Source organism: Psychrobacter sp. CX5, from assembly GCF_057621535.2.
In genome coordinates this window covers 1845488-1960830 of the sequence record NZ_CM177735.1, presented here as the reverse complement: position 1 = coordinate 1960830, position 115343 = coordinate 1845488, and the positions used below count along the sequence as shown (strand labels likewise).

Below are 115343 nucleotides of genomic sequence, written 5' to 3'. Positions count from 1 at the left end.
GATGGCAGCAGAGAAGCTACAAGATAGCCTGTCAAATGGTCTACCACGTGGCATCAGTGTTGGTGATATTGGCGTAATCGTACAGGCCGCTTGTCTGGCTCATGATATTGGCAACCCACCGTTTGGTCATGCCGGTGAATACGCCATTCGTGACTGGTTTAATCAGCCTAGTCAGCAAGGCTTTCTGAGTCACATGACACCAGCGCAGCGTTTAGACTTGCAGGGCTATGAAGGAAATGCTCAAGGCTTTAGACTATTAACCCGTAATGAGCATCACCCTGATCGAGGCGGGATGCGTCTTACCTGCGCCACATTGGGTGCCTTTATGAAATATCCTTGGCTTGCCAAGCACAGTAATGTGGTCAAAGAGGATCTCACGCTAAGTTCAAACCAATCCCAGTCAGCGCAACTATCTGCACAACCAAACTTTGATCAGCACTACAATGACACTCCGCCTTCTAAGCATCCTACTGATTCTAAAAAAACCAATTCAACCACTCCTTGTACTCAAGCGAATACACCTATCAATGGACTAAGTATACATAAATACGGCTGCTTCTTTAATGATGGAAATCTATTAGATAAGCTTGCAAGTCAATTACGACTGCCTTATGCAGCGGAGCATGATGGCTATGCCCGTCATCCATTGGCCTATCTGTTGGAAGCTGCCGATGACATTTGCTATGCGCTTATTGATCTTGAAGATGGCATCCTTCTTAATATGATTGACTACCGAGAAGTTGAGCCCTTGATGCTCGGATTGATGGGCTCTCGCGGGGCACCACCTGAAGTAACCAATAATGCCCCTATTGTGCAAAAGCTTGCTGCGCTAAGGGGTCGCGCGATGATGCGACTGGTCGATAAGGTGACGCAGGCATTTGTCATCCATGCCGATGAGATGCTTGCCGGCGAAATGCAAGGCAGTCTATTTGACCACTGTGAGCGTAGTGTCAGTGAGGGTATTGCCAAAGCAAAAAGCCTAGCCTCTTCTCAAATTTTCGCCCATCCAAGTAAGGTACGTATGGAGCTGATGGCCAATCGCTGCTTACAAACACTGCTTGATGCGTTTATGCCCTTGGCGTTATTACCGCTTACTCAGCACCCACCACATTTTGAACAAAAGCACCTTATCCAATTACTAAATCTACATTTGCATACTCTTAATCGTCAACTGGGCCTCGATGTCTATGATAATGCCTTAAATATCTTGGATTATATAACGGGTATGAACGACCATGAGGCCTATCGCTTGGCGCAAGATTTAAATGGTATTGGTGATAAGGTATGGTAATCTAATACTTTTTCAACTAAAAAGTTTGCTTATACGTTCTTTTTTATTGAATCTAATGTGACTGGGTATTATGCATTGCACCTATAGAACTACTTTTCATTCAGCGCAATCGAATAATACCAGTTGCCACCCAACCCAACTTTGCGTTAGTCTAAAAAAATTAAGGCGTTTGCTGACGCCTGCCCCAACCTTCATTACCACTGAGATACGCTAACATGACCATGACAAACACCCCCAATTTAAACAGCCGCGAGCAGAAGAAATTACAAACGCGTCAAGCCTTTTTCAATGCGGTTCTTGATCTGTGTATGTTAGGACAGTCTTTTGGTTCCATCAGCTTGCGGCAAGTTACCCGCGAAGTTGGTGTCGTACCCACTGCCTTTTATCGACATTTTGATGATATGGAAAACTTGGGTCGCAGCTTGGTCGAAGAAGAGCTTGGACAAGCGCTATCTACGCTACGAAGTGGTCTACAAATGGGGCGCACCCGTAGCTATGATCGGCAGATTGCCAAAAGTATTCAGTTGTTTTTTGCATCCGTTGATGAGCATCCTCGCTATTGGCAGTTTTTAGTGAGTGAACGCTTTGGTGGTTCAGAGTCGGTACGTAACGCCATCGACGCCCAAATCAAACTCTTTGCGCAAATTATGGGTGAGGATTTAGGATTACAACCAGCCTTTAATCATATTAATGCCGAAGACAGACGATTACTGGCAGAGGCCGGTCTTAATTTATTTTTAACCTGGATTATTGATTGGTTGGACCTGACTTATAGCCAGACACATGATGAAGACGTGGATAATGACAATCTAAAAGCTAAAAAAGAGCACATGCTTAGACAGTGTACCCGTCAAGCTCAAATGTTGTTTTACGGGGCTGAGAACTGGCGTTCAAATGAACAAACGCTGTTAATGGATGACTAAAAAAACTGCCCTTTCATATTCACTGAAAGGGCAGTTTTTTTATTGATGCTAATTTTAAGATTTATGTGAATAAGATATAGCAGGCCTGAAAAGTAATAAAATGTGGGAAGAATCTTCATAATCTCTATAAAAGACTGCACCTTATAGCTTTAGCAAATATAGCTTTAGCGAATTTATCAATACGTTTTACTATAGTAGTCGATTATCTCAAAGGCAACATGTTACGAGCTTTGCGATTGCTGATGGGCTTCACTTTCTGAATCAATTTGATTAACCAATTCTACCATATCGTCGTCATCAACATTTTGACTCGGATACTGTTTAGGTAAATCCAACATCTGCTGAACCAATGCAATACGCAATGTATCTCGACGTCCCAAATAGCGTTGATAGAAGCTAGAATTTAGTAAGCTTGCTCCCCCTTGACCTATCGACCAGATAGTCGATAGATAATCACGGGTGCTTAGACCACTATTTTGACTTTGCAAATACTGACTGCTAATGTCAATCAACCGTTTCATACGTGCCCGTCTGATCTCATATAGCTCACCAAACATTCTATTAAGACCTTGAGCAGACGCAGCCAAACGCTCCTCAATTTGGTTAAATAATAATGCTTTTTGCGGATTCATCAATTGCTGGAGTATCATACGCGATACGCCAGCTGACACACAGTCATCAATTCTATTGATTTCGAACAACTGCTCTTCGTAACGAATAATGATACGCAGATATAATTCATCTTTACTTGAGAAATGCTTATATAAGGTGCCTTTAGCCAGATCGAGTTGATCGGCCAGACTGTCTAAAGTGATATCACCACTTCCTGCTTCAAGTAAGAGCTGCTCAGCTGTGGCTAAAATGTTCTCTTCGCGGTTCTTGAATTGCTGCTGCCTGCTCATGCAAACTCCTAACCTTGTCGTTGTTATATCAAAGAAAATGCTGTTTAGAGCACATTGAAAGTCACCCTACAACAATAAGCGTTATGACTGATTGGTCATAACCTGAATAGGATACCCATTTTATTAACAATGTGCCAGTAGTTCCTCGAAATTTTTTGCAGTGAGTTGACCCACTTCCTCTGAGCTTATCCCAAATAAATCACCCAAGCAGCAAGCCACGTAAGTCACATATGCCGGTTCGTTAGATTTACCTCGTTTGGGAACAGGGGCTAGATAAGGACTGTCCGTTTCGATAAGCAGTCTATCTTTAGGCACCTTTAAGGCAACATCACGCAGACTTTGTGCGTTTTTAAAGCTGACTATTCCCGAAAATGAAATATAAAACCCTAAATCAAGCGCTTTTTTAGCCGTATCCCAGTCTTCGGTAAAGCAGTGAATGATGCCATGGTCTGCCTTTTCAGCTTTTAAAATATCAATGGTGTCCTGTTTGGCTTCTCGAGTATGAATGATTAATGGCTTTTTTAACGTTTGGCTGGCATGGATATGACGCGCTAAACTCGCCTTTTGCTCCTGCTTATTCTCATCACTCCAATAATAGTCTAGACCTGTCTCACCAATCGCCCAGACATGGTCAGCAGAAGCCATATCAACTAAGCGCTCTGTGCTAGCAGACTTTAGAACCTGTAGATCTTCACAAGGGTGAATACCCACGCTCATACCAAGATTAAGATCATCATCGCCATATTTGCTAATAATCCCATATATCTCATCATACTCTGCAAAGTCGCACATAATCGCCATGGCGCGACTCACATTGGCTTCTTTCATGGCATGAATAACACCGTCAAGCTTGCCATCGTGGTTGCTTAAATCTAGACGGTTAAGGTGGCAGTGGCTATCTGTATACATAAATACTCTTCTAAATTTAAAATGGATGGTAATGACTGTCTGTTAACAATAGATTTATTTTTAATATCGGTATCAGTTACTTAAAATCAAGCCGCTGGATGTATGACACCCTAGTTTAATAGCTTTATAGTTTAAATTTTATGGATGGACACAATCTGCAAACCTCTTTCACCCTTAGTTTGTTGTAATGATTGAAAGCCCACATCATACTGTTTATAACGCATATAGTACACCCGGTTGCTATCGCTTTGACGATAAGCTGGACGCGGATCTTGAGAGATTAATTGACATATTATATCCCTATCTTCTTTAATTAGCGGGGCTTTAAACGATAGGGAAGCTGATTGGCTATCAAACTCCGTGTCGTTACTCTCGTCATATCTGTCACACTCGGTCCGATGAGTCTCGCTTTTAATATCCATCAAACTGTCAAACTGAACCTTTGCTGACTCACTAATCGACACCGGCATTAACACAGGCTTTTGTGACGCATACCCACTCACCGCTCCTGTAATGGCATCACTATAAGAAATGTACGGCTTAATATCGATAATCGGTGTGCCATCTACCATATCTGCTCCAGCAATGTGCAGCTGCACTCTACCCTCTACCACGTCTACCCGTATCAACCTCACCACTGATAAGCCTAGCTGCGAAGGACGGTAGGTACTGCGTGTAGCAAAGACACCTAGTTTAAAATTACCCCCCAGTCTAGGAGGTCTTACTTTGGGTTTAAAGGACTGAACCTCATTCTTCGACTTCAAATAATTGTGGTGTGCCTGCCACGTGATCCAAAGATGGCTAAACTGCTCAATGCCTTCAAAGGCTTCAGGTGTGTCATAAGGGTTTAACAGCTCTATATAACTACTATAAGCCACTAAATTCGGCTGGCGTGGTATACCGAACTTTTGCGATAGCGGTGAACGGTGATATCCAATGATAGGAATAGACAGGTTGTTTTCAGCGTTAGGCATAAATCGTTTGCTAGGCTTGTGTGATGAATTTAATATTGTAAGCTATTCAGCACGCTATTAGCAGTGAATAAGCGGCTTATATTGATTTTAACATCTGTTATTCCATTTTATTATGATGCTTTTTTCAATTTTTGCCGAGATTGACGTTATGATAGTGAAAAATTTGTTATTATATGCCGATTAGCATAGTGAGAACTTTTATCATTTAATTAGTTCATTTCATTAGTTCATTTGATAAAGTATTTGTCACTCTGTCAGGCGTAATGATTCATATTGAAATGGTAATTCGTATTTGGTCAATACCCTACTGACTGGTTTGCCCGATTCATATTTTAATCGTTAAGCATTCGTTTTACAGTAACAAATAATCGTTTAACATCAAATGACCGTTTAAGAGTATCAAAAAATCTGGTTCTCCTCTATTTAACACAGTTTTGTTTAAATAAATCACCATTTTAAATCGATAATCGACATTTCTGATATCCATTTTACTGAGGCTTGTATGTCAAAATTCCACACCGAAACAGTGACCTATGTACACCACTGGAATGATTCTTTATTTACCATCAAAACCACTCGTGATGCAGGTTTACGCTTCCGTAATGGTGAGTTCGCCATGATTGGCATTATGGTAGATGGCAAGCCATTGATGCGTGCGTATTCGATTGCCAGTCCAAACTATGAAGACCATTTAGAGTTTTTCTCAATCAAAGTGCAAAATGGGCCTTTGACCTCACACTTACAGCATATCAAAGTGGGTGATGAGCTGATTATTAGTAAAAAACCGACGGGCACTTTGGTCATTGATGACTTACTACCGGGCAAAAATTTATATATGTTAGCAACAGGTACTGGTCTAGCGCCTTTTTTATCCCTGTCTCGTGACCCTGAAGTTTATGAGAACTTCGATAAAATCATTCTATGTCATGGGGTTCGCCGTGTCGAAGATCTAGCTTACCGTGAGATGTTTGAAGAGACCTTGCCAAATGATGAGCTCTTTGGTGAATGGTATCGTGAAAAGTTTATCTACTACCCAACCGTGACCCGCGAAGACTTCCGTAATACAGGTCGTATCACAGATCTTATGAAGTCTGGTAAGCTCTATGAAGACATTGGATTACCGCCTATTAATAAAGAAGATGATCGGGTAATGATTTGTGGCAGCATGCCCTTCAACGCCGATATTTCTGAAATCCTTGACGGCTATGGTTTGACTGTTTCTCCACGAATGGGCGTGCCCGCGGATTACGTGGTTGAGCGTGCGTTTGTCGGTTAATAAATCTATTATGGGGCGTATGTGATTAATAAAACACTTGACCACATTTGATAAATTGATATAATACGCCTCCTATCAAGCACATATTAAATGTTGCTACCCTACATGCCGGTGTGGTGGAATTGGTAGACACGACGGATTCAAAATCCGTTGCCTTTAAAAGCGTGTCGGTTCAAGTCCGACCACCGGTACCATTTAAAATAATTAAGCCCCTATTAAGGGGCTTTTTTATTGTCTTCATATAGTTTATTTAAAGTTAACCAAACAAAATATATAAGGTACACTATAATTAATAATTTATTTTAAATCACTCTTAACTCAATTATATATCAATTATAGCTTATAAGGATTTATTATGAAATTTAGAACAGTAGGTAAAGATGTCAGATAAGATAAAACTCCTACAACAAGCTCAAGAATTACTCAAACCTTTAGCAGAAACTCACACTCCCGAGGGAACTACTATCAATGCTGTTATAGATCAGTGGTTGCTTGCCATTGCTACAGACAGTGAACTCTATTGTAATTTACAGATATCTAATCCTTCTGATTTAAAAAAAAATGTTTTAAGCACTTTAATTGAAAAAGACATCTATATTGATGAAAAAACACTATTTGAATCAATCTTCCAAGGATTATCATTAAAGCCAACTAAGAATAGCAGCTTTAAATTTATTGACTTATTCGCAGGTATTGGAGGTCTTAGACTTGGATTTCAAAATAAAGGTGGTATTTGTGTATTTTCCTCAGAATTTGACAGGCACGCTCAAGCAACATATAAAGAAAATCATGGCGAGCTTCCATTTGGCGATATTACATTAATAGATCCAAAGAACATACCTAAACACGACGTACTACTTGCTGGTTTTCCCTGTCAACCATTTTCCCATGCCGGTTTAAAACTTGGTATCGACGATACTAGAGGCACACTATTTCATAATATTGCAAGTATAATTGAAGCTAAAAAACCTAAATTTGCAGTACTAGAGAATGTGAAGGGTTTAATTAGTCATGATAAAGGACATACTTTAAAAGTTATTCTTAATACGCTAACTCAAATTGGTTATAGTTGTAACATACCTAGAGATATTATTGAAAATGGTACTACTAAGGAAATTCAAAAACATGCTAAGGAAATGGTTCTTAGAACAATTGATTTTGGAGTTCCTCAAAATAGACAACGGATTTATATAGTTCTTTGGCAAGATGGATTAATAGATAAATTTGAATACCCTACGAGTTTATCTATCAATACCAGAGTAGGTGATATTTTAGAAACAAACCCTGATCCAAAGTTGACTATATCGGATAGACTATGGGCCGGTCACCAACGGAGAAAGATTCAAAATAAAAAAAATGGAAAAGGTTTTGGTTATGGTTTAGTTTCGGCTGATTCTCCATATACCAATACTATTTCAGCCCGTTATTATAAGGATGGTAGTGAAATTCTTATCTATCAAGAAGGTAAAAACCCTAGAAAACTAAGCCCAAGGGAAGCTGCACGGTTACAAGGGTTTCCAGAAGAGTTTAAATTTAGTGGTTCGAATACACAGGCCTATAAGCAATTCGGGAATAGCGTGACTGTAAATGTTGTACAAGCTTTAGCAGAAAAAATAGAGGCGCTCCTTAAATGAAACTTATTAATCTAAATGAAAAATTCAATGAGATAAAACAAGCTATTGCAAGTATGCCATTTGATGATGTAAGACTTACTGACTCCTTTAAAACAGAATATGAAAAATATATTAGTGAAAATAATGCTAATGGATACGCTAACATTGAATGGTCAGATTTTTCTGCAAAAATAATTACAAGTTCTGGGAAAGCTATTTTCCTATCTAATTATTGGTTTTATATTGCAGTAGAGCTATCAACTTACTTAGATGGACTATCTAGCCATAAGAAAATTTTTAAAGACATTTTTGCTGGTGAAGATCTTAATAAGATGGCTATGTCTTTGAAAGAAAATCTAACACAAGAAAACGAGAAGCGAATTCAAGAATATTTCACTGCTAATCATCTTGATGATGCGGAGTATGATTATTTTTTGGAGTTTATTACAAATTATCCAAGTTGGGGAGGTGGCAAATCCATAGATCGGAATGATTATTATGTATCGCCTTTATTACAAGCTGGTAACCTGTTAGCAGAGACTCAAAGTGCAATTGCAGAAATCGCTAAGCAGTTCTCAGAAAACAAGCTGCTAAAAGATACATTTACTGCAATCTTTACTCCATCAATGAGCTTATCAGATGACAGGAAAAAACTAGTTTCAGGAAATATAATCAGTAAATTTGTTTTTGATACAATTAATTTCTTAATTCAAAATGGTATAGAACAGCCGCTTTTTGATTGTATTGTAAGAGGGTATAGTGATTTAAACGAGCCTAAAAATTGCAATTTAGAACATGCTGGTTATAGACTTACTTCTATGTTCAAAGTATCAAAATCTCTATTACCTTCTGAGGAACTTGAGAGCGGAGGTAAACCGAGATACATTGATGATCCTTTAAAAACTAATTTTGATTCTCTATTCTATTACTTATCGACTGAGTGGACTAGTGGTCGTAGATCTAGGCTAGATATGCTTAACTTCATTGAGATATTCCACTCTCTATATAATGATTATAGAATTTCAACTAAAGATGGTTGTTATAACCTTATCACTAATTATTCAAGTTATATAACCCCCACCCCATTATCCAAACCCTTTATACTGTTAGCAGGCATATCAGGCACCGGTAAAACTCGTTTTGTTCGAGAACAAGCTAAGGCTACTGGAGATCTTGGTGAAACTTACTGCTTAACTTCAGTCCGCCCAGATTGGCACGAACCTAGCGATCTACTAGGATATATATCGCGTTTGAGCGGTAAAGCACAATACATCACAACTGATGTATTACAGTTTATAGCTAAAGCGTGGCGTACAATTATTGATGTCAATCTTGAAATAAAAGTGGATAACAATAGTCGATTAAAAGTATCGGGTAAAAAATCCGACTTAGAAAAAATTCCCCCTTATTGGCTATGCCTTGATGAAATGAACCTAGCGCCAGTAGAGCAATATTTTGCTGATTATTTATCTATTTTAGAAACGCGCTCTTGGCAATGGCAGGATGCAGATCAGTTCTCCTATAGCTGTGATGCTATTTTAAAACCGTCTGTTTTTAATCAAGTCGCTGACAAATCACAGCTTCGTAAAGAGTTGAATTTAGATGGCAGCCAGTACGATCAAGCTTGGAACTATTTTTGTAATTTTGGTATGAGCATCCCATTCAATCTCATCGTGGCTGGTACTGTTAATATGGATGAGACAACACATGGCTTCTCACGCAAAGTAATTGATAGGGCATTAAGCTTCGACTTTGGTAATTTTTTTCCTAATGATTTTACTCATTTTTTTGCTCCAGTAGTCAATCATAACCCCCTGAGTTATCCACTTCATTCACAGGCTGAGCCAACATATCTACCAGCTATAGATAGTGATGGGCAAAAGAGCATTACTTTCTTAAACTCTATTAATGCTATTTTAGATAACACTCCTTTTGAACTAGCCTTTCGTGCCCTCAACGAGCTTCTATTATCTGTTATTTGCGCCAAGCCGAACGATGAAACTGAATTACAGGCCATTTGGGATGACTTCTTAATGTGTAAGGTATTACCTCGTATTGATGGGGATCACGATAAGTTGATATTTATTGAAACTAATAACCCAGATGAGGTCTTAGATATTAACCATACTACCCTCAATAAAACTATTCTTAATGAACTATCAAAAGCTCTGTCCCAAAACCTGTATTTGATTTGGGGCGAACAGCATAACCCTAAAGAGACTCGCCCAGACCTATACCGTAGCAATACAGATGGTAATACTATATTTATCAGTTGTCGTAGTAAAGTTAAGCTTGATTGGATGCAGTTGCGTCTGCAGCGCTCAGGCTTCACAAGCTTTTGGCCTTAGCCCTATTTGAATTCTACTCATAAGGGAATGCAACGTTATGTCTGAATTGCTATATATCCAAACACCGCACTTTGAGTTGTCTGTTTGGTGCAATGATATTACTAAACGTCAGTCTACCTATCAGGCTACTTTAGCTAAGCGTAAATCATTTCAGGGTTCTAATACACCCCCTACATCAATCCGCCTATCTCCCGCTTTAAATATTTATAAAGTAGTTTTTATGGGCAAGACATTAGATTTAGAAACTGAGATCACTCATAGTGAACTTGAAACCAAGATTAACCTTAGTCACCCTATTTTTTTCGAAAACTTACAATATCATTTTGAATGGATATTCATAGCTAACAATGATAAAACTGTTAATTTACCAGTTATTCATGATTACAGTCATGCCTCTTTAGCTCACCGCCGTCACTTAATAAACGAAAGCTTTAGATTTGCACCCTCTAAAGGAACTATACCTGCACGTTTAACGGGAATGATAAACACGTCAAACCATTTGGGTTGGATGCGTCTACCTTTACAGTATTCAATAGTTGAAAGGCAATATGAAAGTAAACTAGCTTTTGAAGTTCTACCTACCAAAATGAGCTTACATGTTGATTTACCTTTCATGTACCAAGACATTGATGATGTTTTTCCTTTATGGCGTTTTAGTCTGACTAGCCCTACTGAACAAAATGCCTCTAATGGACAACAGCGCAACTTCTTCCCTTTATTTTGGCTAGCTAACTTTTCTCAATTACGTCAGCAGTTTGAACATGGACTAAAAATCATTACACAAGCACCGCATAGTAGACTTCAATCACATACTATTTATAATAAAGCTGATCGACTTAAAGGGAAATTATCTCATTGCTTGGCTAGCAAAATTAATGAAGATTTTAAAAACGGCTTATCTAGTAGGCGCTATCCCACTACTAAAAAGAAACTCAGCGTAGATATACCGGAGAACCAGTTTATAAAAATGGCAGTAACTACCACATTAAAAAGACTGTCTAATTTTGAGAAAAAGCTTAGACTAAACAATGCAGCACCAGACCATCAACGACTATCAGATGCCTTCTTAAATGAGTTTCATAGTTGGCAAGAGCCTCTGAAAAAGACATTAAATCAAAGCTTTATGCAAGAAGTAAGTTCATTTGGTGGATTGAGTCATGAATCTTTAGTACTGCAACAAAAAGTGGGTTACAGCTTAGTATATCGAATATGGCAAGAGTTGAAGTTGTACCTCAACCTATTTGATAATCAATCTAGCATTTCCATGAAGTCGGTTGCGGAGATTTATGAGATATGGTGCTTTTTAACGCTCAGAAAAATTTTGATAGAAGACTTAGGTTTCGAGCAAGTATCCACAAATAAACCTGACCTTGAACTGAATAAATTTTTTGAATATCAGCTCAAGGATGGTTTTGTTGGTGCAATAGAGTTCAAACGTGCAGATGGCGTAAATGCGAGGTTGGCTCACGAGCCTATTTTCGGTAAAACGGGTACTGAAATACGCTCTTATCTAACTACTCAAAAGCCAGACATTGTATTAGAGGTCACCTTTCCAAACAATGAAGATAAAAAAGATAAGCGCTTCTTATGGGTTTTCGATGCTAAATACCGAATAAAGACTACTAGTAATAGCTACGATATTGAGCCTGATATTGAACGCACTGACTACGTTCCAGAAGATGCTATAAATCAAATGCATCGCTACCGAGATGCGTTAATTCGTATTTCCAAAGATAAAAACACGTCACTAACTAATGAGGATAGTTTTTTTAAAAGCCGTCCAGTTATTGGTGCTTTTGCGTTATATCCTGGATATTTTGACCAAGTTAATCATGACAACCCCTATCAAAAAGAGATTGAGGAAGTAGGTATTGGAGCCTTTGCTTTGCTACCCAATACTCCAAGATATGATATTAATGATGACAACTACCCTTTATTCAACTCTAATAACTTCCACTCAGGCAGTTACTGGCTATGCCAATTTTTAATAAATCAAATTGGTCCATTTGTTAGACAGACTGAGTATAGTCCCAATCAAATAGCTGAACGCCTCTACATACAGGAGCCCGCTCGTATTCCTTATAATGGTATGCAGCAAATACTTTATCCAGACCTAACTTTTACTATAGCTTTAGGTGATGAAACAGGGCGCAACAAGTCTTATTTTAATAAATTTAAAGATGGCACAGCGAATTGGTATCATATGCCAGAGCGTATATTTTTACGAAAATATCAACGACATGTAATAAATGAACTGCGTTATCTGGCGTTAGCTACAAACTTAGATCAAACAAAAGATGGTAAACAAATTGATAAATTATGGCCAATTTTAGAAGTTTCCGTGGTCCCCAGATATCAGATTACGGTTTTACAAGCTGGGAATAGTAGGCATAGTCAAGAGCGATACTATTTGTTTAAACTTGGTAAACCGTTAACCCTCAAAGTCCCAATCAAAGGCGTGTCTAAAACCTCCTTTATGGAGTCAATGAGTCTAACCACACTCGCTAATATAGAACAGGTAGATCAATTTAATCAACTTAAACAAGTCTACCAAAGTGCCTTAGCTTAACCTAAAATCTGAGCCTTAATAATAAAGCTCAGCTTATCTAGCAAACTTTCATATTATATGACAATAGTCATTCCTATTAATAACTAAAACCTCGGAACCAATACCTAAATAGATTTTACATTAAACATATTACACTATCACTTACTGTGCTCGAGGATTCTCAATATCCAAAGCGGATTTATCAAGCGGCGCTGTCAGATTAATCAACTGATTTCTACGTTGCAGCTTCGCACCACCATCACGAATGAGAGGTTGATACACCAGTGACGCAGTACCAGGCGACCACTGTCTAAATAGCGTATCAAACGGAATGGAGACGTAAATACCTTTATCGAGACTGCCTTCTCCGAACTCCTCAGAGCTGACATCTGTCTTAGTAATCCAGCCCCCCATCTTCACGCCGTTATCAAATTGACGAGACAGATCCAAAGTAGCCCCTTTATCACCCGCTAAATACTGACCCGCTGACAACTTCATATCGACATCATACCAAGGGGTGTCCCAGTATAAGCTGACATTCCCTGTGGTTACTTCATAATCTTGCAGACCAAAATGCTGATCAAAGTCACGCTGACGGACGCGGTTTAAGTCAATACCAACCGCCCAAGGTTGATCAGGACGACGGTATAAAACTTCTGCACCGACACCAGCAAACATCGATTCTAAGTAACCTGCGTAGGCCAAGCCATACCAGTTGTTACCAAATGACTTAAACTGATTCCACTGCAAGTTTGGCATCAGAATTCGGGACGTGGTCATATAATCACCGAAATTAGTACGGACACGGGGCAGTTTGCTGTGCGCCGTGTAGCTATAGTGATCATAATTATCCACCACACGTATTTGGGCATTCGCATCGACCCAAGAGCCTTGCCATAATTTATAATCCGCATTGGCATTGGCAAAAACACCAAATAGATACCCATCAGGACCACCAATGCTTTGTTGAATGCTTGGTGAGAACCTTATAGACCCCTTTGGTGTATTAGAGTGCGCCACAACTTGAGCGCTTGGAGTATTGTAGCTTGGCGCAGCCGACGTTATGGTTAACGGTTGTTCAATGCGTTTTGAGGGTGGTAACAATTGTTTATATTGCTGTTCCCATGTTTGTGGGTCGATGTTAAACACACCAACTGGCTCACCATATCTCGACACTTGAATTTGAACCATTTTTATATCAGACGTGAGAACTTGACTTAATATCTCCATGCCTTGTTGCAGTCGTTCTTTGATAAATACGCCGTTATAGTCTTCTACATTGATAAGAACATTACCTTTATCTATCGTTAAATCTGTAGCCTTCCAGCCTGTAGCTTGAGAGAATGCATTTAATAATGGCGCATTCTGCGACAATGACTCATCTTCAATCCCTAAGTTAACCCGATATTTAAGTCCAGAGTATTGAGTAAAGGGAACCTTATCAATATGTTGGACCTGTTGAGCTTTAGGTTTAATTTGCCCCAGTTTAGTCAAATCACCTGCTAAAGACAGTCCGAACATCATCGTGTCACCGCGCTCATATCCAGCGCTAAGCGCATAGCCTCTATCGATGTCTTGCCAAGTCAGACCTACATTAATAGGAAAGTCCTTGGATTCATAGTTTTCACCAAACAGTCGTTCAGATTTATAGTCATTACCATCATATTCAATCTTCACTGTGAGTGGATCATAAGGGGTATGCCATTGCACCCCACCAAAGAAGGAAGCCGGTCCAGTAAACCATGATTTTGGACTTAATTCACCGCCTAATCCTTTTTTATCAGCAACGCGCTCATCAAAGCGATCATCAATGACGCCCAGCGGATTGTCGATATTGCCCCGAGCGCCCAAATAGCCCCAGCCCATACCTAAGCTAAAGTCAAAGTCGCCATAGCGTTTATTAGCAACAACGTATTCACCACCAAATATACTGGTACCTGCTGGATCTCGCCAACCAACAGCTACCTCTGGAATCCAGCGATCTTCCTTTAATAGCTTAAGTTTAACGTCTAGAGACTTATCTTTAAGGTCTTGGGTTGGGCTAACAGGTCCATAAGAGACCCCATCAATATTGGTATAGCGGACGGTAGTCTCTAACCGATCAAACGGCTGTAATAAGATATTGTATTGCGTATATGGATCGACATGAGACACATGTGTCACTAGAGTACCTTTGTCATGCATACGAGCAGTAGGCGTCTGTAATAGACCTACTACGCCCCAATCGCTAGAGCTAACACGCAGATCCCTGCCCGTTTCAGGTTGCTTATTATTAAGATTATTATTAAGATTAAGATTGAGATTGAGATTAATAACCGCACGGTCTTGTCCATTAGGTAATGATAAGTCTAACCCTTGAGTGGCAATAAACTGAGCAACTTCCTCAGCCAGCTCATCTGACCAGCCATTTTTAGCACTTGGCACCCATAACCAAGACCCAGAGTTCGGTGCCATTTGATGTTGGGCGTTCCATTTCGCAAGCGTAATATACTGCACTGTGCCATCAGGTGATATTAGATAGGCATCATCAGCTTGTACATTTTTGTTCAAATGAGAGTGGCACTCATCAATATAGCTTTTTGCACTCACTCCAGATTCAAAGCTAACGTTGCAGGCTTGAGTATCATCAAATAAGACAGTGATAGTATTAGGACGGGTCTGTACACGTACTGAATCCCCTGCTTCAAAAACAGGTTCGACGCTTGGGTTGACTTGCAGATAACGAGGATCTTGCTTAGGAAGAACAACACGTCCTGTCGCAGATAACGACTCAATCCACTGCTTTAAAGACAGTAAATCTGCTTGACTACTGGGGTCGCTGTTGATTGCGAATTGTTCAATTTTCTGGCCTAATATGTTTTGCTGTTGTTGTTGCGGAGCAACTTCTGACTTTGACTCCCATATCAGAGCAGGTTCATAGTATTGTTGAGGATTTTGTTCAAGCTCTTGGATTAACCACTCCCCCATTCGCTGTCCTTCAGGAGGAGTTAACGCTTTGGAATGACTAGGGGTTTGTATATAAGAGTCTACAACCTTATCATTTCCAAATTGATGAGTTTCAAATTGGTGAATATCTTGAGGCTGTTCTGTATTGGCATAACTGGGCAAGCTGATACAGGTCGCTAACGCAAGCACTAACTTTTTATAACTTAATGTTGGGGGAGTAAGTTCTTTTAGCTTCATGATGCTTTCCATACTTGCCAAGATAGACAATAATTTTTGGAAATACAGTGTTGTCCATACACAGGCTCGTTCATATTATTTGATTCAAAGGCATACCAACTATCATAGGAAGGCTTATCATCCATGGCCGCTGATTTTGATACACTATATTCATGTACCCACTGTAGCGTAGATTTATCTCCGACATAACTGTCATGATCAGGAATGGCACTACTTCTCAACTCGCGTCGCTCTTGTACAGCAGTCATACCATCAACCGTATCAACTTCTCGGATAAACTGGATCGGTTTTGATGACGACCAGTTTAAAGGTGTAATCGTACGTTCACGCCAGCTATACTCTGGCGTAGTGACCGATATTAATCGACCATTTGACCATTTAAAAACAGAGCGGTCAGCACTGTAATAAACCTTTGTATGGACACTTGGCCATTGATCCGTTGCCCCTTGAGCCAGCCAAGCTACCTGCCCATTCATTGTGAGTCTAATGTAGTTAAAATCTGGACTTAAATTCGGTTGAGTCGCCTTATTTTTAAATAGACTATTCGATACGCCGAAGCATTGAGTACGTTCACCAGAGCAACCCGTTTTAACCCCACAGCCGAACAGGCTTAAAGCACTAGTTACGACCAATAGATTGATAAGAGACTTATATGATTTTTGCATTTTCTTTCACTATTTGATTATGAAAAAATATGCCTTAAATTTCTACAATTTAAGGCATATTACTATCAACCAATCACTATTAACTAATTTAGCTAAATAAAGATTATTTAGTCGTTCCAGAAGTTCCACTTGTTCCAGAGCTACTAGATGAGTCAGAATCATTACTTGCTGCAATAGCGATACCGATAATACCGGCAGCAGCTAGCGGTGCCCATGAAGGAAGCCCACCAACGGCAGCATTAACTGCTGGTGTCGGTGCTGGTGTCGGTGCTGGGGCAGGTGCTGGTTGCGGGACAGCAGGGGTAGGGGTTGGTGGAGCCGGCTGAGGAGCTGGTTGCGGTACTGGCTGTGGCGCAGGTTGTGGTGCTGGTTGCGGCGGTGGCGCTACTGGCATACCTTGTGGAAATGCACTACTGAACCAGTTATCACACTGTTGCATAGATACGCGTACGATATCGCCAGATGAATTGACATATTGATTAATCATCATATCAGGCGAATAAGGAATATATTTACCATGAAGCGCGCTAGCAACGCCATCACGTCCACCGCGACGACCCGTCCCGATATCACAGGTACCATTGGTATACTGCGGTGCTAAGTCACCCAGACGACCTTTCGATACCGCGACTTCATTACCACGTAGTAGTGGTTTATGAAAAGTACTCGATCTATAAAATTTAGCGTTGCCTGATTTAATAGCACTTTGGCATTCAGCTAAAGTATCATAACCCACATTACCATGAGAGTCATAATGCATTGCAGCTTGAGCAGAGACACTAATCATACCTAGTGTCATTAACGAAAGAGCGCCTAGTATCTGTTTCAATTTTAATTTCCTTTTTATTTATAGTTAAAAATATTATTAACAAAACTAAATTTAACTACTAGACTAGCATTTTATTTAGTAGATTTACACTATAATTTTACAAAAATTAAGGTTGTTTTCAATAAAAACTTTAAAAAGTTATTCTTTTAAATATTGGCTCTTCTTATTAAAAAATACCTAAAAGTCATATCTGCCATGAAGTCATCGTTTTTACAGTTATTTTTATTGTACATAGTTTTTTAACCACTTTTAAAAATACAAACAATCCTATTATATCTAAATTCTTGTTTAAAATTTAATCGGAAATTAAAACCTAAGTGTATGATGGTCTAAAATTCATCAGTGGCTACTCTATTATTCATAGTGTGATACACCAACTTGCCCTAAATGTTCTATCCGAAAATTTGAAAAAACTCTCACTTAATCGTCGGCATAAATATTCATACATTTTAAGCGTTATCCCTGTTCATTTAACCTGTTACACTATTTAAGAATCACACTATTTAAGAATCACACTATTTAAGAATCACACTATTTAAGAATCACACTATTTAAGAATCACACTATTTAAGAATCGCACTATGTAAGAATCGCACTATGTAAGAAGTACACTATCCATCGGACATCCGTTCTGGTTATAAAAATCATGGGTTTCATTACATACACTCTAACCTGAGCGAAATACGATATCTATGCATCTGACCTTAATACTAATATAAACCCCGACCCTATTATATAATGAGCCATTCTTTATCTGACGATCCAGCTATCGTGTCAACGATTCCTCAGCGTAAAATAATCCATCTGGATATGGATGCATTTTATGCCAGTGTTGAACAACGCGACTTCCCCGAACTTCGCGGTAAGCCTTTGGTAGTAGGTGGTGATCCAAATGGACGGGGTGTGGTTGCTGCAGCTAGTTATGAGATTCGCAAATTTGGCGTTCGCTCTGCAATGTCCTGCTATGAGGCTAAACGTCGCTGCCCTGACGCCATATTTGTACGTCCTCGATTTGACGTTTATCGTAGCGTCAGTCAACAAATCAGACAGATTATGCTAAGTTTAACCGACCTTGTTGAGCCATTGTCCTTAGACGAGGCGTACCTTGATGTAACGGGTATCAAAGCACATCATGGATCAGCAACGTTAATGGCAAACTGGCTACGCGCTGAAATCTATAACCAGACCCAACTACGAGCCTCTGCGGGGGTGTCCTTTAATAAGATGTTGGCTAAGATTGCCTCAGACATTAACAAGCCAAACGGCATTGCGGTAATTACACCCGAGCAAGCCGATGACTTTATCACGGCGCTTCCCATTGAGCGCTTTCATGGGATCGGCAAAGCAACAGCGCGTCGTTTACATGAGATGGGAATTTATACTGGGGCTGATTTAAGAGCCATGCCAGTCGATACATTGGTCAATGAGTTTGGCAAGCGCGGTCGCTTTTATTCTGAAATTGCGCATGGCAATGACACCCGCCCTGTCAAGGCAGAGCGTAAACACAAATCGGTAGGCAGTGAGACTACTTTTCGTGACAACATCAGTGATACAGAGCGATTATTGGATCAGATATTTGAGCAAAATGCCGATGCGTTTACCCAATTGAGCAAAAAAGGTCGGCTCGGCCATACCATAACGTTAAAAATCAAGTATTCCGACTTCCACCAAATTACCCGCTCACACACCTTGCACACCCCCTTTCCTACCGCTGAATCTGCCCATTATTGGCTGCGCAAACTGCTGGATGATGTCCCTCGACACCTACCCATCCGCTTGGTTGGCGTTACCTATTCTAATTTAACCACTCCCGACAGCCTTAACGCTCAACCTGACTTATTTGGGCTATAAAAATATTATAGGCAACTCAAAAAAGGCTTGTTTCTGTTAAACTAGCCACTATTGAATTTGGGGCAGACTAGAACAAATCTAAGTCATAGTTTTCCTAAGTCATAGTTTTCGCCTTTTTTATTTGAACGCCTTGACCACTTTTATTTTAAGACGATTAAAGACCGCCTATGAGCCAGCATAACAATCAATACCCTACTCCTGACGACACCTTAAACCATTTAACAGATACTGAGTCCGTATCTTCAACTGAGGGCTATCTAAGTGTCGACGATTATGACTATGAGTTACCTGATGAATATATTGCACGTTATCCTTTAGAGCAACGCAGTGCGTCACGTCTTATGTACTTGCCGGCGCATAACGACTGTCAATTTGAAGTACTGGATAAAAAATTTACCCAGTTGCCTGAGCTATTAAATCAAGGCGATTTAATCGTATTTAATGACACCAAAGTCATGAAAGCACGACTTTTTGGAAAAAAAGACAGTGGCGGAAAAGTTGAAGTGTTGGTAGAACGTCTGACCGATGATACGCAGTTTACCCAAGATCAAGCTAAGGGCGGCAAGATTTACGATAATGTCGCTCTATGTCATGTACGTGCCAGTAAGGCGCCCAAATACGGACAGAGACTATTGTTGGCGGATGGCAATATAGACTGTGTGATGATAGGTCGTCATGAGAACTTGTTTATCCTAAGCTTCAAAAACCCAATATTGCCTGACTTAGAGCGCTATGGTGAATTGCCAATTCCTCCTTATTTTGAGCGTCATGCTGATGAAACCGATAATCTCCGTTATCAAACCGTATTCCATGACCCTACTAAGCTTGCCAGCGTGGCAGCCCCAACTGCCAGTCTCCATTTTGATGATACGGTATTGGCTAAGCTAGCTGATAAAGGTATTAACACCGCATTTGTCACCTTACATGTGGGTGCTGGAACCTTTGCCCCGGTTAAGACCGACAATCTGCTCAATCACACCATGCACAGCGAATATGCGAATTTGCCACAAGATACGGCTGACTTGATTAACCAGACTCATAAAAATGGTCATAAAGTGATTGCCATTGGTACCACAGTGACCCGTGTGCTTGAAACGGCTTATCAAAAAACTGCCGATACCCAAGGTCAGATTTCAGCATGGGCGGGCGATACTGATATATTTATCTATCCCGGTTTTAAGTTTGGAGTGATAGATACTTTATTAACCAACTTTCATTTGCCCAAATCTACTTTACTAATGCTAGTATCAGCCTTTGCGGGTAAGCACAATATTGAGCGAGCTTATCAGCATGCTATTAAGCATAAATATCGCTTCTTTAGCTATGGTGATGCGATGCTGCTAGAGCGTAACAACTCTTAATCACGGCTCAAACCCAGTGGCTTATGATAAGTAAAATGATATATAAAAAGATAGATAAGAGAAGACTATGCAAGACTTGACCCCCATTGACCCTAACGCTGATAAAGTCGAAAAGTATGAGCTGCTATTAAAACAAGCAGAAGACATCATCAGTAGTGAAAGTGATTTGATTGCCAATATGGCTAATCTGACTGCGTTATTAAAAGACACCTTTGGCTGGTTTTGGATAGGCTTTTATCGAGTCGATACTGAGTCTAATCAGCTTATTCTTGCACCTTTCCAAGGCCCACTGGCTTGTACACGTATCAATCATGGCAAAGGGGTGTGCGGTGAAGTTTGGGCAACCGGCAAGACGCAAATTGTCGATGATGTTAATGCGCATCCGAATCATATCGCATGTTCAGCATTATCACAGTCAGAGATTGTGGTGCCGGTCAGAGATAGAAATAACGAGATTATTGCCGTATTAGATATTGATTCGGATAAACTGGCGACGTTTGATGAGGTTGATGGGGAGTATTTGGAGAAGTTGATTGAGCTGTTTAGATAATACCTTCTCTATGAAATACCTTCTCTATGAAATACTCTTTGAATCTTATATTTTAGCGTTTGCACTCACCTTCATCGATAGGTTAATTTCTAGATTTGTTATAGAATCTCGTAACAAAAAAATAGAGAGGGCTCTTAATTCTTGATATAGGGCGCTCTCTATTGTTAAGATTTGAAATCTTTTCAATTTAAAAGGGTTTATTATTTCTATTTAGACTAAATCATCTTGCCCACTACTTTAATCGCTATGCCACCACCAGGAATTAACTCACTAGCGATATCGGCACTAATATCAACCAGCATTTCACGAGTTAAAATTTCGCTAATTTTATTTTTGTACCATTCCCCGTTTTCGATGACTTCCCCTGTTAGTCCATTTACTTCAATAACTCCTGTTTTATCAACCGTACCCCAAACGAACTCAAAAGCAAAAACAGGCACTAAAAATAGATGAATTTTATCAAAGGTGATGGTGTCATTATGGATACTATGAGCATTTACAGCTTCACTATTTAATAAAGAACAGGCTTTTTGAATAACTGTTTGCTGAGGAATAAGGGGTTCAATGACATTCTGGTTTTCAGAAACGGCAGTTTGCTCCTCAAACTTATATTTTTCATTATAGTTTTTAAATATGTCTGGATTAATATCTCGGTTTAGCCCATCAATAAGTCGATTACAGTATATTTTTCGATGACATGATTCTAGTGCAGGTATATCAATTCTTGCTTTGTCTTTAGTACGAGCCACCTCATAGGTTTCATCTCCAACCTGAATTGACTGTACATAAGGGTTATGGATAGGCACTTGATAAGTGATTTGGCATTCATAGTCAACGGATTTGGTCGCTTCTATATGCCAGTATGGCTCTAAGCGACTTTCTTTGCGCGATAACTGAACGGTTTCTTCTTTTGGACGCTTTAGGGGATTAAGTTTTGCCATCATACCAAAGGCATTGAGCTTCTTTTTTTCTGCTTGTTCCTGTGCCGCTCTAAAGCTATACACTTCATCGAATACAAATAATTTACTTGCTTCTTCTTTAATTAATACTTGTTGTTGTGTCGTTGCCATATTTAGTCCCTAGCCTTTATATTTATGAGATAAACCATATTACTATTTTAGGGCATTGACTACTATAATTTATTTAAACTCAGTTTCTCTAGTGAGAGTCCATAGGCTCAATATTTTAATTTTGTGATAATAAATTGAAGCAAATATAGATATACTGCTTAGGTAAGAAGATAGTAGCGAAAGCGGGATAAGTTCCGTATATTAAATTCCCCTCTTTTGAACAAATTTGCAAAACATCAAGAAAAGCTAAGCCAAATGGCGTATAATAGCCCTCCTAAATCACAAAGCAATGGTTTAAGACTCGTTTTAAATTAACTTTGTGAACGTCAAACCCTATTCTACATTGTGAAATGTAGCCACTCACCGATTCAAGGAAGCTACCTATGCCTCGTATTAATCATAAAACACACCCTGACAAAACCTCTGAAACATCCGATCAAGATGTAGCCTCAAAAAACGCACCTATCCCAAACCATGTTGAGTTTCAGTTTGAGGAACCGACGACCAAAGCCAGTACAGCAGGTACTGAAAAGCTGCAAAAAGCATTGGCACGTATGGGTTTAGGCTCACGTCGTCAGATGGAAGAAGTCATTAAGTCTGGTCGTGTCTCAATCAATCAAACCCCTGCCACTATTGGCGACCGCGTTACCCAAGGTGACGAAATCCGTGTGGATGGCCGTCTGATTAAGTACAAATCTGAACGTGAAAAGCGTCGTCGTGTGTTGGCCTATTATAAGCCTGAAGGCGAGATTTGTTCTGCCAATGATCCTGAAGGTCGTACCACGGTGTTTGAGCGTTTGCCGAAACTGACGCATGACCGCTGGGTAATGGTGGGTCGTTTGGATATCAACTCAACGGGTCTGTTGTTATTTACCAATGATGGGGAGCTTGCGCATCGCTTGATGCATCCGTCTAATGAGATTGTGCGCGAATATGCGGTACGTATCTTGGGCGAGTTGACGCCTGAGATGATGCGTAATCTCACTGAAGGCGTTATGCTTGAAGACGGTTTAGCGAAGTTTGAGGAGATCAGACAAGGCGGCGGTGAGGGTGTGAATAAGTGGTATCACGTGAAGCTAAAAGAAGGTCGTAATCGTGAAGTGCGTCGTCTGATAGAGTCGCAAGGTCTTAAAGTCAGTCGTCTACTGCGTACCAGTTATGGTTCGGTTGATTTGCCAAAAGAGCTACGGACGGGCCGCTTTATTGAGCTTGATCGAAAGGATATTCACCGTTTAATCGAGTTGGTCGATATGCGTCCCCGAGAAGATATGGGCGTTCATGGTAAAGCGAAAATCAAGAAAGAACGCTTCCAGAAAAAACCATTGAAAGCCCGTCCGGTTCGGGATGCCCGTAAACAACGCTCTAATAAGCGTTAAAAGCTAAGCGCTAATCAGGACTCAGAGCTATTACATTCCAGAAAATAAAGCCCCTTTATACAGTGTAAAGGGGCTTTTTGAAGTTATGCCTTTTTAGTCTATCTTCAATGGTAATACTAATATATTCTTTATTTTTTAACCTTTATGCTCTATCGTCCAGATAGCGCCGCATGGCCTGCATCTCCTGTATACTCTCTTGTTGACAGCGGCTTAGGAGCGCATCAAGCTTTGTTTCAATCTGAATGAGTAACGCTATCAACAACTCCAATGCCTGAGCTTGATTATTTGCAAGGGTGGTGTTTTCGGCAGTGGGTATATTGGCATGTTGTAAACGGTTGTCATGACGGGCAATGGTCTGATAGCTTTCAATGACTTGGGGTAATCGGGTATTTAGTAGCTTTTGAATAACAAACTCATCTTCTGTCGCATTTAAAGTACGATGACCTAAAGTTTGTCCTGATTGTTCAATATCAGTCCGCCATGCTTGGTAGATATCAGCTTTGAAATCAATTCTTTGAATATACTCAAGGGCGCTGGCAGGCAAGTGTTGTAATTGCTCAGTGCTCAGATCTAGTTGAATCATTTCTGGTGGTGGCAACTGGGCTGGCTCTCTATATTTCAGTGTTCCAGGGGTTATTCCGACAGCACGGTGAAAAGCAAGCCAGCCTTTGCGACCTAAATAACCTGTCACTGCTAGTGCGGCTAGCCCTGCTCCTATTGATACTATCATTTATTGATATACCCCGTTAATGACTGTGGTATTGATGGCATTTGTGCTACTTGTCTTATTTTTCAAAGCGTTGCTGGAGATAACGGTTGGTAGCCAGTAGTTTTTGTCCATCTTGATGATAAGCGGCATCAAGCAAATCATCGAATTGCTTATTCACGGTATCGAGTACTTCTAATAGCGCTTCTCGACCGGTGACGTTTGAGTTCCTGATCTTGGTTGTATCGGCTCGACTTAAGGAATGACTACTGTCTGTAGCGCTATTCGACGGTCTAATATCTTCAATAATTGTCTTGTTAGAGGCGCTGGGTACTTGGTCTAAGTCATGCAAACGACGATAGTCAGCGACTGCTTCTGGAATATGCTTATCCAGCACATTTTTGATCATGATATAGGTTTCATCCACCGCATCTTTGTCATCGATGACCCCATCATTATTGGTATCACCATACAGCATTCGAAGCTTTTCTCCTTTGTCATTAATGGCATCTAGCTTTTGTTTGATATCGGGCGGTATGCTCTTTTCAGGTATAAAGCCAAGTTTTGGCATCGCCTTATATGCTAACATCTTGGGCTGGGTAATTTTTTTGACACCACGATATCCCAAATATAGTCCAGCAGCAGGCAGAACGCCATACAGTATAAACATCAATAGCATTGCGGTGGCTTGAGTCATAAATTATTCCTTTACAAATATCGGTGTGACGTCATCGTGTCAAATCAATTATATATTCGATGTAGCAGCTTAAGGTTAGTATCTATTTTATAAAAATTATTAAGGTTAACCAGATGGATTATGTATCAGGCTTTGCACTAGGGCTATCGCTCATTTTTGCTATTGGCTCGCAAAATGCCTTTGTCTTAAAGCAAGGTCTCAAAAAGCAACATGTGCTTGCCATCTGTTTATTTTGTGCCGCTTCAGATGCGTTACTGATTTCAGCTGGGGTGACAGGCTTTGGTGCTATTACTGCAAAATACCCGAACGTGGTTCAATTTGCAAAGTTAGCAGGAAGCTTATTTTTGTTAGCCTATGGTTTGCAAAGCTTATACGCCAGTGTTCGTAAATCACATGCCATTACCGCAGAGTCACAAGTTGTGACTAGCTTACGAAAGTCATTGTTACTTTGCTTTGGATTTACCTGGCTCAATCCTCATGTGTATTTGGATACGTTGGTACTGGTGGGCATGGTATCGACGGGTGCAACAAGTAAACTTTGGTTTGCGATAGGTGCGGTCAGCGCGTCGTTTGTGTTCTTTTTTAGCTTAGGCTATGGGGCAAGATTACTCTCCCCCCTATTTGCCAAACCCAAAGCGTGGAATGTGCTCGATGCATTGGTGGGAATACTGATGATTTATTTAGCGTGGCATTTGTACAGTGGTTAAACTTTTTCTATATAGTTTTAAAAGATATAGTTTTAAAATACGGTCTCAAATAGCGTGTTAAACATGACTCTTTCAGTTTAAAGTAAAACGCTAAATTAACTGCGGAAAAATAGTACGTAGACCACTGACTAAGATCTCAATTGCTACCGCAGCTAGCAACATACCCATTATACGACTGATAATATTAAGTCCAGTATCTCCCAACAGTTTACTCAATCGTCCCGCTGCCATTAACGCTAAATAACAGAAGATTGCTATCATTAATCCAGCAATAATGATGGCCAGTTTTTGTTGCCAAGAGTGCACTTGAGCAGAATAAATAATGACCGTAGAAATACCGCCAGGACCAACCATCATCGGTATTGCTAAAGGCACAACTGCTGCCGCTGAGCTGCCTATAGTTTCAATACTATCATCAAACTCAACATTTTCTTGGTCAGGTTTGACAGGGTTACCCTCACCATTCATCATATTGATGGCAATCAAAAGCACCAAGATACCACCCGCTACTTGGAATGAGCCGATAGATATCCCTAACGCTTTTAGCAGCAGTTCACCAGCGATAGTAAAAAAGCCGATAGTAATAAACACAGTGAGACTACTAATACGCGCAAAACGGCGCCTATCAACCATGTTATAGCCGCGAGTCGAATCTAAAAACAGCGTTAAAGCACTAAACGGGTTAATTAGAACCACAAACGCTAAAATTATTTTAACAATTTCGGTGTCCATAATGGGCGCCTTAGTTTGCAAAAAAGGGCGTTATTTTAACCCTTACTTACCTCGTTATAAAGACGTTCTGAGAACGTCATTTAAAATACCTTGATCCATACCTTAATCTTCACAAGCATACGACATGACAATATATACGCTTTGACATTTTAAACGCTATTATTAGGCGGAAAAATCCATGCCAATATCAAGCGCTGTGGTGCTGTGAGTAAGATAACCCATCGCAATAAAGTCTACTCCTGTTTTGGCAACATCAACCACACTATCAGGGGTAATACCCCCAGAGGCCTCTGTTTTGACTCGTCCACTGGGATGAGTTTTGCATATCGCCACCGCTTCTCGCAAGGTATCAGGGCTCATATTGTCAAGTAGTACCAATTCTGCACCGGCATCAATGGCCTGTTGCAATTGTGCCAGCGTATCCACTTCTATTTCAATAGGTATAAGATGGCCTGCTAACTGTTTCGCCTGCGCTATTGCATTAGGAATATTCCCAGCAATCGCAATGTGATTGTCTTTGATCAAGATGGCATCGTCCAAGCCCATTCTATGATTGCGGCCACCCCCACAGCGTATGGCATATTTTTGTACCGCTCTTAATCCTGGAATGGTCTTACGGGTACAGGTAATTTGCGCTGGATAATCGGCAATTAAATCAACAACTTGTCTAGTCGCAGTAGCAATACCACTTAAGTGGGTCATAAAGTTTAACGCCGTACGCTCTGCCGTTAGCAAGTTACGCGCATTGCCGCTAATAGTCGCTAAGGTTTGACCTTTCGTCACCCAAGCGCCGTCATGCGTTTGCGGTGTAAACTCAATATTGGCATCAACTTGTGCAAAGGCCAATCTTGCCAAATCAAGCCCACAAACCACCCCATCTTCTCGTACTGCCAGTGTGAGAGTAGCCTGCTTATCAGCCGGTATCGTAGCTTGAGAAGTAACATCTCCACGGCGACCCAAGTCCTCTAATAATGCGACTTCAATCAATGGCACTAGCAACACATCATTTAAGGGTGGCTCATGAGTATCAGTGGTAGCGCTAGTGGATACATCGCGACTTGAGGCCGTATTAGTTGACATAAAAGGTCCTTATTGGCTAAACATTATTTGATTATGACTTGTTATTAGATTTTATTAGTTTGGCGATATTATAATTAACGGTGCCTAGCTATGCAGCGTTTTTTAGTTTCTAACGCTTATTAACGCTAGTTAAATGCTATCTAATTTTAATAAAGCTTATAAATTTTAAGAAACTAAGTGCTTAAATAAGAAATTAAGTGCTTAGAAATGACTAATTTATATTAGTTTTAATGCTCAATATGAGCATAAATATAACGAAGATAAGTATCTTTAGCAAACATTAATCAATTATAAATATTATGTTTTAGACAAAACAGTGATAAAACAATTTTATAATTCATTATCAACGGTTACTTTTAGGCAGCTTACTATCCATCAACAAGCTTTGTAACTCAACATCAAATCGAAAACGATATAACTTAGCAGGTCGTCCTCTTCCTTCATAACTGCTATTGCCTGTAAGCTCAAGTAGGTTTTGACTTTCTAATAACCGCCTAAAATTTTGCTTATGCAATGGCACCCCAGAAAGAGCTTCCACGCTCTGTTGCAACTGCAATAGGGTGAACTCTTCTGACATTAAACCAAAAATCAATGGACGATATTCAATTTTAGCCCGTAGCCTTGATATGGCAGTGGCAATGACGCGGCGATGATCATAATACATGGGTTCGCCAGTAACCTGTTGCCAGTTATCCGGTAGCTTGATGGCATTATAAAACGGTGACTCAGGTATCAAGCCCGCTTCATAAAGCATTTCATAGCGCAGTAAGGCATGCTCAGCGACCCACTTGGTAAACATCTCATTGGCCGAATCACTCTGACTATCATCATTGGAGAGGATGCTTTTAAAGTCCGAATCCTCTTGGCAGTCGCCTCCCCAACATAAATAAATACGTTGCAAGCGCTTTTTTCTTTCTCCCTTTTCTTTCGCTGAGTTGGCCCACTTCTTTAACCTTTCTGCAATCTGAATGCTGTGTTGTATGCTCTCTTCTTCCGTATGATTTTCCCACGGGAAGTAGTCGTACCAATCCCGCCAAATCGAACCCAAATGAGTTGCTTTATTGACGTCATTGGTCTCATTAGACTCTTGTACGAGACCCATATAGCTAACATATACCAACGCATGGCCGTCCTTGTTACGCCTATTGGTATCCACAAAGGTATATAGCTGTTCAATATAGCCCAAAGGTTGCTGCGTCTGCTCTTCCACCCACTGTCGCACACCAGCTTGAAGCGAGCGATGCAACGGCATAAGCGGTCCATTTGGCAATAGCTTGCCCCCTTCTACCGTTAAGACGCGGGCTTTATTTTCTGTAATAGCAATTAATACTGCCACTACTTCTGTAGTGCCGCTACCTTGACTATGGGCGTGGGAAAACGACAAGCTCATACTTCTCTTCAATCAGATGATTAGCGATAGGGAAATTTTTTCAAACTATAAACTCTATTTACGTTATTGGCACTATCTGGTCTTGCAGCGATATGTTTAATTAAAGCCGTAGTATACCGCTTAATCGCCACAATTACACGGCATGTGTACCCTAACCAGTAGATTATTGAAAGGTTATTTAAGTCTAATGATAACGCGAAATTATCTATTAAAACTCAAATAAAAATCAAAATTATTACACTGAGTTAACAAATATTTTTGGAAAAAACTTGTAATTATGCTCAGAATGAGCATAATTAAAGCTCACTACTATTTTAGATGAATTTAATTATTTTAAATTGAAGCTCAAAGACTAAGAATTTAGCTACTGAACTGATTAGCAGCGACTCATTGCCTACTAGTATTTATTGACATTAAGAAATTATAAAATAAGACCTAATGAAATAAAGACTTAAAGAGACGAACACTTAAAAAAAACTACGACTAACGTAAAAATGAATATAAATGTTTACTGGGTTTAAGTGCTTAAGGACAATTACAAATGATTGATAAAACATATTTCTTCACCTTGCAGACACTACCAATAAACAACCTCTAGTCACTATCATTTCTTAATTTTGCATCAGTTCTATAAACGTTACAGGGAATTTACTATGACCACCTCACATGCCAGCTCAACCGCGCCAGCAGAAAAAGTAGAGCTTTTTGCCTACGATGCACCGACCCTTGCTCAAAGTAATCAGCAATCAGCCATCAAGACCATTGATATAGAGTATGCCAAAGCGAAGATACCCGCTGAGCTTTCTCGTAGTGAGCGTCAACAGGTAGAAGTCAATATCAAACGACTGTTAAAAGAACACAATGCGGTATTGGTTGCCCACTATTATGTCGATCCCTATATTCAAGATTTAGCGTTAGAGACAGGTGGCTGCGTCGGCGACTCGTTAGAGATGGCACGCTTTGGTAAAGAGCATGAAGCTGACACTTTAGTGGTGGCGGGTGTGCGCTTTATGGGAGAGTCGGCCAAAATTCTAAGTATGGAGAAGACGGTGCTAATGGCCGACTTAGAAGCAGAATGCTCTCTCGACTTAGGCTGTCCTATCGATGAGTTTAGCGCCTTTTGTGACCAGCACCCTGATCGTACCGTGGTGGTCTATGCCAATACTAGCGCTGAGGTAAAAGCCCGTGCGGACTGGGTAGTAACTTCCTCTATTGGTCTTGAAATCGTCACTTACCTGCATGAAAAAGGCGAGAAAATCATCTGGGGTCCTGACCGCCATTTGGGTAAATACATACAAAAACAAACCGGTGCCGATATGCTGCTTTGGCAAGGCTCTTGTATCGTCCATAATGAATTTAAGGCCCGTGAACTTGAGCAATTAAAATCAGAACATCCAGAAGCCGTGGTGTTAGTGCATCCTGAGTCACCCGATAGTGTTGTGGCACTCGCGGATGTCGTCGGATCTACCAGTAAGCTGTTAAATGCCACGCATGAGATGGATGCCAAAACATTCATCGTAGGAACTGATCTTGGTATTCTGCATGAAATGCGCAAACAGTCGCCTGACAAGCTCTTTTTAGCGGCGCCAACGGCTGGTGAAAGTGCCACCTGTAAAAGCTGTGCCTTTTGCCCTTGGATGGCAATGAACGGTCTAAAAGGCATTGAACAGTGTTTAGAGCACGGTACAGGCGAAATTAAACTAGATCCTGAGCTTGCCACCGCCGCTCTTAAGCCACTACAACGTATGCTTGACTTCGCTGCCGAACAAAAACGTCGGGTGGCCGCCAGTGGTGATATCGTTAAAGACCGTCCCTTATTTGAAAAAGTGGGTCCTGCTTAAGTCAGAGCCTACTTATCCGCCTGTTTACTAGCTAAAGATTATTTATTCACCTGTTCTGCACCGAGCATATCAGCTGAAACACATTGCCCCATTATTCATTTTATTGAGATCAATTATGTCACTGCCTAAAACCCACCTCGAGAATCGCATTTCAGATCTGCATCGCACTGGTATGCACTCTGATATGCACAGCTCAGCAGCTCAGTTGACTGATCATTGTGATGTGTTAATTATCGGTGCGGGTTTGGCAGGTTTGACCACTGCCCTGTCTTTACCTAACGACCTTCACGTTATCGTCTTAGCCAAAGAAGACTTGCAGGCGTGCTCTAGCCAGTATGCTCAAGGCGGTATTGCAGCAGTGATTGATCAAGAGGATAAAGTGGCAGATCATGTTAGTGATACGCTAATAGCTGGGGATGGCCTCTGCGATGTGCAAGCCACCACTCACATTCTCTCACAAGGTAAGCAGGCTATAAACTGGCTACTAGAGCGTGATGTGCCTTTTACAACTCAAGAGACCGATCATGAAACTGAGCATGAATCTGATAATGAAACTGAGCATGAAACGGGTGATACAAGGGGTTATAAAACAGATGCAGGCAAACTAAAGCTGTCAGATTTGCACTTAACTCAAGAAGGCGGACATGGTCGGCGCCGTGTTGCCCATGCCGAAGATGCGACAGGTCGCCATATTATGACCAGTTTGCATCAACAGCTGGCACTTGCACACAACATTACCGTTTTACCCTTCCATGAAGCGTTAAGCCTAATAACGGAAGGTGACAATAACCCTGTCTGCACAGGTGCACAAGTGTTAGATGCCCAAAATAATTGCCTAAAGCAAATCAAAAGTAAGGCTATAGTCCTTGCCAGCGGCGGTCTGGGTCAGCTATTTAGCCGAGCCACTGCACCCAATGTGTGTGTCGGTGATGGGATTATGATGGCATGGGAAGCGGGTTGCCGTTTGGCTAATCTTGAGTTTATTCAATTCCACCCGACTGGTCTGGTCTATGATGATGAGCGTGGCGATAGGAACTTTTTGATCTCTGAAGCGGTACGCGGTGAAGGTGGTTTGCTAATTAACCCGTTAACTGGCAAACGCTTTATGCCAGACTACGATGAGCGGGCGGAATTAGCGCCACGTGATATCGTAGCCCGTGCTATCGCTAACGAAATAGCGCTCAATGCTAATACCATTGCTGATACTATTTCTAATACTATTAATCACACCATTGCTCACGTGAACGACAACGACCATACCAATACCAATAACAAGATAGATGCCAATGACAAGTCTGGCTGTATCTCAGGTGAAGTCAATGAACCCAACAAGCTTGGCTATGTACATTTAGACATATCGCATAAACCGGCTGAATTTATACGTGAACATTTTCCAGATATTTACGCACATTGTTTAAGCTTGGGTATTGATATCACCACTGACCCTATACCGGTCGCCCCTACCGCTCATTATACGTGTGGCGGTGTGCTAGCGTCGGCAACTGGGCTGACCGATGTCAAAGGATTGTATGCGGCAGGTGAAGTCGCCAATACAGGTCTTCATGGAGCCAATCGTTTGGCCAGTAATTCATTGCTTGAGTGTGTGGTAGTGGGTCAACAAGTGGCTAACCATATCCCTAGCTATTTAGCAGACCTTTCTCATTGGGAGGCACCACCTCAGGTATCACATTCAGGCGCTCAATTTGCAGTCGCTATTAAGCCGCACGTTGAATCTACTCACCTTGAATCTACTAAGGCCAGTGATAAAGCAGCATCAAAGCTTCTGAGAAACATGACAAACACAACAAACTCCAATGAGCACCATTGGGATAGTGCTACTCATATTGCGGCGTTAAAGCAACTGATGACCACTAATATGGGTATAAGACGTCATGAATCTAGCTTGCAAAAGGCATTAGAGCAAATCTACTTATGGCAACAGCAATGCCATACCAAGCTAACACAAGCGGATAGTGCTCAGTCTGATGGCAACTCTAATCTAGATTATTATCGTTTTAATCGGTTGCTTACCTTGGCCTCATTACTGCTTCAGTCTGCGCTCACTCGTGAGGAAAGTCGCGGTGGTCATTATCGGAATGATTTCCCAACGCCGACAACTTCCCCCGCTAGCAGTATCATTTATCCGTTATCTGGTTATCCTTTATCAGATAATTTAAAAAATCCTGCTCCGGTGATTGGTGCTGACACTGGTACTGATATTGGTGCTGACATCAAGACTTTAGCAAATCTAGACAATCGTCAAAAGACGCTTGAAACTGTAATTTTAGAAGCGCAAGCCTCTTAGATTGTAGATGCGCAAGTCTCTTAGAGTCTTTGCAATATTCAAAAAGTCTTTGGAACATTTAAAAAGTAAGCATCTGTATTCATATACCAAAGTACGGTGCTTTCAGGCAAAAAGACACTCTGTTTTTATAAGCAGGTTGTCTTTTTTAATGTCGTCTGTCCCCTCAGCTAACCTGGCTATGGTAGAATCGCAGCGATTCCCGTTCATTTTAGCTATCAGCAGTGCTAATTCGCGAATGTTTTACACGCCCTAGCCATTGATAAATAACGTTATACATGTATACATGATACCAAATCTAGAAATTAACCTATTAAGAAATGCAAGTCCAAACACAACAAATCAAACGCTACAAGTAGCTGATTTAATCCGCCTGACCGAGTTTAACAAGGGATAGGTTAATTTATAGAAAAGCTATGAAACAAAAAGCAAAAGCAATCGAGCTTACCACCACACCCTTTCAAATATCGACGAACCCCTGATGCAATTACCTGAAAACCTCGATAGTTTTATCACACTCATATTGGTATTAACGCCTTTATTTATCGGCTTTGCCTTACCTTTAAATAGTACCGTCATGCGTTATTCAGAGCGCCTGCTTGGTTATTTGGTTTATATTATCCTCACCTTAATTGGTATTGAGCTGGCACAGGTGCAGGGGCTGGGTAGCCAAATAAAAGACATTGTGTTGTACGTTGGCGTATTATCGGTACTGACCATTGGCGCTGGTTTGGCAGGACTGATGCTATTTGATCGGTTAGTACCGTGGCAACCTGTCGTTAATAAGGGCAGTACTGAGCACAAAGTCAGTATCAGAGGCAGTTTGATTCAGGTATGTTGTGTGGTACTTGGATTTATTATTGGGAAGGTGTTGCCTTCAGGTTTTATGCCTCCAGAAAACACGATGACCGTCTTACTTATGATCCTGATCTTACTGGTGGGCATTGGTCTTAAAGCGTCAGGCATTACCTTAAAAGAGGTGGTACTCAGCAAACGTGGTATGCAAACTAGTGTGATATTTACCTTATCGGTACTGCTAGGCGGCGTGATGTTTGCGATGATATTTGATGAGGTGTCGTTGACTCAAAGCTTGGCACTAGCATCGGGCTTTGGCTGGTATTCTCTCTCTGCTATCGTCATGACCGATGCTTATGGGGCTGTTTGGGGCAGCGTCGCGTTATTTAATGATTTGGTTCGTGAATTTTTCGCATTACTGTTTATTCCGCTATTTATGCGGCGCCATCCCTCAGCTGCCGTCGGACTTGGCGGGGCTACCAGTCTTGATTTTACGTTACCTGTTATTCAGCAGTCAGGCGGATTGACGGTCGTGCCGTTGGCAATTAGCTTTGGGTTTATTATTAATATTGTAGCGCCAGTATTGATGGTGGTATTCGCCTCGTTTGGATAGGTTTGGGTAGGCGTCATCAAATAGGACGCCTATTAATACTCTATTTGGACTTACACAATTTGGATTCACACAAAAGTTGCAATGTCAGCCATCAATATGATTATTAGAACTCATAAACTATAAAACTATACCCCACTTGCTTGCTTGGTAAATAATCGCATTAACGGTTTGATTTTCCCGACGCGGTACATTCCCTCACTACGAATCTGTTGCACGGGTCGCAAAGCGGCAAAGTCACCTGCAAACAGCCAATTCATCAAAGAAAAACTGTGCATCATCATGCTGTTATGTGGGCGACGCACACGCTCATAACGGCGTAACGTGGCAAGCTCCCCCCAGCATCTACCGCCACTACGCTGATAGTCTTCCATCAAAGTATCCACCAAAGCTGCCACATCCAGCATGCCTAAGTTTAGACCCTGCCCTGCCAGCGGATGCACCCCATGTGCCGCATCACCGACCAATACTACGTTTTCTTTGACATAGTGCTGCGCTTGCTGAGCGGTCAATGGGAAGCTAGCGATAGACTCAAGCTGCTCAATATCACCGAGCGCATATTGACTAGCGGCGGCCAATTCTGTGCGTAATGTATCACCGTCTTCTTCATTTAATTGCAACAGCTCAAGGGCTCTATTACGTGGCAAACTCCATACTACAGACTGCCAATGTTGCGGATGAGCTTTGTCCTCAGTGGTGACATCTGCTAAGGGCAACAATGCCAATGTCCCTGTCGGTAGCATTAACTGACGGGCCGTCGCACGGTGCGGTTGTTGCGTCTTAATCGCGCAGCAAATTGCCGTTTGCTTGTAGTCGAGACTATCCATACCAATACCCGCCTCACGTCGCACCATGGAACCTCGGCCATCCGCGCCAATTAATAGCTTGGCTTGCAGTATCGTCTTAGTTACGCCCTTCCCAGACTCTAAAGTGACCTGATAGCCTTTTTGCTCGCCGTACCAGTCCAGAGCCACCATTTTATGACCGGCTAAAACCGTTAGATACTCACTGATATCGGTATCTGCCAGACGCTGATATAAGGCACGTTCAATGACAAATGGCTCAACCATACTGCCAAGCAGTTGTGGCACTGCCTCATCACCAAACTTAAGCTCACCTTTGCCATCTTGTTGCCATACCTGCATTTGGGTGTAGTCCGCTTTTCGCCCTGATGCCGTAATGAGACGCCACGCACCCACTTCTTTTAATAGCTCAATACTGGCGATACTTAAGGCAAATACCCGCGCATCACGCTGCTCAAGCTTTTGTTGCCACTGTGCGTCACTTAACTCGGGACGGACATCCACTAAGGTGACATGCTGCTGCTGTTGAGCCAGTTTTATCGCTAAGGTAGCACCAACGATGCCCCCTCCGATAATAAGGGTATTCGACGATTTTAAAGAGTTGACGGACATAATGTAGTTCCACGAATGAAGAAACGAGTAATGACACGAATGATGAAACGAATGAAGAAACGAATGAAGAAACGAATGAAGAAACGAGTACTGACAACAAGAATTAAACGAATGATAAAATAATACTAAATTTAGAACTTATTCTATCGATAAAGGTAAGTCCAAAATGCGACAAATCAAATGTTCAAATAACAGGGTCAATTAGTCTAACTCCGTCTAACCCAGTCTTATATATAAAGATAGGCTATTTGATAGAAACCATATTATGAGGACTCACATCATAGTCATAATTTGGTTCTTTTATTAGCTAAAACTTATTGGCTAACACTATTGACAGGTTGACTATAAAAAGCGGTTTAGCCTCGATTGCAGCGGATATACTGCTTGAGCGCGCAAATTGCGGAGGCTTAGGATGCAGTGGCTCGCGAAGCAGGAGACACGGCATCCTTTAGCATTCCGCTATGCGTGCTCAAGGAGATAGTAGCGCAAAGATACCATCTTATATGTCAACTCAAATTACTATCAAATAGTAACTTGAGGTTTGTATTTGCTTTGGTGCTTTATCACACCATAGCAAATCTGTAATAACTTTCTCATACCTGCAATCAAAGCCACTTTCTTGCATTTTCCTCTCTTCAGCAGTCGCTCGTATAGTTGCTTAACATCAGGATTGCAACTAATTGCAGATAACGCACACATGAACAACTTCGATCGTAGGTTGCCATCCCCTTTTTTACTAATACGGCTTCTTCCTTTAAAGATTCCTGACTGTATATGTATAGGGGTTAATCCAACAAATGAGGCGCATTGCGAAGCATCCTTAAAGTCTTTAGATAGGAGTAACGACAATACATTCGGTGCGACTGTCTTACCTATGCTTGGAATGCTAACTAGGTTGTCATAGCCTGACTTTAAGTCAGGATGATTACCTATGTGTTTATCTATCTTGGCTTGGATGATATCTATTTGTTCGTTATAAGTGTCTATCACTTGTTTTATAGATTGGGCGATATCGTTGTCATAGCTCTTTCTAGATTCAACTTTTTCTAGACGGTTGCTTTCTCGCTTCTTATCAGCCTTGAGCGTGTCTAAACGGTCTAGCAGATACTTGAGCTTTCTGACGTGCTCAGGTTCTGGCTCCCATGCTTTAGGGTGCCTTGTATAGGCGTATTGCGCGAGTACGTACGCGTCTTGTTTGTCGGTTTTGTGATGACTGCCGATGGCACCTGCAAATTGTTTGGCATATGCCGGATTAATAACGGCTACTGTGTAGCCTTTACTATGTAGATCATAGGCTAGGTTCTCATAGTATATGCCTGTGGCTTCCATGATGATAAGATACTCATCCGGTTTCTTGTTTGTGCTTTGCTTAGCTAGCCATTTGGTAAAGATTGCAAAGCCTTTTTCGTCATTAGTAAAGGTTTTACTGTGGGCTTTGTTTTTAACTTTTTTACCTTCTCTGTTTAGCCATGTTGCGTCAAATTTAGCTTTGGATATGTCAATTCCAACGTATACTTGATAGGTCATTTCTTTGCATTTCCCTTGTGAATACAGTGTCTCTTAGTTTTAATTTCTAAGGCACTTTGATACCATTCAATCTAAAGAAATACAGGTAGAGGGCTTTATCTTTGCGTCGAGCTCTTTGGCTATAGCGAGATCACTAGCTCACTCTACCTGCTACCATAGCTAAGGTTAACACTTATCTATGGCTTTTTTAACATACAAGCGAGATTAGCTTCATTATTCTAGTCTCAATAGTCTGCACGTAACTTATAGCTTAGAGCCAAGCAGTTTAAAGCCAAGCAGTTTAGAGCTCGTTTAAAAATTAGCCAAGCTATGACTTCAAACCCATCGCGTAGCTTGCGACCAAAGGCTTGACGTTCGGTATCTTATCAAAAGCAATCAAGGCCACATTACGCGCTAGTTTGACAGCAGGGTTGGTATTGGTGAAGCCATGCACTACGGCATCACAGAAGCGAATGACTCGCTTTTGGTCTTTTTGACGCGCCTGCTCATACGCTTTTAGCATACTTGCCTCGCCAATATCCTCGCCTCTTAATACTTGATTTGCAAGCATCTTAGCAAGTACATGCGCATCACGCATACATAAATTAAACCCTTGTCCTGCCACAGGATGTAAGGTGTGAGCCGCATTGCCCATAATGACTACTCGCCCTTCAACCTGACGATCAGCCAATACCCGAGTTAACGGATACGCCCCGCGTCTACCGGCTTTTAAAAATGTACCGGCACGTTGTCCAAAAGCCTTTTGCAATGTCGCTAAAAACAACTCATCATTGTCCAAATACTGCTGCTCTTCACCGCGTTTACAGACCCATACCACCGAACGTCGATAGCCCGCCTGTATAGCGTTGTTATCGTTGCCTGCACTATTAAAACTGCCATCGGTTAACGGTAATACCGCCAATGGCCCCGCTGGACTAAAGCGCTCTATCGCAATATGCTCATGCGGTTTGTCAGTCTGTACCACGCCAACGATAGCAGATTGCCCATAGTCGTAATCTTTGGTGGCGATACCCATCAACGTGCGAACCGTCGAGTCGCGCCCATCACACGCGACCAGTAGATCTGTACTGAGCGTTTGCTGCTGTGCTAAATCGGTATCATAAGTAATCGTTACTGAGCCGCCCGATTGTTGATTGCTGTAACTGGAGCTATTACTGTTACTGGATCTGTTACTGATGCTATTTCTGACATCGGTCACTGTTGCCCCATCAATCAGGGTAATCAAAGGACTTGCCTGCACCGCTAGCAATAGCTTGCGACCTAGCCAAGCGTTTTCCATCACTTGTCCAAACGACTCTACTTTCTCTTCTTCTTTATTCAGCTGCGCATAGCCAAAGCTACCCTGCTCACTGACTTGCACTGCATCAATACGGCACGCATGGCTTTGTAGCTCATCCCACAGGTTAATCTCTTGATAAATCTGCACCGTCCGACGTGACAGCGCAGTATTACGACTGTCCAAATAATGCGTGCGTTTTGCGTCCTCTTCTGGGCCCATCTTAGGATAGCGGTTGCGCTCAACAATAGTACTCGCAATACCTTTATCAGCTAGCAACAAGGCAAATGACAAGCCAACGTGCCCGCCTCCTGCGATTAAAACGGTTTGCTCTGTTATGGCCTGCGATATTGACATAATACCCTCGTTTGATTTACCTATTTTGATCACTGTCTTTATGAGTTATCTTTATTAGTTATCTTTATAATTTAGGTTTATGAGTTAAATGTGATAATTAAGCTTATTGACTCTCTTTATGGATTAAGGCTGCGTTGGTGGCCTTGTTTTATTTTATAATTTTTCGCACCATTTTTCTCACCGCAACCCAATCCTCTTAATCTATTTCTTTACCCTTTATCTTACCCTGATTTGACCCTTTAATACACATTCAATCACTCGGGATAATATTTGCAATTGTCATACTTTTGTCTATTGTCCATGTTACTCTTTAACAGAGATTTATTTAAGCATGACCGCACCTATAAATTACACCAATAAAATGCTTAATAGACTTATCAGCAGCCTCATTGATACAGCTTAAATAAAAAACCATATTATAAAATGCCTGCTTTGAACGTCACCATTTACAAATTTCGACTTTAGGCCTGTGCTAATTGGCTTGAATTTCGATATGAAACAGCCATAATAAACAGAGGTCTGTTCATAAATCAATCCATGAATAAATCCACTCATTTAATAATAAAACCATAAACAAGATAAGGATTATAACTTGACTGAAACTGTCACTCGTAAAGTAAACCTAGACTTCTTAACTTCCCCTCAGCTCAAAACGGTCGTTGGGGAATATAATAACCATCTAAAATATATCCAAGACCGTCTTGGTATCCATATCAATCAGCGCCAACACAAGTTTACCTTGGCAGGTGATTTAACCGCCGTAGAGCGTGGCGACTTTATCTTAAACAAACTTGCCAATGAAGCCCAAACTACCGAAGATATCGCTCCGCAAGAGCTACACCTTATCATTCAAGCCAGTATGTCTCGCGACTTTGATAGCTACGCTACTCCGGCTAAAGAAGACTCTGATGAGGCAGCCTCTGAAGACGATGAACTTGACCCTGAGACTCCTAATACTATCGCCTTAAAGACTCGTAAAGGTAAAATCATCCCACGCGGTGGCAACCAAACTCGATACGTTAACCGTATCTTGACCTCTGATGTGTCATTTGGTGTGGGTCCTGCCGGTACAGGTAAGACGTATCTGGCCGTAGCCTGTGCGGTTGATATGCTTGAGCGCAATGAGATCGAACGTATTTTATTGGTCCGTCCAGCAGTGGAAGCAGGGGAAAAGCTAGGCTTCTTACCGGGTGACTTAACTCAAAAGATTGACCCTTACTTACGTCCTTTGTACGATGCCTTATATGAGATGCTTGGCTTTGAAAAAGTAGGCAAATTGATCGAAAAGCAAATTATCGAAATTGCGCCACTCGCTTATATGCGTGGCCGTACGTTAAATAACTCATTTGTCATTTTGGATGAGGCGCAAAACACCACGCCTGAGCAAATGAAAATGTTCCTTACCCGTTTAGGCTTTGGCTCACGAGCAGTCATTACAGGGGATGTGACTCAAGTTGATTTACCGCGCGGTCATAAGTCTGGTCTTGCGCAAGCCATTCAAATCTTAGGTAAGATTGATGAGATTCACGTCACCTTATTTGAGTCAAAGGATGTGGTACGCCATCAGCTGGTACAAAAGATTGTCGAAGCGTATGGGGTTTGGGATGAAGAACAAGAAGCGTTAAAAGAAGCGCGAAAACGTGCTCGTATTATGGAACAAGAGCGCAAAGAAGCTGAGGCTAACTCAAAGTCTTAGCGTCATTCAATTTGATGGTAATACACTTTTATTGTCAACTAAAGCTTTTTGTTCGCGACGAACGTAGGACTCACAATCCTTTGGTCCTACTTCTTTGGTTTTAAGTGTCATTTTTAGCAGTTTAGAATTTAATATCAAAGAAATAAGGCTAGATAGGTTATATCTGGCCTTTTGTTTGTCTGACACTTTATAGTCCTTTCCATCCTCTTAGCTCTTAGCTTTTAGATATCCAATCTATTAAACTTGAACGATTCTATTAAGCTTAAACGATACATTGAATTAACCCCTGAGTCCTCATATGAATAACTCTAGTAACCATATCGTTAATGTCAGTCATTCAGAATCTCTCCTGAATGACTTTATTGAAACTAATTATTCGGTAGACTTTATCGAAATAATATTAATAACCACGCTCAACGTTATGGATAAAAAAGTTGAGAATGGTATTCGTCTGCCCTATTTTGCAGAACTAAAGTCTTCAGAATGGCTTCAGAAGCCTAAAGAGCTGGGTGTTTATATCACTGATCCGACTGAGGGTCGTGCGTTGAATTGCGAAGCGCGTGGTAAAGACTATGCGACCAATATCTTATCTTATCCCAGTGATCTGCCGTTATTGCTTTTAGATGAGATGCCTGCGATACCCTTAGGCGAATTAGTGATTTGTCATGAGGTGGTGGTGTCGCAAGCTGAAGAACAACATAAGACGGTGCAAGATCATATCACGCATCTTTTGGTACATGGCATATTACATCTTTTAGGGTTTGATCATGAATTAGGTCAGGCTGAGCAAGACGAAATGGAGAGCTTTGAGATAGAAATTTTGGATAAATTAGGGGTAGCCAATCCTTATATTGCCAAGTAAGATGGTTTAAGACGGCTCATTTAGGACAGCTCATTGAAAACGGATCATTTAAAACAGGAAGTTTAATGGCACTCATCAATATAAAATCAGTCAAAACCATACCCTCAATAGTTATCGCAACCCTGTTAAGTGGCAGCTTATTAACCGGTAGTCTATTAAGTAGCTGTGTCAGCTCGACGGGTGAGATACCTATTACGTCGCAACAAAGCGGCAATCAAAGCATTAATCAAAGCCTTGTTCACTCTCAAGAAAGAGAGGTTGTCTTTATTAATAAAGACGAGGCCATTAAACGGTTAAGCTCAAAAGATGCCTATATAAACGCGTTAAGCGATTTTGACTGGCAGGCTATTTTTAAAAGTGACCATAAACTTAGCCAAGATGAATTAAAAACATTTTATGGCAAATCCGTACTAGAGTGGGATGACAGCTCGATACGTAAAGTAAAGATAGCTGTAGATTTACTTAATAGTAGGATTGCCAAGCTGAATTTAAACGCTCCTAAAACGATAAATATCATATTAACCGATGGCACAGACAATGGTGGTTCTGCCTATACTCGAGAAGACTATATCGTTTTACCGATTACCTTTATCAATGACAGTAACTCGCAAGCGTTCATTAATCGACTGGTGGCTCACGAATTCTTTCATGTTTATTCTCGCTATAATGCCAAAGACCATGACAAACTTTATGCCACTATCAACTTCCATAAAGTGCCACCCGTTGTTTTATCTAAGCCATTTGAAACCCTTAGAATCACCAATCCTGATGCACCCTATTTAGAGTATGGTATTGATCTTGACTATCAAGGCCAGGAATACACCTTTATCCCCTTATTGCAGTCTTTTATGCCGTATGACGTTGAGAGTAACTTACCCTTTACGTCCTATGCAATTGACGGTTTGCTCGCTGTAGAAGAGGTCAATGGGACGATGCAACCTATCAAGCATGAGGGGGAACCCGTGTTTGTCGATCGAGATGAGACTAACTTTAAACAGGCTGTCAAAATTAATACTTCATACGTCAGCAGTCCTGAAGAGGTTTGCGCTGAAAATTTTGCACTATGGGTAATACAAGAGGATATTGAGCACCCCCAACCTGTCAATCGGCTGATTGATGTGATGAAGCGTATTCGGTAAAGGGATGACAGTTAATAAATAATTTTAGTCTATCAAATTAAACTGTTTATTCTGAGAACGCTAACTATGATAACGATAGCTTTCTAAAAGAATCCGATGTGACATCTAGCCACGATAGTAGCGTAAAGCGTGATGAACTCCAGAATTAAAATTATATCGGAATAATAAAAAAGACATTGTCATAGGTTATGACAAGGTCTTTTTCTTTCTTCTATTAACGAATGAGATTAACTCATTGGACTAACCTTTAATTTTCTTGACTGATTTAACATCGCAGCCTTTATAAAGGAATTCACTGTTCGCATTTTGAATGTTGACGCTTGATTTATGATAGTTATTAAGTCGTAGGGCGTCACTCATTATGCTAAAGTTCTCTTCATCACCAAATACGGTGTCCACATCGTCTGAACGTCCAAGATTAATCGGTAAAAATCTAGATTTCCCGTTTAGATAAGCTTCCGCATATGTTGGTAGGTTTTGTTTATTAAATCCATATTTAACACTGATCTTATTGTTATTTTGGCAAGTATAATTAACTTGTCTGATTTTCACCGCAGAATCATAGCTCTTTGCAGGATCCATAACTTGGTCAGTATAAGCAAGCGCTGATCCTGACGTTAAAGTTGCTGCTAAAATTATGGCAGATGATAATAAGGTTGTTAATGTCTTCATAAAAATACCTCTTTTGAGTAAATAAAACATGATAAATGACTTCAAATAAAACCAAGCCTTTACCACCAAAAGAGAAACTAAAACAGCCTCTAATTAGTGTCTATGTTAGGGTCTGTTCAACAGACCCTATATATAGCGTATAGCTTTTCGTTGAGTTTTACTTTAGTTCCAATTGAGAGAATATAATAAATTAATTTTGATTTTATGCTGTTGTTGGCGCGTAAATATATTAGAATGTTTTGTTATAACATAACATAAAATGTGAGTTATTAGCCGTTTTTTCTGTATGGAATGTTACTGGTCGATATTTTTACAAGAATTAGATTGAGAGAATAAATCCAAAAGGCTAACAACGGCCTCACCCATTCTTTAAATTAACTCATGATGTTGCCTTGGGACGCGGTTTAGCCACGATTGAAGCGGCTATCCTTGGGGAAGAACGACGTTGCGGACGCTTAGCCAGTCCCGTTATCGCAGCGCAGGAACGGTACTGGCTTTAGCGAGCGCCGTCGTTCGAACCAAGATAGTAGCAAAAAGCGTGAATAGCTCCAGAATTAAAATTTATAGAGACACGAACGAAAAGACCTTGCCATATGAAATGACAAGGTCTTTATTATTCAATAAACAATATTATTAATCTTGCATATCTGTGCAGAATTTGAGTAGCAAGTCAATCAAGTAAAAGCACGAAAAGCCATAGGCTGAGCTTGATTCATACTTAAACTTAAGTGGGTTAAATTTGAGTCTGCTACAAGGCGACCGACCGAAGATTGTACACGTCGTACATCAAGGACGGTCAACACCGTAGCGGCTCAAATTTAGCACACACTTATTTAGGGTGAACCATATCGGCTGGCGTAACCCACTCATCAAACTGAGCTTCGGTTAGTAAATCAAGCTCTACCGCTACTTGCTTAAGGGTTTTGTTTTCTTTATAGGCGGTTTTGGCAATCTTAGCCGCATTCTCGTAGCCGACATGACGGTTTAGCGCGGTGACTAACATCAATGAGTTATGTAAGAAGTCATCAATTTTGTCTTTAACCGGCTCGATACCTACTGCACAGTTCTCATTGAAGCTGTTGCAGGCATCGCCCAATAACTTGATAGATTGCAGTAAGTTATAAGCGATAACTGGCTTATAAACGTTTAATTCAAAGTTGCCAGACGCACCAGCCATGCTGATAGTCACATCATTACCCATCACTTGCGCCACAACCATGGTCATGGCTTCTGACTGAGTGGGGTTAACTTTACCAGGCATGATTGATGAGCCTGGCTCATTTTCAGGAATGGTTAATTCGCCAAGACCACAGCGAGGGCCAGAGGCTAACCAGCGAACGTCATTAGCGATTTTGTTCAGGCTTGCCGCTAGTGTTTTTAGCGCACCTGATGCAAATACTTCGGCATCGCGAGCTGCTAGGGCTTCAAATTTGTTTGGCGACGTTACAAATGGTAGGCCGGTTAGCTCTGATAATTGCTCAGCGGCTTTAACCGCATAGTCTGGGTGTGAGTTAAGACCGGTACCGACCGCTGTACCGCCTAGTGGTAATTCATATAAGCCTTGTAAAGCATTGTCAATACGCGTTAAAGCATGGTCTAATTGGCTCACATAGCCGCTGAATTCTTGACCTAAAGTCAATGGCGTTGCATCTTGTAAATGTGTACGGCCAATTTTTACGATGCTATCGAATTCTTTGGCTTTTTTGTCTAGCGTGTCACGTAGTGCTTTAACCGCTGGGATTAACAGGCTATTGATTTGACGCGCTGCTGCCACACGAATAGCCGTTGGGAAGCTATCGTTGGTTGACTGTGCATGATTGACATGGTCATTTGGATGGATTGGCTTATAAGTACCACGAGGGTTGCCGGCAATTTCGTTCGCACGGTTAGCAAGCACTTCGTTCATGTTCATGTTTGACTGTGTACCAGAACCGGTCTGCCATACAACTAATGGGAACTGATCAGTAAGACCACCATTAATCACTTCGTCAGCGGCTTGGATAATTAAGTCACGCTGGCTCTCTTCAATACGGCCAAGGCTTGCATTAGTGATAGCCGCTGCTTTTTTAACCAATGCCATCGCTTCAATCATTGGACGAGGTAGGGTTTCGCCACCAATTTTGAAGTTCTCACGGCTACGCTGAGTTTGAGCACCCCAATAGGCATCCTGAGGTACTTCTACATTGCCCATGGTATCTTTTTCGGTACGAGTTGACATGATGTCTCCTGTTTTTGTTATAAAAATCTAAAAGAATTTGTTATGGTACTACTGATTATAAAATAATGACTGGCTATAAAATAACTGGCATTGATTGCTCAGATCACCAGCAAAGGCGGTATAAGTTAAATCGAGCGCAATTATGATAGCATGACTCACTACCAAACGCATTTAGAGCGGCCATAAAATCATGATGAAAGTAAGCACTCACTTACGATAAGATGCCGTTAATAATACGCCTAGTTTGTCAAACAATTCAAGCTAAGTGCTGTGTCTATATTTTACCAAGCCCTTACTACTCAGCTCCCTAAATTTTGACCCGACTATTATAAAGCAAACTATGACCAATAACCCTTCTCGACGTAATATTAATAAACAGCGCCGCGCCCTAACCGAGCAGCAGCGCCGCAATGCCGGCAGTCTTGCCAGTCGGCACTTGTCAAAGCTTGCCTCTCGCCTGCCTAAAGGCGCTAAAGTGGGTGTTTATATCGATGATTTTGGTGAATTACCGACTCAGCCTCTACTTAACTGGTGTCAGCGTATGGGCTATCAGGCTTATCTGCCGGTGATTAATACTCGAGGTCGGGATAATAAACACATCCGCTTTGCACCTATCTATCACAGCAAACTAGTGAGCATTCCAACGGTTCGCCACAGCTTCGGGATGAAAGAATCTAAGAGCAAGCACTTACTCAATGCTGATGCATTAGATCTGATTATGTGTCCGCTTGTCGCTGCCGATGAGCATGGCAATCGTATGGGGATGGGAGGTGGCTTTTATGACACTACTTTAGCCCGCTCTTATAGATACAATCGTAAAAAACCATTACGTGTTGGTTGGTGTTATGAGTTCCAAGTCGTTCCACAACTACACACTCAGCCGTGGGATGTGCCGCTTCATGCGTTAATTACCCCTAAAAAAATAAGGTGGTTCAAATGAGTGCTGATAATAAGTTACCTGCTAAAGCAAGTTTAAACTCCTCAAACCAGAGTACAGACCATAATGATGATAATGCCTGCACCCTCTCTAGTGCTGATAGCGTGGACCGACATTTGCAGCAGTTAGAACAAAAGAATAGCACTCTTAATCAGCGTCTGTTATCGCCTGAAGAGCAACTTTTTACGCAAAAGGAATTGGGCCGTTTAATTAATCCCGACAAGTTGAAAGTCTTGATGGAAAGTGGTGATGATCTAGTCGGCTATTTGACGTCTGAGATTGATAAGTTTGCGGACTAACTAACGCATTAAAATACTAGGGCAAACTTCTAAAAGGACCATATGAAAAATACAAGGCAGTATCTACCTTCAGTTATCGATTATATAAAAGCCCATCCCTTTAAGGTTGTCTTTGTCATTTTGTGGGCAGTGTTTGTCTATAAAATTATTATGGCGGGATATACGCCCGACCCATTCGCTTCACGTTATTCTAAAGATTCTGATCCAAACAGCTATCCTATCGACTTAATTATCAATATGAATGCGGTGATGTTTTTTCATATAACTGTATTGGGGGTGAGTGATTTTTATATAAAAAGTCGCTGGAAGTTCCTGCTGATGTTAGCCATCACTTTGTTGCTACTAAGCTTCTTTATATTATTTATCATGCATGCGTCGCCACCACTGGCTAACCTTGTATTTTGGCTATTACTCTCTTTTATTTATCTGTTATTAACCTGCATTTGGCAGGTGTGTCGCTATTTTTATAACTAGCACATCTAATCTCAATCCACAAAAAAGCGAGCGTCGAATAGTCGTCACTCGCTTTTTTATTTTAAAATTTACCACAAATACAGCAGGTTACAATACCATCGCTGCAATCCATCCGAAGAGTAATAACGGAATATTAAAATGCAAAAAGGTCGGAATAACACTGTCTTTAATATGATCGTGCTGTCCATCCACGTTTAGTCCCGAGGTAGGTCCTAAGGTAGAGTCAGATGCTGGTGAACCTGCATCCCCAAGCGCACCAGCTGTACCGATAATAGCGACCGTCGCTAAGGGTGAAAAGCCCATTGCCGCACAAAGCGGGACGTAGATGGCGGCAATAATTGGAATAGTGGAGAAAGAAGAGCCGATACCCATGGTGACAATCAGCCCAATCGCTAACATGACCAAAGCGGCTACCGCTTTATTACCCGCAAATAAATTCGTGGCACTCTCAATAAGCGGCGCAATTTGATCCGTGGCTTTCATCACCTCTGCAAAGCCTTGTGCGGTAATCATAATAAAGCCAATCATCGCCATCAGCTTAATGCCTTCATTGAACACATTGTCCGCTTCGTTCCATTTAACAACCCCCGTTGCCATAAATACGCCAAACCCAATTAAGGACCCTAAGAGCAACGAGTCCGTATAAAGCTGAACGATAAATGCCGTTACGATGGCTAATAAGGCTATCAGTGTCTTACCTTTACTTGGGGCAGTGGCTGAAGTCGTGGCCTGAGTCAATACATCCGCGCTTGTCCCCGCATTATTTAAAGTATCTCCATCTAATGGTTGGGCGCTTAAGCTATAGTGACGCGGCTTACGATAACTAAAAAATACTGCGATTAATAAGCCGCTTAGCATGCCAAGTGCCGGAATAGCCATGGCGTGCATCACTGAAATATTTGCGGTATCAAGCCCTGCTTCACCGACGTTTTTTAACATAATTTGGTCGAGATAGATTTCACCAAAGCCGTAAGGCAGGAACATATAGGTGGTGACCAAACCAAAGGTCATCAAACACGCCAGCAGACGCCTGTCTATTTTAAGGCGATTAAATACCATCAGCAGTGGTGGTATAATTAACGGAATAAACGCAATATGAATGGGTATCAAGTTTTGACTAAACACACTCATCAAAATCAGCCCAAAGAACAGCACCCATTTAATCGAGCGAATGCCGCGACCGCCTTGCTGGTGGTTAATATGATTGATGACTGTAGTTGATAAAGACTGCGGTAATCCTGAATGGGCGATGGCCACGGCAAAGGCACCCAGTAAAGCATAGGACAACGCAATTTCAGCCCCATTTTTAATACCGTCTTGGAACGCAACTAAAGTAGCATCGATACCCAGCCCCCCTACTAGCCCACCAACGACAGCACCTATTAATAGGCTAAGCACCACATGTACTCTTGCAAGTGATAGGCCCAACATCACAATCACGGCTAACAATACCGCATTTACCATATTTACTCCTAATAGTTACTCCTGGATATGGAACTGATTGATTAAACAAACACTTATATAACAATATTTAGATAGTATCTCACCCCAAAAAGATCACCTCTTCCTGCCAATGCCAGTCAGATAAAGCAGACTGCCATGACACCATAACTCGGATATTTTACTTAATTTCGAGTCGATTGTTAGGCTAAGCCTTATAAGACAAGACATGATAAGGTAATAAGAATTAAGATAATAAAACTAAACTTGCAATTAAGACCGATGACCACCATTTAATGAGTCATAGCATGAAATTATACCTTATCTATTAAATAACCTATCCTAGTTAGACTCGATGAACCTATTATTGGTAGTATTTAATTTGTTGCGTTAGTAATTATCTTGCTCGATAGGGTAATTTTTAGACAGGGTATCACTTCTGATAAAGAAGACATGTGTCACACGAAAAGGAAAAAATATGAGTAAATCCGATAAAGATTATGACAGTAATGTTGAGCAACAACATGATGACAGTATCGATCAGGAACACGTTAAATCAAACGATACGGAAAGCTCTGCTGATGACGCTGATTTAGCGCCAACAGATTCAGAGTCAATGAATGTGGCACCGAGTAATGAGACCGAGCCAACCTCTTTACCCTTGTTGGCTCTTCGTGATGTCGTGGTATATCCGCATATGCAGATCGCCTTGTTTGTGGGTCGTGAGCCTTCTGTCAAAGCAGTCGAGTCTGCGCAACAGTCCTACAATGACTTGGTGTTAGTCGTCGCTCAAAAAGACTCGCTCACTGAGGATATTGACCAAGACAATCTTTACGAATATGGCACCGTGTGTCGTATAGTGAGTACTATGCCTCATGACAGTGATGAAAACTGTATTAAGGTTCTAATTGAAGGTCAATACCGAGTAAAAGTTGACAGTGTGTTTAATGTCGGTACTGAGTTGCATGGTATTTTCAAACGTAGTGATATTACTTTGGCGATGGATGAGACGCAACAACAAAATACTATTGAGGCATTACGTAGCCTTTTTGCCAATTATGCTGAAGCGCGTCTGCGTAATAGTCGTGAACTGATACGCGTATCAGAACGTATCGAAGATTTGTTAGAGCTGGTGTATTTTATCGCCACCCGGGTGTCAATGGATCTTGATGTCAAACAGCAATTACTCGAGCAAGATGATCTTGCTTTGCACATCAATACTTTGACCGAGTACCTTGCAAAGCAAAGCGCTGAACAATCTATCGAACAAGATATACAGGACGCTGTACGCCGACAAATGGAAAACAATCAGCGTGAGTACTTCTTAAATGAGAAGATGAAAGCCATTAAAAATGAGCTGTCTGATTTAAGTGATGGTGCATTTGATGCCGAAGACGATATAGATGAGCTTGAGAACCGCTTAAAAGAAGCTGACTTACCTGATGATGTTCGCAAAAAAGCAGAACAAGAGTTTAAAAAGCTAAAAATGATGCCACCGGCGTCTAGTGAATCATCGGTTGTACGTAACTATGTTGAGTGGATTTTAGATACCCCGTGGAAGAAGACCACCAAAGTATCCATCAAGCTTGATAAAGCAGAAGCGGTACTTGATGAAGATCATTACGGTCTAAAAGATGTCAAAGACCGCATTTTAGAATACTTAGCCGTGCAATCTCGTGTCAAAAAGTTGCGTGGTCCGATTCTATGTTTGGTCGGCCCTCCGGGTGTCGGTAAGACGTCATTGGGTGAGTCTATCGCTCGTGCCACTGGTCGTAAGTTTGTGCGTATGGCACTTGGCGGCGTACGGGATGAAGCTGAAATTCGCGGTCATCGCCGTACTTATATCGGAGCGATGCCCGGTAAGATCGTCCAATCTTTGGCCAAAGTCGAAGTGAAGAACCCACTGTTTTTATTAGATGAAATCGATAAAATGGCGCAAGACTTCCGTGGCGATCCAGCTTCTGCACTATTAGAAGTATTGGACCCGTCACAGAATGATAAGTTTAATGACCATTATTTGGATTTAGATTTAGACTTATCTCAAGTGATGTTTATTTGTACCGCCAATAGCATGGATATACCGCCAGCGCTTCTCGATCGTATGGAAGTTATTCGTCTACCCGGTTATACCGAAGATGAAAAAATTAATATTGCTGAGAAGTACTTGGTGCCAAAAGCCATTAAGCAAAACGGTCTTAAAAACAACGAAATTGAGATAGTGCCTGAAGCCTTGCACAGTATCGTTCAACGCTATACCCGTGAAGCGGGTGTGCGTAACCTTGAGCGGGAAGTCAACAAGATTTGCCGTAAAGTCGTACGCGAATCTATTGATAAATATGGGGTTAAACCCTCTAAAAAGACCAAAATTGACACTGTTGTGGTTAATGTTGACAACATCAGTGACTATCTAGGTGTCCATCAATATGACTTTGGTCTTGCTGAAGAAGAGCCAGAAGTTGGCCGCGTCACTGGGCTTGCGTGGACCAGTGTTGGTGGTGAGTTATTAACCATCGAAGCCATCACTATGCCGGGTAAAGGTGAGTTTGTTTATACAGGGTCACTTGGTGATGTGATGAAAGAATCGATTCGTGCTGCCATGAGTGTGGTTCGGGCACGAGGTGAGACCCTTGGTATCAGCTATGAAGACTTTAAAGCTAAAGACGTCCATGTGCATATGCCAGAAGGTGCGACACCCAAAGACGGTCCTTCAGCGGGTATTGCTTTAACTACTGCGTTAGTGTCTGCAATGACGGGGATCGCTATCCGTCCAGATATTGCGATGACAGGTGAGGTTACCCTACGTGGTAAAGTATTGCGAATTGGGGGACTTAAAGAGAAGCTTCTAGCGGCACATCGAGGTGGTATTAAGCATGTACTGATACCAGAATCTAATGAGCGTGATTTGGTTGATATTCCAGACAATGTAAAAGAAGGTCTGACCATTCAGCCAGTGGCGACCATTGATGAAGTACTAAAAGTCGCTTTGGTCAAAATGCCGAAACCTATTAAACCTAATAAGGTCGCTGTGGATACTACTAAGTCATCAAAAGCACTACGTAGCTAACCTATGAATTGACCTAAGTTTAATAGGAAGCGACTAGATACTTAGTGTCGATGTATTTCTAATAGAACGTTATTTTCAAAAGCTGCTTATCTTATAGATAAGCAGCTTGTTTTATTTGTCAGGTTTGTCTCATATAGATGTATGATACAAGAATAGAATGCAACCATTGTTTACTTTATTAACATTAAATAACTTATTGCAACGCTTACACTAATTGTTTCATTAATCATAGCGTTATACTAATTCATGTAAGTATTCTAAATATAATAAGCCCAAACATTATTTTAGCTCGTATTTATAATTATTAGTTGAATATACAGTCAATTTATTGGAGACAAATATGAAAAAATTATTAACGACCTCAGCTATTATAGCTTCTGCCATTACCCTTAGTGCTTGTCAAAGTAGTAATCCTAATATAAATGGCATTGATCATACGGATCCTGTTCTTAAGTCGAGCATATATACAGTTGATCAAAACCATGCTCAAATCGGTGAGATGTATTTGCGTCCTGTAGTTGGCGGCGTACAAGTATTTGGTAAGCTTGAGGGACTAAACCCTGGTTCGACAGTTGCCGTCCATATCCACGAGACGGGTAGCTGTAAAAATATGGCTAAAGCAGCAGGTGGCCACTACAATCCTTATGATAAGCCACATGGTAATCCCGCTTCTGCAGAAAGCCATGCAGGCGACTTACCTAACGTCACTGCTGATGCGAATGGTGTTGCCACTATGAACTTTGTTAAGAAGGATATCTCTGTTGCGATGTCAGGCGTTAACAGTGTCTATCGTCGTGCCTTTATCGTACACGGAGGTACTGATGACTATGTTAGCCAACCATCAGGTAATGCTGGTGACCGTATCGCCTGTGGTATCATTGAAAAGATCTAAAATAATATGTTAGAATTTATATTGTAATACCTTGTACATTGTACATTTAAAGGGTCAGCTTTTTATTAAGCTGACTCTTTTTTTTGCTATCTCATAACTCTGTTTTACCATCGTTTATCTTCCATCAGTTAAGTATTGACTTAGTTAGGCTAATGCTCAAAGGGTTGGTTTAACTAAAGCCTTATCAACTCCTTTATCTACCTTGGATTATGACCTTATTTGTCTCATTCAAACATCCTTTTTATAAATATGCCTATCCGTTTTAGTTATTCACGACAATACCTGTCGCATGGTCACCGCTACCCCCTATCTAGTTACGCTCAATTTGTTATACTTACCTCATATCAGAGACACTCAGTCTCCCCTCCACTTTACTCTAAACTTAATAATTCAACTATAAACACAATAAATCCACTTAAGCGATATAATGAAATCCCTTTAACTTTAACCTTAACGATAAATTATCAATACAATCAGGACATCACTATGGATGACAACAAAGCCAAAGCGCTCAAAGCTGCCTTAGGTCAGATCGAAAAACAATTTGGTAAAAATACCATCATGCATCTTGGCGACAACTCTGCGGTGTTAGATGTTGACGTTGTGTCAACCGGTTCGCTCGGTTTAGATATCGCCCTTGGTATTGGCGGATTGCCAAAAGGTCGTATCGTTGAAATATACGGTCCAGAAAGCTCGGGTAAAACAACCTTAACGTTACAAGCTATTGCAGAGTGTCAAAAGCAAGGCGGTACTTGTGCCTTTATCGATGCTGAGCATGCCTTAGACCCTATTTATGCGCGGAAGCTTGGCGTAAATACCGATGACTTATTGGTATCACAGCCCGATAATGGTGAGCAAGCGTTAGAAATTACTGACATGTTAGTGCGTTCAGGCGCTCTTGATATGATCGTCATTGACTCGGTTGCCGCTTTAACGCCACGTGCTGAGATTGAAGGTGAAATGGGCGATAGCCATATGGGTTTACAAGCGCGCTTAATGAGTCAGGCACTACGTAAAATCACTGGTAATGCCAAGCGCTCTAACTGTATGGTGATCTTTATTAACCAAATCCGTATGAAAATCGGGGTTATGTTTGGATCGCCTGAAACCACAACCGGTGGTAACGCCCTTAAGTTCTATGCCTCAGTTCGTTTAGACATTCGCCGTATTGGTGCCGTTAAGAGTGGCGATGAAATTATTGGTAACCAGACCCGTGTTAAAGTGATTAAAAATAAAATGGCACCCCCTTTCCGCCAAGCAGAGTTTGAAATCACTTATGGCGAAGGGACCAACCATTTAGCCGAAGTTATTGACCTAGGGGTTGATATTGGTGTCGTCGGTAAAGCCGGTGCTTGGTATAGCTATGGTGATGAAAAGATTGGTCAAGGTAAAGCCAACTCAGTGCTGTTCCTAAAAGACAATCCTGCCATTGCTGAAGAAATCGAAGCCAAGATTCGAGCGGAAAAGTTGGCTGTCGATCCTGAAAAAGGCGCTGAAACAGAGGCTGATAAGCTTGCAGACCCTGAACTTGTGGCTGAAGAAGACTCTGAGGTTTAAACCCTTATTTCTTAATCCTTATTCCTGAATCCTTATTGAATGATGAAAATAAAAACGTTAGCGCAAATTCTAGCTGATACTCCACAAACATCAAAGAGGTCTCACGAGAATAAAGCGCTTACAAAACCACCGAAACTAGCCCACCCAAAGCCACGTGCAGCGTTAACCTCTGCCCGTGGCTTAGCTGTGTCTGACAATAATGAGAATGCACACTCAGGCCATTTAAATCTAGACACAAGCTTAGACCCAGTCACTTATTCCTCTCATTCTTCTTGCTCCATTGAGCCTCACAACGACGGCCATAAACATAAGAAACGAACAAAGCGGCGAAAAAAAACCTTTCACCCTGCCTCCCCCTACCTTCCTAAAATTAACACCAATGAGCCTATTAAAGAGGTCGATCCTAACAGTATCAAAAATCTGTTGGCTCAAGTAAAAGCAGAAAGTGATACCAATACTCAGACCGATAACCATAGCGATAACCATAAAAAAAATAACCATTTTGAAACTAAAAAAGCCGACTCCAATAAAACTGCTTGTGCAACAGACCAGAATTCTGGTATAGATAATCTTCCAGAAGCCCTTAAAGCGTACTTAAAAACCCCTGAACAGCGTCAAGCTGAGAAAGAAGAAATTAAAGCAAACAGTCGCCTACGTTGGTTGGCGTTTTATTATCTGTCACGCCGTGAACACTCCGCGGGAGAACTGCGTCAAAAGTTAATCGATAAAGAACAAGACCCTGCTAAGATTGATGAGTTGTTGGCAGAATTTGCTGAAAAAGGCTATCAGAGTGATTACCGTACGGCGTTAATGCTCATTAGAGAAGGTATTCGAAAACGTCATGGACGAGTACGGATTAAGAACGATTTTTACAAGCGTAAAGTTGAAATGCCCTCGAACATCGACGAGCTCATTGATATGGCGATGGCGGACAATGAAGAGTTTATAGATGTATTATCAGATAATGATCTAGTCGAAGGCGTCGACTGGTTGCGTTTGGCAGTGGAAGCTCGGGTAAAAAAATACGGCAATGCCATTCCCACAGAACAAAAACAAAAAGCAAAGCAGTTGCGTTTTTTGCAATACCGAGGTTTTAAGCCGAATATTTGTTTTGAAGCCATTAAATATAACTTAGATAACCTGATCGATCGATACTGAAAATTGATATTATCAGTTAATTCATTTATAAATATTTTTACATGATCAAGGCTTTATAGTTAAGGACATTAAAAATATTAGTTTAATCAATTGTTGCAGCTAAGTTTTAATCAAGATTGTTACGACTGATATTAAATATTAAAGTCATTATTTTTATAAATCGTCACTTTTCCATAAATATTCCTTAATTTTTTCCTTCTAAACACCTACCTTACCTTTGATTTTCTGTTTTAATAGACCTATCGGTACTTAATAGCATAATACAAACGTCAGAGGGACCTAAAAAGTTATTCTTAATCTACTTTTAACGGCTATTTGAATAATTAAAGTGTTTTTTGCTGGTTATAATACTGTGAAAATCCAATTCTCTGGATAAATGACACTCAAAGAACTTTAAAGTAGTCACAAGGCTACCGAGTGCAAGTAGCAAGTAATACGTGAGTAGGCTTAACAAGGTTAACGCTGTTACTCTTTATAAGTTCGCTGACTATATCGACTACACTATGATTTATAAAATAATATAAATGATGTGTATAAATTTAGGGTGTGATTTTATTTATTGCAACGTCTATTATTACTTTTCGATAGAACGAAGTGGCACTTAAAACCATCTAAAACCAACCTATAAGGACATAAAAAACGATGCTAAACACTAAACAAAAGTCTAAGCTAACGTCAAATTTAAATTACCTGTCACATACAATGCCACCGCTTTTTACTATTTCAAAACATCGGTCATACTCCATGACTAAGACTATTCTAGCACTTGTAGTTGCATCAGGGTTCAGTCTCACGGCTCATGCTCAGCAAAACATCAGAGTAAATCAGGTATTTAATGGTGAATTATCGGAAGCTAGTGATTACGATAACAAAGAGTCCAGATTTTATAATCAATTTGAATTATCAGGTCGATCAGGCAAATACGTGCAAATAGATATGGTGTCAAGCGAAATTGACTCACAGCTTATCGCTTCCGATAACCCCGAAATATCTGATATTTACGCTTGTGATAACTGCTCAATATCGGAAGATGATGATAGCGGTATTGGGAATAACAGCCGATTAATTTATCAAATACCTAAGGAAGGTAAAGTTTACATTCAAGCTAGATCTTATGAAAATCAATTTGGTCCTTATTCAATTCAAAGTAAATACCTACCTAACCCTTCAGTCCCAGATCTTCAAAGCATTTCCAGAAATACGCCGTCAACAAGCTTCTTTGATAGCCAATCTTCAATAAATAATGAAGGATATTATTACGATTTATATCAAATAAGAGGTAATCCTGGTGAAGTAGTAAGGGTCAAAATGCAATCAGATGATGTGGCAAGTTATATCGATTATGGCTCAATGGAAGATGGGGAGTTTGTTTCTTCAGCTTACGATGAATCACAACTTATCACTAGTAGAAACGATAGTAATGAGCGCTTGACTTTTAGATTAGATAATAGAGGGCGTGCTTTAATTAAAGCTTCTTCTAAAAAGAAACTAGATATTGGAGAGTACCAGATTTCATACGATGTTATTAATGCTGTAACTGATATCAAGCCAATGTATGAAATAGGCGCTAACCAGATAGTACAAAGCAAACTTACTGAGCAAGACCCCTTATATCGTGGTGATTACTACATACATAGTTATAAAATCAATGGTCTGCCTGGGCAACGTTATCTGGTAACAACGTATACTAGCGATCTTGATACGCAACTCTTATGGGGACGTATGGTTGATGGAGAATTTGTCATTGATTTAAAAAATGATGATGCAGATGAAGCCGTGTATGAAGATGCTTACAGTGAAAATGACTATGATGAATTTGCTGAGGCGATAGCAACTGAAGAAGGTGGGTTAGACTCTGAACTCTCTGTTATATTAGATCGAAGTGGGCAACAAGTTCTTGTTGTTACTAGTTATGAACCAGAATCTACAGGTAACTATAGTTTAAAGGTTATGGAAGAATAAAACTGTTTGGTATGATTCATATAAATATAGTGACACTAATTTAAACCCATTTTTCTAATCCCAGTAGTTGCAGATTTTCAAATTTTGGCACTCCATTATTGCTGTCAATAGGAAAAGGTTGGTTCTGACCACTGAGCTGATATCCGCGGCGCTGATAATACGCCAACAAGTCAGGGCGCTGAGACAAAATACTCATGGTTAATCGAATCTGACCAGTACTATTTGACCGCAAGTGCCGTTCTGCAAAGGTTTCGACCGCTGATAAGATTTGATTACCCACACCGACCCCTTGCAAGTTTGGATCTACTGCAAATAATCCAATATATGCGCTATTGAGCTCCGGCTGGAATTTAACAGAGATACTGCCTAATAGCTGTCCTGTTTCAGGGGCGTCAACGTTTGAATCGGGTTTAGAATTCTGCTCACTTAATTCTGAGCGATTGACTTCAGGATAAACAAAAAAGTAAGTGTTATCATCGTTAATAATGGAGGTAATCTCTTCAGGTGTGGTACGAATCCCACCCACCAAGTGGGATTCGTTGGTCCAGCCGACGTCACTCCGAAACGTTAGGTTTAATAAGTCAACGATGGCGGGTACATCTTCTATCGTTGCTTGTCGTAAAAACACCTCTGGCTTTGACATAGTAAATAACTCGTAAAATAAAGTTAGGTAGCATTAAAGAGCAAATGCACTAGTGTGAGCATTCTGCTCTGTCTTATTTATTCTGCACTTAATGAATCGACAATTATTTAAGCAAATATTACACGCTACAATCAATTTATAAAATACTGTTTTGCACTCTCTTTAATATCAATAATTCCAATGTGATACCAAATCTAAAAATCGACCTATCGAGGAAGGCAAATCCAAACGCTACAAATCAAACCCTTCAAATAGTCGGTTCAATGAGTTTGACTGAGACTGACCAAACCCGAAAAGGATAGGTTATTTTAAAGAAAAGGTATGGAATACCGTCGTGAGCGTAAAAAGAGAGTGCGGTTTAGCCTCGATTGTAGCGGTATACTGCTAGGTTAGGCGTGCTGCTATGACAAGTGTTGGCAAGGCAACGCGAAGCAAGTGACTTGCCAACACTTAGTCATCGCTGCGCCTAAACTGGCAGATATAGCGAAAAAGCGAGATTAGCTCCCACAAAATTTTAATCTTAAAACCCGTACTGACAACATAAGCCATTATCCATGATATTATCACCGCAAACTTCCAATCTGAGTGTTTTATGACCGATACCTGCCCTCTTGAAACGATACTGTCACCCGATGATATCAAGCAATTAACCGATACCAGTCAGTTAGCACAGCCTTATCGACCGCCTATTTTGAAGGCAACGTTTAAACAAACGCCTCAAGACTTTGAGGTCACTGAAGTGCTCGATATTGAGTTCAGTGGTGAGGGTGAGCACTTATGGATGCTGATTAAAAAGACGGGGATGAACACCAGTTATGTCGCTGAGCAACTGGCCAAATGGGCTAAAATTTCAAGCCGTGATGTGGGCTACTCGGGCTTAAAAGACCGCCAAGCCGTGACCACTCAATGGTTTAGCCTGCGACTTCCCAAAAAAGAGCTACCAGCAACGACGTTTAGTGTTTTTATCGCATCAACGGCATCAACACAGGCCATATCAGTTCAATCGCATCAACATCAATCCCATCAACCTCAAAATCAACCTACAGAAAGCATTGAAATACTTAATCAAGTTTGGCACAGCAAGAAGCTTAATAGAGGCACGCACGACGCCAATCACTTCGTTATCGTGTTGCGTGATATTGAGCTCGACCCTGATGTGGCATCTAATCAAAACGCAGTAGATGAGCTGTTAAATGTGATTAAAGGACAAGGCGTGCCCAACTACTTTGGGGAACAGCGCTTTGGTCGTAACGGCAGCAATATCGCTGACGCGGTTGAGTGGTTTGAGCACGGTACCATCAACGGGCGAAAGCCGCATCCGAAAAAGAGCCGTGATCGACAGTCGATAATACTATCCTCTGCCCGAAGTGCTATTTTTAATCAGATACTAAGCAAGCGCGTGGCAGATAATAGCTGGCATATGGGATTAGACGGTGATGTATTCAACTTAGATGGCTCAGGCTCAGTGTTTGCTACTGAGCAACTTGATGATGAATTACGTAATCGATTAGCGACTGGTGACATTCATCCAACAGGACCACTTTGGGGCATTAACAATGACAAAGTTACGGGGGCTGCCAAAACATTAGAAGAGGCCGTTATTAACGAAAATCCGGTGCTGCAACGTTTGGCTCAAGGTCTTGAAGCCAAACAAATTAAAACCATGCGCCGTGCACTGCGTATGCCAGTCAGTGACTTGGATTGGTCTTGGGATACCGATGACTTACACACGCACTCACAAAATCCAAACTTGACGTTAGCGTTTAGCTTGCCGACGGGTAGCTTTGCCACCAGTTTACTCGCAAGCTTAGTCCAACTTTTGCAACGCTAAATTAGGCAATCATATCTTCGATGACTAGGGTTTGTCCTTCCGCTAAGCTTGGGACATCCCCCAATCGACGCCAAGGCATACTGGTACCATGAAAGTCGCTACCAGTAGAGACCTGTAGACCATGCTCGGCGATACAGCGATCTACCATACGACGCTTGCTAATCGGCTCATCAATACTCGGTAACTCACAAGCATCACCGCCGAACTGAGCAAACTCAGCAATCAGTTTTCGCACTCGAGTTGCAGATAAATTGTAGCGGGTAGGATGGGCCAATACCGCTTTACCACCACAGCGATGTATTAAACGAATCGTGTCTTGCATACTTAAGGTTTCGATAGGAACATAAGCGGCTTTATTATCGGCTAGATACTTATCGAACGCCTTTTGCATGGAGGGAACCACCCCTTCTTCTAACATAACTTTGGCGATATGCGCCCGTCCGACGGCATCGGCATTGCCGTCTGCTTTGTCTAATACCGCTTGCCATAAACCATCAAAATCATGACCGGTTAATTCAGCGACTTTTTCAACAATCATCCGTCCTCGGTTGCCACGACTGGTCTGAATATGGGTCAATGTGGCATTCATTTCATCGAAGTTATCAAACCCCAAAGCAAGCACGTGGATCACCTTATCTTTCTCTTTATTTTTGCCATAGCCACCAGTTAAGGTATGTTGACAGCTTATCTCCACCCCATTGATTAGGGTCATGCCCAACTGTTCAGCGACTTTTTTGGCTTCCGGAATACCCTTTAAGGTATCGTGATCGGTTAAGGCAAAGATATCGATATTGGCATTATGGGCTTTTTGTAGTAGCTCGGTGGGAGAGTTACTGCCATCTGAGCAGGTACTGTGGCTGTGTAAATCGATACGTTTATAAGCAAGACTTGAGTATGATGCGGACTGACTGTTTGACATATTTAAAGGCTTTCATGTAAGAATTATTAAAAAGGGTTATTCAAGTAGTTATTGTAACGGTTAATTAATTATTATGTCGAAAAATTGGTAAATGGACGTTTCCATCGTAGCAATGCCTTTTTTTTGTGGGTCAGGGCGTGTAAACTATTGCCACAGATTACATTCAATCGTTTATAGTCAACACGTATAGTCAGCGAACTACTAAACGGTTACGGCGTTAACCTCGTTAAGCCTACTCCCGTATTAGATGCTACTTGCACTCAGTTGCCTTGTAACCATTTTAGGCTTCTTTGACTATACATTATAGTCTATACAGGTTTTAAGAACTGAATCGACTCATCCCCTTCTTCTTACTTATTGTGACCAATATGAAAGCATTGCTGGACTTTATACCTTTATTAGCGTTTTTTTACTTTGCCAAAACTCAAGGCATTTTAGCGGGTGCTGCGGCGATCTTAGTGGCAACGATCGTGGTTGCTGTCATACATTTAATCACTCAGAAAGGTCGCCTTACTAAACAACAAGCCATCACGCTCATACTTACCGTGTTATTTTGTGGATTGACCTTACTATTTAGTGATGATATTTATTTGAAATGGAAATCTACGGTTATTAACGGTATCTTTGCGGTTGCGCTTATTATCAGTGTCTTAATTGGTAAGCCTTTATTACAGATGGCGATGAAGAATGTGTTTACGCTTACCAAGTCAGGCTGGAACAAACTGACTATTGCATGGGCAGGCTATTTTATTATCATGGCAGGGCTACAGTACTATTTTGCGTTTTATACCAGTAATGAGACTTGGATCAATTTTAAGAGCTGGGGCTGGCTACCCTTTATGCTGGTGTTTATGGTTGGGCAGTTTGTTATACTTAAAAACTATATCAATCCTGAAATCAGCGATGATAAGTCTAAAAGGCCATAACGCACCATCAGCGTCTATCCCTTTTCGGACTTACGTTCTATCTACTTGCGTTCATGTTATATGAGGTCTTTTATGCCACAATTTATGATTATCGGTCATGATGTTGCTGACTCCACTGAGCTTAGACAACAAACTCGTCCGGCTCATGTCGAACGTCTAAAACAACTAGAGTCCGAAGGTCGACTCATTATCGCCGGTCCTAACCCAATCGAACATGGTAAAGATGCCATGTCAGGCAGTCTAATCGTCGCCGAATTTGAGAGCTTACAAGCCGTTCAAGACTGGGCCAGCGAAGAGCCGTATTTAAAAGCTGGGGTATACAGCCATGTCGATATTAAACCGTTTATCAAGACGTTACCTTCTGCTTAAATAGCTGCTCATTTTATTAATAATAAATCAGTATTAGGTTAACCTTCTTTTAAACTTATATTAGCCTCCTATTAAATAGCCACCGGCTCTATGGAATCAAACTACCATGCCTGCTTTTGAAAACTTTACCTATCGATCGGATGTGCCCCACTCTAACGCAACACATCATAATGTAAATGATAGCCAGTGTCCTAGCACCGAGACATTCCTCTCACTATGTAGAGCGACTACTGTTGCAATGGTGTGTACGCTAGCCGTAGGTATGGTTCCAATGACGGCGTTCGCAGAGCCAACAGTGGTGGTGAACAACCCCAACCCTAATAGTGCTCAAAACGCGGCACCCAATACTGCTGCGAATAATCAAAATCCTAACGGAGCTTACAATTCCAATGCTGCGGCCGATCCGCAAGTAGCACCGCCACCCGCCAGCCCTTTTAACAATACAACTAATCAGCAAAATCCTAACGGCAATCCTAATGCAATAGGCGCACCCACTGGCAATGCCTTGGACAATCCCAATAGCCTAGCAAGCAATATGCACCCAAGTGATCAAGCGCTGTCAGATGCTAACCAACAACTGCTAAGTCGCAATGCTCAGTTACAACGCGATGTAAATGATCTTGAGACTCGAGTCAACGTATTGATTAATGAGCGCAGTGGGCAACTGTTTATGTATGGCGCAGTCACCGTTGTGTTGTCATTATTTGCAGGGTTTGTATTGGCATGGTTTATTTTTAGCCGTCGTGAACGTTGGTAGGCGCATAACGCTATCTTAGCTTAGGACGAAAACCAAGACCAAAACGAAGACCAAGACCAATTCCAAGACCAAAACTAAAACCAAGTCATAGACCAATGCCAAGATTAAATATAAAACAAGACTGAACCGTACTATTCGAGACTGACTCTTTATTGGTATATTGAATATTGATATATTGAGCCACTGGTCATTAGGGTGATGCAAATGAATGAGGTTACGCCTGCACAACTCACTTGGACCGAGGACGATTTGGGCAACTTAGTGCCCGTCTCTGAGATTTTTGGTGATGTGTATTATTCCTTAGCGGATGGCCTATCAGAGTCGAGATATGTCTTTATTGACCAGAATAAGCTACCTGAACGCTTCTTAGCGTTATTTGAAAATGCCTATTGTCAAAGTAAAACTGTTCACATTTCATTGAATCATAACGACAGCGATTGTCACTCTACCCGCAATGAGACTAACATTTTTACCATTGCTGAGCTTGGATTTGGCACAGGTCTTAATGTACTCGTAACGTGGCAGCTATGGCGCTCGATCAAATCAAAAGTTCGCTCGACAACTGAGCTAAATGACGACAGTCTGTCAAACCCACCTCGATTGCACCTTATTAGCACTGAAAAGCACCCACTAACCCATGCCGATTTGACCCGTAGCCTTGACAGTTGGCAACATAAAGACCCAAGCTTATCGCCATTGATTGAGCAATTATTGGCACTCTACCCTACCTTAATATCCGGCTGTCACCGTCTGCATTTAGACAGTGATGTGACGTTGGATCTATGGCTGGGCGATGCCGCACAAAACCTACAAAAGATGGCTGGTCCAAATGGCAGTACATCTCACCTCACGCATCAAACACAGACTCAGACCAATCCAGCTTATCAGTCTTATCATTCCATGCCAGCCAGTGTTGATGCCTGGTACTTAGATGGCTTTGCGCCGTCTTGCAATGAATCCCTGTGGGCGGATCAGATATTTGAGCAAGTGGCTCGATTGTCAAAGTCAGGATCCACAGCCGCTACGTTTAGTAGTGCCGGTGTGGTCAAACGGGGCTTAAGAGCGGCCGGCTTTGCTATTAAAAAAGCCACGGGTTTTGGCCGTAAACGAGAAATGCTCACGGCGACTAAACATCAGGATTTGACAGATAGCACTACGGATAATTTGCTACGTAACGAGTCAGGTCATGATGGACACGTTGAAAACCAGCGTGTTGAAACAGTACCGTATGAAACCCAGCAAGTTAATCTGCCAAAAGAGATACATTCCAAAATATCAAACAATACTCGTCAAGTTCATCGTCACTTGTATCATCATGTGGCAGTGATCGGTGGCGGTATTTCTGGTTTAATGTCGGCATGGGCGTTAGCGCAGCGTGGTATTCAGGTAACTATCATTGACAAACAAGCGCCCTTAGCTGGCGCATCGGGTAACCCACGGGCACTACTGGCTCCGAAGATGACGCCTATTGGACATGTGGCAGAGCATCTGCACAGTATCAGCTATTTATACTCTGAGCGCTTTTATCGTCAATTAGACCATCAATTAGATCGGCAATTAGATCGGCAACGTCAGACGCAGGAAACTAATGATGAGCCTATTTTCAGTCCTGTCTTTGAGCCATGCGGTACGCTCGATCTACTGCTAAAAGCCAATGTGGATGTTGAACAAATCGCTCAATACCCTGATCAAATGGCGACCACCTTATCGCCTACAGACGCCAAAGAGTTATCAGGTCTCACCCAACAAGATCTCAAGCAAAACTTATATCTACCTCAAGCAGGATTAGTGAACCCAAAAGCCTTATCAGAGATTGTATTAGCGCATCCGAATATTGGCTTCAAACAAGGCACCATTGAGCGTATAGAAGTCTCAAATAACGCAGCACAACCCACGAATAAACGCACCGATAAAGCTAAGGATAAACATAATAATGAAGCTAAGGATACAGCCAAAGAGATAGAAGCAGAGATAGATTCAGACAGTTTTAACGGTGCAAATAAAGCCTTAAACCAAAGCGTCACTCTTCAGGTGGCAAATCAAGACAGTATCGTTGCCGATGCGGTTATCATTGCTGCCGCATTTGACAGCAAATATTTGGACTCACGACTATTTGAATGTCGCAAAATCCGAGGTCAGTTGTCTTGGTTTGAGCCCACGGCTGATCAGCTTGCAGCGCTACCCAAGCTACCGCTTAAATATGGTGGCTATTGTGCTACCTTTACACCCCGTCATCACGATGAACAGCTGAATACAGTGACGCCTAACAACCCAACATTTTTACTGGGCGCAAGCTTCGTGCGAAATGATATTTCTACTGACATGCGTGACAGTGAACACGCTGTCAATCGTGATAAGCTGGTCACCGCGATTCCCGAGTTAGGGTCTGTGCTAAACAATACGACAGAAAGCCAATCATTTGCAGGATGGCACGCCCGTGTTGGCATCCGCGCACAGACACCTGACTATCATCCGTTGGTTGGGCAAGTCGATGATGCGGGGCTCATCTGGACAATGAGTGGTATGGGCTCAAAAGGCTATGCGTTTGCTCCACTATGCGCGCAAGTATTGGCCGACTGCATGACGGGGCAATTCACTCCGCTACCCAGCGCCTTATTAGACAGGCTCTCACCGCATCGCAAAAGCTTACAAAAGCCGTTATCCTAATGACTCAATAACGTCAACGCTTCACTCACCATCACCATGCCCACCACTGAAGTGATAGCCACCGCTGAGCCATAACCGCCACAATGCAGCCCTCCGTTCCCTCCAGTCCCCGCAACTTGACAGCTACCATCGGCTGACTTATTAACAATCGGCGGCTGAGTCGAATACACACAGCGAATACCAAACTTCTCTTTCATCTGTTGATTGATACCATGCTCATGGCGCAACTTACTGCGCATACGCGCCAACAATGGGTCTTGATAGGTGTCCTTTAAGTCACTGACTGTGATTTGCAGTGGGTCGGTTTTACCGCCTGCACCGCCCGCACAAATCAGCTTTAGCTTATTAAATCGACAATGCAGCGCAATTGCCAGTTTGGCTGCCATATCATCGGTACAGTCGAGTATCACAGTTGCCTCTCCATCAGCGAGTCTCGATTTAGCGTGCTCACGACTGGGTAATAATTCAGCGACATTCTCTGCGGTTAAAAAGTCGTCAACGAGGTGAAGCTCAAGTCTTGGATTGATTTGACGGGCTCGCTCTGCCATTTCCTCAATTTTACTTTTCCCAAAGCTTGAGTCCATTGCCGGTAGCTGTCGATTGACATTAGAGGCGACAAGCACATCCATATCTATCAATGTCAATTTACCAATCGCCGTTCGCGCCAGCCCTTCGACTGCCCACGTCCCTACACCACCAACCCCGATCACGATAACATGCGCGTTTTCAAAGTTCCTAAAGCTCTGTTGCCCATATAGAGTTTGCGTGCCTTGAAAACGGCGCGCATATTGAGTGGTGTCTATTTGTTGAGCCTGATCAAGCGTTTTGGATGTCATAATATATGTGCTTTTAATAAAGGTAATAAAACATAAAATGAAAAATTATAAACTGAAATAAGACAATATCACTGTGGAGCTCATCCAGCTTTGCGCTACTATCTTGGCACGCACTGAGGCGTGCGCTAAAGGTACGTGCCGTTCCTGCTATCACGATATCGCCACTTACCAAGCGCACGCACCTCAGTGCTTACCCAAGTATATCCGCTGCAATCTGGGCTAAACCGCTCTATCCTTTCTCGCTAGTTACAAGCTTTCTTACTCAGAATAAACTTTCTCACTCAGAATAAACTTTCTCACTCAGAATAAACTTTCTCACTCAGAATAAACTTTCTCACTCAGAATAAACTTTCTCACTCAGAATAAACTTTCTCACTCAGGATAAGACCAATCAACCCTCAATGCCTCACAGCTATTTCTCCATAACTGTGGCGCCAGTATCTGCACATCTACCGCTAATAAATCACTAAGACTATGCAGTACATGCGTTAAGTTACCTGGCACATTGCGAGTAGGTTCATGACCTTGTTGACAGCAAACCGGTGTCATATCAGGACAGTCCGTCTCTAACACCAAGCACTGAAGCCCACACTCGCGCACCGCTTCGGTAATCGCACGTCGCAGCTTTTTGGCATTCGGATTAGTCACTTGACCTGTCACCCCTAGTTTAAAACCCAGCTTTACAAAGGCTTTGGCCTCTTGCTCACCGCCACTAAAGCTGTGCGCAATACCACCAAGTTGATGCGCATCATAGTCGTGCTGTTTGAGTAGCTGCAAGCATTCGGCATGCGCTTTACGAATATGCAGTAACACCGGCAACTGATGCTGTACTGCTAAGTCAAGCTGTGTGTTAAAGAACCGCTTTTGTTTGGCAACAGACGCCTCTGTTTTTAACGCATCAGTAAAGGTATCTAAGCCAATCTCGCCAAGAGCAACATGCGGGTGCTGCTGCAAAAACTCAGCCAAATAGTCCAGATCGGACTCACTATGATCATCAATATAAGCTGGATGTAAGCCGCTGGTCAAATGCGCTTTTGGCACAGGTTTTGTCTTATCCTGCAAGCTGTCTAACTGGGCTTGCGTGCGGATCAAGCGTTCAAAATAGGTTGCTAAATAGCCGATTAGTAGCAAATGTCGCACACCGGACTGATAAGCAGAATGCGCCAGTTGCTCCCTATCGTGATCAAACACCACGTCATCAAAGTGCGTATGCGTGTCGATCATAGGATAGATTGATTCACTTTGTTTGACGTTAAGTGGATTAGCGTTAAGTGGATTAGCGTTAAGTGGGTTGACGTTAAGTGGCTTTGCTTCCAGTGTGGCAGTAGGCATAGGTGATCACGGTTACCCTTATCATTAGGGATTATTAGGGATTATTAGGGGTGTGTTTATAACTAATACTGAGTTTAAATAGAGCGAAGCTGTTTAAGAGTTATTATCGGTATTTTCATTGTCTTTAACATCAGCGTCTGTATCAGCATCTAAATTACGTTGCTTATCAAGAATGGGATGTTTCTCATTATTGGCATGGCTATTATTAGGGCTTCCTTCATCAGCGCTTCGTTCATTAGAGCTTCGTTCATCAGGGCTTCGCTGAGACTGTCGGCTACTGCGCCTTGGTATTAGCAATAATGCCACACCCACTGCGCTAAGCTTTACTAATTTAGAAAGTTTCATATGATTCTCTGAGTAAGTTTTTCATTAAGCCATTTTTATTCATGTATTTTTATTCATATATTTTTATTCAAGCACTAATATTAAGTCATTTTGAAACGAAATACGCTTAAATTGAAAAAATACAACATGTAACAAAAATCTTTATTGCACAGCGTTATATTGTACGTAAACCTAGTTTAACTATCAAACTAAGCTGAATGTGTGGTTTAGATATTAGTTGACTAGTAGATTGATTGAAAATTAATAGAAAGCTGTCAATCGTAAGCGATCGTTTGAATCAATGATAACAGCGATATCAATGATAATTATCATAATTATGACTAAACATAACTATAATAAGAGGCAATGTAAATGACTGAACCCAATAATAATTCAATTCTATTTCAATGGGAAGAAGCGGAAAAAACTCTAAAAAAATTCATGCCCATCATGGTTGCAGAGCAGGCCAATGTTGCCAACACTGACATCCTCAACCCTTTACCTAAAGAAAAACAAGACGCCATCAAAAACATCCCCTTCCTTGAAGAGTCGCGTTCTGCAGAGGATGTTTTACAGGACATGCATGATCTGATTTATAAATATCGCACCAAGCAAAACAACCCAAGATTTTTCTCTTTTATCCCTTTAGCCTTATCTCCCATATCTGTGGTTGGAGATGCGATTAATGCTTTTTATTCGCCTTATGGTGGTAGCCATACGCTGAGTCAGGGCATGGCCATTGCTGAAAAAAGATTGCTTAACTGGATGGGTGAGCAAATTGGTTACCCCGTCAAAGAACTTGGCGGATTGTTTGTCTCTGGTGGTTCAATGGCAAACTTAACCGCCTCCATTGTGGCTCGAGATGAGAAGCTGAAAGATGAGGAATTCGGTAAAGGCACCGTTTACGTCTCAGACCAAACCCACTCATCCGTGGCAAAAGGCATCCGTGTCATGGGTATCCCTAAAGCCAATATCCGCAAAGTCAAAACCAATGAGCGCTTCCAAATTATCCCAGATGACTTAAGAGCGCAAATCGAACAAGACAAAAAAGATGGCTTTATTCCCTTCTTAATCGTCGGCACGTGTGGCACGACCAATACAGGCTCTATTGATCCGTTACACGAGTTGGCAGACATTAGTGAAGCCTACAATACTTGGCTACACATCGATGGTGCCTATGGTGCGAGCGCTATACTATCTTCTCATCGTGAGCTGTTAGATGGGATTGAGCGTAGTGACTCAGTGAGCTGGGACGGTCATAAATGGCTATTTCAATCATATGGCTGTGCTACTGTCATCTGCAAAGACCGTCAAGCTATGTCACGTACCTTTATGGAAAATCCAGAATATTTAACCGACATTCAATCAGATGATGCTAATATCAACTTCTGGGATATGGGGATTGAATTAACGGCGCCTGCTCGTGGTATGCGCCTTTGGTACACCCTACAACGAGTAGGGCTTAAAGAAATGAGACGAGCCATTGATAAAGGCTTTGAAAATGCAGAATATTTTGAGCAGTTATTCCGTGCTGAAGACTACTTTGAGATTGTCTCGCCTGCTCAGTTAGGTATTGTTAATATAAGATATTATGACGACCGCCACACTGAAGACGAGATCAATGAGATTAACCATAAATTGTCCGAAATGGCAGAACAAAGAAATCAGTCTGTGTATTTTACAACCATGTTGAATAAAAAAATTGTTTTAAGATTCTGTGCTATTAATCCTTTATTAACCAAACAAGATATTGAAGATGTGGTGAATAATATAAAAAGCGATATCGCGTCGCTTGGTTTGATTGGACAATAATATAGTCGTAGGCAAACTAAAGAGCGACAGCGTTAGCCTCACTAAGCCTACTAGAGTAGTACTTGCGCTCGGTTGCCTTGTATCTCATTTAGTTGCTTATGACTATAGGTTTGATTGAAACATCTTTCTATTCAATATCGACAAAAAAAGAGCCTATATTAAATATAGGCTCTTTTTAATGTAATCCATATATTCTAAGATTTAGAACGGTTAACTATACCTATGACTTATGAAACTCTTTCAAAGACATCGGTACTATTATCTTTATCAAGAAATTAATATAAAACGTAAAGTTTTATGTAAAGTATCTTTCCTATTAAGCCAAATTTTTTACATTTTTGATTGGTAGCTATAGTTGCTAACTTACCCATCTTTCATCATTCACCGCTAGTCTTTGCACTAAGTCGAAAACCTGATTTACCTTATTCTCAAAAGTTTCCTTGTCATAAGACTCTGGCAAATCCTCATCTAAAACCTCTTCGATGAACGATCTAACTTTTGCCTTGGTATGAGCATCTCTCCACCAGTCCTGAACTAAAACCTTAGGAGAGGCAGTTAATAAAGATTTGATCAAATCTTTCGCAGCAAGCTTAACTGCCTGCTCTTCTTTTTTAGTTAGCTTATCTTTTGCAAGCAAATCAAAGACCTCTAGTTCATCTTCAGTCAACCCTTCACGTATATGACGCTGATCCTCTTCTTTTAGATCTTGGGCAAATTTCTGCAGCTCCTCAAAAAGCTCTTCTGTGTGCGTTGCTCCTGCATTATATCGATCAATGATGTTGCGATATCTTTCTGCAAAACTCAACCTTTCTTGATTGGTTTTAAGCATTTGCTCAATCTTTTTCTCGATAAACTTCTTCATATCGGCTATTGCGATATGCTTATACTCTGTCTGTTTAAATTCAGACTTCAATTTTTCAAAGTCTACAGTAGCAAGGTTCCAACTAGAGCTTTTAGTAATCTGATACTCACTAACCGCTTCTGATACTGATGAAGATGTACTACTATCAACCACGACACTTCGATCGAGCAAGCTTGATACTTGTGCCATTTGATCAGTTAGGTCATCTGGATCAATCTTATTAGCAATAAACGTATATAAGAACTGCATAACACTAACAATTGGTCTCGAATGGCTAAGCACTGTTGGTTTTGCAGCTTCATACAGTCCTGAAACGACATTAAAATAAACATTAAAAGTTTTACGTATCAAGTCTTGTGAAAGCATGATATCTGCATACTTCTCAAATAAAGCATTCTTCTTAAACGTCTCTTCAGCTTCCAAGATTTTTTTTAGATCAATATCGTACGATAAGCAGAACTGTAACGCCTCTTCTATCGCTTCATCTAGCAAGTTAATCAACACTGACTTATCTTGCACAGGGTCAGTACCGTCTTCAGCATCTGTACCTTGTCCATAATCCTTTAGTGCTGACTTTAGATTTCTAAACACGTTATAGTAATCTATGATTTCACCATTGGTTTTCTCAACCAGCTTGCCATCATCATTTCTAATCTTGAATGAGGTCACTCGGTTGGCTCTAGCGATCGTCTGCATAAGTGTATGACCCTTCATAGGCTTATCAAGATATAGCGTTGACGTCGTCGGTGCATCAAACCCAGTTAGCCACATAGCACATACAAACACTAGCTGTAGAGGGTGTTCTGGATCCTTAAAATCGTCCTCAATATCTCGATCATTCGCCTGCTGTTTACTTAGACGATCAATATGCGGCTGAATTTGTAAGCCTTGTTTTTCAAACCTTTCCTTCTCTGAGGATGGGCTACTAATAACCACAGCCATTTCAACATTCTGCATGTATTTAAGACGGTTCTTTAATCGAACTTTTTCAAGGTCATTTTTGCTTTTGGCTATTCGCCCCTGCAAAGCTCGCAACTCTTTCTTCCAGAGCTCTGACACCTTATCGTACATGCGAACAGCAGTGAACTGATCAACAGATATCACCATACCTTTACCACGATAGCCACGTCTTGGAAAGTGATAAACAATGTCATCAGCTATGGTGTCTAATCGGTCGTCACGCTTAATGACCTCAAGCTCTTTAGAGTATTTATTTTCTAACCTTTCTCTCTGCGCATCACTTAGATCTTCATTTTCCAATAGCTCAGCAAATTCTTCATTTAACTCATCGTTTTGCAGAAGGACTTCAGGCACACGTTTTTCATAAAATAAGGGTAGTGTTGCACCATCCTCAATCGCTTGTTGGAAGGTATACTCCGAAACATACTCTCCAAACCACTGCTTGGTTTTTTTATTTTTCAGTAGCGGTGTTCCTGTAAATGCTAAGAAGTGTGCCCCTTTTAACCCTGTTCGCATATTCTCAGCCAAGCTGTCATATTGTGTACGATGCGCTTCATCGACTATGACAATAATCTCCCTGTCATCTTTGTCATAAAGCAATGGGTATTTTTCACCCTTCTCATAGCGAAATTTCTGAATCAAGGTGAAAACAATCTTTATATTCTGTCCGAGCAAGTCTCGCATCTGAGCGCTGTTTTTTGGCTTAGCAATCTCTTTTTCTGTGACAGCTTCAGTCGCTATAAAGTTTTTGGAAATCTGTTTATCTAAGTCTTCTCTATCGGTGATGACAACAAAACTAAAGTTGCCCGCACACTTGCGGAAAATCTTGCGAATATAAAACACCATCGAAAAGCTTTTACCAGAACCTTGCGTATGCCAGAATACACCTAGGCGGCCATTCAGGTTTTCTCTATTCAAGAAGTTTTCAAAAGCGTGATTGACCCCTAGATACTGGTGGTTCTGGGCAACAATTTTGACCTTTTCATTCTGGTATAGAACAAAGTTTTCTATATAGTCTAATAGTCTTGCAGGTTGAAAAAGCCCTTCAAGCAAATACTCAACACTGGTGCCATGTGTCTCAATGTACTCCCTATCAACTTTTTGCTGCTCGTCATCCACACGCAACCAAGGATAGAAGTTATCCCAGTCAGCAGTAAAGCTGCCTATTCTAGTATCTGACGCATTGGACAAGATACAAAAAGCATTACATAAAAACAGCTGAGGGATATCGTTTTTGTAGTCAGTAAGATTATATGTTAAAGCATTCTGTAGTTTTATATTCGAGTTCTTAAGCTCAAAAAATACAATAGGTAATCCATTGATATAAACCAGTATGTCAGGTCTACGGTACTGTCTTTTGGGTGTAATCCCTGTTGATTTGATGGTTAATTGAGTAACTAATAAAAACTCATTATTTGAAGGGTCATCAAAGTCTATTAGTTGTAACGGAATGTTTTCCTGTCTAACGCCATCAGCATCTTCATAAGTGACATTAATCCCATCACGAATATAGTGATATATCTCTTTATTTGCTCTTAGCGTAGACATATCTGGGCGTCGGCTCATAATGTCTTTGATAGCATCAGATATCGTATCTTCAGGTACTTCAGGATTAAGCTGTTTGCATTTAGCAAATAGTCTATCTTTAAGTACAACATCTCGTTTGTCAATACGACCAGAGCCATCGTTTAGGTCTTTAGGGTCAGTTGTCGTACAATCAATATATTGATAGGAATAGTGCTGCTGCAAGAATTCAACGCACGCTTTTTCAATTTGATCTTCAGTAATAAAGTTACGGGTAACCTTTGGCATACATCTATTCCTTTAAACTGGTCTATAGCCTATTGTACGTTATTGTCTTTGGTCTGAATTGATGGCGGGAACACGATATTTAGGTCTTCTACTAACATCTGACCTGATATTAAGCGTGTAAGTAGGTTTTCTTTTTGTAAAGAGAGATTCATATTGCATAATGTAATTTTTTTTATTTGTTCAAACATAGGACTAACTGCTTTTTGATAATTTTCAATTAGCTTACTACTTGGTTTTAAAACCAACAAGTTACTAAACTTCCCCTTACTAAGGTTAGTCATAGTTGTACCTGTAGCGCCAAAAAGCTCTATTTGAGGCTTCATTCTACGAACAGTTAGGAAAGCCCAATAAAGTAGTTTCTCGTCATACAAAGTAATAGAGTTTATCTGTTGATTAGTACAGCCTCTCTTTGTTGCGATAGCTGTAACCCCACCTGTACCTATACAGGTCACCATGATAGCATTAGGCTCAATAATTTGAGATTTTTGAGAGTTTAGTCCGTACTCAGTAATTGTATCCTCTGTTTCAAATACAAAAACATTATCATGCATATCAGGTGTTTTATAAAATGGTATGTCACCATCATGGTATTCTGAAATACTCATTGAAGGTGTCTTACCTGTTACAATATGACCTAGTTCATTCAGTGGTACTTCACTCCAATCCTTCGGTACCCCCTTCTCAAACCTGGTATTTTCCCAGTTAGGAAATCGGAACCGTACAAACCATTCTTTATATAGCTCTTCAGCCATATTCTCTAGAAGATGAATACGCTTTTTGTTGACCTCGATTAAATCATCATAAGCAGATAAAATCGCAGCTATTTTTTGTTGAACATTGAGTGCTGGGATTTTTATCTTTAACTTCTGTAAATGATTCTGATTAAGTGTAGGAACACCAGCTCCTGCGTTGTAGATCTCCAAATTCATTTGCTGTAAGTAATAGTAAACATACTGAGAACAGTTACCTCTAAAGTCCTTAGAGTATAAAGTAGTATTCAATGGCCAGCATGCTTCATTTATGTATTGAACCTTACCCAAAGTACCTGAGCGTCCTGTTACTACTACAGGTGGATTAACCTTACTCTCATTGTGATAAGCTTTTATTGAAGAACTAGCAACAACTGGGACCGATCCTTCAACAATATCTTTATTAGGTAAGTCATAACCCCTTTTTAATCTGACTAAGTTATCAAAAACATCATTTTTCCAAATATCAGTCATTAAGTAATTCCTTCATATTTTTCTGAATGATCGAGTCTAACTCTAAGGACTGTTTGCTAAGAGCCAACAAACCCTCATTCATACCTTGCATATAATCTATAAACTCTTCTTCAGTACGACCATCTTCCTCAATCACCACACCGACATAACGTGCGGCATTTAACGAGTAGTCCTGCTCCTTGACGTCTTCAAGCGTCGCAAGCTTACACAGACCTGTCACATCCTCATATTGAGCTTGAGGAAAACGTTGTTGTAACCAATCAATATGGTTAAAGTAATATTCCGCACGTTTTCTATCTTCACGTAAGGCATCAAGTAGATCCTTAACCTCTTTAATTTCAGACGTGATTGTCGTCAGCACCTTTAACTCAGCTTCTTTCTGCTTGATAGCCTCTTTATCGTCAGACTGCTTGATAGTGGCTAACTCTTGACGAGCATTAGCTACTTGCTCTTTGTTTGCCTTCTCTTTTTGTCGAATGCCTTTGTCTAACTGCTTGCTATTGTCCTGTACCATTTTAAAAAATGGTTTAAACGCTTCTAATAATGCAATTTGATCGGTATTGAGTTCATCAATCTTTTGGTCATCTAAATTAATGAGACTATGAGAGTTTTTATAAGCTTTATACTTGTCTTGCAATGGTGCTAGCGCCTGCCAGTTATCATCTAAAGCATTGACTGTTTCTTTAAGTGCTTTATCGTTATCTATCACAGACTTTAGCTGCGTGATAAGCGGCTTAACATCTGAAACTGTCTCACCTAATATCTGCATACCAGATTTAAAATAGCTGTCTACCAAGCTAACATAATCTTGACGACGGCCTTTGTGCAACTTACTAATCATGGCAATATTTTGAATATGCTCATCGGTAAAGTCTCGATGCGCTCGATCAATCTGTCTAAAGATATTTCTGGCATCAATGAACAAAATCTTTTCATCTGCTTTGTTTTTGTCAAAGAACCACAAGGTTGCTGGTAGCGTTACCGTATAAAACATATTCGATGGTAAGGTGAGCATGCCATAGATCAGGTTATCTTCGATGATTTGCTTACGGATATCTTCTTCCGCATTACGCGCGTCAGATGCTGAATTTGGCATGACCAAAGCTGCTCTGCCTGTATTTCTTGCCTTGGCCTCCGCTTGATTCTTTAATGAGGTTGCAAATAAGCTAATCCACAAATAGTTAGCATTGGTTACTGTTTCAGCTTTACTGTCTGACTTTTTAGCTTTTGTCTTCTTACGAGGTAGACCATAAGTGTTAAAACGCTTGTCTTCTTCGACGGTAGTAATTGCTACATCATCGACGTTGAATGGCGGATTTGCCATGATGAAGTCAAAGTTCTCATAACTATTAAACGGGTCTTCTGAGTAGCTATTGGCTTGTTTGATCTCACCTCTGAGCCCGTTAACAAACAAGTTCATCTTAGCTAGCTTGACCGTATCGCGCGTCTTCTCTTGCCCATATACACTCAAATCTATGAATGTATCAGACTCTTCTAGCTCACCTAATGCTTCAAGCTGCTGATTGCGATGCTCAACAAAGTGTAACGACTGTACGAACATACCACCTGAACCACAAGCAGGGTCATATACTGTGCCGTGGTAAGGCTCAATAATCTCTACCATCAGCTTAACAACAGATGTTGGTGTAAAGAACTCACCGCCCTTTTGACCTTCAGATAGCGCAAATTTACCTAAGAAGTACTCATAAATACGACCAAAGACATCACCACTGGCATCTGCTGGTATATCAGAGAAGCTTCTCAAAAGGCCTTTTAAAGCTGCTTTACTCTCAGGTAATCGGCTAAATGCTTTGTATTCATTTTTAGGGAGTACATCGACAAACTTGTCGTCTTTCTTGAAGTCCTCGATTAACTGCATTGCATCAGAGATTTTGGTCGCTAAATCCACTGATTCAGGAAGCTCTAGTAAGTACTTATAACGCGCCTCTGGCGGTAGATAAAAGCCGCAGTGCTTAATAGCAATTTCATCTATACTCTTAGAGCGTCTCGTTCCTTCTAGTGCCTTAAACTCAGTCTGGATGGCTTCTTCATAAGCTGAATATTTATTGTCAGCAAATTTTAAGAATATAAGCCCTAGTACAGGAGTAGCATATTCATTAGGCTTGAGATCAGTATTTGCTCTCAGGTTATCTGCTGCTTCCCAAAGTTGATCTTCTAATTTCTTTATTTCTACTAGGTTCATAAATTATCCGCAATTAATTTTGTATGTCCTATCAAGGCTGATAGGCTTGAATATAATAAATAGCTTGAAGTATCAGGTAAGACTTTGACATGCATTATAGTTATACTATGCCTTTCAAAGCCTTACCTTCCACTGTCTTTAGTTCTTGTAGCTTAATGACACTTTACTAAGTAAAGTGACTCACTAATTACGACAACTGCTTTAAGAGCTTAAGCTCCAAAGCTCACACCTTCTTTGCTCATGCTCTACCAAAAGCCGTTTAATAGCTTTTTGAGTCTCTCTGCTTTTATCGACAATATTAGCAGCTTGTTGCTGCTCAGCCTTTGTTGGCAGTATAACAGGCAGTGTTTTTAGCTCTTTTAAAGAGATGTTGGGAATACTGGCACCCTTAACTAAGCTATTGAGTTGCACCTGTCCTAAGTCAGACTTTAAATATGCGTAGAGAGACTTAGCATCGATTACATTAGAATTAACTCTAAGCACGATTCCAGATCTATTCGCCATCCAGCATCCATCCCCTTTGGTTGGTACATCTTCAGGCACAATACCAACCTTTCCCGCAGAACCTTTTAAAATTAGAATAATGTCATTTGGCTGTAGAATACCTGACTGGTTTTTATTGAGCTCAACCTCAGATACCTTAACTTCTTTAGTAGGTTCAGTTATATCGCCAACTTCATTCAACTCATTAGCACCCACTTCTAAGACGATGTGATCGCCTTCATCGGGCTTAAATGGCAATCCACGCTCAAAACGCACAATACTATCTAGTGTAACCGTCTTTTCGCTTTGTAAGATACTAGCAGCTTTCTTTTCTTCCATGCCCAATATATAGGCAGAAGCATCTAGCCCGTAGTCTTTAGACCGAAGTACTTCTTTATCTACAGTAACTGCGCACTTTAACGCTTCATCAGAGTCAATATACTCAACAATTTTATCGATATTACTTAAGCTTATGAGTCGTCTCGTTGTTTTTTCAACAAACTCATCACCAGTGACATCTACGAACCTTACCGATTCGTTCTTACCATTTGGCTCAATCACTAACAATGATGACTTAACAGAGGTTCCAACCCAGATGTCTGGAGGCAAGGATATAACGCCCTTAAGCATACCGTTATCGACCAGATACTGTCGTAAATCTCTCTCCATAGTAGAGTATAAAATACCCTCAGTAACGGAAGCGACAACCATATCCTGACACTGTTTAATCAAATGTAAGATATTAGCTGATTCGACTTTTTTTGTTTGTACGATAAACCTATCATAACCGTCGACATTATCAGAGATATGCTTTGGCAGTGTGGCTCCCATAGGAGAGAAACTCACACCATAATCAAACTGTTGCAATTTGCTCTTTGAGACACTGTAGTAAGGCTTTTCAATAGGGTCAGAGTAAGATACTTCAAACCTATTTTCACTGATTATTGATAGAGCATCCGCGAGCATACCTGAGTGATTTACAGTTTCATAATGAACAGCCTGAGACTCTTCACTTGCTATAACGCAAAAAGGTAATGATGCTGGTGCGGTTGCATAGATAGTTTTACCTTTTTTATCACCTAGCAGTGTGTTCGCTAAAACTGAAACACTTAAGTCAGGTAAGATTGCACTGCTACTTGAAGACTGTGTGATTATCGTATTTATTAGTTGCTCTGCTGCCTTGTTCAGTTCAACATCTTGATACTTAGATAATACTTTTATCACATTATGTAATAGGGGTAGAGGAAGCTGTTCTAGACTATCGTCATATGAAAACAGTCTTTGCACCTGAACATCTTCACTTGCTTGTAGTGCCTTTATAAGCTTTAACCACTCTCCCTTATATTCAGCAAGACTTTCATCCAACGTAATATCATTAGGAAGTTGATTTTTTTTCGATAAGACTAAGATGGACATCAACATCGATACGGTTTCATCATCTTTTCTAATTCTATGCTGATGCATCAATTCATATAAGTCTTTGATAAGCTTTTGTGTAGGATTTTTTTGCATAAACCTTTAGTACCTTGTTTGAGTAGATTCGAATGAGCTATTTGAAGATGCAGCTTTTCTGTTATAGCTATCTAAGCCATAGGTAGTAATTAACGTATCGTTTTCTGACACAACTACTACACCGCCTCTACTTTGGATTCTCTTTAGAATCTTAATAGCTTTCTTAATTTCTTGATAATTCAATTCTTTACCAGAGCTAACTTTTTCATAAAAGCTTAGTTCCATCTTAGTTTCTCCCAGTGTGTTTCAAATAATAAGTAAACTGCTTTAATAACTCTTCAGTGCGCTGCTTATTAAGAAATACTTTATCGCCATTCACATCACCAAATGCCATCACAATATCTAATTCTGCTTTACTAATAGAGCGCTGCTGCATACGTGACTTTAGGTGTCTTGAAGCATTCATAAATTCACCTTTATTCGTGTTTGTTTATTTGATGAGTTAATTAAAACACGAATAGTTTTAAAAGTAAATACCACTAATATAATATTTTTAATATATTTATACTTTTAATACCATACAACATATTATTATATTCTGATTAAATTGAGAAATTCATTAACTTAACCTAGGAATAGAAAAACCCCTGTCGTTAAACAGGGGCTCTCTTTTAATTAGTAGTTATCTATTCTGGAGTATTAAGATATAAGGCTTATCTGGTATTATTATCGAACCGCATTATCAGACCTTTCTCGATCAATCTTAGGCATATCTGCATTTAAACTCTCTTCGGTCATACCACGCTTATATGCATTATACTGCCATACAACAAACATCTGCTTATACTTCCTATGTTGTTCCTTTAGCTCTGCTACCTCTGCTTCTAGATTAGCTATTCGTGAAGCGGCTGCGTTTAAACTGGCTGGCCTAGGTTTAGTAGGAGCTTTACCCTTAATCAAATCTTTTTTGGCTTGATATGCGTCCGTGATAGCCTCGTGTGCGCTTAAAGATTGTCGGGTAGGCCTCTTCCCGACTAAGGGCTCTGCTTCATCACAAATCGCAGCCCACGTTATTTTAGGCTCATCCCAACCACGAATTAAATTAACAATAGCCTTAATGTCCTGTCTGTTAAGATGTTTAGCCAAAACCGCCCCCTAACAAATCAGTTAAGTCCTCTAAAATAAAAGTCTCATCTTTCTGATTTTCATCACCTATAGTAGAAATTGATTTCTTGTGTGCTACTCGTCGCAATTGCGAGAAATCACTACCGCGAAGCTTAACCTGCGCACCATCTTCAATGGATGGATTCTCTAATATATCAATAAGCTCTCTAAGTCTTTTTGATGTTTTAAGTTGATATTCAAGCCACCTATCTGATCCGTAATCCTCTTCTTCATACGACTTCTGCGCTTTTAAGATGAGAGCTTCAATGTTAACTAGTCTTTTCTTCATTCTTGACAGCTTAACCTCATCTCCTTTGATACAAACCTGTTCAGTACAATTAATACAATCTCTAAACTTTTCACAAGGACTCATCGTATAGTCATGCACACAATACCCATACTCTGTCACATGTACAGCAGCTTGTTCTAATGTATTAAACTCCTGAGATGTAACAGGTAGACGCTGTTCCACCTCTCCCAATGGTCCATATAAAGACTTTGAAGGATCAATGCTTTCAGCCATAGACACTAACTCATACTCTGTCATATGATTATAGGTACGATTTTGATTAACATTAGCCCTTCCAGACCACTTGGCTATCTCTAAGTTCGATAATCCCCCACGTTGAGCAATCGTATTTAGTAAATGCCTTGCCTGATGTGATGTAATTTTTAATCGGTCTCCATTCTCACCGTAGTATCCATATCTATCAAAAATATTTTTATGTGCTTTTACTGCTGGCCGTGTTCCAATATCATTATTAAAAAAGGTAGCATCTGGTTTCATAAGCTCAGTTAATAATCTTGGCCGATTTCCATGGAATTGATTCGTATTTAATACAAAAAGTGCGTTCGAGAACTTAATTCCTCTTTCTTTATCCAACCACGGAAAGCTTTTTGGAAGCCTATCTTTGATATGCAACCATAAGCTATCAAGAGTGTTAGCATTATCGTGATGATCTAAGCCCCTAGAACTTAAATTTGAATAAACTGTTTTTGTATCCTTATACGACAAACCCAAGGCTTGACATGCTTGAGCACCAGTCAATGGTTGATTATTGGGCACATTTGGACAGTTTTCATGACGATAAAAATTATCTGGATTTTCTTCTATCCATTTAGCGAGTTTCCGAGCCTCAAATGAGAGCTCTTTTGCTCTATCAACAGCAGTTTTGGCTACTTCCACCATAACAGAAGGTATCCACTTTATATCTCCTTCATAGCCTTTGCCAGCATAAAAACGCCATCCATATCGTTCTATACCCTTACTGTCTATTTCTGTTACCTCACAGTCAACAGGAAGTGCTAAAATTTCAGAGATTCGAGAAGGTGCTGACATAAGCATTACAAAAACAGAAGTGGTAAAAATATCACGGCCTTCTGTTGGGTTACTCGCAAATATCTCCGCTAAAGCATCTAGTGCCTTTGAATTTGGTAGTTTTTTCTCCCTATTTTCTTTTGCCTTTTTACCTGTTTTAACACTATCAGAAGGCCTGGAAATAGGATTCACCCATTCTTTAAGATTTGCATTTATTAGTTTATTTTCCGAGACAAATTTAGCCAATCTTTCAATTTCTCGGCCACAAGCATAAGCAGATCCGGCGCTATAATAATTCCGTGCTAAAATAGCTGCTTCATCTAAACAAGTTATAGACAATCTTGAGATCGATGTATTACTATTTACTTGCTCCAACGCAGACTCTATAGCTCGCAATGCTCTCAGCTCATTCTTTGCACCAGTTGGATTATGACCTTGTTGATAACGAAAATACGCCTTTGCAAAGTCTATAAAGCTAATATCCATTACCTGTTTACTTTTTGGCTTTCGAGTCTTTACGCCTAATTTTGAAAATACACCAACGTTAGGCCATACGTTAGCATCCCAGTCTAAATCAGAGCCAAAAACAGTCAATTCATCTCTGCACATAGCAATAAATGACTCTAAATTCGCTTCTGCGGACAAGTCAGCTCTTGATTTGAATTGTATTATATTACTCATAGCCAACTCCACGCTCTTCTAAATTAAGCTCAGAACGACGTTTATTGCAACGCAATATCACTTCAGCTACCGCTACGATACTCCTATCTAATATTGCAGCCACCTCTATATCACCAGTAATACTTTTTACCCGTTCTCTTTCACTCAAAAGCTTTTCATATACTTCTTGATGTGGGCCATTTAGCCAAGGTTGAAAGTGCATACAGGTATAGCATGGGATAGGAACGTTTGCCCCACAAAAGCCATGTTCGCCACATGTCCCTATACCAGACCCTTCTTGATTACGAATTCTACTGTTCGGGTCATTACCACGTTCAGCTTCTTTTTCAGAGTCCACTAAAACACCAGCGAATGCTTGAGCATATGGAGCTAATTGAAATCCAACTGCTTCATCTAGCCTCTCAACATGCTCGGGAATGTTTTTAATATACACTCCAGCATTTTGAGTATCACTATGATCAAGTAACTCTGCTATCACAAGCTCACCAAAACCCTCTCGAGCTGCCCTCGTACCTGTTGTATATCTAAATCTACGTGAGTTAATAGCTAGGATCTTACCTGTTCTTTCAGATCGGACTTCAGACGCTTCTACTATAAATTGCAGAGTATCAGACACTTTAGCTGAAGCTACGTGTAGCTTATCAGTTTCACATAATGCCCTGAACTCAAATAAAGAATCCACCCTATCAATCCTAGAATAATCAGGAAAAAGTGGTATTAGATGTCTATCACCTTCACTAAGTTTGCATTTAAGTTGCGACTCAACTTTCTCTATAGCATTTTTAGTCTGAGCAGAAAGTATTGTCCACAGCTCTTCAGTTATTGCAAAATGCTTAAATTGAGTTCTAAAGCCTTCTCCATGCTTAGCTCTAGGGGTATTTAGAATAAAATAGGGCTCACCTCTTTTGTTCTTACCGCATAAAACGTCTGCTACCTTTAAATGAGATATTTGAATAGGACGACGCCCTGTATGACTAATAATTAATGACAAGGCAAGCTCATCTAAACTTATTAACCCTCTTTCATACGCATTAATTGCCCCTTCATTAAATGCTTGTAGCTCATTATCAGTCAAAGGACCTTCAATAGGGTCAAGACGCTTCACAGCATCCCCCTTCCTATTCCCTTTTATTCGCCAACTATCTAATAGGTTTATTACGCTCTCATCAATACCTTCATACCCAAGCTCATACCACTTACGTAGGAATCCGCGTATAGTTCCTAAATACCAAGCAGTATCTTTGCTTAAAGAACTCTTATAGTTAATCAAATCGATGACGGTTAAATCGTGAGAGTCTGTAGACTTGAGCATATGTTTAAAACGCAGAGATATATTATGCGTATGACTTGGGGACATATTCCTAGCATAGAATGCTAAGGTTTTAAGGAAACCCATTAAAGTCTTGTCATTTAATTGTATATGGAAGTAGTCTAAATCTATGACTATATTACGGTCTAACTCCCACTTCTTGTTTAAGAGTTTAAAGCTATAACCTTGGTTTTTAGCACGAAACTTAACATTATCATTGCCTTCATTTATATTTAAAGGTGTTTCCACAGCTTTAATTGCATTGCTACTCATCGTTAAGACCTTCTTTAGGTAAACGCATATTACTATTATTTTGGAGTATTAAAGCAGCGACTTTTGCTTGTTCTTCAGTATAACGTTTATTGTAGTGTGCAGCAGTTTTAGAACCAGGCTTCCAGCCCATAAGGAATGATCTCATTTGCTCCTGCCTCTCTTCACTAGGCACTTTGTCTAGAGAGTCCATTTTTTCCGAGAACTTTCTATTCCATGTATGTCGCAACTTATGACCAGTCAACCTATACAGTTCCGGTGAAACCGACCTAACGATATTGATCACTTTATAGTAGCCAGATTTCGTGATTGGTAGTCCAACTGTAGGACCTGATTTATGAGTTACGAATAAAAAATCATTCTTTTTAGCATTCTTTATTTTGCGTCTATCAAGGGTTATGTAGTCATGTAGCTCTTTAACTAAGATATCGCCAAGGGGAATTAAACGTTCTAGAGTTTTAGCATTGGGCTCAAATACTCTAGGATCATTTTTTTCATCAGCTCGTCTAACTACCCGCAAGACTTTTTTAGAAAAATCTATATCTTGAATTCTTAAATTAAGAAGCTCGCCACCCCTTAGACCGAGATGATATAGCAGCAAAATAATTAGTCTATTTCTACGCTGAACATCTTTACTAAATGGATTAAATTCTGAGTTAATTCTTATCACTTCAAACAATACTTCGAGCTGTGAGTCATCAAGAGACTTGTCATGTCTATTATTCCTTCCTTTCTTTGTAGGTCGTCTAGATTTAATTTGAGATTGAAGTATCTTGATTTGCCTTGATTCATTAAGGTCCGGCTGCTGAATTAGATGATTAGCATACCATGCACAATAATCAGAAATAGTGGTCAGCCTCATATAATGAGTTATTGGACTAACAATAGTATCTATATCCTTTTTATTATTTCTTTTCTTGCTTGGCAAGCTTGAAACTTTTATTTGTGTATAGTCACGCAGATCATCTATTTCATTTACAGTTAGAAAAATACGACTCGTGATCCTGTGTTCAAGATTAATTCCACGGTCATTCAAGAACCTCAAAAAAACAACTAAGTTATTTGCGGCAGATATCATCGTAGAGAAAGAGACAGATTTGTTTCGCAATTGAGTAGTAATAAATAAATTAGGGTGATATACAGGCAAGCCAGTTAGTTGATTTATAACTAAGCAGTATCGTTCTCCACTATCCAATATGAATGATGTCGTTGAAGGATGAATACTCATTTGTTTACCTAAATATTTTACATATTATAAAGGTACACTATATCAACTACAGCATCAATATTTTTTTACATTATTTTTGTTATTTTAATAACAAGAAACCCCGCTAGTGGCGGGGTTTCAAAGTAAAAACTTTACACTTAACTCTAAGGTGCATCCTAGAACGGGATATCATCATCCTTTGGTGTATCCGTCATGCCACCCGCAGGTGTGGTAGTTTGATTGTTAAACGCAGGCGTTTGTGGTTGAGCGGCAGGTGAGCTTTGCGGCGCAAAAGTATTTTGATTATTATTGGCAGGTGCTTGATTGCCATAAGATGAATCATTGTTGCCGCCTTGATTACCATACGACTGACCACCTTGATTTTGAGCCCCGCCTTGAGGTGCAAAGTTATTTGGTGCCGTTTGATTACCACCCGCACTATCAAGCATTTGCAATTGGTCAGCGCGTATTTCAGTGATATAACGGTCTTGACCACTCTGGTCTTGCCACTTACGAGTACGTAAGCTACCTTCGATATAGACTTTGCTGCCTTTACGCAAGTACTGAGCCGCAATCTCACCCAAGCGATTAAATAGCACGATACGATGCCATTCTGTGGCTTCACGTTTCTCGCCTGTCTGTTTATCAGTCCATTGCTCAGACGTTGCCACTGATATATTGGTCACGCTTCCGCCATTACTGAATTGACGGGCTTCTGGATCAGCGCCTAAATTACCCACAATAATTACTTTATTGACACCACGCATAACATTTCCTTTTTAAAGTTTCGTCTATAGAATTGCCTATCATTCACATAAATAATCAATTTGACAATTTATAATCATTAAGCTTTTGTACTTTTGCAGTCACTGTACAGAATTTTCAATCAAATATCTAGCCTAGTTTCCGTTAGTTGCGACAACATCTGTCGTGAGTCCTCAGTAAGTTTTAATTTATTAAACTTTAAGTAAGCCACGCCATCCTTTGGCATCACGACTATCTCATCAATCCCATCAATATTCATAATTTGTTGCGACCAACTTTGGATATCTGCCTGTTCAGGAATCGCTAAGGTGGTACTGGTCAAATATGGGGGCTGCGAGATTGGGAATATTAATATCAAAGCAACCGCCATCACAGCGCCAAGGATACCCCAAGACAACAGAGTCCCTTGATTCAATAGCATACCGCCCAACGCACCGCCAAAGAATGCCCCTAAAAACTGACTGGATGAATTAATGCCCATCGCCGTGGCTTTATTAGCAACCGGTGCTTTTTTAGATATCCAAGAGGGTATCGTTGCTTCAAGTAAGTTAAAGCCGATGAAATATAACCCTAGTCCCACGATCAAGCCCACACTTAACTGACTGCCGAGCGCCAAACAGACAAACGCTAGTACAATCACCATTAATGCTGCTAAAAATATCTGACGCATTTTACGCTTTTTTTCAGCGATGATAATAAACGGTATAGCGATGGCAAAGCCAATGAATAAGAGCGGCAAATACACCATCCCTTGTTGACGAACGGTTAAATCTAGTACATCAGCTAACTGCTGTGGCACGATCACAAAGATTGCAGTCATAGTCAGGTGTAGCGCAAAAATACCGATGTGCAATCGATTTAGATCGCCAATTTTCAGCACTTCTTTAAGCTGTTCTTTGATCGATTGATTGGCTAAATTATGCTTCAACACACGTAGCGGCGTCGGTACGATAAACAACAGCATCATTGCCAATACGGCAAACAGTGTAGTCAACCAAAATAGACCCGATATCCCCAGACTTGCCACCATAATCGGTCCAATGGCAAATGACAACATAATAGAAGTCGCAATGGTCAGACCCATTGTTGCCATGGCTTTGGTGCGAACTTGCTCTCGAGTCACATCCGCTAATAGCGCCATCAATACCGCAGATACTGCCCCACTCCCTGCCAGCGCTCGACCAATAATCACTTGATAAATACTGTCTGCGGTCGCAGCCACCACACCACCGATAGCAAATAATAGCAGACCTAACAATATCATTGGCTTACGTGGAAACTTATCAGCAGCCAAGCTCATCGGAATCTGGAAAATCGCCTGCCCTAGCCCGTAAATACCGACAGCTAAGCCAATTAATAGCGGCGTCGCCTGAGCATAGTTATGACCGTAGACTGAAAACACTGGCACTATCATAAATAGACCAATCATACGCAGTGCAAAAATACCACCTATACCTGCAATAGCTCGTTTTTCGATGCTATTCATATTGCTCCCACTTAATGATACACCTAAAGCTTTATTCTACACCTACTGAACCACGACGTCATTATAATGGTTTCAATATAAGTATGAGCAGTGACAGACGACGGATTTTTAGTAATTATAGTCAAAGAAGTCTAAAATGGTTACAAGGCAACCGAGTGCAATTAGCAAGTAATTTAGCAAGCAATACGGGAGTCAGCTTAACGAGGTTAACACTGTAACCGTTTAGTAGTTCGTTAACTATACATATTATTGGACCCAAACCGCCCCTTATAAGTTGAAAAATAGGTGCCAAGAGGGTGAGCCTGCTAATGATTGCTTTAAGCTCAGTACTTGAATTATGGGGATAACAGACCCATAAATAGTCTTACGCATTGACACATTTATTAAACCGACTACTTATACAACTGATATATATTTGAGCGCCTAAATCGGCTATTCTACTCCAATTACTCTATTTTATTTATGGGTTGTCTATTTTAGTGCTCGTTTAATTTAGAGCATATCTAATTGAGTCATGGCTAACTTAACAACTCATTTATTGTCTGACCTTATGGATTATTAAATATCGAACTTAAATGCAGACCCCTTAAGTATGAACAACAACAAGTAATCAGCGCTAGATAATAAAACTCATACTGCTATCTTGAATAATTTTACTGTTCTAGGACAGACCCTAATAATATTAAACGACTCAATCAACTTCATTTATATCTTAAAATAGCTTAATTATTTTTTAAGCCTTATATTTTACAACTACCTTATTAACCTATTTTTATTACCACCATTTAATTACATTTATTACCATCATTTCATGACAAAGGCTCTATATGGCACACGAACATATTAAAATTCGCGGCGCACGTACTCACAATTTAAAAAACATCAATATTGACATTCCACGTGATAAGTTTGTGGTAATCACTGGACTTTCTGGTTCCGGTAAGTCCTCTCTTGCATTTGACACCCTCTATGCAGAAGGTCAACGCCGCTATGTGGAAAGCTTATCAGCGTATGCCCGTCAGTTTTTATCGCAAATGGACAAGCCTGAAGTCGATAGCATCGAAGGCTTATCACCTGCGATTGCCATTGAGCAAAAGTCGACCAACCACAACCCCCGCTCAACGGTCGGTACCATCACCGAGATTTACGACTATCTGCGTTTATTATACGCCCGAGTGGGCACACCTTATTGTCCAGTACATGACCTACCGATGGTGGCACAAACCATCACCGAAATGGTCGATGACATCATGGCGTTGCCTGAAGACACTAAGCTGATGATATTAGCGCCTGTGGTACGTGACCGCAAAGGGGAACATATCGTACTGCTTGAGCAGCTAGTGGGACAAGGTTTTGTGCGCGTGCGGGTCGATGGCAATGTCTATGATATGGATGAGCTGCCTGCCCTTGAGAAAAATAAAAAACATACGATTGAGGTGGTGGTTGACCGCTTCAAAGTGCGTGATGACTTAGGCAACCGTGTTGCCGAGAGCTTAGAGACCGCACTACGCCTTGGTGGTGACTTAGCGATTTTGCACTATATGGACGGCAACCCAAACCCAGACGCGTCCAATCAAGATAGCGACGACCAAGTATTATCCGCCAAGCACTCTTGCCCAATTTGTGACCGTGCGGTATCAGAGCTTGAGCCTCGCCTATTTAGTTTTAACAATCCTTACGGCGCTTGCCCTGCCTGTGACGGCCTTGGCAAACGTCAATATTTTGCGGCTGAAAAGCTGGTGACCAATCCTGAGAAATCTTTAAATCAAGGGGCGATCAATGGTTGGGACAGACGCCATGCCTATTACTTTGGTTTACTTAATACCGTAGCCAAGCACTTTGATATCGACATGGACATACCATGGCAAGAGATTTCAAAAGAACACCGAGACATCATCTTAAACGGCTCAGGTAAAGAGAAGATCCAATTTAACTTTACCGATGAGCGTGGTCGTAAAACCAAAAAAACCACCCCTTTTGAAGGGGTATTGCCCTACCTTGAGCGCCGCTATGCAAAGACGCAAAGTAACTTTGTGCGTGATGAATTGGCAAAATATTTAGCCGATACCACCTGTAACGTCTGTGATGGCGCCCGCCTCAATGAGATAGCTCGTAACGTGCGAGTGGACGGTCGCGGTATTGCTGACATTGTGCAACTGTCTATTGGCGATGCGGCAAACTACTATAGCGATTTGCACATGGGCGGCGCTAAAGGAGAGGTCAGTGACAAGATTTTCAAAGAGATTAACGAGCGTCTGAATTTCTTAGTCAGTGTCGGGCTTGATTACCTAAACCTTGCGCGCTCTGCTGAAACCCTGTCAGGCGGTGAAGCTCAACGTATCCGACTTGCTAGCCAAATCGGTGCAGGCTTGATGGGCGTCATGTATGTGCTTGATGAGCCCTCTATCGGTCTGCATCAACGGGATAACGACCGTCTGCTACAGACCCTTGTGCGTCTACGTGATCTTGGCAATACCGTGTTGGTCGTTGAGCACGATGAAGATGCCATTCGCCAAGCCGATCATGTGATTGATATCGGTGTCGGTGCTGGCGTACATGGCGGTCATGTCATCGCTGAGGGCACCATGCAAGACATTATGGACGTCGATGAGTCATTAACCGGTCAATACTTGTCAGGTAAAAAGAAAATCGATATCCCTAAAACCCGTCATAAAGCCAAAACCATCGATCTCAATAATCCGCCTGAAAAAGCACGTATTATGCCAATGGGTAAAGCCAAAGCGGCGGCGGCTAAAAAAGCGGCTAAGAATGCAAAACCCAAGCCCAAAAAGATAGTGCCAATGCAGATTGAGCTAAAAGGCGCCTCAGGTAACAACTTGCAAGATGTGGATCTCACCATTCCTATCGGCACCTTTACCTGTATTACCGGTGTATCAGGCTCAGGTAAATCGACCTTGATTAACCGTACCCTGATGCCGTTGGCGGCCACCCAATTAAACAATGCATCGACCTTAGTGCCTGATAAATATGACAGCATCACTGGGCTTGAGTATCTCGATAAAATGGTCGATATTGACCAGAGTCCAATTGGGCGTACACCCCGCTCTAACCCAGCGACCTATACGGGCGTGTTCACCCCCATTCGTGATTTGTTCTCGCAAACCCAAGAGGCCAAAGCTCGAGGTTATAAAGCCGGTCGCTTTAGCTTCAATGTCAAAGGCGGTCGCTGTGAGACCTGTCAGGGCGATGGCCTAATTAAAGTTGAAATGCACTTCTTACCGGATATGTACGTGCCCTGTGACAGCTGTCATGGCAAGCGTTATAACCGTGAGACGCTTGAGATTCATTACAAAGGTAAGAGCATCGCTGAAGTATTGGACATGACGGTGGAAGATGCGACGGAATTCTTCTCAGCCATTCCGCCGATTCATCGTCGCTTGCAAGCGTTAATGGATGTGGGATTAAGCTATATCCGTTTGGGTCAGTCTGCCCCGACCTTATCGGGTGGTGAAGCGCAACGTGTTAAGCTGGCGCGTGAGCTTGCCAAACGCGATACCGGGCAAACGCTCTATATCTTGGATGAGCCAACCACTGGTTTGCATTTCCACGATATTTATAAGCTGCTGAATATTCTGCATGCACTGCGCGACAAGGGTAATACCATTATTGTCATTGAGCATAACCTAGACGTCATTAAGACTGCCGACTGGATTGTCGACTTAGGTCCTGAAGGCGGCAAGAATGGTGGCATGATTATCGCGGAAGGCACGCCTGAGGAAGTTGCTGAAAATAAAGACTCGTTTACAGGAGCGTTTTTGAAGCCGATGCTTGCGGGTTAATCACCCAAGCTCATTGATAGGTATTGATATAGAGGCTATTCACAATGAATAGCCTTTTTTTTTCGTTGGGATTGTGGGTTTTATGAACAGATATCATATGTAGGGTGTCGCCATGCGCACAAACAAAACGAGCTAGAAATATATCAAACTGTAAAATATCTTAAGACTTAACGATATTAAAAAATAAAGTTGGAGCTATTCCCTGAGAATCGTTAAAAAATGAACTGCAAATTTAGCTTCGCAAGGAAAAACCCTTTAAATAAGATTTTTTTAGAAGCTTCTATCTGCCAGTTTAGGCGAGGCAGTGACTAAGACTTGAGTCGTTCCTGTTATCTCGATACCGTCTCAAAGCCAAGACACCATTACTCACCCACCCTGTCAGGATATTCGTTTCAATCGGGGTTAAACCAATTTTCGTGATTAAATTCAAAGTAGTAATCAAATAGATATATCAAAACAAATATGCTTTTTATATAAGAAAAAATAAAAATTTAAGAGTTAATTATTTTCCTTAAACTTATTAGTATTAGGGCGTGTGGAACATTCGACCATGGCACTGGCGGCGACTATTTTTTAGTCAATATGCAGTGAAATTTTTGACGCTTAGTCATTCTAAGTTAGACAATTTCGCAATATATTGGCAAAAAAGAGTCCCGCTCCTGAGAACGGATTAAGCAAAGCACTGCTTTGCCCGTTCGCAAGGGAGAGCTGTGCTCGAGTGAGGCTGATGCTAAAATCTCCCCAGACGTTGTTGCAAACCTAGTCTAGGTCTAGACATTAACTACGGTTTACGCCTAGTCTGAAACAATTTTAGCTATCAGCAGTGCTAATTTGCGAATGTTCCACACGCCCTAATGTAACTTTTATAAAAGTTCATTTTTGCTTTAGGTTTTTAGAAAATTTCCATGCCCTTGAATATCATTGTTATAAAAGCTACTATTTCTTTAATGGTATTTTATTCTTAAATAATATTTGGGGTCTAAATGAGTAATATTTGGATTATATTTAATGTATGAATTGTATTGTCATGCTGACTACTTCATATATAAAAGTAAAGTAGTCAATAAATTTTTATCTAATACTGTAAGGTACTATTTACGTATACCTCGTATAAATTTTATTAAAGATAATGAATCCGATACAGTTGTAGTATTTTTACATGGAATTCTTAGTAATCCAGAGTCAGCATTCAAGCTCAATAGAGCTGATGGTTTTTTCTGGGATCTTTTAATGGACGATCCTGTCTTTAAAGAAATTGATTTCGTATCCTTTTCATATAGCCAACTTAACCCAGCAAAGTTCTTATTAAAAAATGAATCTATAATAAATGACCTTGTAAAACTTTCTCATGAGTTGAATGGCTATATCTCTCAATATAAAAATGTTCTGTTTATAGCTCATAGTCAAGGAGGACTATTAGCAAAAGCTTATGCGTCAACGTATTATAGAAAACAAGGTATTCATTTATTAACTTTACACACTCCTCATAAGAACAAAAGCTTTACCGTAATGCGTTTTAATGGAAAAGAAATTTGGGATAAAGAAGTGTGTTACCAAGTTCCTCATATTTTCTGTGGAAGTATAAATGATAATAAGCTGGTAGATCCTCATAATGCCTTTTGTACTGGACATGATAGATACTATTTGTCAAAAGATAAAAGCAAATGTAGTCTAGGGCATTCTCACTTGAATACTGACCCTGACAATGAGCTTATAAAAATGTATCTAGAAGATATTTTTCATTTTAAAAATTCTGGATTATCTAAAGTATTTTGTAATACTGCTCAAATTTTGCATGGTAGTTCTTCAGCTAATTTAGTCATCGAAGTCAATTATTCTAGAACAAAATTCAAATTAGATGCAAACAACACGATCGCCAAAAAAACTCAAATTTTGAATAATCCATGGACAAATATAATAGAACGAAGAGAATCTTTTGAAGAAAATTTAATTAAGAAGTCAGATAAACAGAAATATAATATTCTAATTAATTCTGTGGGTTGCTCAGTAAACTTTCTTACTAAGTACCTTACTTCCTATTTTTCTAATAATGCAAAAATCATTTTAAAAAATATTGACTCTGGTGGGGAATCTAAAAATGCAAGTAATGATCATATGTGTGAATGGGTTTTTAAAGAAAAGTATTCGAAATTAAATCCCTATAAAGACCTACCTTTCGATGTGTCTGATTTCAAGAAAGGAACATTGATTGAGGATCATGAATTCCTAATTTTTTTTATAGAATTACTTGAAGAAAAAGGATTTTCCCTAAGAGCTACATATGCTGAAGGTACTTATAAAGAACTATTATTAAAGTATTATCTAGAATCCTCACGGGAATATAGAAAAAAGATAGTTTTAGAAATCTATGAACAGTGTTTCGATAAACCCACCATTGGCTTAATTATTTTCGAAGAGTATATAGTTAGTATTATAGATTCTATAAATAAACTACCAGAACGAAAAAATCAGTATTGCAGAATTTATAAAATTATAAAAATGAAGTTTGAGGAGTCTGATAATAATATAAAGACTAATATCAAATCAATTGAAATTATCATTTCAAAACTAATGCGCAGCGATGGAGACATTTATTGGCTCGACAAATATTGGAAGCAAATTTTTGATTATAATTGTATTCAAAACGCAATTCGAAAATAATGAAAAGCCCGAACATTAGCAGTTGGGTCTCGTACCTCGACGCCAACCTACAAACCCTTATCAAATTTGTGCACGATCCGTAAGTTGGGTGGAGTTTACGACACCCAACAAATGAATCAAAATATCAAACCAATCCATTCCAATCAATATCAACTGAACCATCATTAAAATACCGATGAAACGATGGATATTGCCAATCTTTAACCTGTGCCACATAACCGTGCTTAACGGGGTTCATATGAATATACTCAACATGAGCACGATAATCCGTATCATCGCGAATGCAATGTTCCCAAAACCGACGTTGCCAAATACCCCGCTCTCCCTTAATCTCATAGGTTAGGAGAAGTTTACGACACCCAACACCAAGCAATTTAATTCAACTAATAATATGTTGGGTCTCGTACCTCGACGCCAACCTACAAACCCTTATCAAATTTGTGTGCGATCCGTAGGTTGGGTGGAGTTTGCGACACCCAACAAATGAATCAAAATATAAAACCTATCCACCCCAATTTATATCAACTAAACCATCCTTAACGTACCGATGAAACGATGAATATTGCCAATCTTTAACCTGTGCCACATAACCGTGCTTAACGGGGTTCATATGAATATACTCAACATGAGCGCGATAATCCGTATCGTCACGAATGCAATGTTCCCAAAACCTACGTTGCCAAATACCCCGCTCTCCCTTGCGTAATCGACTTTTTGAAATATGCTCGGTCTTTTTAATATGGTACGAAAAATAATACTTAATCAATTTAATACGCTTAGAGAAACCTTCATCGTCTGGTGGCATCGTACATTACAGATGTACATGGTCAGGCAAAATAACAACGGCATCAATATAAAAAGGATGTTTTTGCCTAACGGTTTGAAAAGCTTGGCGCAATATATCGATATGAGCTATTAACAAGTCGCTAGTCCTATCTTGCAATACAATCGTAAAAAAGTAAGTCGCACCTTGTTGATAGTGTCGCCGATATTGCATAATGACTTATAAATAATGAACGTCATTGGATTGTAGATGAGAGTATTGAGCATAGCAAATATAACGTTATAGATATTAAATGTTGGGTCTCGTACCTCGACACCAACCTGCCTGATACATATATGAGAAATCTACAAGGTTGACGTGGCGCTTGAAAAATTCATATTTTCTAAATTTAATATAGAGGTTAACATGGGCCCTGATAGAAGTGATGGCACTATAATTGAGATTGATAACACTTTAGCAAAAGCTTATATTCAAGACAGTTATGAAGATACAATTTTTGAAGCTGACTTGCCTAAATATAACGGTGAAATTCAGTTATCGGTTGGCACTAAAGTAGAGTACTTTAAACTTTATTATTCACAGCCTACTGCTCATTTATTAGGTACGTCTAAAGAATTCGAACAAAACTATTCTAATATTCATTCTAAGAATGTACAGTTTACACCTAATACATTTAAACAGATAGTTTATGAAGGAAGATTTAGATACTGCTTTTATATCGGATGTATTTTATTAGGAATGATTATCGGACTCTTTGATTGGTTTTAACGATAATCCAGTCTGTATATAATTTTATACTAGGATAGTTTAATGCAAAACCAACAGATAAATAGCTGTAGAATATGTGGTTATAGCAATGATGAGTTTATGCCTTGGAGTAATGATGGTAAATATCCAATGTTTGAAATTTGTCCTTGCTGCGGTATAGAATCTGGATACGAAGATATTTCATCAGACTCAATAGACTATAATAGACAGAAATGGATAACATCGCAAAAATATAAGTCAGATATGAAATATAAAATACAGCTTGAAAAAATACTGACGCAGACATAATTGTACGGTGCACTCTTACCAATCAGAAGAACTCACCACCTCCCTATCTTAAATAAACTCTCATCTAATATCCCGAGCCTGAAACCTCAACTACCTGCTGGATATTGTTCTCAATTTGATTAGACTCTGATTCAAACTAGTGAAAATGTCAGGGTTAACGCTCATGTATACATTACTGCCTCCTTTTTAAGTGATACTTTTGTTATATTAGCCTTAGATTTCAACTAAAAAAGTAATAAAAATGAGTATACACGTACTACAAACGATGCAATGGTCAAAGCTTAATTGGGATGCCTCTTGGCAACCTATTATTGATGTTGAGATACTACTGCCTTGTACGGGTATACACTATAAAGTTACCTTTGAGCCTAACGAAGAAGATAACGTAAAAGAAGGTTTGAGTTATATTTTATGGCGCCCACCTCATTCAGAACTAAACGGGTGGGCAGATAAAAGACCATCAGAAATTCTTCAATCCCATATAATACAAGGTCAGTTAACTCATGTTAAGACAGACTACTTTACCCGTAAATCGACGGCTATTTTCGAAGTCTGTCAAACTAATAACTTAATTAATTTTTTCGAACGCCTGCCTTTAGAGCCTCACTATGCCAACTTGTGCTCTTCTACTGAGTACAATAAATTGCTAAATGACTGGACACAACTGGATGTTATAAAAAAAGCCGTTATTAAAGATTATATTTACTTAAATGGACAGTATGGAGAAACTACGCTCGAGGCTATATTATCCTATCTAGACAATCGCTTATGCCTGCACTATGAAGCCATATTGCATCATGCAGCATCTTATACGACAAATATCACTAAATATATGCTTAGCCCTGTAGAGCACCTTCATTTTGAAAAATTAATAGCTAAGGCTTATGAAATACACGACAACTCCTTAGATCAACTTGAACCTAATCAAGTTTTTGGCGCAGAATATTGGTAAGAATGGATTGATTAAAGCCTACTTCATGTGACAATAAGGCTTAAAACATTACAACCTATCTAGATAATCCCAAGTCGAATAGTCAAAATCCTTCATCTTACTTAATAAGTCCTGCAGCCATTCTGCTAAAGAATCGAAGATAACTTTTACATCTTCATCCCAGCCATCTTGAATAACTATTTGACCAAAATTCTCTTTTGAAATATCAATGCAGGTAGCATCACCCGACCCATTATCAGTAAATGGAACCCAAATCTTCCTCCATCTTTGTTCTTCAATGTCTCCATAATCAAGTTGCCCACTTAACTCCTCATACCATTCAATAATCTCTTCTATAGGCATCAAAATCTCATGCGTTTCAATATGGAAGGCTACATAAGGAGACCGTTTTTGTCCGTTATGCCACCTATAGAAAGTTTTAAACGCTTCAGGTAGCTTAGAACCTATGACGGCTTCTAGCGCTTCAAAATTAGACTCTGTCGCTGGCGGGTTAAGCGTTTTAATGAATTGCGGTATTTTTTCTTCTATCACAGTCTCTATTTGTTTAAGTGTTTGTTGCATAGCTTTTTCCTCATAAATTAAATGTAGCTTTGAAACTAAGAAGCTGCATCTTGATAATTTAACACTTCAAACTGATTTAACAACCTGTAAGCAATACGCAAGGCGTAGTAATTAAGGTAAGTATTAAAACAGGCTTCAAAAAGGTATGACGAAAATTAGGATGTAGCATTTTATATTTTCCTTTATCAAGGATAAGAAAGCAAAAATTAGGTTTGTGCAATTAATCTTATAGCCTTTTGTTAAAAAAAATACTACCCCTGCTCTTATTCTATTCAAACAATTGTAATAGTTAGTTAACCCCTAAAGACTATCCCCTACGTTTAAAACCTATCTTAAATACTTTCCAAAATAAGACCAGCTTAAAATAATGAAATAGAGACAACATTATTAAATAAATGTTAAGGTTGAATTAAACACCTACATAGAACAATGAGAAAAGACCCAACCATGACCAACACAATTCACAAACAAAGGCTTAAACTCGTTACAAAAAGCGTAGCATTAACACTAATTGGAATAATTAACATCAATGCGCCCAGCCATGCAAACTCAAATAACACCTACTTGTCATCAAGTTCTGACAAAGATAGACCCTCACTAGCTGACGTTTACTCACCTGAGATGTTAGCTGCCTATAAGGGTTTTCAAGCAGATGCAGACATTATTCGGCTTCAACAGCTTAAATATTGGGTTAATTTAATTGAAACCTATCACGATAAGACAGGACACTACCCTCTACAAACCTCTGATAATCAGACCACAACAGTCTTTATCGCCACACCTAGACAAAAACAATATACCTATCAAATACCTGGATCTGAATATGTCGATATAAAGCAATTCGTCGATGACTTAGAATCAGGCCTTGGGTACAGTATTGAAGAGCGTTATGACCCGCAGTACGCACCAGATGCTAAACCCAACTACTATATTTATATGCTTGATAGGGGCGATTATTTCTTTGCCATTCACACCCATCAAGATTATTCATTTAGTCGACCAGTAGCAACCGACTATAATAAGGTTGAGGTTTCTAATCATTATTCTCGATATACACCCAAAATCTTGACCTCAAGTATGTTGTTTGAATCAACAGCGTATCAAAAGGCTGCCACTAAGCCCATCCAGAACCCTGAATTTTTTAAAAATCGAGAAGCTCTAACTTTGCACGCAACTAAATCTGAATAGTAACTAGGTTGGGTGGAGTTTACGACACCTAACAAATATAATTTTTTCAAACAGTTATCATTGACAAACTGCGTTTAGCCAAAACTTACAATAGGAGCATCTTTCTTTGATATAATTAAGCTCAGATAACGACATTCACTATAATTGAAGGAGGCATAATGAAAACAGCATATCAAATTGCACTGTTCTTTTTACATCATGCCTACAATGGTGAAAAGGACCAAATATCTAATCTTAAATTGCAAAAACTACTTTATTATGCGCAAGGTTACACTTTAGCGCTTTTAGATAAACCTTTATTTGCTGAGACTATTCAATGCTGGACACATGGTCCTGTGGTTAAAAGCGTCTATCATCAGTTTAAAATCTTTGGCAAAAATCCAATAAAGCCTACTGAAGATTTTGATTTAAGTATTTTTAATGATTATGAAATTGCAATATTAACTCGTGTCGCAAATGAATATGGTCAATACTCTGCTTTGAAATTACGTGATATGACCCATAATGAGGCACCATGGCGTCATGCTTATGATACTCAGATGACGGTAATACCCAATATAGAGATTCAACAATATTTTAAGAAGCAGTTATCTACCTCAAACCCAACCAGCTCGATAATTAGCGATGACCTTCATGCCTATCATTATGACGTCAATGCCATGCAAGAATCCATCGATAGTGGCTCAATACCAGTACCAACCTTTGATACAGGTGAAGATTTCATAGCTTGGTTAAACGCATAAAGTATTATGCAAGTAAACCTATCCCCTACGTTTAAAACCTATCTTAAAAACTTTCCAAAATCAGACCAGCTAAAAATAGCCAGCTTTATCAGCCATGTAAAAAAACATGGCTTACATTCGTTAGAAGGCAGAAATAAATCATCAGATAATGTCCCTACTGACGATCCACAATGGATTTATAAAGTTAAGCAAGCTCAAAAATATAACCTTTGGCACTATCACATCGGTATCCCAACTTATTCTGGAGTTTTTGGCGATAAGACCAGTGAGTATGTCTTACATTACATGCTAGATACTGATAGTGACTGTATCACCCTTGTTTATATGTCACCACATCCTCCATTTGAATTGCCTAACGAAAAATACTTAGTACGAGATTAACGAGAAAGATTTGACCCGCCAATAAACCGACCACCAAAATATTTGATGTTATCAATTTCAGTGGCAGTCAGGCAGGCTTTGCCAGGTTGGTGTTAGCGAAGCGTAACCCACCAAAAAGATTTAGTAATGCTCTCATAATAATAGCCAAAACTTAAGACGTGGGTTTCGCTTCGCTACACCGCACGCTACATATTCTGCATTCTATAGTGTACGTTGAATTATAGAATGATTGATTTTCTTACCGTAATACATAAAAAGCTAGATTACGTTTTTTCTAAACGGCTTTGTGGTTTGAAAATCTTCACTCCCCTTACCTAGATGTTGAAAAAGTGAATGCAAAGGTAAGAACCCTTTAAATAAAACATGCTTTGCCCATTCACACGATATCTGCTTTTGTGCGAGGGTGAGAGCGGTTTAAACAAAGCACTGCTTTGTCCGCTCGCAAGACAAAGGCTATGCCTGCGTGAAGCCGAGCTAACTCATTAAAGAATAATTGCCTATGAAACGCATATTTCTAAGCCTTTAAAGCACTCAAATCTTGAGGCCATGCTTTCTATCTTTTGCTGTTGTCTCTTGATAATTTTTATCTATTTTCATATATTTTTCGCAAAGACTATTTGCCGTAATCCCTGCCTGCCTGATAAGATGACGACCTTTAAACCAGAACTTGAAAGGAATGTCGATGACGGCATCACACTCACCTCGGTCCCCTCAAAAAGAAGCGGTCTCGCAATCGCGACAGTCCAACATAAAACACGACCTCCCTGAGCATCAAAATGACAGTCCGAAACAGTTGTTGGGCGTCTATTTTAAAGGTATGGCAATGGGCTCAGCCGATATTGTGCCAGGGGTATCAGGCGGTACCATAGCGCTTATCGCAGGTATTTATGAACGCTTAATCAATGCGCTCGGAAGCATTGGGCCAAGCTTATGGCACGTGTATCGTGAGCAGGGCGGGATTAAGGGGTTGCTTGCTGTCTGGCGCGCAGTCGATGCGACGTTTTTATTGTGTTTGCTATTGGGTATCGCAACGAGCTTTATTACCTTGGCAGGTACGATTAAGCACCTTTTAGACACTCAGCCATTATTTATCTGGTCATTTTTCTTCGGATTAGTCATCGCCACTGTGGTGATACTATTAAAAGAGATTAAGCACTGGAATGTGACACGAGGTGCACTCTTTGTCCTCGGCATCATTGTGGCAGTTGGTATAAGCAGTATGCCATTAATGACAACAGATCCAAGCTTGCCTTATATTTTTTTCGCCGGCGCAATTGCCATATGTGCGATGATATTGCCTGGTATTTCGGGGTCGTTTATTCTGTTATTGCTAGGCGTCTATCAGGCTGTCCTTGAGGCAGTACATACTTTCAATCTTAGCGTCATCGTGACGTTAATGGCAGGTATGATAACGGGGCTATTGTTGTTTACCCGTGCACTCAAGTGGCTTTTGTCTCGCTATTATCAAGGGACTCTGGCACTGTTAACGGGTTTTATTGCTGGCTCATTGGTGAAGGTCTGGCCGTGGAAGGTGGATGCGTTGGGGACATTAAGTAGCGAGGCGATTCACAACGTGGCGCCGTGGCACTATCCAGCTGGTGCGCAGTGGGTAGTGACGTTGGGCTTAATGGTGCTTGGAGCGGTGATGGTGTCTGCGTTGTCTTGGTGGGGATTGAAAAGTAAGGGGACTAAATAGACGGGTGCGGTTTGGCTTGCTATTTGAATTGCTATTTGAATTGCTATTTGAATTGCTATTTGAATTGCTATTTGAATAGATACTTAAATGGCTGCACAGCCGACAGCGAATGATAAATGAGTTATTTCTTTTGATATTTTTCTTTACCAGTCTCTAAGAAGAGTTTATATGCCATTCAACCTGCTTATTTATAAACCATAACCTTCAATATTATCTAATTACTATTTAAAGACTTATTAGCTGTTTTTATGAGTTTCTGTTAGGCTTGATTTAACCCTTATAAATCTGTTTAACGTGACTCAGAGTCTGACATGCTTACCAAATTACTAACGATAAAACACTGGCAACTTTTTTTGATGATTTTTGTCATACCGACGCTATGTCAGATTTGCGCCTTTAGCATGATATTCTCAGCGCAAAATGTCAACGACGATTTATCAAAGTCTCTTTTTAACGCTATATTGGTGAGTATTCTAAGTACCTCTTTAATATCGCATATGATTTATATGATGTGGATATGGGCAATAGCGACCAAAATTCATCGAAAACTCCCTTTATATCTTCATCTCGATTTGGTTAAATTTAAATTAACTGCCATCATAACCATTATACTATTCTGCTTACTCCTATCTATCATGGCCATGCTGTTTGCTACTATTTATGGATATCCCTTGTATGATGGTATATTCAATATAATACCCGTGATATTCGTGGTTGAATGGTTGATGCTGTTTTCGATCATTTATGTGTTCTACTTTACAGGTAAAATCATTACATTGGCGGAAATGAAAACTGAGGTCGGACTAAAGAGCTATATTGGGAATAGTATTCTGTTAGGATTATTTCCTATTGGCGTTTGGATACTTCAGCCTAAGCTCAATAAACTAATGCAAAGTCCAGACTTAGGCTAATTGTAGCCTCAATTTTTCGACGGTTATTTTCAGTTTTTTTTGTTCTTTTTTTTCAAGCGCTTAGGTTCATTTGATTGCCTGAAACTCATCTGGTTTGGAATAGGTTTTTTAAAACCAGATACCTTTGAAGACGGATGATCAAATAGACCCTAATATTGGGGTTTTTTAATATTCTTTATACTAGTACTCTAATAACTAAAAAGGTTTAACAATGACAAGACATTATGATTATATTGCAATTGGTGGTGGTAGCGGCGGTATCGCCTCACTCAATCGGGCGGCAAGTTACGGTAAAAAGTGTGCCATTATCGAAGCCAATCACTTAGGCGGTACCTGTGTCAACTTAGGCTGTGTACCCAAAAAGGTGATGTGGTATGGCGCGCAAGTTGCTGAGGCGATGCATAAGTATGCGCCCGATTATGGGTTTGATGTGGATGTTAAAGGGTTTGACTTTAGCAAGCTCGTAGCAACCCGTCAAAAATATATTGGCAATATCCACCGCTCTTATGAGACCAATCTAGGTAAGAATAACGTTGAGGTGATACACGGCTTTGCTAAATTTGTCGATGCCAAAACAGTCGAGGTCAATGGCGAGCATATTACTGCTGACCATATTTTGATTGCGACCGGTGGACACCCTATCCTACCGGATATCGAAGGTGCTGAGTATGGTATTGATTCAGATGGGTTCTTTGCTTTAGACCAGTTACCACAGCGAGTAGCAATCGTCGGTGCAGGCTATGTGGCGGTTGAGATAGCGGGTGTGCTGCGTAGCTTAGGCTCAGAGGTTGATTTATACGTGCGTCAACACAGCCCGTTACGTCAATTTGATCATGATATCGTCAATGTGTTAATTGAAGAGATGGAACATGAAGGCATACACCTACATACTTATGCAACGCCCACTGAAATCATTAAAAATGAGGATGGCACTTTAACAATCTGTCTGGAAGATAGGAAGCACAATGGGCATCAAAAAACGGTAGATTGTCTAATCTGGGCAGTGGGACGTGCGCCCTCAACTGATAATATCAACTTAGAAGTGACGGGAGTTAAGACCAACGCCATTGGTAAAATTAAAGTCGATAAGTATCAGAACACCAATGTCGAAGGCATTTATGCGGTGGGGGATATTATTGAAAACAGTATCGATTTAACGCCTGTTGCCATTGCCGCTGGTCGACGCTTGTCAGAACGTCTTTTTAATAATAAACCTAATGAGCATCTGGACTATAGCTTGGTGCCGACGGTTATCTTTACCCACCCGCCAATTGGGACTATTGGATTATCCGAGATGCAAGCCATCGCCCAACATGGTAAAGAAAATATTAAATGCTATATGTCGACGTTCACCCCGATGTACAGTGCGGTGACCCAGCACCGTCAAAAGTGCCGCATGAAATTAGTATGCCTAGGAGAGGATGAAAAAGTAATCGGCTTGCATGGGATTGGCTTTGGGGTAGATGAGATGATTCAGGGCTTTGCGGTTGCTATAAAAATGGGTGCCACCAAAGCGGACTTTGATAATACAGTCGCCATTCATCCAACGGGCTCTGAAGAATATGTGACGATGCGTTAGGGCTAAGTTTGGCGATTAATCGCTTAAGATTGAAAGTCAAAAAGTCGAGTTAGTTGTCAGATATAAGAAAAGCCATTCTGCAAGGAATGGCTTTTTAGTATAAATTATTAAGAAAGCATTTAATCCAAATGCTGTTTAAAACCGCGCTGCTGATCGCGCTCCCAATCTCTATCTTTTAGTGTCTTACGCTTATCGTGAAGCTTCTTACCTTTGGCTAAGCCAATTTTGCACTTCACTAGCGAGTTTTTCCAATAGACTTCTAACGGCACACAGGCATAGCCTTTTTGATTGACCGCACCGAATAAGGTATTAATCTCTTTACGATGAAGCAATAGCTTTCGGGTACGAATACTATCTGGATCAACGTGTGTCGAGCTTGATAATAGTGCCTGAATGTGGGCACCAAACAAGAAGGCTTCATTATTTCTAAATACCACGTAAGATTCGGTTATACTCATCTTGCCGGCACGGATCGCTTTCACTTCCCAACCTTGAAGCTCTAATCCTGCTTCAAACGTTTCTTCAATAAAATACTCATGCCGCGCTTTTTTATTCGCCGCAATTTGATTGGAGGGTTTTCTGTTCTTTTTCGCCATAATATTGTCTCTCTAAAGGCAAAGTGGCTTTTATTCTGCCACTTGTCGTACGTGTCCCTAATCTCATTTAGTTGCCTACGACTATAGATATATGTCGTACTGAGTTAGGTCGAACTGGTAGTATAACAAATTAATCCCTACGACTATTTCATCTGTTTGTAATAACTACTCTATGATATTTAAAACTATGAGGTTTCAAAGTTGGCAAGTTAGCGAGGAAGTTAGTAACTTATTCGCTTAGTCATATTCTTAGGTTAGTAACTTAGCAACTTAGTTCACTCATAACCATAATAAACGTTAATGAACGTTAAGCTAATTGTATTGGCTAAACGCGATAAAATAAGAGACGTAAAGTAGCAGGCTAATAGCTCAACACAATAACTCGAGGTGTAATGGACAAAATTCAGGCTAAAAACGAGCGGTTAGTCTCTAATGGACAAAATTCAGGCTAACCCGCAGAGTATGTCATTAAAAAGTTGTTAATAAACTTAAGCTTACGTTGTTTATTAAGTCCATTATGACTGCTTAATTGGCGTTTTAACTCACTAAACAAACCTTCTAGAGAATTGGTCGTATTTGGAATGTTTAAGTCATCTAATTCTCTATAAGTGAATAACCATTCACTATTTACTCGCAAGCTTCTATAGGCACTTCTAAGACGCTTATGGGTGTACCAAGTCTTACCAGTATCTGTATTGATACTACGCTCATTTAAGTAGCCCTCATGAGTCAAATACCAGCAATCCAAGTCTTGAATGAACGTTGTCTTATCATAATCCTTTATGTTTAAAGCGAGTTGTCTGAGTGCAATACTAGCGATATTTTGAGGTCGGCGAGTTAAGTATCGAGTGATGATCTGTAGCTGATGAAACTGGCACATTTGCATGGGTATATCTTTAAATAAAGCGTTAAGACCTCGTCTTCCATCGCAAGTAATACTTGTTATATCAATACCTTGTGATTTTATATCCTCTATTCCTAGCTTATACAGCGCGTTGGTCTCATAATGAATAATGCGGTGATGCAATACAGCTTTGCTTGTATAGTCCATAAATACCATTAAGCCAAACGTTCTACCAAAGTAAGTAGTGTCCATCACTATGTTGGCACGAGAAGGTAGCTTATTAAGTGACTTTATTTCAATAGTATCTAGTCGCCTTTGTATGGTCTTTATGCTACAGCCATACTTATGAGCAAGTTGTTTATAAGTCTGTTTACCTTGAGTATATTCTTGCCACAAAGTTGTATTATTGAGCCTTTTGCCACCTAAAAACTGCCGATTACAGACAAGGCATTTGTACTGCTGTTTCCCTGATTTATAACCATTCTTTTTAGTGTGTTTTTCACCACAAAAAGGGCAGTTTTTTGATTCATGGCTTTCAATCCTTGCAAATACTTATAGTATAAAGCTTTAAAGGGGGTGTCAGCCTGAATTTTGTCCATTACACCTAACTCGACATAAGTATGGTTAATGACCTTACTTGCATCGTCAAAATTTGTTACGATAGGCGCTTATATCTCTTAATCATTATCTTGGCCTACCACCATGACAAAAACCTCTTCTTTATATACTAAAATCATTTATCCAGGTACGTTTGACCCCATTACCAACGGTCACCGTGATTTAATTTTGCGCGCGGTTAAATTGTTTGACGAGGTGGTGATTGCCGTGGCATTGGGTCATCACAAAAAACCCATGTTTAGCTTTGAGGAGCGGGTTGAATTGGTGGAGACGGTATTTGCTGACTTACCGCAAGTATCTGTGGTTGGTTTTGAGGGACTATTGGTAGAGTTTATGCGAGAGCAAAAAGCGACTGCGGTCTTGCGTGGTCTACGCGCGATGTCAGACTTTGAGTATGAATTTCAGCTGGCCAATATGAACCGTGAGCTTGATGAGGATTTTGAGGCAGTATTTTTGACCCCTGCCCCGCAATATTCTTTTATCTCATCCACGATGATTCGTGAGATTGCCAAACTTGATGGGGATGTGGATAAATTTGTGCCGCTATGTGTACAAAAAGCATTTGACGATAAGCGGGCGAATGATTGGCAATAGGTGCATACTTTAGTATAGGTACATAACTGGCAATAGAGTTTATAAAACGTTTCACTGGGTTAGGAGTTTGCAATGGCGTTAATGATTACTGATGAATGCATCAACTGTGATGTTTGCGAGCCTGTTTGCCCAAATGATGCCATCTATGAGGGTGAGGAAATCTATGAGATAAATCCTGACTTGTGCACCGAATGCGTGGGTCATTTTGATGAACCTCAATGCGTACAGATTTGCCCAATTGATTGTATCCCTCAAGATCCCAACCATCCTGAAACTGAATCTGACTTAATGTCGAAGTATAAGCGGATTACGGGAAAGGAGTAGCTTTTAGCTGTCTGCTACTTTAAAAATTAGTAAAATAAATGAGCCCTAAGTCTTTAAAAGACTTAGGGCTTTTTATTGCCATGCGATTAATAAGGCTAGAATGATTGGTCTGAATTAATGAGCATTTATAAGATAATGAGCTCTGCCTTAGATGCGGTTTAGCCTCGATTGAAGCGGATATACTTGGTGAAGTACTGGGCTGCGAGCGCTTGGTAAGTGGCGGTATCGCCGAGCAGGAACGACACTTATCAATAGCGCTCGCCCCAGTACTAGCCAAGATAGTAGCGAAAAGCGAGAGGAGCTCCAGTGGCTATCATTACATTGACAATTAATATAGCGCTTATTATGCCAATAGTTATCGTTTCAATATCTTCAGACTATATATCATTGCTTTCATATCAGTGCTTACGCTATTTTATTTTTAACCAAAGCTTAAAGTCTTAAGATTTTGTGCGAGACATAATATAGGGCAAGGCGGATATCGCCATCAATAGACAATATAAACCCAGTCCTAATCCGTAGTCGTCAAGATAATTGTAGGTATAGGGGAAGTTTTTGAAAAACTCGTACGTGAGTATCACGATTCCTAATAATGGGAACAGTAATGCGATTAATGAATGGGTAAAGGCTACTTTTTGGCACTTGTATTCGCCTTTTAGATGCAATAGCGTGCTGGCGATAAGATGAATGAGAAAAAACGGGACGATGACCAGCCAAAAGAAGTTGATACTCATGCTTGAGGAATGCCAACCGGCATAAGCGGGACTGGTTATTAGGCCTATTAATAAAGTCGATATAAGAGTGATAGGATTTAGCATAGGATTAACCACTTAATAGTGCACTAGATACTCTTGTACTTTAGCTTGAGTGTGAATAAGTTTAAACAGGTATTGATAAAGTCTGACGTGTTAATTGATGGTCTTAGTTACTGTTAGCATTTTGCGACTACAAACTAACTTTTTATAAGCTATAGTGAATGATTAATTTATCATAATGATAACTAAAGTTTTCTTTGTTGTAATCGTACCCTAGCCCATTCTTTTCTGTGTAACAAAACTCGGATGGTTGCCAAGTTGAAGCAAATTCATGTTAAAATGAGGGTTATTCTTTTTAAGCGTAACATTAACGGTATTATCCCTCTTTCATTTATTACCCTCATTTATCATATCTCTGTTCATAAATCATTATCTAGGTTATCCCCATGTCAGCTGAAACCATTGCCCGCACCGCTTTTAAACAAGGTGTTACGCCTTTATATGACTACGATAAGCACTGGGCAAGTTGCTATGACCCTGCGCCTTTTCTGCCGATGTCACGCGCTGAGATGGACGAGCTTGGCTGGGATGCCTGTGATGTGATTATTATTTCAGGCGATGCGTATGTCGATCATCCAAGCTTTGGTATGGCGATTATCGGGCGGTTGCTAGAGGCGCAAGGCTTTCGTGTGGGTATCATCGCTCAGCCTGATTGGACCAGTAAAGACGCATTTATGGAACTGGGTAAGCCAGTCTATGCGTATGGGGTTACCGCTGGCAATATGGATAGTATGATTAATCGATATACTGCTGACCGCCGTATTCGTAGTGATGATGCCTATTCGCCGGGTAATGCCCCAGACAAACGTCCTGACCGTGCGGCGATAGTGTATAGTCAGCGATGCCGTGAGGCGTATCCCGATGTGCCAATTATACTCGGTGGCATAGAGGGCAGTTTGCGCCGTATCGCACATTATGATTATTGGTCCGATAAAGTGCGTCGTAGTATTTTGCTGGATAGTCGTGCCGATGTCTTGCTATATGGTAATGCCGAACGGGCGATTGTGGATGTGGTGCATGGTCTGTCAAAAGGCTATACCTTTGAACAAATGAGCGACCTACGTGGTACGGCTTATCTATTGACACCTTCTCGTCGTCACTGGAAGGCTGGCATGGTTGAGGTCGCTAGTAACGATGTGGATACCGTGGGCCGTGTCGATCCGATTATTAATCCTTATGTGATGACGGAAGACTTAGACAGTTGCTCTATTGAAAAAGAGAAAGGCATTACCGAGAGTGGTTATAACCAAAGCAAAAAGGACAGCATAAAAGAAAGTCTGTCATCTATGGAGCGTCAATATAAAGGCTTTAAGTCAGAGCCTGTAGAGAATAAGGTCATTAATGCCGATCAAGTCAATGATGATGTTCAGATTGTAAAAATGGTTGGTCTTGAGACTCCGAAAAATAATAACCAACAATCGGAAAACAGCCTCTCAGAACCCAATAAACCAAAAACCGCGCGTAAGCATAAGTTAAAATTACCACCCCGCGAGAAAACGGTCATTCGCCTGCCCGATTATGAACAGGTGAAATCTGACCCAGTTCTCTATGCCCATGCCAATCGTATCTTGCATATGGAAACCAACCCCGGCAATGCCCGTGCGCTTGTGCAGCGTCATGGCACTGGTGGTGGTAATTCAAAAACGGACATCGATGTTTGGCTTAATCCGCCCCCTATTCCATTGTCTATGGAAGAGATGGATTATGTGTTTGATTTGCCTTACCAGCGAGTCCCGCATCCAAGTTATGGCGATGCGCGTATTCCTGCGTTTGATATGATTAAGTTTTCGGTCAATATTATGCGTGGCTGTTTTGGCGGCTGTACGTTCTGCTCAATTACCGAGCATGAAGGACGCATTATTCAAAGCCGTTCTGAAGAGTCTATTCTGCGAGAAGTAGAAGCCATTCGTGATACCGCACCTAACTTTACTGGGGTAATATCAGACCTTGGTGGCCCCACTGCCAATATGTATCGCCTAAGCTGTAAAGATGAGACGATAGAGAAGAACTGTCGTAAACCCTCTTGCGTCTATCCAGATATCTGTGAAAATTTGCTGACCGATCATAGTAACTTGACCAAACTATATCGTAAAGCACGTGATATTAAAGGGGTAAAGAAAATCCTGATTGCCTCGGGGTTGCGATATGACTTAGCGGTAAAAGACCCTGAATATGTTAAAGAGCTAGTCACCCATCACGTCGGTGGTTATCTAAAGATTGCACCTGAGCATTCTGAGACAAATGTGTTATCGAAAATGATGAAGCCGGGTATGGGTTCGTACGATACGTTTAAACAAATGTTTGAGCAGTACAGTCAAGAGGCTGGTAAAGAGCAATATCTGATTCCTTATTTCATTGCCGCTCATCCGGGTACGACAGATGAAGACATGATGAATCTAGCGCTGTGGCTAAAACGTAACGACTTTAGAACCGATCAAGTACAGGCATTCTACCCTAGCCCAATGGCGACTGCGACCACCATGTATCACACGCACAAAGATCCGCTACATAAAGTGACTCGTAGTGAGGGCGATGTTGAAATCGTCAAGTCAGGCAAACAGCGTAAATTGCATAAAGCCTTCCTACGTTATCATGATCCTAAAAACTGGGGCATGCTTCGTGCTGCTTTAAAACGTTTGGGCCGAGAAGATTTAATCGGGACAGCGCGTCATTGTCTAGTACCTCCGTTTAATTCACGCTTAGAAGGTAGAGACAGTCAAGACACTTATCAGTCAGCACGTAAGAAAAACAGCCGTGTAGGATCAGATTCAGTGAAGCGTAGCAATAAACCTAATTCAGGAAAAGGGGCTAATTCTCGCAAAAGCTCAGAATCTAAGCCTGTTAGAAATCAGCGCAAAAAAGTTCAAAAAGGCAACTTCCAGACACAGCATACAGGATTACCGCCTAGAGTGAGTAAGTAGCGTCATAAGGTAATATTTATAACCGTTATATTTACCTTTAATGCCTTACTGTAAACCATAGTAGGGCTTATGTTTATCTAGCATATAACTTATTTAGAATATGCTAAACTTGGTGTTTAATTAATGCTATAAATGTCTAATTGTAAAATAGGACTTTCGCAAATAACAATATTTAGACACTTAATATTTAGACACTTATTGAATTGATAGGTGACTGGGGATTATTTATTTAACGTCTGGCTCTGCCTTATAGACCGTGCAAAACGATAATTATCGACGATGAAAATTTTAATTTTGCGTCAGTCATATAACAATAGAATTCTCAATTTTGATTAATACGCTTTTTTTATCAAACCATAGCTTTTAATCAAATCATACTTTAAAACCCTATATTCTAATTAAATACTATATTCTAAAAGATATCTATTAAGAGATGACAGTTATGAATCAATTATTTAGCCGACACCGTTTCGATCATTCTTTTAAATTATCAAAATTAGGTTTATTAGCATTGGTTATTGCGGTCGCAGGCTGCAATAGCAATACCACTGAAGCCAAATCAAGTGAGATTACTAGCTCTAAAACTGCTTTAAACGTCCAGTCCACATCAAATGAGATCCCCAAATCAGACCCTGAAGTCGTTGCCGCTTTGGAAGCGAACTTTAAAGCGTCTGGATTTAATCAAAAAATCTATGCGGCTATTCCCACCAAAATGAACAATATTTACTGGGTGACTGGCGAAGGTATACCTGCATTTTTTACCGACAAAGAAGGTCGTCATATTATCCAAGGTCAGATTGTTGAGATTGGTCAATCACGCCCTGTAGATATCAGTGCGGAATTGGTCGCAAATACTGCAAGAGAAAAGCTGGCAGCGGTCGATAAAGATGAATTAATCATCTATCCCGCTAAAGGGGATGCCAAAGCAGTGGTTTATGTCTTCACTGATGCAGATTGCCCTTACTGTACGAAGCTTCACTCAGAAATGGCTGAAATAAATAACTTAGGCGTCGAAGTTCGCTATTTAGCATGGCCTCGCAGTGAAAAAAGTATTCCAAAAATGGAAGCTATCTGGTGTAGTAGTAATCGAAATTCAGCCATGAATCAGGCCAAATCTGGACAACCTATTTCAGCTCCTAAATGTAATAGTCCCATTATGTCGCATATTAAGCTTGGTATGAGCTTAGGAGTGAGTGGTACGCCTGCTATATTTACAGAATCAGGACAACAGATTGGTGGTTATTTGCCTGCTAAGCAACTAGCGGAGGCGGCTATTAATAATCAATAGCTTCTTTTATTAGACTGTGCATTATGGACCACCTGAGCATAATGTTGAGATAGGTTATAGAGTTTTGCTATTTCCAACTTAATAAAGGATCTGTCATTGACAGGTCCTTTTTTTAGTAAACCCCTAAATCAAACGTGACCAATAATGAATTCAGTAAGCACAACTCAGTAAGCACAACGAAGATAGGTTATTTTATAATAAAGGCATTAAAAGGGTTAGACCTTTATTCGCTTTTCATAGACTGCTAATATAAGGACCGTTTTAGACTAAAGCGTCAGTTAAATTGACCACCGCTAAGTTACTTTTAGACCTCTACCATGGTAACTTTAATCTTAAGTCTATTGAATGTTTATCTACTCTATTTAAATGAAAGAATGTACTATAGTCATAGGCAGATAAGAGATCATGAGGTCAGCCCATTTCATGCACTACACTACTCGTCTGAAGGTGGTTGACACCATAGCGCTTTAGCTAAAATACGACTATATTCATATTTTTAGTATGAGAGGGCAACTATCTGTATAAAACTACCTATATAATGATACGCTAGATTTTCGCTGTTACTATATTTAGCTATCAGTCAAAATTCGATCTACTCTCTATAATAACGTTTAACAATACTACTGAGGATACCGTGAGTAAATCTATTAAACTTGCCATATTAGGGCTTGGCACCGTAGGAACGGGTGTGCTAGACCTTCTTAAAGACAACTTGTCAGAGCTTAAAAGACGTAGCGGCCATGACATCGTCATTAGCCAAGTTGGCACCCGTCGTCAACGCGATGATATAGATCAAACCATCAAACAAAACGGTGATTTGATGGCCATTGTTGAAAGCGATGATGTTGACATAGTCATTGAAGTTATTGGGGGGTTGACGGTTGCCAAAGACGTCATTACTCATGCTATAAAAAGTGGCAAGCACGTGGTCACTGCCAATAAAGCGCTTCTTGCCGAACATGGCAATGAAATTTTTGCGTTAGCAGACCAACATAACGTGCATGTGGCTTATGAAGCAGCGGTTGCTGGTGGTATTCCTATTATTAAAGTCATGCGCGAAGCGTTGGCTGCGAATAAGGTCGACTGGTTAACAGGTATTATCAATGGTACTGGCAACTTTATTATGTCAGAGATGCGTGATAAAGGTCGTGACTTTGATGATGTGCTTGCTGAGGCTCAAGCTCTTGGCTATGCCGAAGCTGATCCTACTTTTGATGTAGAAGGTATTGATGCGGCGCATAAACTTGCTTTGTTGGCTTCGATTGCTTTTGGTATCCCCCTACAGTTTGACAAAGTTTATTGTGAAGGTATCACAAATATCACCCTACAAGATGTCACATATGCAGAAGAACTGGGCTACCGCATAAAGCATTTAGGCTTTGCGGTACGTCGATATGCAGACTCAAATAATACTTTAAATAACACTTCAAACAGTACCTTAATTAGTGCGTCAAACAGTAATGAGGTTAATAAGCCGGTAACAGGTATTGAGCTGCGAGTACACCCTACACTCATTCCTCAAGACAAGTTACTCGCAAATGTCAACGGTGTTAAGAATGCCGTATTGGTGAATTCTCACCCATTAGGTCAGACCCTTTATTACGGTGATGGTGCCGGTGCCGGTGCCACTGCTTCTGCTGTGATGGCCGATGTGATGGATCTGATTCGTGTACTGACTGTTGAGGACCAAGGACACCATGTGCCGCATTTGGCATTTATTCCTGATGCGCTATCAGATACTCCTATCTTACCGGCAGACGAGATGGTGACAGGATACTATTTACGACTGCAAGCCACTGATACACCAGGGGTATTGGCCGATGTGACTCGTATTTTGAGTGATGCTGGTATTAACATCGATGCGATATTACAGAAGCCTGCCCATCAAAAGGGACAAGTTCCAATTATCATACTTACATTACCGGTTATTGAAAGTCAGATGAATGTCGCCATTAATAAGATAGAGGCCTTACCAGAAATTACAGCTGATGTGGTACGAATTCGATTGCATGAGTTAGATTAAGTGGCATTAAATGTGTTAAATGTATAGGCAAATGTAAAAAACATTAGCGCCAACCCATTTGCCGTTTGTAAATTTAATGGTTTGCGATTTAACCTTTTTTAATGTGTTCTACTTTTAATATGTTCTACCATTTTTAAACCATTACCTACTTTAGTTAAGGATATTATTATGTCAACAGATTCAATTGTTATTGTCAGTGGTGCGCGCACCCCAATGGGCGGATTTCAGGGTGATTTATCTGGCTCAACTGCCCCACAATTAGGGGCTGCTGCAATTAAAGCGGCTGTAGAACGTGCAGGTGTAACACCTGAAGAGATTGATGAAGTCATTATGGGCTGTATTTTAACGGCTGGCGTGAAGCAAGGTCCTGCTCGTCAAGCGATGCGCAATGCAGGTATTCCAGATAGCACTGGCGCTGTTACCATTAATAAGCTGTGTGGATCAGGCCTAAAAGCCGTAATGCAAGCGCATGACTCTATCAAGGCAGGCAGCGCTGACATCATTGTTGCCGGTGGCATGGAGTCTATGACCAATGCTCCTTACGTTTTACCACAAGCTCGTAGTGGCTACCGCATGGGACATAATGACGTTAAAGATCACATGTTCCTTGACGGCCTAGAAGATGCGGATACCGGTAAGTTAATGGGTCAGTTCGCTCAAGAAATGGCGGACGAAAAAGGCTATACCCGTGAGCAAATGGATGATTTCGCTATTGAGTCGTTAAACCGTGCGCTAACGGCAATCAATGAAGGTCACTTTAAGAATGAAATTACCCCTGTTACTATTAAAGGTCGTAAAGGTGATGTCGTCGTAGAATCTGACGAACAGCCAGCTAAAGCCAATGCTGAGCGTATCCCTACTCTACGTCCTGCTTTCGCAAAAGAGGGTACCATTACTGCCGCAAATGCCAGCTCCATCTCTGATGGTGCCGCTGCTGTGGTTGTGACCTCAGAGCAAGTTGCCAAAGACAAAGGCTTTAATATTGAAGCCCGTATTGTTGCTACTGCCTCCCACTCACGTCATCCATCAGAGTTTACTATTGCCCCTATAGGCTCTATTGAAAAAGTACTAGATAAAGCAGGATGGTCGGTAGAAGATGTAGACCTATGGGAAATCAATGAAGCCTTTGCGATGGTGACTATGGTAACGATGGATGAATTAAACATCCCCCATGCTAAAGTCAATATAGAAGGGGGTGCCTGCGCCCTAGGTCATCCAGTAGGATGTTCAGGGGCTCGTATTTTAGTTACCTTGATTAATTCTTTAAAACGTACTGGCGGCAAAAAAGGGGTGGCATCATTATGTATCGGTGGTGGTGAAGCTGTCGCTGTTGCCATTGAACTAGCTTAATAGATTTCTAATGTTTAAAGGTTATGAGTTTATAGTTAACTGCTAAAGGCAACCTTAATAATTACTATATGACACATGGTCTATTTAAGTGTTAATTTGGATTAAGTGTTAATTTGGAATTAATAAGTACCGAGGATGCTTTCAACTATTATCTTATTACTAAGACTTCTTTAACGTTTAATACCTCTATTAAAATGATGTTAATTTAAATTCTTATTTGAATTCTATAAAAGAGCCTTCACTATTGAAGGCTCTTTTTTATTATAGTATTACCTCCTATATTAGATAATGAATCTTGTCAGTCTTATTTGCACTGCCATATTAGATAGTTTAATTTCTTGATTTAATGCAAGTTTATTCATTTGTCTATATCAAACTGTAAATCTAATAGAAAGCTATGTTATCGCAGTTACAGCGCCTTACAGCTTTTTACGCAAAATAATAATGTGATACTCGTTCACTATATAAGCCTCACTCTCATATTGTTACTCTATTACCAAGTCATCGGGACAGACCATAAGTTTATAAATTACATAGTTAATTTATTGATTTAATAATAGGTTTTTAATTGGT

The 115343-nt window shown here is 40.5% G+C and carries 91 protein-coding genes and 1 tRNA gene (1 of these 92 cut by a window edge); 49 read left to right on the top strand and 43 right to left on the bottom strand.

Annotated elements, in window-relative coordinates:
• Together AC21OG_RS07655 and AC21OG_RS07650 are read left to right on the top strand one after the other, a co-directional pair.
• A protein-coding gene (locus AC21OG_RS07655) for a deoxyguanosinetriphosphate triphosphohydrolase family protein (protein ID WP_487378155.1) crosses the window boundary here: on the top strand, window positions 1-1291 show its 3' portion. It extends 302 nt beyond the left edge of the window; 1291 of the gene's 1593 nt are visible here — the last part of the coding sequence; its start codon lies off the left edge, out of view; its stop codon occupies window positions 1289-1291.
• A 215-nt stretch (window positions 1292-1506) separates the two neighbouring features.
• Complete coding sequence (locus AC21OG_RS07650; protein WP_487378154.1) at window positions 1507-2214, top strand: TetR family transcriptional regulator; 708 nt, start codon at window positions 1507-1509, stop codon at window positions 2212-2214.
• 221 nt (window positions 2215-2435) lie between these two features.
• Here AC21OG_RS07650 and AC21OG_RS07645 read toward each other — a convergent pair whose 3' ends face one another.
• The 3 genes from AC21OG_RS07645 to tsaA all read right to left on the bottom strand — a co-directional run bounded on the left by AC21OG_RS07645 (window position 2436) and on the right by tsaA (window position 4999).
• Window positions 2436-3116, bottom strand: coding sequence for a TetR/AcrR family transcriptional regulator (locus tag AC21OG_RS07645; RefSeq protein WP_487378153.1), 681 nt, complete (start codon window positions 3114-3116; stop codon window positions 2436-2438).
• A gap of 123 nt (window positions 3117-3239) precedes the next feature.
• Window positions 3240-4025, bottom strand: a complete 786-nt coding sequence (locus AC21OG_RS07640; protein WP_487378152.1) for a TatD family hydrolase — start codon at window positions 4023-4025, stop codon at window positions 3240-3242.
• A 131-nt stretch (window positions 4026-4156) separates the two neighbouring features.
• Window positions 4157-4999, bottom strand: a complete 843-nt coding sequence (gene tsaA / locus AC21OG_RS07635; protein WP_487378151.1) for a tRNA (N6-threonylcarbamoyladenosine(37)-N6)-methyltransferase TrmO — start codon at window positions 4997-4999, stop codon at window positions 4157-4159.
• Between the two features lie 502 nt (window positions 5000-5501).
• On the opposite strand from tsaA, the gene AC21OG_RS07630 reads away from it, so the two are divergent.
• The 5 genes from AC21OG_RS07630 (at window position 5502) to AC21OG_RS07610 (ending at window position 12805) form a co-directional block, all read left to right on the top strand.
• Window positions 5502-6275 (top strand): ferredoxin--NADP reductase, encoded by a 774-nt coding sequence (locus AC21OG_RS07630; protein WP_487378150.1) that lies wholly within the window; start codon window positions 5502-5504, stop codon window positions 6273-6275.
• A 107-nt stretch (window positions 6276-6382) separates the two neighbouring features.
• Window positions 6383-6469 (top strand) — tRNA-Leu (locus AC21OG_RS07625).
• Between the two features lie 186 nt (window positions 6470-6655).
• The gene (locus AC21OG_RS07620) at window positions 6656-7909 is read left to right on the top strand and encodes a DNA cytosine methyltransferase (protein WP_487378149.1); all 1254 of its coding nucleotides are present in this window, start codon (window positions 6656-6658) and stop codon (window positions 7907-7909) included.
• Window positions 7906-10236, top strand: a complete 2331-nt coding sequence (locus AC21OG_RS07615; RefSeq protein ID WP_487378148.1) for an McrB family protein — start codon at window positions 7906-7908, stop codon at window positions 10234-10236. Before AC21OG_RS07620 ends, AC21OG_RS07615 begins: the two co-directional genes overlap by 4 nt.
• Window positions 10237-10273: 37 nt before the next feature.
• Window positions 10274-12805: a DUF2357 domain-containing protein gene (locus AC21OG_RS07610; protein WP_487378147.1), complete on the top strand. Its 2532-nt coding sequence runs from the start codon at window positions 10274-10276 to the stop codon at window positions 12803-12805.
• 141 nt (window positions 12806-12946) lie between these two features.
• On the opposite strand, the gene AC21OG_RS07605 is transcribed toward AC21OG_RS07610, so the two are convergent.
• From AC21OG_RS07605 to AC21OG_RS07595, 3 genes are all read right to left on the bottom strand, one after another.
• Window positions 12947-15967, bottom strand: coding sequence for a YjbH domain-containing protein (locus tag AC21OG_RS07605; protein WP_487378146.1), 3021 nt, complete (start codon window positions 15965-15967; stop codon window positions 12947-12949).
• Window positions 15964-16632: a hypothetical protein gene (locus tag AC21OG_RS07600; RefSeq protein ID WP_487378145.1), complete on the bottom strand. Its 669-nt coding sequence runs from the start codon at window positions 16630-16632 to the stop codon at window positions 15964-15966. The genes AC21OG_RS07605 and AC21OG_RS07600 overlap by 4 nt, the downstream gene beginning before the upstream one ends.
• 103 nt (window positions 16633-16735) lie before the next feature.
• Window positions 16736-17461 (bottom strand): hypothetical protein, encoded by a 726-nt coding sequence (locus AC21OG_RS07595; RefSeq protein ID WP_487378144.1) that lies wholly within the window; start codon window positions 17459-17461, stop codon window positions 16736-16738.
• 738 nt (window positions 17462-18199) lie between these two features.
• Between AC21OG_RS07595 and dinB the strand changes: the two genes are divergently transcribed.
• The 3 genes from dinB to AC21OG_RS07580 all read left to right on the top strand — a co-directional run bounded on the left by dinB (window position 18200) and on the right by AC21OG_RS07580 (window position 21223).
• Window positions 18200-19312 (top strand): DNA polymerase IV, encoded by a 1113-nt coding sequence (gene dinB / locus AC21OG_RS07590; protein WP_487378143.1) that lies wholly within the window; start codon window positions 18200-18202, stop codon window positions 19310-19312.
• 167 nt (window positions 19313-19479) lie between these two features.
• Window positions 19480-20673: a tRNA preQ1(34) S-adenosylmethionine ribosyltransferase-isomerase QueA gene (gene queA / locus AC21OG_RS07585; RefSeq protein ID WP_487378142.1), complete on the top strand. Its 1194-nt coding sequence runs from the start codon at window positions 19480-19482 to the stop codon at window positions 20671-20673.
• A 67-nt stretch (window positions 20674-20740) separates the two neighbouring features.
• The gene (locus AC21OG_RS07580) at window positions 20741-21223 is read left to right on the top strand and encodes a GAF domain-containing protein (protein WP_487378141.1); all 483 of its coding nucleotides are present in this window, start codon (window positions 20741-20743) and stop codon (window positions 21221-21223) included.
• A 215-nt stretch (window positions 21224-21438) separates the two neighbouring features.
• Here AC21OG_RS07580 and AC21OG_RS07575 read toward each other — a convergent pair whose 3' ends face one another.
• The gene (locus AC21OG_RS07575) at window positions 21439-22293 is read right to left on the bottom strand and encodes a hypothetical protein (protein WP_487378140.1); all 855 of its coding nucleotides are present in this window, start codon (window positions 22291-22293) and stop codon (window positions 21439-21441) included.
• A gap of 554 nt (window positions 22294-22847) precedes the next feature.
• On the opposite strand from AC21OG_RS07575, the gene rluB reads away from it, so the two are divergent.
• Window positions 22848-23669 (top strand): 23S rRNA pseudouridine(2605) synthase RluB, encoded by an 822-nt coding sequence (gene rluB / locus AC21OG_RS07570; RefSeq protein ID WP_491185079.1) that lies wholly within the window; start codon window positions 22848-22850, stop codon window positions 23667-23669.
• A 142-nt stretch (window positions 23670-23811) separates the two neighbouring features.
• Here the strand turns inward: rluB and AC21OG_RS07565 are convergent, their stop codons facing one another.
• On the bottom strand, window positions 23812-24399 hold the full coding sequence (locus tag AC21OG_RS07565; RefSeq protein WP_487378138.1) for a hypothetical protein: 588 nt from the start codon (window positions 24397-24399) through the stop codon (window positions 23812-23814).
• 55 nt (window positions 24400-24454) lie between these two features.
• A complete protein-coding gene (locus AC21OG_RS07560; RefSeq protein WP_487378137.1) occupies window positions 24455-25072 on the bottom strand; it encodes a hypothetical protein in 618 nt (205 codons plus the stop codon).
• A gap of 113 nt (window positions 25073-25185) precedes the next feature.
• Between AC21OG_RS07560 and AC21OG_RS07555 the strand changes: the two genes are divergently transcribed.
• Complete coding sequence (locus AC21OG_RS07555; RefSeq protein WP_487378136.1) at window positions 25186-25779, top strand: LysE/ArgO family amino acid transporter; 594 nt, start codon at window positions 25186-25188, stop codon at window positions 25777-25779.
• A 90-nt stretch (window positions 25780-25869) separates the two neighbouring features.
• On the opposite strand, the gene AC21OG_RS07550 is transcribed toward AC21OG_RS07555, so the two are convergent.
• From AC21OG_RS07550 to AC21OG_RS07540, 3 genes are all read right to left on the bottom strand, one after another.
• On the bottom strand, window positions 25870-26511 hold the full coding sequence (locus AC21OG_RS07550) for a MarC family protein (protein WP_487378135.1): 642 nt from the start codon (window positions 26509-26511) through the stop codon (window positions 25870-25872).
• Window positions 26512-26673: 162 nt separating this feature from the next.
• Window positions 26674-27591, bottom strand: coding sequence for a carboxylating nicotinate-nucleotide diphosphorylase (gene nadC, locus AC21OG_RS07545; RefSeq protein WP_487378134.1), 918 nt, complete (start codon window positions 27589-27591; stop codon window positions 26674-26676).
• Between the two features lie 343 nt (window positions 27592-27934).
• Entirely contained in the window at window positions 27935-28981 is a 1047-nt protein-coding gene (locus AC21OG_RS07540) for an NUDIX hydrolase (RefSeq protein ID WP_487378133.1), read from the bottom strand.
• A 653-nt stretch (window positions 28982-29634) separates the two neighbouring features.
• Here AC21OG_RS07540 and nadA point away from each other — a divergent pair.
• The 3 genes from nadA to AC21OG_RS07525 all read left to right on the top strand — a co-directional run bounded on the left by nadA (window position 29635) and on the right by AC21OG_RS07525 (window position 34532).
• Window positions 29635-30822 carry a quinolinate synthase NadA gene (gene nadA, locus AC21OG_RS07535; RefSeq protein WP_487378132.1) on the top strand — a complete coding sequence of 396 codons (1188 nt, stop codon included), beginning with the start codon at window positions 29635-29637 and terminating at the stop codon, window positions 30820-30822.
• A gap of 172 nt (window positions 30823-30994) precedes the next feature.
• Window positions 30995-33127 carry an L-aspartate oxidase gene (locus AC21OG_RS07530; RefSeq protein WP_491185078.1) on the top strand — a complete coding sequence of 711 codons (2133 nt, stop codon included), beginning with the start codon at window positions 30995-30997 and terminating at the stop codon, window positions 33125-33127.
• Between the two features lie 478 nt (window positions 33128-33605).
• On the top strand, window positions 33606-34532 hold the full coding sequence (locus AC21OG_RS07525) for a LysO family transporter (protein WP_487378131.1): 927 nt from the start codon (window positions 33606-33608) through the stop codon (window positions 34530-34532).
• 125 nt (window positions 34533-34657) lie between these two features.
• Here AC21OG_RS07525 and AC21OG_RS07520 read toward each other — a convergent pair whose 3' ends face one another.
• From AC21OG_RS07520 to AC21OG_RS07510, 3 genes are all read right to left on the bottom strand, one after another.
• Complete coding sequence (locus tag AC21OG_RS07520; protein WP_487378130.1) at window positions 34658-35944, bottom strand: FAD-dependent monooxygenase; 1287 nt, start codon at window positions 35942-35944, stop codon at window positions 34658-34660.
• Window positions 35945-36466: 522 nt separating this feature from the next.
• Complete coding sequence (locus AC21OG_RS07515; protein WP_487378311.1) at window positions 36467-37471, bottom strand: IS110 family RNA-guided transposase; 1005 nt, start codon at window positions 37469-37471, stop codon at window positions 36467-36469.
• A 307-nt stretch (window positions 37472-37778) separates the two neighbouring features.
• Window positions 37779-39104: an FAD-dependent monooxygenase gene (locus AC21OG_RS07510; protein ID WP_487378199.1), complete on the bottom strand. Its 1326-nt coding sequence runs from the start codon at window positions 39102-39104 to the stop codon at window positions 37779-37781.
• Window positions 39105-39696: 592 nt separating this feature from the next.
• Here AC21OG_RS07510 and AC21OG_RS07505 point away from each other — a divergent pair.
• Window positions 39697-40800: a PhoH family protein gene (locus tag AC21OG_RS07505; protein WP_487378200.1), complete on the top strand. Its 1104-nt coding sequence runs from the start codon at window positions 39697-39699 to the stop codon at window positions 40798-40800.
• A 6-nt stretch (window positions 40801-40806) separates the two neighbouring features.
• Here the strand turns inward: AC21OG_RS07505 and AC21OG_RS07500 are convergent, their stop codons facing one another.
• Window positions 40807-40986: a hypothetical protein gene (locus AC21OG_RS07500; protein ID WP_486546986.1), complete on the bottom strand. Its 180-nt coding sequence runs from the start codon at window positions 40984-40986 to the stop codon at window positions 40807-40809.
• A 112-nt stretch (window positions 40987-41098) separates the two neighbouring features.
• Here AC21OG_RS07500 and ybeY point away from each other — a divergent pair, with 112 nt between their 5' ends.
• Together ybeY and AC21OG_RS07490 are read left to right on the top strand one after the other, a co-directional pair.
• The gene (gene ybeY / locus AC21OG_RS07495; RefSeq protein ID WP_487378202.1) at window positions 41099-41662 is read left to right on the top strand and encodes an rRNA maturation RNase YbeY; all 564 of its coding nucleotides are present in this window, start codon (window positions 41099-41101) and stop codon (window positions 41660-41662) included.
• 65 nt (window positions 41663-41727) lie between these two features.
• Window positions 41728-42801, top strand: coding sequence for a hypothetical protein (locus AC21OG_RS07490; RefSeq protein ID WP_487378203.1), 1074 nt, complete (start codon window positions 41728-41730; stop codon window positions 42799-42801).
• Between the two features lie 240 nt (window positions 42802-43041).
• On the opposite strand, the gene AC21OG_RS07485 is transcribed toward AC21OG_RS07490, so the two are convergent.
• Together AC21OG_RS07485 and fumC are read right to left on the bottom strand one after the other, a co-directional pair.
• On the bottom strand, window positions 43042-43473 hold the full coding sequence (locus AC21OG_RS07485; protein WP_487378204.1) for an ACP-like domain-containing protein: 432 nt from the start codon (window positions 43471-43473) through the stop codon (window positions 43042-43044).
• Between the two features lie 829 nt (window positions 43474-44302).
• Window positions 44303-45691, bottom strand: coding sequence for a class II fumarate hydratase (gene fumC / locus AC21OG_RS07480; protein ID WP_487378205.1), 1389 nt, complete (start codon window positions 45689-45691; stop codon window positions 44303-44305).
• 340 nt (window positions 45692-46031) lie between these two features.
• Between fumC and AC21OG_RS07475 the strand changes: the two genes are divergently transcribed.
• From AC21OG_RS07475 to AC21OG_RS07465, 3 genes are read left to right on the top strand one after another with little or no spacing between them, the layout of a single operon-like run.
• The gene (locus AC21OG_RS07475) at window positions 46032-46631 is read left to right on the top strand and encodes a 5-formyltetrahydrofolate cyclo-ligase (protein ID WP_486546992.1); all 600 of its coding nucleotides are present in this window, start codon (window positions 46032-46034) and stop codon (window positions 46629-46631) included.
• Window positions 46628-46927, top strand: a complete 300-nt coding sequence (locus AC21OG_RS07470; RefSeq protein ID WP_486546993.1) for a hypothetical protein — start codon at window positions 46628-46630, stop codon at window positions 46925-46927. The genes AC21OG_RS07475 and AC21OG_RS07470 overlap by 4 nt, the downstream gene beginning before the upstream one ends.
• Window positions 46928-46969: 42 nt before the next feature.
• Window positions 46970-47401, top strand: a complete 432-nt coding sequence (locus AC21OG_RS07465) for a hypothetical protein (protein WP_486546994.1) — start codon at window positions 46970-46972, stop codon at window positions 47399-47401.
• 87 nt (window positions 47402-47488) lie between these two features.
• Here AC21OG_RS07465 and AC21OG_RS07460 read toward each other — a convergent pair whose 3' ends face one another.
• The gene (locus AC21OG_RS07460; RefSeq protein WP_486546995.1) at window positions 47489-48865 is read right to left on the bottom strand and encodes a Na+/H+ antiporter family protein; all 1377 of its coding nucleotides are present in this window, start codon (window positions 48863-48865) and stop codon (window positions 47489-47491) included.
• A 592-nt stretch (window positions 48866-49457) separates the two neighbouring features.
• On the opposite strand from AC21OG_RS07460, the gene lon reads away from it, so the two are divergent.
• The 5 genes from lon to AC21OG_RS07435 all read left to right on the top strand — a co-directional run bounded on the left by lon (window position 49458) and on the right by AC21OG_RS07435 (window position 57474).
• Window positions 49458-51905, top strand: a complete 2448-nt coding sequence (gene lon / locus AC21OG_RS07455) for an endopeptidase La (protein ID WP_487378247.1) — start codon at window positions 49458-49460, stop codon at window positions 51903-51905.
• Window positions 51906-52245: 340 nt separating this feature from the next.
• Window positions 52246-52797, top strand: a complete 552-nt coding sequence (locus AC21OG_RS07450; protein WP_487378206.1) for a superoxide dismutase family protein — start codon at window positions 52246-52248, stop codon at window positions 52795-52797.
• 486 nt (window positions 52798-53283) lie between these two features.
• Window positions 53284-54354, top strand: coding sequence for a recombinase RecA (gene recA / locus AC21OG_RS07445; RefSeq protein ID WP_486546997.1), 1071 nt, complete (start codon window positions 53284-53286; stop codon window positions 54352-54354).
• Window positions 54355-54396: 42 nt separating this feature from the next.
• Entirely contained in the window at window positions 54397-55512 is a 1116-nt protein-coding gene (locus AC21OG_RS07440) for a regulatory protein RecX (RefSeq protein ID WP_487378248.1), read from the top strand.
• Window positions 55513-56256: 744 nt separating this feature from the next.
• Window positions 56257-57474: a hypothetical protein gene (locus tag AC21OG_RS07435; protein ID WP_487378207.1), complete on the top strand. Its 1218-nt coding sequence runs from the start codon at window positions 56257-56259 to the stop codon at window positions 57472-57474.
• Between the two features lie 40 nt (window positions 57475-57514).
• Here the strand turns inward: AC21OG_RS07435 and AC21OG_RS07430 are convergent, their stop codons facing one another.
• Window positions 57515-58117 (bottom strand): GNAT family N-acetyltransferase, encoded by a 603-nt coding sequence (locus AC21OG_RS07430; protein WP_487378208.1) that lies wholly within the window; start codon window positions 58115-58117, stop codon window positions 57515-57517.
• Between the two features lie 592 nt (window positions 58118-58709).
• Here AC21OG_RS07430 and truD point away from each other — a divergent pair.
• Window positions 58710-59948 (top strand): tRNA pseudouridine(13) synthase TruD, encoded by a 1239-nt coding sequence (gene truD, locus AC21OG_RS07425; RefSeq protein WP_487378209.1) that lies wholly within the window; start codon window positions 58710-58712, stop codon window positions 59946-59948.
• Window position 59949: 1 nt separating this feature from the next.
• Here the strand turns inward: truD and AC21OG_RS07420 are convergent, their stop codons facing one another.
• Entirely contained in the window at window positions 59950-60867 is a 918-nt protein-coding gene (locus tag AC21OG_RS07420) for a PHP domain-containing protein (protein ID WP_487378210.1), read from the bottom strand.
• 368 nt (window positions 60868-61235) lie between these two features.
• On the opposite strand from AC21OG_RS07420, the gene AC21OG_RS07415 reads away from it, so the two are divergent.
• The 4 genes from AC21OG_RS07415 to mnmC2 all read left to right on the top strand — a co-directional run bounded on the left by AC21OG_RS07415 (window position 61236) and on the right by mnmC2 (window position 65586).
• The gene (locus AC21OG_RS07415; protein ID WP_487378211.1) at window positions 61236-61793 is read left to right on the top strand and encodes an inner membrane-spanning protein YciB; all 558 of its coding nucleotides are present in this window, start codon (window positions 61236-61238) and stop codon (window positions 61791-61793) included.
• A 72-nt stretch (window positions 61794-61865) separates the two neighbouring features.
• Window positions 61866-62162 carry a YciI family protein gene (locus AC21OG_RS07410; RefSeq protein ID WP_487378212.1) on the top strand — a complete coding sequence of 99 codons (297 nt, stop codon included), beginning with the start codon at window positions 61866-61868 and terminating at the stop codon, window positions 62160-62162.
• Window positions 62163-62268: 106 nt separating this feature from the next.
• Window positions 62269-62919 (top strand): SH3 domain-containing protein, encoded by a 651-nt coding sequence (locus tag AC21OG_RS07405; protein WP_487378213.1) that lies wholly within the window; start codon window positions 62269-62271, stop codon window positions 62917-62919.
• 204 nt (window positions 62920-63123) lie between these two features.
• On the top strand, window positions 63124-65586 hold the full coding sequence (gene mnmC2, locus AC21OG_RS07400; protein ID WP_487378214.1) for a tRNA (5-methylaminomethyl-2-thiouridine)(34)-methyltransferase MnmC2: 2463 nt from the start codon (window positions 63124-63126) through the stop codon (window positions 65584-65586).
• On the opposite strand, the gene AC21OG_RS07395 is transcribed toward mnmC2, so the two are convergent.
• From AC21OG_RS07395 to AC21OG_RS07385, 3 genes are all read right to left on the bottom strand, one after another.
• A complete protein-coding gene (locus AC21OG_RS07395) occupies window positions 65583-66422 on the bottom strand; it encodes a tRNA threonylcarbamoyladenosine dehydratase (RefSeq protein WP_487378215.1) in 840 nt (279 codons plus the stop codon). The genes mnmC2 and AC21OG_RS07395 overlap by 4 nt on opposite strands.
• A 372-nt stretch (window positions 66423-66794) precedes the next feature.
• Entirely contained in the window at window positions 66795-67646 is an 852-nt protein-coding gene (locus AC21OG_RS07390) for a TatD family hydrolase (RefSeq protein ID WP_487378250.1), read from the bottom strand.
• Window positions 67647-67847: 201 nt separating this feature from the next.
• Entirely contained in the window at window positions 67848-68099 is a 252-nt protein-coding gene (locus AC21OG_RS07385) for a hypothetical protein (RefSeq protein WP_487378216.1), read from the bottom strand.
• A gap of 351 nt (window positions 68100-68450) precedes the next feature.
• Here AC21OG_RS07385 and AC21OG_RS07380 point away from each other — a divergent pair, with 351 nt between their 5' ends.
• Window positions 68451-69890 (top strand): pyridoxal phosphate-dependent decarboxylase family protein, encoded by a 1440-nt coding sequence (locus AC21OG_RS07380; RefSeq protein ID WP_487378217.1) that lies wholly within the window; start codon window positions 68451-68453, stop codon window positions 69888-69890.
• Between the two features lie 358 nt (window positions 69891-70248).
• Here the strand turns inward: AC21OG_RS07380 and AC21OG_RS07375 are convergent, their stop codons facing one another.
• The 12 genes from AC21OG_RS07375 to AC21OG_RS07320 all read right to left on the bottom strand — a co-directional run bounded on the left by AC21OG_RS07375 (window position 70249) and on the right by AC21OG_RS07320 (window position 87085).
• A complete protein-coding gene (locus tag AC21OG_RS07375) occupies window positions 70249-73524 on the bottom strand; it encodes a type I restriction endonuclease subunit R (RefSeq protein WP_487378218.1) in 3276 nt (1091 codons plus the stop codon).
• Between the two features lie 29 nt (window positions 73525-73553).
• On the bottom strand, window positions 73554-74747 hold the full coding sequence (locus AC21OG_RS07370; RefSeq protein WP_487378219.1) for a restriction endonuclease subunit S: 1194 nt from the start codon (window positions 74745-74747) through the stop codon (window positions 73554-73556).
• A complete protein-coding gene (locus AC21OG_RS07365) occupies window positions 74740-76950 on the bottom strand; it encodes a type I restriction-modification system subunit M (protein WP_487378220.1) in 2211 nt (736 codons plus the stop codon). The genes AC21OG_RS07370 and AC21OG_RS07365 overlap by 8 nt, the downstream gene beginning before the upstream one ends.
• A 201-nt stretch (window positions 76951-77151) precedes the next feature.
• On the bottom strand, window positions 77152-78945 hold the full coding sequence (locus AC21OG_RS07360; RefSeq protein ID WP_487378221.1) for a type I restriction-modification system subunit M/S: 1794 nt from the start codon (window positions 78943-78945) through the stop codon (window positions 77152-77154).
• Between the two features lie 6 nt (window positions 78946-78951).
• Complete coding sequence (locus AC21OG_RS07355) at window positions 78952-79170, bottom strand: hypothetical protein (RefSeq protein ID WP_487378222.1); 219 nt, start codon at window positions 79168-79170, stop codon at window positions 78952-78954.
• Between the two features lies 1 nt (window position 79171).
• Window positions 79172-79351 (bottom strand): hypothetical protein, encoded by a 180-nt coding sequence (locus AC21OG_RS07350; RefSeq protein WP_487378223.1) that lies wholly within the window; start codon window positions 79349-79351, stop codon window positions 79172-79174.
• A gap of 260 nt (window positions 79352-79611) precedes the next feature.
• Window positions 79612-80031 carry a hypothetical protein gene (locus tag AC21OG_RS07345; RefSeq protein WP_487378224.1) on the bottom strand — a complete coding sequence of 140 codons (420 nt, stop codon included), beginning with the start codon at window positions 80029-80031 and terminating at the stop codon, window positions 79612-79614.
• The gene (locus AC21OG_RS07340) at window positions 80024-82048 is read right to left on the bottom strand and encodes a hypothetical protein (RefSeq protein WP_487378225.1); all 2025 of its coding nucleotides are present in this window, start codon (window positions 82046-82048) and stop codon (window positions 80024-80026) included. Before AC21OG_RS07340 ends, AC21OG_RS07345 begins: the two co-directional genes overlap by 8 nt.
• Window positions 82041-83630, bottom strand: coding sequence for a site-specific integrase (locus tag AC21OG_RS07335; RefSeq protein WP_487378226.1), 1590 nt, complete (start codon window positions 83628-83630; stop codon window positions 82041-82043). Before AC21OG_RS07335 ends, AC21OG_RS07340 begins: the two co-directional genes overlap by 8 nt.
• Window positions 83623-84855, bottom strand: a complete 1233-nt coding sequence (locus AC21OG_RS07330; protein WP_487378227.1) for a tyrosine-type recombinase/integrase — start codon at window positions 84853-84855, stop codon at window positions 83623-83625. The genes AC21OG_RS07335 and AC21OG_RS07330 overlap by 8 nt, the downstream gene beginning before the upstream one ends.
• Window positions 84856-85010: 155 nt before the next feature.
• Window positions 85011-85601, bottom strand: coding sequence for a single-stranded DNA-binding protein (gene ssb, locus AC21OG_RS07325; protein ID WP_486547011.1), 591 nt, complete (start codon window positions 85599-85601; stop codon window positions 85011-85013).
• Window positions 85602-85720: 119 nt separating this feature from the next.
• Window positions 85721-87085, bottom strand: a complete 1365-nt coding sequence (locus tag AC21OG_RS07320; protein ID WP_487378228.1) for an MFS transporter — start codon at window positions 87083-87085, stop codon at window positions 85721-85723.
• Window positions 87086-87912: 827 nt separating this feature from the next.
• On the opposite strand from AC21OG_RS07320, the gene uvrA reads away from it, so the two are divergent.
• Window positions 87913-90885: an excinuclease ABC subunit UvrA gene (gene uvrA / locus AC21OG_RS07315; RefSeq protein ID WP_487378229.1), complete on the top strand. Its 2973-nt coding sequence runs from the start codon at window positions 87913-87915 to the stop codon at window positions 90883-90885.
• A gap of 1230 nt (window positions 90886-92115) precedes the next feature.
• A complete protein-coding gene (locus AC21OG_RS07310; RefSeq protein WP_487378230.1) occupies window positions 92116-93546 on the top strand; it encodes a lipase family protein in 1431 nt (476 codons plus the stop codon).
• A 124-nt stretch (window positions 93547-93670) separates the two neighbouring features.
• Here AC21OG_RS07310 and AC21OG_RS07305 read toward each other — a convergent pair whose 3' ends face one another.
• From AC21OG_RS07305 to AC21OG_RS07295, 3 genes are all read right to left on the bottom strand, one after another.
• Window positions 93671-93919 carry an REP-associated tyrosine transposase gene (locus tag AC21OG_RS07305; RefSeq protein ID WP_487378232.1) on the bottom strand — a complete coding sequence of 83 codons (249 nt, stop codon included), beginning with the start codon at window positions 93917-93919 and terminating at the stop codon, window positions 93671-93673.
• Window positions 93920-94048: 129 nt separating this feature from the next.
• Entirely contained in the window at window positions 94049-94351 is a 303-nt protein-coding gene (locus AC21OG_RS07300; protein WP_487378233.1) for an REP-associated tyrosine transposase, read from the bottom strand.
• A 6-nt stretch (window positions 94352-94357) separates the two neighbouring features.
• On the bottom strand, window positions 94358-94543 hold the full coding sequence (locus AC21OG_RS07295; RefSeq protein ID WP_487378235.1) for a transposase: 186 nt from the start codon (window positions 94541-94543) through the stop codon (window positions 94358-94360).
• Between the two features lie 144 nt (window positions 94544-94687).
• On the opposite strand from AC21OG_RS07295, the gene AC21OG_RS07290 reads away from it, so the two are divergent.
• The 3 genes from AC21OG_RS07290 (at window position 94688) to AC21OG_RS07280 (ending at window position 96338) form a co-directional block, all read left to right on the top strand.
• Window positions 94688-95098 (top strand): hypothetical protein, encoded by a 411-nt coding sequence (locus AC21OG_RS07290; protein ID WP_487378236.1) that lies wholly within the window; start codon window positions 94688-94690, stop codon window positions 95096-95098.
• 42 nt (window positions 95099-95140) lie between these two features.
• A complete protein-coding gene (locus AC21OG_RS07285; protein ID WP_486547017.1) occupies window positions 95141-95386 on the top strand; it encodes a hypothetical protein in 246 nt (81 codons plus the stop codon).
• A 241-nt stretch (window positions 95387-95627) separates the two neighbouring features.
• Entirely contained in the window at window positions 95628-96338 is a 711-nt protein-coding gene (locus tag AC21OG_RS07280) for a hypothetical protein (RefSeq protein ID WP_487378237.1), read from the top strand.
• A 48-nt stretch (window positions 96339-96386) separates the two neighbouring features.
• On the opposite strand, the gene AC21OG_RS07275 is transcribed toward AC21OG_RS07280, so the two are convergent.
• The gene (locus AC21OG_RS07275) at window positions 96387-96899 is read right to left on the bottom strand and encodes an SMI1/KNR4 family protein (protein ID WP_486547019.1); all 513 of its coding nucleotides are present in this window, start codon (window positions 96897-96899) and stop codon (window positions 96387-96389) included.
• A gap of 447 nt (window positions 96900-97346) precedes the next feature.
• Between AC21OG_RS07275 and AC21OG_RS07270 the strand changes: the two genes are divergently transcribed.
• The 6 genes from AC21OG_RS07270 to gorA all read left to right on the top strand — a co-directional run bounded on the left by AC21OG_RS07270 (window position 97347) and on the right by gorA (window position 103397).
• Window positions 97347-98087 carry a hypothetical protein gene (locus AC21OG_RS07270; protein WP_487378238.1) on the top strand — a complete coding sequence of 247 codons (741 nt, stop codon included), beginning with the start codon at window positions 97347-97349 and terminating at the stop codon, window positions 98085-98087.
• Window positions 98088-98245: 158 nt separating this feature from the next.
• A complete protein-coding gene (locus AC21OG_RS07265) occupies window positions 98246-98830 on the top strand; it encodes a Panacea domain-containing protein (protein ID WP_487378239.1) in 585 nt (194 codons plus the stop codon).
• Window positions 98831-98836: 6 nt separating this feature from the next.
• Window positions 98837-99211, top strand: coding sequence for a hypothetical protein (locus tag AC21OG_RS07260; RefSeq protein ID WP_487378240.1), 375 nt, complete (start codon window positions 98837-98839; stop codon window positions 99209-99211).
• 682 nt (window positions 99212-99893) lie between these two features.
• Window positions 99894-100907, top strand: coding sequence for a DUF368 domain-containing protein (locus AC21OG_RS07255; RefSeq protein ID WP_487378241.1), 1014 nt, complete (start codon window positions 99894-99896; stop codon window positions 100905-100907).
• A gap of 311 nt (window positions 100908-101218) precedes the next feature.
• Window positions 101219-101818, top strand: coding sequence for a hypothetical protein (locus AC21OG_RS07250; RefSeq protein WP_486547024.1), 600 nt, complete (start codon window positions 101219-101221; stop codon window positions 101816-101818).
• 211 nt (window positions 101819-102029) lie between these two features.
• On the top strand, window positions 102030-103397 hold the full coding sequence (gorA, locus tag AC21OG_RS07245) for a glutathione-disulfide reductase (RefSeq protein ID WP_487378243.1): 1368 nt from the start codon (window positions 102030-102032) through the stop codon (window positions 103395-103397).
• 119 nt (window positions 103398-103516) lie between these two features.
• Here the strand turns inward: gorA and smpB are convergent, their stop codons facing one another.
• Together smpB and AC21OG_RS07235 are read right to left on the bottom strand one after the other, a co-directional pair.
• Complete coding sequence (smpB, locus tag AC21OG_RS07240) at window positions 103517-103993, bottom strand: SsrA-binding protein SmpB (RefSeq protein ID WP_487378245.1); 477 nt, start codon at window positions 103991-103993, stop codon at window positions 103517-103519.
• 448 nt (window positions 103994-104441) lie between these two features.
• Window positions 104442-105377 carry an IS256 family transposase, variant Zn-binding type gene (locus AC21OG_RS07235; RefSeq protein WP_487377836.1) on the bottom strand — a complete coding sequence of 312 codons (936 nt, stop codon included), beginning with the start codon at window positions 105375-105377 and terminating at the stop codon, window positions 104442-104444.
• A 162-nt stretch (window positions 105378-105539) separates the two neighbouring features.
• Between AC21OG_RS07235 and coaD the strand changes: the two genes are divergently transcribed.
• Window positions 105540-106049, top strand: coding sequence for a pantetheine-phosphate adenylyltransferase (coaD, locus tag AC21OG_RS07230; RefSeq protein WP_486547027.1), 510 nt, complete (start codon window positions 105540-105542; stop codon window positions 106047-106049).
• A gap of 72 nt (window positions 106050-106121) precedes the next feature.
• A complete protein-coding gene (locus tag AC21OG_RS07225; protein WP_486547028.1) occupies window positions 106122-106373 on the top strand; it encodes a YfhL family 4Fe-4S dicluster ferredoxin in 252 nt (83 codons plus the stop codon).
• Between the two features lie 440 nt (window positions 106374-106813).
• Here AC21OG_RS07225 and AC21OG_RS07220 read toward each other — a convergent pair whose 3' ends face one another.
• A complete protein-coding gene (locus AC21OG_RS07220) occupies window positions 106814-107191 on the bottom strand; it encodes a hypothetical protein (protein WP_487378337.1) in 378 nt (125 codons plus the stop codon).
• Between the two features lie 383 nt (window positions 107192-107574).
• Here AC21OG_RS07220 and AC21OG_RS07215 point away from each other — a divergent pair, with 383 nt between their 5' ends.
• From AC21OG_RS07215 to AC21OG_RS07200, 4 genes are all read left to right on the top strand, one after another.
• On the top strand, window positions 107575-110109 hold the full coding sequence (locus AC21OG_RS07215; RefSeq protein ID WP_487378336.1) for a YgiQ family radical SAM protein: 2535 nt from the start codon (window positions 107575-107577) through the stop codon (window positions 110107-110109).
• A gap of 442 nt (window positions 110110-110551) precedes the next feature.
• Complete coding sequence (locus tag AC21OG_RS07210) at window positions 110552-111397, top strand: DsbC family protein (RefSeq protein ID WP_487378335.1); 846 nt, start codon at window positions 110552-110554, stop codon at window positions 111395-111397.
• 634 nt (window positions 111398-112031) lie between these two features.
• Window positions 112032-113420: a homoserine dehydrogenase gene (locus AC21OG_RS07205; RefSeq protein WP_486547032.1), complete on the top strand. Its 1389-nt coding sequence runs from the start codon at window positions 112032-112034 to the stop codon at window positions 113418-113420.
• A gap of 168 nt (window positions 113421-113588) precedes the next feature.
• Entirely contained in the window at window positions 113589-114770 is a 1182-nt protein-coding gene (locus tag AC21OG_RS07200) for a thiolase family protein (RefSeq protein ID WP_486547033.1), read from the top strand.
• The last annotated feature ends 573 nt before the right edge of the window (window positions 114771-115343 follow it).

Excerpts from the sequence above, each read along its gene's own strand:
- AC21OG_RS07355 (WP_487378222.1), bottom strand. The coding sequence starts at position 79,170 with ATGGAACTAAGCTTTTATGAAAAAGTTAGCTCTGGTAAAGAATTGAAT.
- AC21OG_RS07410 (WP_487378212.1), top strand. The coding sequence starts at position 61,866 with ATGCCACAATTTATGATTATCGGTCATGATGTTGCTGACTCCACTGAG.
- AC21OG_RS07225 (WP_486547028.1), top strand. The coding sequence starts at position 106,122 with ATGGCGTTAATGATTACTGATGAATGCATCAACTGTGATGTTTGCGAG.
- AC21OG_RS07300 (WP_487378233.1), bottom strand. The coding sequence starts at position 94,351 with ATGCCACCAGACGATGAAGGTTTCTCTAAGCGTATTAAATTGATTAAG.
- AC21OG_RS07415 (WP_487378211.1), top strand. The coding sequence starts at position 61,236 with ATGAAAGCATTGCTGGACTTTATACCTTTATTAGCGTTTTTTTACTTT.
- AC21OG_RS07610 (WP_487378147.1), top strand. The coding sequence starts at position 10,274 with ATGTCTGAATTGCTATATATCCAAACACCGCACTTTGAGTTGTCTGTT.
- AC21OG_RS07615 (WP_487378148.1), top strand. The coding sequence starts at position 7,906 with ATGAAACTTATTAATCTAAATGAAAAATTCAATGAGATAAAACAAGCT.
- AC21OG_RS07560 (WP_487378137.1), bottom strand. The coding sequence starts at position 25,072 with ATGACTCAAGCCACCGCAATGCTATTGATGTTTATACTGTATGGCGTT.
- AC21OG_RS07475 (WP_486546992.1), top strand. The coding sequence starts at position 46,032 with ATGACCAATAACCCTTCTCGACGTAATATTAATAAACAGCGCCGCGCC.
- nadA (WP_487378132.1), top strand. The coding sequence starts at position 29,635 with ATGACCACCTCACATGCCAGCTCAACCGCGCCAGCAGAAAAAGTAGAG.
- AC21OG_RS07650 (WP_487378154.1), top strand. The coding sequence starts at position 1,507 with ATGACCATGACAAACACCCCCAATTTAAACAGCCGCGAGCAGAAGAAA.
- queA (WP_487378142.1), top strand. The coding sequence starts at position 19,480 with ATGAGCCAGCATAACAATCAATACCCTACTCCTGACGACACCTTAAAC.
- AC21OG_RS07510 (WP_487378199.1), bottom strand. The coding sequence starts at position 39,104 with ATGTCAATATCGCAGGCCATAACAGAGCAAACCGTTTTAATCGCAGGA.
- recA (WP_486546997.1), top strand. The coding sequence starts at position 53,284 with ATGGATGACAACAAAGCCAAAGCGCTCAAAGCTGCCTTAGGTCAGATC.
- AC21OG_RS07215 (WP_487378336.1), top strand. The coding sequence starts at position 107,575 with ATGTCAGCTGAAACCATTGCCCGCACCGCTTTTAAACAAGGTGTTACG.
- truD (WP_487378209.1), top strand. The coding sequence starts at position 58,710 with ATGACCGATACCTGCCCTCTTGAAACGATACTGTCACCCGATGATATC.
- AC21OG_RS07280 (WP_487378237.1), top strand. The coding sequence starts at position 95,628 with ATGAGTATACACGTACTACAAACGATGCAATGGTCAAAGCTTAATTGG.
- AC21OG_RS07435 (WP_487378207.1), top strand. The coding sequence starts at position 56,257 with ATGACTAAGACTATTCTAGCACTTGTAGTTGCATCAGGGTTCAGTCTC.
- AC21OG_RS07375 (WP_487378218.1), bottom strand. The coding sequence starts at position 73,524 with ATGCCAAAGGTTACCCGTAACTTTATTACTGAAGATCAAATTGAAAAA.
- AC21OG_RS07220 (WP_487378337.1), bottom strand. The coding sequence starts at position 107,191 with ATGCTAAATCCTATCACTCTTATATCGACTTTATTAATAGGCCTAATA.
- AC21OG_RS07515 (WP_487378311.1), bottom strand. The coding sequence starts at position 37,471 with ATGACCTATCAAGTATACGTTGGAATTGACATATCCAAAGCTAAATTT.
- AC21OG_RS07250 (WP_486547024.1), top strand. The coding sequence starts at position 101,219 with ATGCTTACCAAATTACTAACGATAAAACACTGGCAACTTTTTTTGATG.
- AC21OG_RS07430 (WP_487378208.1), bottom strand. The coding sequence starts at position 58,117 with ATGTCAAAGCCAGAGGTGTTTTTACGACAAGCAACGATAGAAGATGTA.
- AC21OG_RS07620 (WP_487378149.1), top strand. The coding sequence starts at position 6,656 with ATGTCAGATAAGATAAAACTCCTACAACAAGCTCAAGAATTACTCAAA.
- AC21OG_RS07525 (WP_487378131.1), top strand. The coding sequence starts at position 33,606 with ATGCAATTACCTGAAAACCTCGATAGTTTTATCACACTCATATTGGTA.
- AC21OG_RS07575 (WP_487378140.1), bottom strand. The coding sequence starts at position 22,293 with ATGGCAACGACACAACAACAAGTATTAATTAAAGAAGAAGCAAGTAAA.
- AC21OG_RS07440 (WP_487378248.1), top strand. The coding sequence starts at position 54,397 with ATGAAAATAAAAACGTTAGCGCAAATTCTAGCTGATACTCCACAAACA.
- AC21OG_RS07360 (WP_487378221.1), bottom strand. The coding sequence starts at position 78,945 with ATGCAAAAAAATCCTACACAAAAGCTTATCAAAGACTTATATGAATTG.
- AC21OG_RS07460 (WP_486546995.1), bottom strand. The coding sequence starts at position 48,865 with ATGGTAAATGCGGTATTGTTAGCCGTGATTGTGATGTTGGGCCTATCA.
- AC21OG_RS07275 (WP_486547019.1), bottom strand. The coding sequence starts at position 96,899 with ATGCAACAAACACTTAAACAAATAGAGACTGTGATAGAAGAAAAAATA.
- AC21OG_RS07365 (WP_487378220.1), bottom strand. The coding sequence starts at position 76,950 with ATGAACCTAGTAGAAATAAAGAAATTAGAAGATCAACTTTGGGAAGCA.
- AC21OG_RS07605 (WP_487378146.1), bottom strand. The coding sequence starts at position 15,967 with ATGAAGCTAAAAGAACTTACTCCCCCAACATTAAGTTATAAAAAGTTA.
- AC21OG_RS07600 (WP_487378145.1), bottom strand. The coding sequence starts at position 16,632 with ATGCAAAAATCATATAAGTCTCTTATCAATCTATTGGTCGTAACTAGT.
- AC21OG_RS07350 (WP_487378223.1), bottom strand. The coding sequence starts at position 79,351 with ATGAATGCTTCAAGACACCTAAAGTCACGTATGCAGCAGCGCTCTATT.
- AC21OG_RS07210 (WP_487378335.1), top strand. The coding sequence starts at position 110,552 with ATGAATCAATTATTTAGCCGACACCGTTTCGATCATTCTTTTAAATTA.
- AC21OG_RS07485 (WP_487378204.1), bottom strand. The coding sequence starts at position 43,473 with ATGAAGACATTAACAACCTTATTATCATCTGCCATAATTTTAGCAGCA.
- AC21OG_RS07470 (WP_486546993.1), top strand. The coding sequence starts at position 46,628 with ATGAGTGCTGATAATAAGTTACCTGCTAAAGCAAGTTTAAACTCCTCA.
- AC21OG_RS07255 (WP_487378241.1), top strand. The coding sequence starts at position 99,894 with ATGACGGCATCACACTCACCTCGGTCCCCTCAAAAAGAAGCGGTCTCG.
- AC21OG_RS07520 (WP_487378130.1), bottom strand. The coding sequence starts at position 35,944 with ATGTCCGTCAACTCTTTAAAATCGTCGAATACCCTTATTATCGGAGGG.
- rluB (WP_491185079.1), top strand. The coding sequence starts at position 22,848 with ATGGGTTTAGGCTCACGTCGTCAGATGGAAGAAGTCATTAAGTCTGGT.
- AC21OG_RS07450 (WP_487378206.1), top strand. The coding sequence starts at position 52,246 with ATGAAAAAATTATTAACGACCTCAGCTATTATAGCTTCTGCCATTACC.
- nadC (WP_487378134.1), bottom strand. The coding sequence starts at position 27,591 with ATGTCAACTAATACGGCCTCAAGTCGCGATGTATCCACTAGCGCTACC.
- AC21OG_RS07200 (WP_486547033.1), top strand. The coding sequence starts at position 113,589 with ATGTCAACAGATTCAATTGTTATTGTCAGTGGTGCGCGCACCCCAATG.
- AC21OG_RS07265 (WP_487378239.1), top strand. The coding sequence starts at position 98,246 with ATGAAAACAGCATATCAAATTGCACTGTTCTTTTTACATCATGCCTAC.
- AC21OG_RS07390 (WP_487378250.1), bottom strand. The coding sequence starts at position 67,646 with ATGATCGACACGCATACGCACTTTGATGACGTGGTGTTTGATCACGAT.
- lon (WP_487378247.1), top strand. The coding sequence starts at position 49,458 with ATGAATGTGGCACCGAGTAATGAGACCGAGCCAACCTCTTTACCCTTG.
- mnmC2 (WP_487378214.1), top strand. The coding sequence starts at position 63,124 with ATGAATGAGGTTACGCCTGCACAACTCACTTGGACCGAGGACGATTTG.
- ssb (WP_486547011.1), bottom strand. The coding sequence starts at position 85,601 with ATGCGTGGTGTCAATAAAGTAATTATTGTGGGTAATTTAGGCGCTGAT.
- AC21OG_RS07540 (WP_487378133.1), bottom strand. The coding sequence starts at position 28,981 with ATGAGCTTGTCGTTTTCCCACGCCCATAGTCAAGGTAGCGGCACTACA.
- coaD (WP_486547027.1), top strand. The coding sequence starts at position 105,540 with ATGACAAAAACCTCTTCTTTATATACTAAAATCATTTATCCAGGTACG.
- AC21OG_RS07385 (WP_487378216.1), bottom strand. The coding sequence starts at position 68,099 with ATGAAACTTTCTAAATTAGTAAAGCTTAGCGCAGTGGGTGTGGCATTA.
- ybeY (WP_487378202.1), top strand. The coding sequence starts at position 41,099 with ATGAATAACTCTAGTAACCATATCGTTAATGTCAGTCATTCAGAATCT.
- uvrA (WP_487378229.1), top strand. The coding sequence starts at position 87,913 with ATGGCACACGAACATATTAAAATTCGCGGCGCACGTACTCACAATTTA.
- AC21OG_RS07640 (WP_487378152.1), bottom strand. The coding sequence starts at position 4,025 with ATGTATACAGATAGCCACTGCCACCTTAACCGTCTAGATTTAAGCAAC.
- AC21OG_RS07555 (WP_487378136.1), top strand. The coding sequence starts at position 25,186 with ATGGATTATGTATCAGGCTTTGCACTAGGGCTATCGCTCATTTTTGCT.
- dinB (WP_487378143.1), top strand. The coding sequence starts at position 18,200 with ATGAGCCATTCTTTATCTGACGATCCAGCTATCGTGTCAACGATTCCT.
- AC21OG_RS07330 (WP_487378227.1), bottom strand. The coding sequence starts at position 84,855 with ATGAGTATTCATCCTTCAACGACATCATTCATATTGGATAGTGGAGAA.
- fumC (WP_487378205.1), bottom strand. The coding sequence starts at position 45,691 with ATGTCAACTCGTACCGAAAAAGATACCATGGGCAATGTAGAAGTACCT.
- AC21OG_RS07335 (WP_487378226.1), bottom strand. The coding sequence starts at position 83,630 with ATGAGTAGCAATGCAATTAAAGCTGTGGAAACACCTTTAAATATAAAT.
- AC21OG_RS07580 (WP_487378141.1), top strand. The coding sequence starts at position 20,741 with ATGCAAGACTTGACCCCCATTGACCCTAACGCTGATAAAGTCGAAAAG.
- AC21OG_RS07405 (WP_487378213.1), top strand. The coding sequence starts at position 62,269 with ATGCCTGCTTTTGAAAACTTTACCTATCGATCGGATGTGCCCCACTCT.
- smpB (WP_487378245.1), bottom strand. The coding sequence starts at position 103,993 with ATGGCGAAAAAGAACAGAAAACCCTCCAATCAAATTGCGGCGAATAAA.
- AC21OG_RS07340 (WP_487378225.1), bottom strand. The coding sequence starts at position 82,048 with ATGAGTAATATAATACAATTCAAATCAAGAGCTGACTTGTCCGCAGAA.
- AC21OG_RS07565 (WP_487378138.1), bottom strand. The coding sequence starts at position 24,399 with ATGATAGTATCAATAGGAGCAGGGCTAGCCGCACTAGCAGTGACAGGT.
- AC21OG_RS07260 (WP_487378240.1), top strand. The coding sequence starts at position 98,837 with ATGCAAGTAAACCTATCCCCTACGTTTAAAACCTATCTTAAAAACTTT.
- AC21OG_RS07490 (WP_487378203.1), top strand. The coding sequence starts at position 41,728 with ATGGCACTCATCAATATAAAATCAGTCAAAACCATACCCTCAATAGTT.
- AC21OG_RS07310 (WP_487378230.1), top strand. The coding sequence starts at position 92,116 with ATGGACGATCCTGTCTTTAAAGAAATTGATTTCGTATCCTTTTCATAT.
- AC21OG_RS07395 (WP_487378215.1), bottom strand. The coding sequence starts at position 66,422 with ATGACATCCAAAACGCTTGATCAGGCTCAACAAATAGACACCACTCAA.
- AC21OG_RS07370 (WP_487378219.1), bottom strand. The coding sequence starts at position 74,747 with ATGACTGATATTTGGAAAAATGATGTTTTTGATAACTTAGTCAGATTA.
- gorA (WP_487378243.1), top strand. The coding sequence starts at position 102,030 with ATGACAAGACATTATGATTATATTGCAATTGGTGGTGGTAGCGGCGGT.
- AC21OG_RS07465 (WP_486546994.1), top strand. The coding sequence starts at position 46,970 with ATGAAAAATACAAGGCAGTATCTACCTTCAGTTATCGATTATATAAAA.
- AC21OG_RS07645 (WP_487378153.1), bottom strand. The coding sequence starts at position 3,116 with ATGAGCAGGCAGCAGCAATTCAAGAACCGCGAAGAGAACATTTTAGCC.
- AC21OG_RS07380 (WP_487378217.1), top strand. The coding sequence starts at position 68,451 with ATGACTGAACCCAATAATAATTCAATTCTATTTCAATGGGAAGAAGCG.
- AC21OG_RS07420 (WP_487378210.1), bottom strand. The coding sequence starts at position 60,867 with ATGTCAAACAGTCAGTCCGCATCATACTCAAGTCTTGCTTATAAACGT.
- AC21OG_RS07550 (WP_487378135.1), bottom strand. The coding sequence starts at position 26,511 with ATGGACACCGAAATTGTTAAAATAATTTTAGCGTTTGTGGTTCTAATT.
- AC21OG_RS07320 (WP_487378228.1), bottom strand. The coding sequence starts at position 87,085 with ATGAATAGCATCGAAAAACGAGCTATTGCAGGTATAGGTGGTATTTTT.
- AC21OG_RS07295 (WP_487378235.1), bottom strand. The coding sequence starts at position 94,543 with ATGCAATATCGGCGACACTATCAACAAGGTGCGACTTACTTTTTTACG.
- tsaA (WP_487378151.1), bottom strand. The coding sequence starts at position 4,999 with ATGCCTAACGCTGAAAACAACCTGTCTATTCCTATCATTGGATATCAC.
- AC21OG_RS07270 (WP_487378238.1), top strand. The coding sequence starts at position 97,347 with ATGACCAACACAATTCACAAACAAAGGCTTAAACTCGTTACAAAAAGC.
- AC21OG_RS07285 (WP_486547017.1), top strand. The coding sequence starts at position 95,141 with ATGCAAAACCAACAGATAAATAGCTGTAGAATATGTGGTTATAGCAAT.
- AC21OG_RS07530 (WP_491185078.1), top strand. The coding sequence starts at position 30,995 with ATGCACTCTGATATGCACAGCTCAGCAGCTCAGTTGACTGATCATTGT.
- AC21OG_RS07630 (WP_487378150.1), top strand. The coding sequence starts at position 5,502 with ATGTCAAAATTCCACACCGAAACAGTGACCTATGTACACCACTGGAAT.